This window comes from Streptosporangium sp. NPDC048886 (assembly GCF_055586905.1).
Genome location: NZ_JBVJHH010000011.1, coordinates 57,312 through 152,091, shown reverse-complemented (window position 1 = coordinate 152,091; position 94,780 = coordinate 57,312). Strand labels below are relative to the sequence as shown.

Here is a 94,780-nt window from a genome sequence, read left to right as displayed (position 1 = left end):
CTGAAACCAGAGGTGGAGACGGGATTTGAACCCGTGTACACGGCTTTGCAGGCCGTTGCCTCGCCTCTCGGCCACTCCACCGGAGTGAGAGCCCTGAAAGCCCTTCCGAGCGGAAGACGGGATTCGAACCCGCGACCCTCACCTTGGCAAGGTGATGCTCTACCACTGAGCCACTTCCGCGTGTTTTCGCCGGGTGTTCTCCCCGCGGCAACGAGAGAACTCTAGCGGGTTTTCCGAGTGGTTGCGTAACCGTTCCGGCTACGCCAAGGACAACCCTACCCAGCGGTGATTCGTCCCGCCGCGCCCCGTACGGTAGAAACAACCAGGTGGAGTCGTTGAAACTCGGATCGCTCGAGGTCTGGCCGCCCGTCGTCCTCGCCCCCATGGCCGGGATCACCAACGCGCCCTTCCGGACCCTCTGCCGCGAGCAGGGCGGCGGCCTGTTCGTCTGCGAGATGATCACGACGCGGGCGCTGGTGGAGCGCAACGTCAAGACGCTCAAGATGATCCGGTTCGACCCGGCGGAGCAGCCCCGCAGCATCCAGCTCTACGGGGTCGACCCGGTGACCGTCGGCAGGGCCGTCCGCATGATCGCCGAGGAGGACCTGGCTGACCACGTCGACCTCAACTTCGGCTGCCCGGTGCCCAAGGTGACCCGGCGCGGCGGCGGTTCCGCCCTGCCGTACAAGCGCAACCTGCTCCGGGCCATCCTGCGCGAGGCGGTGCGCAACGCCGGGACACTGCCGGTGACCATGAAGATGCGCAAGGGCATCGACGACGACCACCTGACCTACCTCGACGCGGGGCGGATCGCGGTGGAGGAGGGCGTCTCCGCGGTCGCCCTGCACGGCCGCACGGCCGTCCAGCACTACGGCGGCACCGCCGACTGGGAGGCCATCGCCCGCCTCAAAGAGGCGGTGACGGAGATCCCGGTGCTCGGCAACGGCGACATCTGGAGCGCCGCCGACGCGCTGCGGATGATGGCCGAGACCGGATGCGACGGCGTCGTCGTGGGCCGGGGCTGCCTCGGGCGCCCATGGCTGTTCCGGGACCTGACGGCCGCGTGCGAGGGGAGCCCGGAGCGCGCCCGGCCGCTGCTGGGGGAGGTCGCCGCGGCCATGGACCGGCACGCCACGCTGCTGACGGAGTGCTTCGGCAGCGAGCCGCACGCCGTGGCCGACTTCCGCAAGCACGTCGGCTGGTATCTCAAGGGCTTCACCGTCGGGGCCGACCTCCGCCGCCGCCTGGCCACCTCCGCCGACCTGGCCTCCCTGCGGGAGGGGCTCGCCGAGCTCGATCCCGCCCAGCCCTGGCCCGACGGCGTCGACGCGCCCCGCGGCAAGACCCATCCGCGCGACCGGGTCCATCTGCCCGCCGGCTGGCTGGACGACCCCTACGACCTCGCCGTCCCCGGCGCCGAGGCCGAGCTCGACACCTCGGGCGGCTGAGGCGCCCGACGGTGGGCGGGCCGGGCTCGCGCAATCGCGACCAGAATGTGATCTCCTTCTGACGGGACGGTGTCAGCCCCCTGGGTAACTTCCCGTCAGAGACCGGCGGCTCACACGTGGAGACGGCGTTTGACGGAGACCACATCACCCGATGATCTGATCGCGGAGTTCGACGCCGAGCGGCCCGCCCGGCGGCTGTCGGGCCGGGTGGCGGCGGCCGTCACCCTGGCCGCCCTGGGGCTGTCCCTCTATGTGCTCTACTGGGCCTTCCGCCCCGGTCCCGTGCTCCCGTACCGGATGACCTTCCTGGCGGTCGTGCTGCCGCTGACCTTCGTCTGCTACAAACCGGGGCGGCGGGGCGGCGACCGTCCGGGCGCCGCCGACTGGGCGCTGGCCGGGCTGTCGCTCGTGGTGTGCCTCTACCCGCTGGCCGTCTTCGACGACTTCATCCGGCGCGCGTTCGACCCGACGGCCCTCGACGTGGCCGCCGGCGTGGTCATCTCCCTGCTGGTGCTGGAGGCGTGCCGGCGCACCGTCGGCTGGATCCTGCCCGCGGTCTGCCTGGTGTTCGTCGCTTACGCCTACTACGGCGGCTACCTGCCCTTCGACTGGGTCGTCGGGCACCACGGCTACGACATCAGCCGGATCGTCGTCTCGTTCGTGATGGGCACCGACGGCGTGTACGGCGTGCCGCTCGACGTGGCGGCCACCTACATCATCCTGTTCACCGTCTACGGGGCGGTCCTCGACCACTCCGGCGCCGGGAAGTTCTTCGTGGACGTCTCCCTGGCCGCCTTCCGCCGCTCGCGTTCGGCGCCCGGCCGTACGGTCACCCTCGCCGGGTTCCTCCTCGGCACGGTCAGCGGATCGGGCGTCGCGACGACGGTGAGCGTGGGCAGCGTCGCCTGGCCGATCCTGCGCCGGGCCGGCTACCCCCGTGAGCAGGGCGGGGGAGTGCTGGCGGCGGCGGGCATCGGCGCGATCCTGTCGCCTCCCACGCTGGGCGCGGCGGCGTTCATCATCGCCGAATACCTGCGGGTCGGATACCTCACCGTGCTGGTCTACGCCCTGATCCCCACGGTCCTGTACTACCTGGGCATCTTCCTGGCCATCGAGATCGACGCCCGCAAGTACGGCACCCGGTCGGTCGAGGTGGACGCGCCGAGGTTCTGGCCGCTGCTCAGACGGTCCGGCTACCACTTCAGCTCGCTGTTCGTGATCGTCATCCTGATGGCGCTGGGCCAGTCGCCGTTCCGGGCGGTGGTCTACGCCACGTTGCTGGCCTTCGCGCTGTCCTTCCTCGACCCCGCCCACCGGCTCACCCCCCGCCGGGCGGTGCGGGCGCTGGCCGCGGGGACGACGGGGGTGCTGCCGGTCGCGGCCACCTGCGCCGCCGCCGGAATGATCGTCGCCGTCGTCACCCTCACCGGCCTGGGACTGAAGGCGAGCTCGCTGATCGTCGGGGCCTCGGGCGGGATCCTGCCCGTCACCGCGCTGCTGTGCGCGCTGGCGGTGCTGCTGCTGGGCCTCGCCGTGCCGGTGACGGCGTCGTTCGTCATCGCGGCGGTCATCATCGGGCCCGCGCTGACCGACCTGGGAGTCAGCCAGGCCGAGGCGTACATGTTCATCTTCTACTACGCGGTGCTGTCGGAGGTCAGCCCGCCCACGGCGCTGTCGGCCTTCGCGGCCTCGGCCATCACCGGCGGCAACGCCTACCGGACCATGATGGCCACCTGGAAATACACGCTGCCGGCGTTCCTGGTGCCCTTCGCCCTGGTGCTGACCCCCGCCGGCTCCGCGCTGCTCGCCCAGGGGCCGGTGGGGGAGATCCTCGCGGCCACGGCGGTCTCGGCGCTGGCGGTGGCGGCGCTCGCCGCCGCCACCGGCGGCCGGCTGCTCGCTCCCGCGGGGGCGGTCGAGCGGGTGCTGTGCGCCGCCGCCGCCGTCCTGCTGCTGTTCCTGTCGCCCGTCCCGGCCCTCGTCGGGGCGGGCGTCCTGGCCCTGGCCATCGCGGTGCATCTGGTTACGCGGACACGAGAGGCACGATCATGAGCATCAAACACGTGGCGGTCCTGCTGGCGGCGGGGGCGCTGCTGCTCGCCGGCTGCGGCGGCGACCGCTCCGCCGGACAGGGCGCGGACCAGAGCTCCGCGGGCAAGCGGCTGTCGATCGCCACCGGCAACACCACCGGCGTCTACTACGTCCTCGGCGGCGCCCTGGCCGACCAGATCGGCAAGGACATCCCCGGCTACCAGGCGACGGCCGAGGCGACCGGCGCGTCGGTGGAGAACATCCAGCGGGTCGTCAGGGGCGACTCCGACCTCGCCTTCACCCTGGCCGACTCCGCCGCCGACGCCGTCGCGGGCAAAGGCGCCTTCACCGCGCCCCAGCCGATCCGCGCCGTCGCCCGGCTGTATGACAACTACACCCAGGTGGTGGCCACCACCGGGTCGGGCGTGAAGTCCGTCGCCGATCTCAAGGGCAAGCGGGTCTCCACCGGGTCGCCGAACTCCGGCACCGAGGTCATCGCGCTGCGCCTGCTGAAGGCGGCCGGGCTCGACCCGGACAAGGACGTCAGCCGCCAGGCGCTGGGCCTGCCCGAGAGCGTGCAGGGCATCAAGGACGGCAACCTCGACGCCCTCGTCTGGTCCGGGGGGCTGCCCACCCCGGGCATCACCGACCTGGTGACCTCGCTGAAGGGCGAGGTCGCCTTCGTCCCGCTGGACGGGGTGCTGGCCCAGGTCCGCAGCGAGCACGGCCAGGTCTACACCGAGGGCACGATCGCCAAGGACGTCTACGCCACCCCCGCCGACGTCCCCACGATCGCGGTGCCCAACCTGCTGGTGGTGAGCGAGAAGATGGATCCCGCGCTCGCGGGCGACCTCGCGAAGCTGATCTTCGACCGCAAGGCGGACCTGGCGAAGGTCCACCCCGCGGCCAGGGGCATCACCCGTGAGAACGCCCCGAAGACCGACCCGGTCCCGCTCCACGACGGCGCCCGGAAATACTACGGCTGACCCAGGTCGCGGCGGAGATACTCGGCGGTGAAGGAGCCGGCCGCCTCCAGGAGCTGCCGGGGCGTGCCCTCGAACACGACGGTGCCGCCCTGGTCCCCGCCGTCGGGGCCGAGGTCGACGATCCAGTCGGCGTGCTTGACGACGTCGAGGTTGTGCTCGATGGCGATGACCGTGTTACCGGCGTCCACCAGGCTGTCCATGATGGTGAGCAGGTGCCTGACGTCGGCCATGTGCAGCCCCGTGGTCGGCTCGTCCATCACGTAGACGCTGCCGGTCTTGTGGAGCTCGCCGGCGAGCTTGATCCGCTGGCACTCGCCGCCGGACAGGCTGCTGAGGGGCTGGCCGAGTTTGAGGTAGCCCAGCCCCACCTCGTTGACCGCCTGCAGGACGCGTGCGGGCTTCGGCTCGGTGAAGAACTCCGCCGCCTCGCCCGCCGTCATCTCCAGCACGTCGGAGATCGACCTGCCGCGCAGGGTGTGCCGGAGCACCTCCTCCCGGAACCGCCGCCCCTGGCAGACCTCGCACGTCGAGGTGACGGCGTCCATGAACGCCAGGTCGGTGTAGATGATCCCCAGCCCCTGGCACTGCGGGCAGGCGCCCTTGGAGTTGAAGCTGAACAGGGCCGGGCTGACGCCGCCGGCCTTGGCGAACAGCCTGCGGATCTCGTCCATCAGCCCGGTGTAGGTGGCGGGGTTCGACCGGATCGACCGGCTGACCGCCGACTGGTCGATGACGACCGCGTCCGGGTGCCGGGCCAGGAACACCTCGTTGACGAGTGTGCTCTTGCCCGACCCGGCCACCCCCGTGACGACGGTGAGCACCCCGGTGGGGAAGGCGACCGTGACGTCCTTCAGGTTGTGCGCGGTGGCGCCGGTGACGGTCAGCGTGCCGGTCGGCTCACGGAAGCCCGCCTTGAGCGGCCGGTTGTGGCGCATGTGCCGCCCGGTGAGGGTGCCCGCCCGGTGCAGGCCGGCGACGCCGCCCTCGTAGACGATCTCGCCGCCGTGCGCGCCCGCGTGCGGCCCGACGTCGACCACGTGGTCGGCGATCTCGATGACGTCGCGGTCGTGCTCGACCACGAGCACGGTGTTGCCCTTGTCGCGCAGCTCGCGCAGCAGACCGTTCATGCGCCGCACGTCGCGCGGGTGCAGGCCGACGGTCGGCTCGTCGAAGATGTAGGTCATGTCGGTGAGGCTGCTGCCGAGGTGGCGGACCATCTTGATCCGCTGTGACTCCCCGCCGGAGAGGGTGGCCGTCGCCCGGTCCAGGCTGAGGTAGCCCAGGCCGATGGAGACCAGGTGCCGCAGCCGCTCCAGGACCGCGGCGACCATCGTCGCCGCGATCGGGTGGTCGATCCGGGCGACCACGTCCACCAGGTGGCGGGCCTCCATCGCGGCCAGGTCGGCGATGTTGCGGCCGTCGATCCGGCAGGCCAGCGCGGCCTGGTTGAGCCTGGCCCCCCGGCACAGCGGACAGGTCCGCGTCGAGACGAACTCCAGCAGCGCCTCCCGGTTGGCCTTGGTGTCGATGTCCTTCCTGATGTAGATCCGGTCGAACTTGTCGACCAGGCCCTCGTACTTCTGCGGGACCGTCCCGCCCTGCGTCTCGAACATGATGTCCGGCCCCTGGCCGCGCAGCAGCGTCTCCCACTCGGACTCGGTGTAGTCCGCCAGCTTCTTGTCGTTGTCGAACAGCCCCGAGTGGGCGAAGGTCTTCCAGAACCAGGTGCCGACCCCGAAGTTCGGCAGCAGCATCGCACCCTCGTTGAGCGACTTCGACCGGTCCAGGGCCCGGTCCAGGTCCAGGGTCATCTTCCTGCCGACCCCCTCGCACTCCGGGCACATCCCGGCGGGGTCGTTGAAGGAGAAGGCGTTGGAGTAGCCGGCCGGTGGCGTGCCGATCCGGGAGTAGAGCAGCCGCAGCAGGGAGTGGATGTCGGTGATCGTGCCGACGGTGGAGCGGGAGTTGCCGCCGATGCGCTGCTGCCCGATGACGACCGCGGCCGAGAGGTTCTCGACGCCGTCGGCGTCCGGCTGGCCGTACTTGGGCAGGCGGTTGCGGACGAACGTGGTGAAGGTCTCGTTGAGCTGCCGCTGTGACTCCGCGGCGATCGTGTCGAACACGATGGACGACTTGCCGGACCCCGAGACACCGGTGAAGACCGTGATCTGTTTCTTCGGGATCTTCAGTGAGATGTTCTTGAGGTTGTTCTCACGGGCGCCCGTTATCTCGATGTGGCTCATGAATCCGACGCTAGCCTCGGTTTAGGCCAGTTCCCGGCCGCAATCGATGGCATCGTGGACGCCATGGCAGACACCACGGCGCGGGTGCTCCGGCTGCTGTCGCTGCTCCAGGCGCACCGGGAGTGGCCGGGGCCCGAGCTCGCCGAGCGGCTGGAGGTCAGCCCGCGCACGCTCCGCCGCGACATCGACCGGCTCCGGGAGCTGGGCTACCCGGTCCACGCGACGACCGGCCCGGCCGGGGGATACCGGCTGGAGGCGGGGACCGCGATGCCGCCGCTGCTGCTCGACGACGAGGAGGCCGTGGCCATCGCGGTGGGCCTGCGCACGGCGGCCGCCGGCTCGGTGACCGGGATCGAGGAGACCTCACTGCGGGCCCTGGCCAAGCTGGAGCAGGTCCTGCCCTCCCGGCTGCGCCGCCGGGTCAACACCCTGCAGACCCAGACCGTCACGGTGCGCGGCCGGTGGCCGACCGTGGACCCGGACACCCTGGCGCTGCTGGCGCAGGCGAGCCGGGACCACGAGCGGCTGCGCTTCGGCTACCGCCGCCGCGACGGCACGCGGAGCGCCCGCCTGGTCGAGCCGTACCGGCTGGCCTCCACCGGGCGGCGCTGGTATCTCGTCGGATGGGACGTCGAGAGGGAGGACTGGCGGACCTTCCGGGTGGACCGGCTCACCGCGCCGCTGGCCACCGGAGTCCGGTCCGGCCCGCGTGAGCCGCCGCCCGGCTACGTCGAGGAGTCCGTGGTCGCTCCCATCAGCCGGTATCGGGCGGTGGTCACCGTGCACGCGCCCCTGGCCGTGGTCGCCGAGCGCTTCTCCGGGCCCGGCTGGGTCCTGGAGGATCTGGACGGGCGGAGCTGCCTGCTGCGCACCGGCGGTGACTCGCTGGAGTGGCTGGCCTTCTCCGTCGGGCTGCTCGGCCTGGACTTCACCGTCCACGAGCCGCCCGAGCTGGTGGACCACATCCGGCTGCTCGTCACCCGGCTTCAGGCGTCGACGGAGCCGCCGCTGCGCCAGTAGACGTTGTTCTCCCGGCTCAGCAGCCCGTCGTCGACCAGGTAACGGCGGAGCGCCGCGTAGTCGTCGTGGAAGGCGCGCAGCGCGGTGTCGACCTCCTTCTCCGGATAGCGGATCCCGGGCTCGAAGACCTGGGCGATGTAGTTCAGCACGACCAGCTGCTTGTCGCGCTTGGTGGGGATCGCCCGCAGCCGCCCTTCGACGAGGAAGGACTGCAGCACCTTCTCCTCCGGCGAGACCGGGGCGGCGGGCCGGGCCGTGGCGTGCAGCAGCTCGCGGAAGCGCTCCCGCCGCGCCTGCCACCGGCCGTCGTCGTCCCGTACGGCCAGCCCGCCGCGCTCCAGCCGGTCCAGTGCCCGCCGTATCGCGTCCCGATCAAGCCCGGACCCCTCGGGCGTACCGTTCAGCACCAGCGCCGCCAGCACCCGTAACGTGTCCTCCTGATAGAGCAGGCCGAGCACCTGCCGCATCGCGTCGTCGTTCATGCCCTCTATTTTGTCGGGCCTGTCCGGTGCTTCTCGCACCGCGGACGCCCGGGGCGCGGGGCCCGGCCGCCTCCTCCTGCGACAAGGCCGGCCGGTCCCGACTTTCCTGGCATCATGGAGCGCATGCTCAGAAAGATCATTTTTGCCGCGACGCTCGTCGCCGGCACGGCCCTCGCCGGCATGCCCCCCGCCTCGGCCGCCGCCGCCCCCGCGGTCCCCAAGGGCTTCCTGCTGCACGACAGGGAGGTGGCCGCCGACCAGGCCAAGAAGGACGAGCCGGCCGACGCCGAGAACGTCTGGTGGGCCAGCGCCAAGGCCGGGGAGCGGTTCGCGGTCGACCCCTGCGCCCACAGCGCGGTGGCCGCCTCCCAGCGGAAGGACCCCAAGGTCGGCCAGGCCGGCCGGGCGGCGGCCCGGACGGCCTACTTCGAGGTCGAGGGCGAGATCGAGACCATCGAGCAGGTGATCCTCTACAGCTCGGAGCGGGCCGCGCGGTCGGCGCTGCAGCAGTTCCGGGCGGGCGTGCAGAAGTGCAGGCAGTCGGAGGGCTGGAAGAACGGCTCCTTCAACCGGAGCCTGGCCAGGGTCTCCCTCGGGGACGAGGCGTGGAAGAGCAGCGCCCGGGCCTACGAGGACGGCCGGCCCGTCACCGGGGACGACGTCGTGATCGCCCGCCGGGCCAACGCGGTCACCGTCTACCTCGCCTCCGCCGCCGCCAGACCGGCCGCCAAGAGCCACACCCAGCAGCTCGCGCACACCAGGCAGATGCTCGCCAAGATCTGCCAGATCGCCGCCTGCGCCTCGTAGGGGCAGAGGGCGGGGCCGGCCCGGACCGCGGGTGATCGCGCGTCCGGGCCGGTCCCGGCGGGGTCAGAGGCGGTTCAGGCCGACGACGTGGAGCACGGCGCGGCCCTCCTCGTCGGAGGCGGCCAGGTCCACCTGGGCGTCGATGCCCCAGTCGCCGTCGCCCGCCGGGTCGGCGATGACCTGGCGGACCTTCCAGAACTCCTTCTCCTCCTCGATGCGGAGCAGTCCCGGGCCGCGGGCGTCGGGGCCGGTGCCGATCTCCTCGTGGTCGTCGTAGTAGGCGTCGAGGGCGGCGCCCCAGTCCACGTCCGGTGCCAGCTCGGCCAGCTCCTCCTCCTTCTCCAGGGAGGACAGCTCGACCAGGCGGAACATCGCGTTGCGGACCAGCACCCGGAAGGCGCGGCTGTTGGCGGTGACCGGCTTGGTCTTCTCCTCCAGGGAGGGCGTCTCCAGCTCGCCGGCCGGGTTCTGCAGCTGCTCCCACTCGTCCAGGAGGCTGGAGTCGACCTGGCGGACCAGTTCGCCGAGCCACTCGATGAGGTCGATGAGGTCTTCGGTCTTGAGGTGCTCGGGGATGGTCCGCGACAGGGTGCGGTAGGCGTCGGCGAGGTAGCGCAGGACGGTGCCCTCGGACCGGGCCAGCTCGTAGAACTGGACGTAGTCGGCGAAGGTCATCGCCCGTTCGTACATGTCCCGGACGACGGTCTTGGGACTGACGGTGTAGTCGCCGACCCAGGGGTGGCCCCGGCGGTAGGTCTCGTAGGCGCCCAGCAGCAGGTCGGCCAGCGGCATCGGGTAGGTGATCTCGTTGAGGAGCTCCATCCGCTCCTCGTATTCGATGCCGTCGGCCTTCATCTGCGCCACGGCCTCGCCGCGTGCCTTGTTGAGCTGCGCGGACAGGATCTGGCGGGGGTCGTCGAGGATGGACTCGATGATCGAGACCATGTCGAGAGCGTAGGTCGGCGACTCCATGTCCAGCAGTTCGAGGGTGGCCAGCGCGAAGGTGGACAGCGCCTGGTTGAGCGCGAAGTCCTCCTGGAGGTCGACGGTCAGGCGGGCCATCCGGCCCTGCTCGTCGGGCTCGGCGAGCTTCTCCACCACGCCGCCGGCCAGCAGCGAGCGATAGATCGCGATGGCCTGGCTGATGTGCCGCCGCTGCCACTTGCGGTCCTCGTGGTTGTCGGTGAGCAGGTGCTTCATCGCCGCGTAGCAGTCGCCGGGGCGGTTGATCACCGCGAGCAGCATCGCGTTGCTGACCTTGAACCGGGAGTTGAGCGGCTCGGGCTCGGCGCCCTGCAGCTTCTCGAAGGTCTCCTCGCTCCAGCCGACGAAGCCCTCCGGCGGCTTCTTGCGGGCGTAACCGCGCCGCCGCTTGGGGTCGTCGCCGATCTTGGCCAGTGCCTTCTCGTTCTCGACGACGTGGTCGGGGGCCTGGCAGACGACGTAGCCGATGGTGTCGAAGCCCGCCCGCCCGGCCCGTCCGGCGATCTGGTGGAACTCGCGGGCGCGCAGCCGCCGGACCTTGCTGCCGTCGTATTTCGACAGCGCGGTGAACAGCACGGTCCTGATCGGCACGTTGACGCCGACGCCGAGCGTGTCGGTGCCGCAGATGACCTTCAGCAGGCCGGCCTGGGCCAGCCGCTCCACCAGGCGGCGGTATTTCGGGAGCATCCCGGCGTGGTGCACGCCGATGCCGTGCCGTACGAGACGGGACAGCGCCCGGCCGAACCTGGTGGTGAACCGGAAGTTGCCGATCAGGGAGGCGATGGCCTCCTTCTCGGCCTTGGTGGACATGTTGATGCTCATCAGCGCCTGGGCCCGCTCCATGGCCGCGGCCTGGGTGAAGTGGACGACGTAGACGGGCGCCTGGTTGGTGGTGAGCATCTCCTCCAGGATCTCGTGGAGGGGGGTGAGGCGGTAGGAGTAGACCAGCGGGACGGGGCGTTCGGCGTTCTTGACCACGGCGGTCGGCCTGCCGGTGCGCCGGGTCAGGTCCTCCTCGAACCGGCTCACGTCGCCCAGCGTCGCCGACATCAGGATGAACTGCACGTTCGGCAGCTCCAGCAGCGGCACCTGCCAGGCCCATCCCCGGTCGGGCTCGGCGTAGAAGTGGAACTCGTCCATCACGACCTGGCCGATGTCGGCCTGGGCGCCGTCGCGCAGCGCGACGTTGGCGAGGATCTCGGCGGTGCAGCAGATGATCGGCGCGCCGGGGTTCACGCTGGCGTCGCCGGTCATCATGCCGACGTTCTCGGTGCCGAACAGCGCGCACAGGTCGAAGAACTTCTCCGACACCAGCGCCTTGATCGGCGCGGTGTAGAAGGTGCGCACGTCCCGGGTCAGCGCGGTGAAGTGGGCTCCGGCCGCGACCAGGCTCTTGCCCGACCCGGTGGGGGTGGCCAGGATCAGGTTGTTTCCGGAGACGACCTCGATCAGCGCCTCCTCCTGGGCAGGATAGAGGGTGAGCCCCCGCTCGGAGTTCCACTCGACGAACGCGTCGAAGATGGCATCGGGATCGGCGTCGATCTCTTCTGGCAGGCGATCTACAAGGCTCACGGTTCAATACTGCCGAAGAACTGGTGGTGGTCGGACCGGCTCGGGCGACAGATGTGATCGCATCGTGCCCAGGACAGATGACCTGGCGCGAATATATCTACCTAAACCCCATCAAAACATGATCAAGGGGACTGGAGGACGGCTGCGCCGGCCGGGACCGGGCGGGCGACCAGGTGAGCGCCAGCCCCGCCAGGAGCATCCCCGCGCCGAGCACCGGCGCCCACCCCGGGACGAAACCGATCGCCGTGAGGACGAGCAGACCCGACCCGGCCAGCGCCAGGGCCACCACGATCCGGGCCATGCCCCCGGCGTACGGCGCGGCCCGCGGCGGCGTCTCGAACCGGGCGAAGCAGCGCATCAGCGGGAACATGGCCAGCACGAGCATCAGCAGCCAGTGCGGCCAGCCCGACAGCCACGCCTGGCTGCCCGGCTCCGGGGTGGAGATGCCCAGCCCCACCACGACCATCGAGGTGACGACCGCCAGGGCGCTCATGTGCCACAGGTAGACGGTCATCATCCGGGGGGCGGCCCAGGCCAGCAGCCGTGACACCCCCGGCCACTCCACGAGGGCGACGATCCACCGGCGCAGCGCCAGCGCCAGCCCGATCTGGCCGATCCCCACCGCCAGCAGCGCGATCGTGGGCGGGGCCATGTTGGAGACGGCCGCGCCCGGCATCCCGATCATGCTGCCCGGGTAGGGGCCGGCCGCCACCAGCGCCGCGGCCAGGCCGTACCCGATCAGGGCCATGGCCCAGGGCCGGCCCAGCCGGCCGTCGGCGTACAGGAAGCCGAGCTGGTGCACCGCGAGCCAGACCAGCGCGATGTTGAGGAAGCCGATGACCTCCAGGCCGCTGGTGAAACGGGCGACGTCCACCACGACGGCCCCCGCCGTCAGCACCGCGGGCACCCGCCAGCCGTAGCGCATGTTGAGCCGGAGCATCGGCGGGGTCACCACCACCGCGGCCAGGTAGACGGCCAGGAACCACAGCAGCTGCCCGGCCAGGCGCGAGGCCGTGACCACCGGCTGCTCGGGCACGCCGAGGGCCGTCAGCAGGTGGGGCAGGGGCACCCACACCGCCGCCAGCGGCAGCACCGGCCAGGCCAGGCGGCGCAGCCGCGCCGCCAGCCAGGCGGGAGCCGCGCCGCCGCGCCGTACCGAGCCCCGCCAGCTGATCGCGTTGGCCGCGCCGCCCGCGAAGAAGACCAGCGGCATCACCTGACTGATCCAGGTGATCACCCACGCGCCGCCGGTCGCCAGCGCGTTGCCGGTGGAGATCCGCCCGCCGGCGAAGGACAGCACCGGCATGCTCCAGTGCTGCAGCACCACCAGGGCCATGCCGAACAGACGCAGCGCGTCGATGAACACGTCACGGCCCGGCGGCGCGGGCGTCGCGGGGGCTGCCGGGCGGGACAGGACGGCGGTCATGGGGAACTCGATTCGTCGGGGAGCGGTGCTCCGACCCTCCCGCGCGCGCCCCGGCCGGCGCAGTCACGCCCGCGGCCCTCTTCCGGTCAAGGCCGCACCCTTACCGGGGGTAGGGCCAGCCCTACCCCCGGAAGGCGGCACGCAGGGGCGAGAACCGGTCCCGCGAGCTCGTAGCGTTGACGGCATGAGATCCCTCCTGCGCCGTATCGGCACCGACAGCCGTTACCTGATCGCCGGCTTCCCGCTGGCCGTCGTCTTCTTCGTCCTGATGGTGGCCGGTTTCGCCGCCGGGGTCGGCACGGCGATCGTATGGGTGGGTCTGCCGATCCTGGCGACCACGCTGCTGATGGCCCGGGGGCTGGCCGATGTGGAACGGCGGATGCTGCCCGAGGTGCTCGGCCGCACGCTGCCCCGGCCCCGCTACCGGCCGGCGCCGGAGACCGCCGGCTGGGTCCGGCGCATGGTGAACCCCCTGACCAGCGGCCAGTCGTGGCTGGACCTGCTCTACGGGATCGTGGCCTTCCCGGTCTCCATCGTGACGTTCGTCTTCACGGTGACCTGGTGGGCCGGGACGATCCTGGGCCTGACCAGCCCGATCTACGGGTGGATCACCGCGGCGATCCCCGGCAACCACGGCCTGGCCTACCTGCTCGGGTTCGACGACAAGGTCTGGATCGAGGTCCTCATCAACACCTGCATCGGCGTGCTGTTCGCGCTCACCCTGCCGCTGGTCGTGCGCGGCGGGGCGCTGATCCGGGCCGGGCTCGGCCGGGCCATGCTGACCGGCGTCGCCGAACTGCACGAGCGCATCGACGACCTGGCCGAGGGGCGGGCCGCCGCGGTGTCGGCCGAGGCCAACGCGCTGCGGCGGCTGGAGCGCGACATCCACGACGGGCCGCAGCAGCGCCTGGTCTCCCTGGCGATGGACCTGTCGCGGGCCCAGCGCCAGCTCAAGCGCGACCCGCAGATGGTCGAGGAGATGCTCAGCCAGGCCATCACCTCCACCCGCGACACCCTGGACGAGCTGCGCGCGCTCTCGCGCGGCATCGCGCCGCCGATCCTGACCGACCGCGGCCTGGCCCCGGCGCTCGCCGCGCTGGCCAGCCGCTGCACGATCCCCGTCGAGCTGGACGTGCAGATCACCGGCCGCTTCGCGGCGGCGGTGGAGAACACCGTCTACTTCGTGGTCGCCGAGAGCCTGACCAACGTCGCCAAGCACAGCCACGCCACCGTCTGCACGGTGTCGCTGAACAAGACCGGCGGCGTCCTCATGCTGACGATCGGGGATGATGGAGTAGGCGGCGCACACGTCGCCAAGGGACACGGCCTGTCCGGCCTCGCCGACCGCCTGAAGGCGGTCGACGGGGAGATCGCGGTGGACTCACCGGTGGGCGGGCCGACGGTGATCGTGGCGGAGGTGCCGTGCGGGTAGTCGTGGCCGACGACGCAGTGTTGATCAGAGAGGGCCTGATCCGGCTGCTCGAGGAGTTCGGCTGCGAGGTGGTCGCGGCGGTGGGGGACGGCGACAGCCTGGTGGAGGCCGTCGCCGAGCATCGGCCCGACGTCTCGGTGGTCGACGTCCGGATGCCGCCCAGCTTCACCGACGAGGGGCTGCGGGCGGCGGTCGAGGCGCGCCGGCGGGTGCCGGGCGCGCCGGTACTGATCCTGTCGCAGTACGTGGAGGTCTCCTATGCCGACGACCTGCTCGCCGACGCCAGGGGCGCGGTGGGCTATCTGCTCAAGGACCGGGTCGTGGACGTCGACGACTTCATGGGGGGCCTGCGCACCGTCGCGGCCGGCGGGACGGTCTTCGACCCGCAGGTGGTGGCCCAGCTGATGGTACGGCGCCGCCGCGACGATCCGCTGGCCCTGCTCACCCCGCGCGAGCGGGAGGTGCTCGGCCTGATGGCGGAGGGCAGGTCCAACCCGGCCATCGGCCGCCAGCTCGTGGTCAGCGACGGCGCCGTGGAGAAGCACATCCGGAGCATCTTCGCCAAGCTCGGCCTGTACGCCGAGGACGGCGACCAGCACCGCCGTGTCCTGGCCGTCCTCGCCTACCTGCGCTCCTGAGGCCCGTACGGCGGGGCCGGGTGCGGCGGAGCCCGGACGGGCGGGGCGGGGCCGAGACGGCGGGACGGGGCCGGGCGGGTGCCGCGCGGACGGCGCGGGGCGCGGAGCCGGCGCGTGCCAGACCCGCGAGGTCAGGGCCTGCGAGGCCACAGTCTGTGAGGTCATGGCCTGTGGGCGGCGGTGTCGGAGCGGCGGGCCAGGAGCAGCAGGGCGCCGGCGCCGGCGGTCAGGGCGAGTGAGACGACGGTCACGTCGGACCACCCCCCGACCTGCCACCGGTGCGCCGCCATCGCGCCGAACACGGAGCTGCCCAGGTAGTAGGCCAGCAGATACAGCCCGGACGCCTGCCCGACGCCGACGTCGACCCGGTGGGCCCGGTCCGACACCCAGCCGCTGACCAGCGAGTGCGTGCCCAGGAACGCGAAGGTGAGCACGCCGAGGCCGGTGACGATCAGCGGCAGTTGGGGCGCGGCGGCCAGCAGCACCCCGACGAGCAGGAGTGCGACGCCGATCAGCGCGCCGGAGCCGCGCCCGACCCGGGCGGCGGCGCGCCCGGCGACGAGCGGCGCGAAGACGCCCACCGGGTAGGCCAGGAACACCAGGGCGGCCGCGCCGCCCAGCAGGTAGGGGGCGGCCTCCAGGCGGAAGGCCATGGCGTTGTACAGGCCGACGAACGCTCCCATGGTGGCCGCTCCGACCAGGCAGAGCGCGACGAGGGCCGGATCCCGCAGGGTCAGCCGGGTGTTGCGCAGGATGCTGCCCGGCCGGGGGCTGGAGCGTGCGAACCGCCGGGACGGCGGCACCAGGATCCACAGGCCGGCCGCGCAGACCAGGGTGAGGCCGCCGGTGACCAGGGCGGCGCCCGGCCAGCCCCACAGCGCGTCGAGCGGCCCGGGGAGCAGCCGCCCGGCCGCCCCGCCCAGCGCCGTGCCCGTGATGTAGGCGGCGTTGGCGCGCAGGTGCGCCGAGGGGTGCACCTCCTCGCGCAGGTAGGCCAGGGCCACCGCCGGCAGGCCGGCCAGCGCGACGCCCTCGAGGCCCCTGACGGCCAGCAGACTGTGCCAGGTGGGCGCGGCGGCGGACGCGATCCCCAGCACCGCCGTACCGGCCAGGGAGATCCGCATGATCGCCACACGCCCGACCGCGTCCGAGATCGGCCCCACGAACACCAGCGCGACCGCCATGGTGACCGTGGACAGCGACAGCACCGCCGTCGACGCGGCGGCCGACACCTGGAAGTGCCTGGCGACGCCGGGGAGCAGCGGCTGGACGTAGTACAGCGCCATGAAGTTCGCGAGCCCGCCGAGCCCCAGCCCGTAGACGATCCGCCGGTAGGCGGGTTCACCGGGCCGGTGCCCGGCGTGGGGCCGGGCGGTTCCGGGGAGGGGAGCCGGGTGGGGAAGGGTCGAGGTCACCACTCGATGGTGCTCCACCGGCTGTGATGCTCAAAATGCAATACTTGACACTATTGATGCGTAAAACGCATCATCGCTGGATGGACCTGCAGACGCTGCGCTGGTTCCTCTCGCTGTGCGAGACGGAGAACATGCGGGACACGGCCGCGATCGAAGGCGTCAACCAGTCGACGCTGTCGCGCTCGCTCGCGCGGCTGGAGGCCGACCTCGGCGTGGAGCTGTTCCACCGGCACGGGCGCAGGCTCGCCGTCAACCGGTTCGGCGCCCTGTTCCGCGACCACGCGGGCCGGGCCGTCGGCGACCTGGAGGCGGCACGCCGCCGCGTCGACGCCCTGGCCAACCCCGACACCGGGCTGATCCGGCTGGGATTCCTGCACTCCGTGGGACGCTGGCTCGTCCCGGAGGTTCTACGCGACTACCGCAACGTCACCCCGGGCATCAGGTTCGAACTGCACCAGGGTTTCGCCCGGGAGCTGTTCACCTGGCTGCACCACGGGGACATCGACGCCGCCCTGGTCACCCCGCCGCCGGAGGGGACCGACGCGCGCTGGCACCGGCTGCGCGAACAGCAGCTGTGCATCGCGCTGGCCGCCGACCACCGGCTCGCCGGCACGCCCGGGCTCGCGCTCGGGGACGTGCGGGACGAGCCGTTCATCGCCTTCGCCCGCACCACGGACCTGCGCCGGGTCATCGACGGGCTCTGCCGCGAGGCCGGGTTCGAACCCGTCGTCGCCTTCGAGAGCGAGGAGATCGCCACCGTGCGGGGGCTCATCGGCGCCGGTCTCGGGGTGGGCATCCTGCCCCGCCCGGCCGTGCTGGAGCACGACGACCCCGTCTACCGCCCGCTCGACCCGGCCCAGCAGCGGCCGATCGGCCTGGCCTGGCATCCGAGGGCGGTCCCCACGGCGGCGACCGCGCGCTTCGTCGAGCACCTGAGCGCGGGCGGTCGCGTGCGGGCCGACCCCCCAGGGTGAGCCCCCGGGGATCACGCCCGGCACTCACACCCGGGACCCACGCTCGGGATTCACGCCTGACACTCACACCGGGGCGGCCCGCACCCTCCCACGGCCCGCCGGACCATGGGAGGGCGGCGCCATCACGCCGGGGCCGCTCAGTTCGACGGCTGCAGATATCCGTTGGCGACCAGCCACTCCACCGATACTTCCGCGGAGCTCTGGGGTGCCTCGGGAATGTGCTTGCTGACCAGGTGGTACTGCCGTCCCTCGCCTTCCTGCTGGAACGCCGCGGCGGCCGGACCGCCGTCCACTTTGAACTCCTTCACCACCTTGTAGGTGTGGTAGTTACATATGTATTTCGGAGCCGCCGGGAAGGTGTTGAGATTGTTCGGGGGCAGGGCGCGCCCGACGTAGGAGGCGCCGAGCGGGGAGACGAAGGAGCCCTTCTCGCCGCCGAAGCGGTCGAGGGCCGTGCCCACCGGCAGCGTCACGGTCCTGATCAGCGGCCTGCCGTTGGAGTAGCCGCCGGAGTGGGCGAAGCCGTAGTCCGGCGGGTAGCGCCACCCGCCGGCGGCCTCGTCCCAGTAGCGGTCGACGAACTCCTGCGGGGAGGTCCCGTTCAGCGGCCTGTAGTCACGCAGGATCCTGCCGAGCGGCCCGTCCTGCGGCAGGTACTTCGGGCCCAGGATCGGGTCGTCGTCCAGGTAGGGCGGCCCGCAGACCTGCCTGCCGGGCTTGTCGTCCCCCGTGGGGGCCGTCCGTCCGGTGGCCGACGCCCGGGTGGCGGGGGGCGCCGCTCCGCCGGCCGCCGGGGCGGCGGCGGCCGGCGGCTCGGGCGGGCCGGAGGCCGCGAACGCGCCGGTGCCGGCCTGGGCCGCGACGCCGGTGAGGGCAGCGGTGACGATGCCGACGGCGGCCAGTGGTGCGCGTCGTCGAAAATGCCGCACGGATCCTCCTGATGAACTCACGCGGAGCTGGATCGGATGTCTGGGGTCGAGCTGCGGACCGGCGTGGGCGGGGCCGGAGGCGGATGCCTCCTTCTCCGCCCGGGGCGTTCTCGTGCGGAGCCGGTCGATCCAGGGCGGAAGGCGGGAAAAGCGCCGCCCGCCCGGAAATGGAATTGCCGATCCAGGCGTACCCGGCCTTCTTTTCCGTGGCACCGGGGAAGAGTTAATCGAATGACAAAAACGGAACGACAAAAGGCTCGGAAGCGTGCATTGTTAATTGCGCTCAGAAATGTGGTCGACCGGTGTTCATTGTCGATATATGGCTTTTATTCGACGATTGGGTCCACCGGTCCGTCCGGGGTGGCGTGCCCGTCCGCTCGGGGTCGGCCCGTCCCGCCCAGGGGGCGTCGGGGGCTGAGGATGTCCGTCCAGGGGGGGTCCGGGGTCCGGGAGCGGGGCGCCCACCCGCCGAGGGGGTGGGCCCGGCCTGTGCGGAGGTGGCGGGGGTGATCCTTCGGTCCGCGCGGAGCGCGTTCCCGTCGGGGACGGCTTCCGGGTGCGGCCCGATCGGGACGTGTCCCGCCGCCACTCCCTTTTAACGTGCTGTTACTCGATCGTGACTTGACGTTGCCAGTTACGGGCGAGTTACATATCCCTAACCCCGTAAACGTTTTCAGTAAATCACCAAGATCGCGGTAAACGTTTACAGAAAGGTGTGGTCTCTGTGAGCGACGGGCCCACGATCACCACGATCGCGGAGCGGGCGGGTGTCTCGATCGCCTCGGTCTCCCGCGTGCTCAACGGGCTGCCGACCCGCGAGGACACCGTGCGCCGGGTGCTCAGCGCCGCCGACGAGCTGGGATACGTCCCCAACTCGGTGGCCCGGTCGCTGAAGTCGCGCCGGACCAACCAGGTGGCCTTCGCGATGGCCGACATCGGCAACCCGGTCTACCTGACGATGATCCGCGAGATCCAGCCGGTGCTGAAGGCGGCGGGATACCGCCTCGTGCTGCACTCCACGGACGCGGACGTGGCCGAGGAGATCGACGTGCTCCGCAGCCTCGGAGAGCGCTACGTGGACGGGCTCATCATGATCCCGCTGCGGGTGAGCGAGGCGCACCTGAAGGCCGTCGAGGCCGCCCGGGCCCCCGTCGTCATCATCGGCTCGGTGCCCGACAGCACGCGGGTGGACAACGTCCGCACCGACTCGCGCACCGGCGTGCGGCTGGCGCTGGACCACCTCCACTCCCTGGGACGCCGCCGCATCGGGTTCGTCAACGGCCCCCTGGACACCGTCCCCGGCTCGGCCCGCTCCACGGCCTACGCCGAGGGCCTCGCCGACCTCGGTCTGCCCTACGACGAGAACCTGGTGGAGATCGGGGACTTCTCCCGCTCCGAGGGGGCGCGGGCCGTGAGCCGGCTGCTGTCCAGGGTCCCCGGCCTGGACGCGATCATGTGCGCCAACGACCTGATCGCCCTCGGCGCCCTGGACGTCCTGCGCCGGGCGGGCCGGCGGGTGCCGCAGGACGTGGCGGTGGTCGGCATGGACGACATCGACCAGGCCGCCGTCGCCTGGCCCGCCCTGACCAGCATCTCCCTCGGCTCGGCCGAGCGCGGCCGGTTGGCGGCGGAGCTGCTCCTGGACCGGCTGGGCGACGGCGACCGGGACCCCCAGGTGATCACCGTGCCGCCCCGCCTGGTGGTCAGAGCATCGACCGTGGGAGAGGAGACGCCGTGACCCTCACCGCCGACCGGCCGGCCAGGACGGCGACGCCGAACCGGCCCCGCAGGGGCGGGCGGCAGGGGCGCGAGACGCTGCTGCTGATGCTGCCCGCCCTGGTGCCCGTGCTGGTCTTCAGCGTGGGGCCGCTGCTGTACGGGATCTTCCTGGCGTTCACCGACGCGCGCTCCGGGCGCAACGCGGTCACCTCGTTCGTCGGGCTGTCGAACTTCGGCGACCTGCTGGCCGACGGGGACTTCTGGGCCTCCTTCCGGATCGGGATGATCTGGGCCGTCTCGGTGACCGTGCTGCAGTTCCTGGCCTCGCTGGGACTGGCGCTGCTGCTCAACCAGGATCTGCGCTTCCGGGGGTTCGCCCGGGTGCTGGCGGTGGTGCCGTGGGCGATGCCACCGGTGGTCATCGGGCTGATGTGGCGGCTGGTCTACCATCCGGACGCCGGGATCCTCAACGGCATGCTGGGCACCGAGATCGACTGGCTCAACGACTTCTCCCTCGCGCTGCCCGCGGTGATCGTCGTCGGGATCTGGACCGGCATGCCGCAGACCACGGTGGTGCTGCTGGCCGGCCTGCAGAGCGTCCCCAAGGAGCTGTACGAGGCGGTCGAGGTGGACGGCGCGGGCGTCTGGCGCAAGTTCTGGAACATCACCCTGCCCCAGCTCCGCCCGGTCATCGTGGCCATCACCTCGCTGGACTTCGTCTGGAACATCAACCAGTTCGGGCTGGTCTACGTCCTGACCCAGGGCGGCCCCGGCGGGCAGACGCGCCTGCCCATGCTCTTCGCCTACGAGGAGGCCTTCCGCTACGGCTTCTTCGGCTACGCGGCCACCCTGGGCGTGGCGATCGTGATCGTCGTGCTCGCCGTGCTCGGCGTCTATCTCTGGCGGCAGATGCGGGAGGCGAGCTGACATGGGCAAGGCACTGCGTTATCTGGCCCTGGCCGGCTACGTCGTCTTCCTGGCGTTCCCGCTGCTCTGGCTGCTGTCCACGGCGCTGAAGACGCCGCAGGAGATGGCCAGCCTGCACCCGACGTGGATCCCGCGCGCGCCGACGCTGACCAACTTCGCCGACGCCTTCGGCGAGCAGGACCTGGTCGGCAGCGGGCTGCGCAGCCTCGTGGTGGCGGTGGCCACGGCGGTGCTCACCGTGGTCCTGGCGCTGCCGGCGGCCTACGCCCTCGCCCGCTACCGCTCGATGATCAACCGGATCGCGCTCGGCTGGGTGCTGGTCAGCCAGGTCTTCCCGTTCATCCTGATCATCATCCCGCTGTTCATGGTGCTGCGCAGGCTGGAGCTGTCGAACACGCTGCCCGGTCTGACCCTCGTGCACGTCACCTTCGTGCTGCCGTTCGCGCTGTGGATGCTCCAGGGATACGTGCGCGCCGTACCCCGCGAGCTGGAGGAGGCCGCGGCGGTGGACGGCGCCGGCCGGGTGCGCTCGCTGCTGAGCGTCGTCGCCCCGCTGCTCGCCCCGGGAGTGGTCGCGACGCTGCTGTTCGCGTTCATCTCCTCCTGGAACGAGTTCCTGTTCGCCCTGATCGTCCTGAAGGACCCGGACGTGGCGACCCTGCCGCTGACGCTGGTGAAGTTCACCGGCGCCGAGGGGGTCGTACGGCTCGGGCCGCTGGCGGCCGCCTCGCTCCTGGCGACGGTCCCGAGCCTCGTGTTCTTCGCAGTCATCCAGCGGCGGCTGAGGTCCGGCCTGATGGCCGGGGCCGTCAAGGGATAGCCCCACCCCCCGATAGGAGAAGTCATATGCGTAAGAAGGTCGCGCTGGCCGCAGGTCTCCTCGTGCTGGCCGCCGGATGCGCCTCGGAACCGCCCGCGGCCGCCCCCGACGGCCCGGTGAAGATCAAGTTCCAGAGCCTCGCCTGGCAGAAGGAGTCGATCGCGGCCAACAAGGAGCTGGTCGACGAGTGGAACAAGGCCAACCCCAAGATCCAGGTCGAATACGTCCAGGGGAGCTGGGACAACGTCAACGACCAGCTCGTCACCTCCTTCGAGGCGGGTGACCCGCCGGACGTCATCCACGACGACTCCCCGGCCCTGTCCGGCTTCGCCAGCCGCGGCTACCTGCTGGACCTCAAGGACAAGGTCCCGGCCGAGCTGAAGAGCGACATCCCCCAGGCCGCCTGGGACACCGTCACCTTCGCCGACGGCAAGGGCGGGCAGGGCGTGTACGGCGTGCCGTTCCTGCAGGAGTCGCAGGTCATCATCGGCAACAAGAAGCTGCTCGACAAGGCCGGCGTGCGGATCCCGACCCCGGACAGCCCGTGGACGTGGGACGAGTTCGCCGAGATCTCCAAGAAGCTCACCAAGGGCGACTCCTACGGCGTCGCCTGGCCGATGAAGTCGCCGGTCAACAAGGTGCTCAACCTGGGCCTCAACTTCGGGGGCACCTTCTTCCAGACCGACGGCGGCAAGACGACGGTCAAGGTCGAGGCGGGGGAGCGCGAGGTGCTCCAGCGCATCCACGACCAGCTCTACAAGGACAAGTCCGCCGACCCGGCCGCGCTCGGCATGGGCGCCGCCGACCCGCTGCCCGGCTTCTACGCCGGCAAGTACGCGATGCTGCCCGTCGGCGTCTACCTGCGCCAGCAGGTCGTGGAGCAGGCGCCGGACGGCTTCGAGTGGATCACCCTGCCGCCGCTGAAGGGCGCCACCGCCGAGCAGGGCGCGGTCTCGCAGACCCTGTCGGTCGCGGCCGACAGCAAGTATCCCGAGCAGTCGCTGAAGTTCATGTCCTTCTTCCTGAACGGCTCCAACCAGGTCAAGCTCGCCAAGGGCGACTGGCTGCTGCCGACCTCGGTCAAGGCCGCGGGCGACCCCGCCATGACGACCGAGGAGAACGGCTGGAACGTGGCGACCGCCTCGGTCAAGAACCTCGTGGTCGCGCCCTTCCTGAAGGTCAACGGCTTCGATGAGTGGAAGAGCAAGGTGGCCACGCCGACGCTGCAGCAGTTCTTCGCCAACAAGATCACCCTTGACGAGACGGCGAAGAAGCTGGTCGACGAGGGCAACAAGGTGCTGGAGCGGTACAACCAGTGACCGTGACGCATCGGGGGCGCGCCCGGGGGTGTCTGCTCGGCCTCGCGGCCGGCGACGCCCTCGGGCGCCCGGCGGAGAACCTCTCGCCCGAACAGATCGCCGCCCGCTGGGGCAGGCTGACGGAGATCGACGGCGGCGGCACCGACGACACCGAATACACCATCTTCGCGGCGTCCCTGCTCGTACGGCACGGGCACGCGCTGACCCCGCAGGACGTCGCCCGGGCCTACCGTCAGGAGATCCTCCCCCTGGCCGAGGGGCCGATGAAGGGCGCCGGCTTCTCCGAACTCGGCGCCGTCCAGGCGCTCAGGCAGGGCCTCGAACCGCCGCTGACCGGCCGGTGGCACCGGCACGGCTGGTCGGACGGCCTGGCCATGCGCGCGGCGCCGTACGGCGTCTTCGCCGCGGGAGACCCCGGCGAGGCCGCCCGCCTGGTGGAGGTCGACGGCAGCGTGAGCAACGCGGGCGAGGGCATCCTCGGCGGCCGCGCCGTCGCGGGCGCGGTGGCCGCCGCGATGACGGGCGCCTCCCCGGAGGAGGTGGTCGCGGCCGGGCTCGGCGTGATCCCCGACGACTCCTGGACCGCCCGCAACCTCAACCGCGCCCGGGACGTCGTCCGCCACGCCGGCTCCTCCGGGCCGGGTGAGGTCGCCGCGCGGTTGCACGGGGCGGTCGTGGTCCGGCACTACCCGTGGACGGACCTGGCCCCCGAGGCCGTCGCCCTCGCCTTCGCCGCCTACCTGCTGGGCGGGGGAGAGGTCGAGGAGTCCGTGGTGGTCGCGGCGAACCTGGGACGCGACGCCGACACCACCGCCGCCATCGCGGGCGCCCTCGCCGGGGCGGGGCGCGGCGAGGCGGCGGTGCCGGAGCGGTGGGCACGGCAGATCGGCCCGGTCGAGGGGCGCTGTCTGCCGGTGACCGCGGGACGGCACGTGCTCGAGGTGGCCGATCAGCTCGTGGAAGGGGCGTAGGCGATGATGTCGGGGGACAGGATCCTGGGGGCGTTCGCCGGGCTGGCGATCGGCGACGCGGCGGGCTGGCCGTCGTCGCGGCACCGGGCCGGGGTGCACGCGCCGTGGAGCAGGCGGCTCCACCGCGAGCTCGACGCCTTCGCCGAGGAGCACCGGGTGACCACGCTGCCGGTGCCGTTCGCGCTCAACCAGCCGGTCGCGCCGCTGGCCGTCGGACCGTCCGACGACGCCGAATGGCTCGCCTGGACCGTGCTCACCGTCGACCAGGAGCGCGCGGCGGCCTTCGCCGCCCTGACCGGCAGGGACGACATCAGGGCGCGGATCTCGGTGCGGACCGCGCTGGACAACCTCGCGCGCGGCCTCGGACCGCCGGCCAGCGGCCACGACAACCCGCACTTCTTCGACGACGCCGCGGTCGTGCGGGCGGTCGCCTTCGGCGCCGCGGGGCTGGACCCCACGGCCGACGCCCAGGTCACCAACGCCGGTGACGGCGTGCTCGGGGCGGTCGCGATGGCGCGGGCGATCGGTGTCCTGGTGGGCGGCGGGGCGATGGGCGAGGCCGTGGAGGCCGCGCTGGAGGCGCTCCCCGAGGACACCGTCATCGGCCGTGCGACCCGCGTCGCGCTCGCGGTCACGAGGGAGGCCGGCGACCCGTTCGAAGCGGTGCCCGCCCTGGACGCGGCGCTGTTCGACCACGTCTACAGCTACGGGGTCGCCGCCGCCGAGACGTTCCCGGTGGCGCTCGCGCTGGCCGAGGCCGCCGGCGGCTCGCCGCGCACCGCCGTGCCGGCCGCCGCCTGCCTGAGCGCCGCGGCGGACTCCGCGCCGGCCCTGACCGGCGCGCTGACCGGCGCCTTCACCGGCCACGACGCGCTGCCGCGCGGGTGGAGCACCGTTCTGACCGGCTGCTGCCTGCCGGAGCTGGCGGGCACTGATCTACTGGACATCGCGAGGGGATGGATTTCATGAGCGCAGCAGGTGAAGCGGCGGCCCGGCCGGCGGGCACGGGCGGGGACGCTCCGGTGAACGCGGGCAGGGGGACCCTGGAGGACAGGGCCGTCGGATGCGTGACGGGCGCCGCCGTCGGCGACGCCCTCGGCGGCGCCACCGAAGGCTGGACGCCCGAGCAGATCCACGGGCGTTACGGCGGGCACGTCGAGGGCGTGGTCCCGCCGTTCTTCGAGGACTGGCGCAACGCCCGGCCCATCGCCCCCTACCACAAGGGCGACGGCCACATCACCGACGACACTCTGATGACGCACGCGCTGATCAGGGTCTACGAGCGGGCCGGGGGTCACCTGGACGCCTACTCGGCGGCCGAGCACCTGGTCCCGGAGATGATGGGCGAGAAGCGCTGGATCCCGGAGCTGGAGGCCGAGGCGCTGCCGCTGCACCGGGTCTTCCTGGCGGAGAAGTGGCTGGTGCTGCGGCTGCACTACGGCCACGTCGACCCGCGTGAGGCCGGGACGGGCAACATCGTCAACTGCGGCGCGGCGATGTACATGGCGCCGGTCGGCGTGGTGAACGCCGCCGACCCCGACGCCGCCTACGCCGAGGCGATCGACCTGGCCGGCGCCCACCAGTCCAGCTACGGCCGCGAGGCGGCCGGGGTGCTCGCCGCCGCGGTGGCCGAGGCCATGCGCCCGGGCGCGACGGCCGACTCGGTGGTGGCCACCTGCCTCCGGCTCGCCAAGGACGGCACGGCGGCGGCCATCGACGCGGTCTGCTCGGTGGCCCGCGGCCTCGGCCACTGGGACGGCTCCTTCGAGCGGCTGCGCGCCGCCATGAAGCCCTACGACACCGTCGCCGACACCTACCGCGACCAGGGGCTCGGCGCCCGCCGTCCGAGCCGCCTGCACAGCATCGAGGAGCTCCCGCTCGCCCTGGCGTTCCTGCTGATCGCCAAGGGCGACTACCGCGACACCGTCCTCGGCGGCGTCAACTACGGCCGCGACGCCGACTCCATCGCCTCCATGGGCGGCGCCATCGCCGGCGCCCTCGGCGGGCGCGAGGCCGTGCCCGCCGACTGGGTCGACCAGATCTCCACCGCCAGCCGCACCGACCTCGTCACCCCCGGACTGGACCTGGCCCGCGTCGCGCGCCGCATCCACGTCGCCGACCTGGAGCGCCGCCGGGCCCACGAGTCCGCCTTCGCCGCGCTCCTCGGAGACGCCGGATGATCCGCCTGACCTGGGTGCAGCCGGAGGATCTGGTCGGCCACGAGCTGCGCCAGGCGGCCGAGGACAGCCGCGAGGTGACGGAGATCGCCGCGCGCTGGCACGCCGCGGGAGGACACGACGCCCCACCCCGGGCGGGGGCCTCGCCCGAGATCCCCCCGGCCCGGCTGCGTGGCCTGGCCGAGGAGCTGCTCGACGAGCTCGCCGCGCTCCCGTCCCCGCTCCCCGAACCCTCCACCCTGGCCGGGATCGTCGCGGCCTGCCCGCGCTGGCCGGTCGCCCGGCGGCCGGCGGGCGCCCCGTCCCCGCAGGCCACGGACCGGATGCTGGGGGCGTGGCTCGGCCGGGCGGCGGGATGCGTGCTGGGCAAGCCCGTGGAGAAGATCCCCCGGGAGGGGATCAGGGCCATCGCCGAGGCGACCGGTAACTGGCCGATCCGGGGATGGTTCACCGCGCGGGGCCTGCCCGCCGAGATCGGCGCGCGCTGGCCATGGAACCGGCGCAGCGCGGTCAACAGCCTCGCCGAGAACATCGACGGCGTCCCCGAGGACGACGACCTCAACTTCGCGCTGCTGGCCCTGGCCCTGCTCGAACGGCGTGGCCGCGCCTTCACCACCGACGACGTCGCGCAGCTCTGGCTGGAGGAGCTGCCCGGCGGCCGGGTGTTCACCGCCGAGCGCGCCGCCTACCGCAACCTGCTGGCGGGCCTGGAGCCGCCCTCCCCGGAGGGCGGGCCGGAGCCGGACGGGGCCGCCCCCGCCTCCACGGCGACCTTCCGCAACCCCTTCAGGGAGTGGATCGGGGCGCTGATCAGGGCCGACGTCTACGGCTGGGCCAACCCCGGCGACCCGGCGACGGCCGCTGAGTTCGCCTGGCGCGACGCCCGGCTCAGCCACACCGCCAACGGGATCTACGGTTCCATGTTCGTGGCCGCGATGTGCGCCACGGCGCTGGTGGCCTCCTCCGCCGAGGAGGTGGTCGCCGCGGGTCTCGCCGTGATCCCACCGCGGTCCCGGCTGGCCGCCGCCGTACGGCTGGCCGCCGAGGACGCGCGCGAGGAGGAGGACTTCGAGCGGGTCGTCGACCGCCTCCACGGGCGCCACGGGGCCCTGCACTGGGTCCACACGATCAACAACGCCGCGCTGATCACGGCCGCGCTGGTCCACGGCCGGGGCGACTTCACCGCCTCGATCGCCGGGGCCGTGGCGGGCGGCTGGGACACTGACTCGGCGGGGGCGACCGTGGGCTCCATCGCCGGCGCGCTGTGTGGCGCGTCCGCGATCCCGCCGCAGTGGTCGTTGCAGAACCGGCTGGCCAGCAGTATCACCGGCTTCGACGGCATCGGCCTGGACGAGCTGGCGGCCCGCACGCTGGCCCTGGCGACGGAGGAACCATGATCTCGGTATTCGGCAGTGTCAACATGGACCTGGTGGCCTACGTCGAGGCCGCCCCCGGCCTCGGCGAGACCGTGACCGGCCGCGCGTTCCGCACGGTCCCCGGCGGCAAGGGCGCCAACCAGGCCATCGCCGCCGCCCGCGCCGGAGCCGAGGTCGCCTTCCTCGGCGCCGTCGGCGACGACGCCTTCGGCCCCGAGATGCGCCGGACGCTGGCCGGGGCCGGAGTCGACGTCAGCGGTCTGCGCACCGTGCCCGGCCCCTCCGGCATCGCCCAGATCGTCGTCGACGACCAGGGCGGCAACTCCATCATCGTGGTCCCCGGCGCCAACGGCGCGGTGACCGCGCCATCCGAGGCCGAGCTGGAGGTCATCGCCCGCTCCGACGTCCTGCTCCTGCAGCTCGAACTCCCCATCGGGGCGGTCACCGCCGCGGCCCGCGCGGCGCGGGCCGCGGGGACCACGGTGATCCTCACCCCCGCCCCCGTCCAGCCGCTCCCCGACGAGCTGCTGGAGGCCGTGGACGTGCTCGTCGCCAACGAGCACGAGGCCGCGGCGATCACCGGGCGCGCCGACCACGAGGAGGCGGTGCGGGAGCTGCGGACCAAGGTCGACTGGGTGATCATCACCCTGGGGTCGCGCGGCGCGCTCAGCGCCGGACCCGGCACCGCCCCGGCCCTGCGCGTCCAGGCGCCCAAGGTGCGGGCGGTGGACACCACGGCGGCGGGCGACACGTTCGTGGGGGCGCTCGCCGTCGCCCACGTCGAGCGGCAGCCCCCCGACCGGGCGGTCCGGTTCGCCGGCGCCGCCGCGGCCCTGTCCGTTCAGCGGGAGGGGGCCAGCACGTCCATGCCCGCCCGCGCCGAGATCGACCGGAGTCTCGCCGGCTCCGGTGCCTGACAGCCGCCGTACGGCCCGCCCGCCCCGGTGCCGCCGGAGCGGGTGGGCGACCACGTCATGTCATGGGCGCAAGCGGTACGCCGGCACGGGGCCCGTGCCCCCCGGACACACTGTGAGGCTCCTGTGCACCCACCCCGCCCCCGAACGGTCGCCGACGATCGGCTCGCGCCGCATGGAGGAGATATGAAGGCCCTGGACGGTGTCCGCGTGCTGGATCTGGCGACCCTGTTCGCCGGTCCCATGGCGGCGATGCTGCTCGGCGACTACGGAGCCGAGGTGATCAAGGTCGAGCACCCGGCCAGGCCCGACCCCTCGCGCGGCCACGGCCCCGAGGGGCTGTGGTGGAAGATGCTCGGCCGCAACAAGCGCGCGATCACGCTCGACCTGTCCACGGCCGAGGGCCAGGACCTGCTGGTGGAGCTGGTGCGCGAGGCCGACGTGGTGATCGAGAACTTCCGGCCGGGGACGCTGGAGCGGTGGAACCTCTCCTACGAGCGGCTCAGCGCGGCCAACCCCGACCTGGTGCTGGCCAGGGTGACCGGGTTCGGGCAGTTCGGCCCCTACGCGAAGCGGCCCGGGTTCGGCACGCTCGCCGAGGCGATGAGCGGCTTCGCGGCGATGACCGGTGAGCCGGACGGCCCGCCGACGCTGCCGCCGTTCGGCCTGGCCGACGGCATCTGCGCCCTCGCCACCGCCTTCGCGGTGATGACCGCGCTGCGCTCGGGCCGGGGACAGGTGGTCGACCTGTCCATCATCGAGCCGATCCTGACCGTGCTCGGTGCCCAGCCCACCATCTACGACCAGCTCGGCACCGTCCCGCCGCGCACCGGCAACCGCTCGGTCAACAACGCCCCCCGCAACACCTACCGCTGCAAGGACGGCTCCTGGGTCGCGGTCTCCACCTCGGCCCAGAACATCGCCGAGCGGGTGATGCGTCTGGTCGGCCGCCCAGAGGTGATCGGCGAGCCGTGGTTCGCCACCGGATCGGGCCGGGTCGCGCACGCCGACGAGCTGGACGGCGCCGTGGCGGCCTGGGTGGCCGAGCACACCCGCGAGGAGGTCCTGGCCGCCTTCGAGCAGGCCCAGGCCGCCGTCGCCCCCATCTACGACGTGCGCGACATCATGGCCGACCCGCAGCTGGCGGCCCTGGACGCGATCACGACCGTCGAGGACCCCGAGCTCGGCCCGGTGCGGATGCAGAACGTCATGTTCCGGCTCACCGGCACCCCCGGTGAGATCCGCTGGACCGGCCGCCCGCACGGCGCGGACACCGGCGAGGTCCTCGGCGCCCTCGGTCTGACCGCCGAGGACCTCGCCGCCCTGCGGGAAAAGGGGGTCATCTAGCCGTCGATCAGCGACGTGCCGGACAGCGTGATCAGGAACGCGCCGGCTGCGAGCAGCGCCACCGGCCAGGACCGGCCGATGGCGGCCCAGATCGTGGCGGCCAGGAAGCAGACCAGGGCGAGCAGCACGAGAACGTTCACGGAATCCTCCACGTAGTGGGACCGGTCAGGCGATCACCGCCTGGGGGCAGGGACGCCTCTGCCCCACCGGCAACGGAGGTAACACGGTGATCACCGGTCCGGCGGGGCGGGACCGGCGGCGGCCGCCCCCGGAGCCCGGCGGCGATCTGCTCCCGGAGCTCGGCGGTGGTCTGCCTCCGCAAGCCCGGTGGTGGTCTGCCTCCGCAAGCCCGGTGGTGGTCTGCCTCCGCAAGCCCGGCGGCGGCCCGCCGCCGGGCCTTCCCGAGTGGCGGTCGGTGGCCTACGCCCCGTCCCAGAGCGCGGCGGCCGCCTCGGCGCAGGCCACGTCCTGGGTCACGGTGCCACCGCTGACCCCGACCGCGCCCACCACCCTGCGGCCCTCGCCGCGGTCCCAGAGCGGGATGCCGCCGCCGAAGCACACGTACCGGTCCCCGGCCAGGCCGTACAGGTCTCCGCCCGGCGCGACCAGGGGCGCGAGGTCGGCGGTGGGCATCCGGTGGGCCACCGCGGTGTAGGCCTTGCCGGGGGCCAGCACCGGGCCGGCGATCTCCGCGCCGTCCATCCGCTGGAAGGCGACCAGGTGGCCGCCCGCGTCGACCACCGCCACCGAGACGAGGGCCCCTTCACGCCCGGCCTGTTTCACCGAGGCCTCACACATGCGCAGCGCGAGTTCGAGGTTCAACCGGGCTCCTTTAAGCCTTTGGGGCCTTAGCAGTGGACAATTCGGTTTGTATCCGCCGCCGACCGGTGGTGCAAGATCTCATATGAGATCCGGGGTTCCGCCCACGCGAACGGAGAATCCATGCAGGTCCACGATCTGTCCGCCGGGGGCGACGTGCTGGCCCGCGTGCACGAGGCCGCCCGCGCGGCGGTGCGGATCCACGGGCTGCCGGACGCCGAGGTCACGCTGGTCAACGTGTCGGAGAACGCCACCTACCGGGTGGACGACCCGGCCACCGGGGTCCGGTCCATCCTGCGGGTGCACCGCCTCGGCTACCACGCCACCCCGGCGATCCTGTCGGAGCTCGCCTGGCTGGAGGCGCTCCGCGAGGAGGCCGGGATCCGGACGCCCCGGGTGCTGCCGGCGCCGGACGGGTCCCGGGTGCTGACCGTCCCGGGCCCGCAGCCCCGTGACTGCGTGATGTTCGAGTTCCTGCCCGGGACCGAGCCGCCGCAGGAGCGGCTGGTGCCCGGCTTCGAGCGGCTCGGCGCGATCACCGCCCGGATGCACCGGCACGCGCGGAGCTGGCCGCGCCCCGCGGGGTTCACCCGCTTCCACTGGGACTACGACGCCGCTCTCGGCGCCCGGTCGCGGTGGGGCCGCTGGCAGGACGGCGTGGGGATGGACCCGCAGGCGCGGGCCGTGCTGGAGCGGCTCGACGGGGAACTGCGCGCCCGGCTCCGCCGCTTCGGCCGCGGCGCCGGCCGCTACGGCCTCATCCACGCCGACCTGCGCCTGGCCAACCTGCTGGTGGTGGGCGACGGGCCGCCCAGCGTCATCGACTTCGACGACTGCGGCTTCGGCTGGTACCTCTACGACCTGGCCGCCGCGCTCAGCTTCATCGAGCACCACCCCCGGGTCCCCGAGATGGTCGACTCCTGGGTGCGGGGCTACCGCACGGTCCTCGACCTGCCGGCCGAGGACGAGACCGAGATCTGGACCTTCATCATGTTCCGCCGCCTGCTGCTGGTCGCCTGGATCGGCACGCACACCGGAGTCGACATCGCCGCCGAGCTCGGTGCCGGCTACACCGAGGGCACCTGCGAGCTGGCCGAGCGGTTCCTGTCGGGCGGCGGGAGCGGCGGGCGGCGCAGGCCGCCACTCCCGGCGTCATCCCCTTGAGTAACAGTTCTGTCACTCTCGGATATCATCGGCATCGCCGACAAGATCACCAGGAGCGCAGCCCTGCCCCGGGGGAGACATGCACAACAACAACCGCGCCAGCATCGTCCACCAGATCAGGTATGCCCTCGGCCACCCCGGCCGGATCTCGCCGCACCTGAGAAGACTGACCAGGAACACCTGGCTGCGCCTGCGCACCCGCGACCACATCGGCTACTACCGGGCCGTGATGAAATCCGACACCGCCCGCGGCTCGGAGTCGGCCGTGGGCAGCAAGTCGCACGAACGCTGGCTGGCCATGGGCCGGCTGCAGTTCGACTACCTCGTACGGCACGGCCTGCGGCCCGACCACCGCCTGCTGGAGATCGGCTGCGGCAACCTGCGGGCCGGACGCCTGTTCATCGACTATCTGGACACCGGCAACTACTACGGCGTCGACATCTCTCCCGACATCCTGATCGCCGCCCAGGACACGATCGTCGGCCATGGCCTGCGCGACAAGCTCCCGCATCTCATGCCGGTCGGCGACCTGCGCCTGGCCGCCCTGCCCGACAGGGCCTTCGACGTGGTCCACGCCCACAGCGTCTTCTCCCACTCTCCACGCCACGTGATCGAGGAGTGCTTCCGGCACGTCGGCCGGATCATGAAGCCGACCGGCTGGTTCGACTTCACCTTCGACCGCACGGAGGGCGAGGAGCACCAGGTCCTCGGCGAGGACTTCTACTACCGCACGGCGACACTGGTCGCGCTGGCCGGCGAGCACGGCCTCCAGGCGACCTTCATGGACGACTGGGAGAAGCTCCCCTCCAGGCAGTCCAAGATCCGTATCACGCTCGGGCCGTCCGGCGACGGGTGAGGCCGGGCGGTGGCTCAGAAGGCCGGATCGGTGTGCACTCGGCTGCCCTCGACGTAGGTGGCCAGCACCGACGTCTCGGCGAGCTCACCGGCCGGGATCGAGCAGGGGTCGCGGTCGGTGACCACCAGATCGGCGAGCTTGCCCTCCTCGATGGTGCCGGTCCGCGTGTCGAGGTGGTTCACCCACGCCGTGCCGATCGTGTAGGCGGCCAGCGCCGCCGTCAGGCCGAGCCGCTGCCGCGGCAGGAACGCCTCCCGGTCCCCGCCCGGAGCCGTGCGGTTGACCGCGACGTGGATGCCCCAGAACGGGTCGGGGCTGCTGACCGGCCAGTCGCTCCCCGCCGCGAGCCGGGCGCCGGTCCGGGCCAGGTCCCCGAAGGGATACTGCCAGCCGGCGCGTTCCGGACCGAGGAACGGGATGGTCAGCTCGTCCATCTGCGGCTCGTGCGCCGCCCACAGCGGCTGGACGTTGGCGGCGATCCCCAGGGCGGCGAACCGCGGCACGTCGGCGGGGTGCACGACCTGCAGGTGGGCGATGTGGTGGCGGTGGTCGTTCACGCCGTTGGCGGCGCGCGCGGCGGCGAACGCGTCGAGGGCCTCACGGGCCGCCCGGTCGCCGACGGCGTGCACGTGGACCTGGAAGCCTTCGGCGTCCAGGCGGGTGACGTGCGCGCGCAGCCTCTCCGGGTCGAGGAAGCTGAGCCCCTGGTTGCCGGTGCGGCATCCGCAGCCGTCCAGGTAGGGGGAGGTCATCGCGGCGGTGAAGTTCTCCGCCACGCCGTCCTGCATGATCTTGACGCTGGTGGCGCGGAACCGTCCCGCGCCGCCTCGGCGCGCGAGCAGTTCGGGGATCTGCTCCTCGCCTCTTTCGCGGTCCCACCAGAGCGCGCCGACCACCCGGGCGGTGAGCAGCCCGGACTCGGCCGCGGTCAGGTAGGCCCGCTGGACCTCGGGGCTGACCATCGCGTCCTGCCAGGCCGTCACGCCGACCGAGTGCATCCGCCGCTGGCCGGCCCGCAGCGCGCGGAGCATCATGTCGGCGGTCGGCTCGGGGAGGTGCCGGGAGACCAGGTCCGACGCGCCTTCGTGGAGCGTGCCCTGCGGGGTGCCGTCGGCCTCCCGCTCGATGCGCCCGTCGATCGGGTCCGGGGTGTCCGCGTCGATCCCGCACCGTTCCAGGGCCCTGGTGTTGACCCAGGCGCCGTGGCCGTCCTGGTTGATCAGATGGACGGGCCGGTCGGGGACCACCGCGTCCAGCAGGTGCCGGCTGGGCGTGCCGCCGGAGAACCATTCCATGGACCAGCCGCCTCCGGCGATCCATTCGGCCCCGGGATTGGCCGCGGCGTAGGTCCGGACGGCCGCGAGGGCCTCGCCGGCGTCACGGGCGTCGTGCAGGTCGCACTGGATCATGGTGGCGCCGGCGAGGACCGGATGCACGTGGGCGTCCTGGAAGCCGGGCAGCAGGGCCCGGCCGGCCAGGTCGACGACCTCGGTGGCCGCGCCGATCAGCGGTCGCACGTCCGCGTCCCGGCCGACGGCGACGATCAGGCCGGCACGGACGGCGACCGCCGTGGCGGCGGTCCGGGCGGGACCGAGCGTGTGCACCGGACCGTTGTGGAAGACGAGGTCGGCGGGGGCGGGCATACGGACTCTCCTCGACGTGAGACCAGGGGGATCGGAGTGCTTCGGGGGCGTGGAGAACAGGGGATCGGCGCGCTCCGGGGCATGGGCCGGGGGAGCGGAGCGCCAGAGGACCGGAGCGCGTGAGGGCGCCGGGCCGGGGGGTCAGAGCGTTTCGGGGCGCAGGGCCCAGGGACGGACGCGCTCGACGGCGGCGCCGACCCGGAAGACGGTCGCGTCGTCGTAGCTGCGGCCGACGATCTGCACCCCGGTCGGGACTCCGTTGGACGCCCGTCCGGACGGGACGTTGAGAACCGGGCAGCGGCTGGCGACATTGAAGACGGTCGTCAGCGAGTACTCCATGTAGTGGCCGAGCTCGACGCCGTTCACGACCAGCTTGGCATCGACGTAGTCCTCGCCCGCGCGTAGGGCGGGTGCCCCGGCGGTCGGGCAGATCAGCACGTCGTAGCGGTCCAGCAGCGCGCCGATGACCGCGTAGATCGTGGCCTCCAGCTCCAACCCGGCCAGGAAACCGTCCCGCTCGGCAGCCGCCCGGGACTCCGCGGCGAAGGTGAGGGCGTAGCGGGTCAGCCGGTCACCGTGCTCGGCCGCGGCGTTGGCGACCATGGGGCCGAAGATGGTGCCGAAGTGGATGAAGGCGGCGCGCATGACGTCGGCACGGCGCAGGCCGACCTCCACCTCCTCGACGATCGCCCCGGCCGCGGCCAGGGCGTCGGCGACGGCCCTGGTGTTGGCCGCGACATCGGGCTCGATCTCCCAGTCGCCCAGGTTGGGGGCATAGGCGACGCGGAGGCCGACGACGTCTCCGAGCCGGTCGGGAATGCGGACCGCCGGGCGGAGAGAGACCACGTCGCCGGGGTGCGGACCGACGATGACGTTCTGCAGCAGTGCGCAGTCGGCGACGGTGCGGGCCATCGGCCCGTCATGGCAGTAGTGGTCCAGGTTGAACGGGGGCATCGCAGGCACCCGGCCGTAGGGCGGTTTGTAGCCGACCGTTCCGGTGGCCGCGGCGGGCAGGCGGATGGAGCCGCCGATGTCGGAGCCGGTGGCGAGCGTGGCCGTACCGGAGGCGAGCGCCGCGCCCGAGCCGCCCGAGGAGCCGCCGGGTGAGTAGTCCAGGTTCCACGGGTTGCGGGTGAGCCCCCAGAGCCGGGAGTGGGTGAAGGCCGCGCAGCAGAACTCGGGCGTCGTGGTGCGGGCGTGGATGATCCCGCCGGCGGCCAGCACCCGTTCGATGACCGGGTGGGTCTCCTCGGCCACCTGGTCGGCGTAGGCGAGCGAGCCGTCCGTGGCCAGCCGCCCGGCGATCGGCTGCTCGTCCTTCGCGGCCACCGGGAGCCCTTCCAGCGGCCGTGGCGAGCCGCCGTCGCGGTAGGCGTGCTCGGCCTTCGCCGCCTGGGCGAGGGCATCCTCGAAGGTGCGTTCGGTCAATGCGTTGACCCGCTCTTCGACGGCTTCGGCCCGTTCGATGACGGCGGTCATCAGCTCGACGGGGGACAGCGCGCGGGACCGGAACAGCCGCAGGGCCTCGGTCGCGGGAAGGTAGGCGAGGTCGGTCACGGGAACTCCTTCAAGGTGGCCGCGAGGGCACGCCGGTCGGCCGCGATCTGGGCGGGGTCCCAGCCGTGTCGTGGCACCGAGTGCAGCAGCAGGCGGGTGTAGGGGTGTCGGGGGTCGGACAGCACCTGCCGGGTCGGGCCGGATTCGACCACGCGTCCCCGGTAGAGCACGAGGATGTCGTCGGCGACGTGCCGGACGAGCGCCAGGTTGTGGGTGACGAACAGGTATCCGACGCCGGTGTCCCGGCGGATCTCCGCCAGCAGGTCGAGGATCTGCGCCTGGATGGACACGTCGAGGGCGGCGGTCGCCTCGTCCAGGATCAGCACCTTCGGCTCGGTCGCCAGCGCGCGGGCGAGCGCGACCCGCTGGCGCTGGCCGCCGGACAGCCGCCTGGGGAGCGCGTCCGCCTCCCGCTCGCCGAGGCCCACCCGCGCCAGCAGTTCGTCGCGGCGGGAGCGTCGCTGCCGCGGGCTCAGCGCGAAGTGCAGGTTCAGCGGTTCCTCGACGCACCGGGCGACGGTGACGCGGGGGTCGAGCGAGAGGTAGGGGTCCTGGAAGACCATCTGGATCTCGCGGGCACGGGCCAGCCTGGTCGCCCTGCCGCGGGCGGTGTCCGAGCGGTCTCGTCCGCCGACGTGGATCCGGCCGGCGTCCGGCCGTTCCAGGCCGACGAGCATCCGTGCCGTCGTCGTCTTTCCCGATCCCGACTCGCCCACGACGGCCAGGGAGCCGCCCGGCCGGAGGGAGAAGGAGACGTCGTCGACGGCCACGTGGTCGCCGAACGACTTGCGCAGGCCCTCGACCCGCAGCGCGTACTCACTCATCGACCAGCTCCTCCACACGCAGGCAGGCGACGTGAGCACCGTCGACCTCCCGTTGGACCGGTTCGTGCTCGGCGCACCGGGGCCGTGCGTGGGCGCAGCGGGCCGCGAAGGCGCATCCGGCCGGAGCCTCGGCGAGCGACACCGGGCGTCCCGGGACGCCGCGCGGCGGCAGGTCGGAGTCCAGCCGCGGGGTCGAGGCCAGCAGCGCGGCGGTGTAGGGGTGGCGGGGCCGGGCGAAGAGCCCGTCGGCGGACTGGGCCTCCACGATCCGCCCCGCGTACATCACGTAGATGCGGTCACAGATCGCCGCGGCCAGCTCCAGGTCGTGGGTGACGAAGAGCATCCCCATGGCGCGCTCGGTCCGCAGGCCGGTGAGGATCGAGACGACCTCGGCCTGGGTGGTGACGTCCAGCGCGGTGGTGGGTTCGTCGGCCAGCAGCAGCCGGGGTTCTCCGGCGAGCGCACCGGCGATCATCACACGCTGCAGCATGCCGCCGGAGAACTCGTGCGGATACCTGCGCAGCGCGGCGCGGGGGTCACGGATCCCGACCGACTCCAGCAACTCCCCGGCCCGCCTGAGCGCGGCTTCCCGCGACACGCCGCCGGCCCGCATCCCTTCGGTGATGAAATCGCCGATCCTGCGCAGCGGGTTGATCGAGGCCCGGGGGTCCTGGAAGACCATGGAGATTCCGCGGCGGCGCAGCTCGCGGAGCCGGGCGGGAGACATCGTCAGGACGTCGTCGCCCTCCACCCGCAGGCTTCCGGTGGCCACCGCCCCTTCGGGGAGCAGTCCCAGCACCGACCGGCAGGTGACGGACTTGCCCGACCCGGACTCGCCGACCAGCCCGACGGTCTCGCCCCGTGCCACCTGGAGCGACACCCCGGCGAGGATGGGGCGCGCGGCCCTGCCGGACGGGAGCCGCACGTTCAGGTTCTCCATCTCCAGCAGCGGGGCGGCCATCATCGCTCCCGCCCGGCGACGCGGTCGGCGACGGCCTCGCCGACGATACTGAAGGCGACCACCGCGATCACGATGGTGACACCGGGGGCGAGAGCGGGCAGTGCCGCGCCCTGGAGCAGGGCGGCGGACCCGTCGTTGATCATCACGCCCCAGTCGGCGGTGGGCGGCTGGACACCGAAGCCGAGAAAGGACAGGGCCGCGAGGTCCATGAGCGCGTAACCGAAGTTGATCGCGGACTGGGCGAGGACCAGGGGGGCGATGTTGGGGACCAGATGCCTCAGGCAGATCACCCAGCCGGACCAGCCCTGCACCCGGTACGCCTGGATGTAGGGGCGGGCCTTCTCCCGGAGGGCCACGGCGCGTACCAGCCGGCCGACATAGGGGGTGTAGGCGACGCTCATCGCGACGATCGGGGCCGTCGATCCGGCGCCGAACATCGCCACCAGGATGATGGCCAGCAGCAGGGCGGGGAAGGAGAAGACGAATTCCATGGCGCGCGACAGCAGGGAGTCGACGACCCCGCCGTGCCAGGCGGCCGCCACCCCGACCAGCATGCCGAGGAAGGTGGACACGCTGACCACCGCCAGCGGTCCGAGCAGGCCGGTCCGGGCGCCGTAGATCAGCCGGGACAGGATGTCGCGGCCCGACTGGTCGGTGCCCAGCAGGTGGTCGGCGCCGGAGCCGCTCAGGGTGGCGGACAGATCGATGCCGTCGGGATCGTGCGGTGCGATCAGCGGGGCGGAGACCGCCGCGACGATCAGCACGGCCAGGACGGCGAGGGCGGCCGTGACGAGCTTGTCGCCTCCGGCGAGACGGGTCAGCGGCGCCAGGATCTTGCGCCGGTGGACGGGCAGGACGGTCACGACGCGTCTCCCTTCGCGTGGGACAGCCGGGGATCGATGAGGGGATGGATCACGTCGACGAGGAGGTTGGCGGAGACGAAGGCCAGCACCACCAGCAGGCTGACGGCCTGCACGACCGGGAAGTCCTTGACGGTGACGGAGCCGACGAGCAGCTGGCCGACCCCCGAGAGGCCGAAGGCGGTCTCCACGATCGAGGTGCTGACCAGCAGGCCCGCCACGACGGTCCCGGTCACGGTCGTGATCGGGCCGAGGGCGTTGCGGAGCACGTGCCGGCGCAACACCTCCGTGCCGGCGATGCCACGCGAGCGGGCCACCTCGACGTGCTCACGCGCCAACTCCTCCAGCATCGCCGCCCGGGTCACCCGGGCCAGCAGGCCGACGAAGGTCAGGGCGAGCGCCACCGCCGGGAGCGTCAGGTGGGTGATCCGGTCGCCGAAGCCGGTGCCGTTGCCGAAGGCCGGGAACCAGCCCAGCTGGAGGGAGAACAGCGAGATCAGCCCGATCGCGGCGACGAACGCCGGGGTGGCCGTGGCGACGCCCGTGCCGACGAGGACCAGCCGGTCGACGACGCCCGGCCGCAGCGCGGCCAGCGCCCCGAGCGCCAGCCCGCCGACCAGGATGAGCAGGCCGGCGTAGCCGACGAGCCAGAGCGTGGTCGGCAGCCGGGCGGCGATCAGGCCGGCCACGTCCTGCCGGAACTGCACCGACCGGCCGAAGTCGCCGGTGACCACGCCGCCGATCCATTTGACGTACTGGACCAGGAACGGGTCGTTCAGGTGGTACTGCGCCTTGATGGCCGCGATCGCCGCCGGTGACGCCGAGCGGCCTCCCAGGAGGAAGGCCGCGGGGTCGCCGGGGGCGAGGTGGACCGAGCCGAAGACCGCGAACGAGGTGGCGACCAGCATCGCGACGATTCCGGCGATCCGGCGGAGGAGGAAGTGCGCCATGGCCGGGCTCAGCCGGCCGAACCCAACCGGGCGGCCCAGGGATATTGGAGCTGGGCGATGCTGGTCGGTGCGCCCGTGAGCCGGTTGTTGAGGAACATGGTGTGCGGCACCTCGTACAGCGGGATCCAGACCAGGTCACGGACCGCGATCTCCTGCAGCTCGGCGACCGTCGCGGCGCGGGCGGCGGGGTCGCTCTGGCCGCTCGCCCGGTCGAGCAGGGCGTCGTAGTCCGGGTTGGAGTAGCCGCCGTAGTTGGCGAAGTTGCCCGTCTGCAGGTTCCCGTAGAACTCCAGCGGGTCGGGGGTGGAGTCGTACCAGCTGGTCATCATCAGGTCGAGTCCCTCACGGGCCTTGGGGTCGGAGAACAGCGCCGTGTAGGCGTCCGGGGCGACCGCCCTCAGCTCGACCTCCAGGCCGATGGCGCGCCCCGCCGCCTGCGCCGCGTTGGCGATGACGCCGATCTCCGGGGAGAGCGTGCTGGTCGCCATCACGATCTTCTTTCCGGTGGCGCCGGCCTCCTGGATCAGCTTCTTCGCCCCGGCGAGATCCTGGGTGAGGGCCGCGAGCTTGGCGTAGTAGCCCTCGGCCGCCTTCACGGCGATTCCCCAGGCGCCGATCGCGGCGGGCGCCTTCGCCGGTGTGCCGACCCCGCCCGCGGCGGCCTTGATGATGCCCGTGCGATCGAGCGCCATGGACAGCGCCCTGCGGACGCGGACGTCACCGAGCGTGCCCTTGAGGTCGGTGGGGATCAGGCTCACGGCCGTGGTGCTGGGCCCGAAGTAGAGCTTTCCGTTGGTGGCGGCGCGCAGTCTGGCGAGACCGCTGGGCGGCAGCAGGTAGCCGCCGTCGACCTCGCCGGCGAGCATCGTGTTGATGCGGGCGGAGGGGTCCTGGATGAACACGTTCTTGACCGTGCTCACCTTGGGGGCGAGGGCCGGGTCCCAGTAGCCGTCGAACTTCTTGAGAGTGATCGACTGACCCTTCTGCCACGTGTCGAGGGCGAACGGGCCGGTGCAGTTGACGCCGACGTCCGGGGTGCCGTAGCCCTGTCCGGCCTTGGCCAGGAACGCGGCGCTCTCGACGGTCCCGGCGGAGGTGCCCATCTCCTCGTTGAAGAGCTGGTCGGGTCTCTTCAGACGGACCGTGACCTCCATCGGACCGGTCTTCTCGACCGACTCGACGTTGCGGAAAGCCGAGATCCAGTAGGAGCCGGTCTTGGGGTCCAGGTGGCGGCGCAGGCTGGCGACGACGTCCTCGGCGGTGAGCGTGGAGCCGTCGTGGAAGCGCACGCCCGGGCGGATCGTGTAGACCCAGCGCCTGGGGTCGGGGGAGGCCACGGAACTGGCCAGGCCCGGCTGCAGCTTCAGATCGGGCGTGATCCGCATGAGCTGCTCGCACACGTTGGCGAGCACGGTGTTGGGCGGGTAGTCGAAGGCGTAGGCGTAGTCCAGGGACTGCGGCTCGGCGTAGAGCGACCAGGTGACCGAGTCCACCGGGCCCTTGGCCGGCGGGGTGTCCTTGGTGATCTCGAAAGCGGCGGAGCCTCCACCGAGGCCGGCGCCTGGAGCGCCGCCGCACGCGGCGGTCGCGAGCGCGAGCAGCGCGGTCACGGCGGCGAAACGGGAGGTGCGCATCAGACCACCTCTTTCTGAACGGGCCGCGACGTTTTGCGCCGTGCGGCTGAGGTGCCAGCGAGTATTGGTGAAGGAACGTTCCTGCACAAGGGGTGGAAGGAACGATTCTGCAACGGTGGCAGGGGTAGCCGGCGGCGGCGGCCGGGTGGCAGGATCACGCCCATGAGCCAGCCAGACCGCAGCTCCGCCGCACGGGTCCGCCTGGTGGACGTGGCCCGTGCCGCGGGGGTCTCCAAGACGACCGTGTCGGACGCGCTGAACGGAGCCGGGCGCCTGCCCGCGGCCACCCGCGAGCACGTACGGCAGGTGGCGCGCCGTCTCGGCTACCGCCCGAACGCCACGGCGCGGTTGCTGCGCGCCGGGCACACCCGGCTGATCGGCTTCGCGGCGCGGGAGTACGTCGAGACGCCGTGGGTCTACGCCGAGCTGGCCTACTTCGGGCAGCTCGTCACCGCCGCGACCCGGGCGGCCCTGACCCACGGATACGGGGTCGTCCTGCTGCCCACCTCCGGGCCGGACGACTGCTGGCTGGACATGCCGCTGGACGGCGTGTTCGTCGTCGACCCGGTCGCGGGGGACCCGATGGTCGGGGACTTCCTCGCGGCGGGCATCCCGGTGGTCTCCGACCGGCGGGCCCTGGCGGAGGCGGCGGGCGGGGCGGGGACGGTCGGCCGCTGGATCGACTTCGACCACGGGGGCGCCGTGCGCCGGGTCCTGGATCACCTGGAGGCGGCCGGCGCCGAGCGGATCGCGGTCGTCGCGGGCGCGACCACGGCCTGCTTCCACCAGGAGTCGGCCGCCGCCTACCGGGACTGGTGCGCCGAGCGGGGCCGTGAACCCTCCATCGTCTGCCTCCCCGGCCCCGGCCTGCAGCCGACGCTCGAGGCCGTCGAGGAACTACTCGACGGCCCGGCCCCGCCGGACGCGCTCTTCACCCTGGTCGAGGTCAACCCGCCGCTCCTGCTGGAGGCGGTCCGCAGGTGCGGCCGGTCCGTCCCCGACGACCTGCTGCTCGTCTGCACCACCGAGGATCCGACGGCCCTCCACACGGATCCGCCGATCAGCACGCTCAGCTTCCTGCCCGGCGAGACGGCCGAGGCGGCGGTGGAACTGCTCGTGGACAGCGTCGAAGGCCGCGCGGGAGAGCCCGGCCGTCTCTTCTCGGCCGAACTCCGGATCCGCGCGTCCTCGGCCTTCCCGGCCACCGTGTAGGCCCGGCGCGAGCCCCGTGCCTCATCTCACCTCGTAGGCGTCGTAGAGCACGGCGTCGGGGGTGCGCGTGCCGGACGCGACGGCCAGCGAGCGGTTGAGCCAGCGATATGCGGGCGCTCCGGTCTCGAAACGGCAGAACAGCCGGAAGTAGTACTCGGCGGGGTTCACCTCCTCGCCCCCGGCGAGCCGCGCCATCACCTCGGGCGGGCCGTGCCGGACGCCGGTGGTCTGCAGGTAGATCAGGGCGCCGTCATGTGTACGCAGCGTGTAGCGGGTGTCGATGCTCGCGCTCGCGTCCGGGTGCACGACCTGCCAGTCGGCTCCGCCCGGCAGTATCTCACCGGACAGCCGTGTGCCCTCGAAGGAGCCGCCGGCGATGTTGATGATCCGGCGGCGGCCCCAGGGGGAGTCGCCCAGTTCCAGGACCGGGTCGAGCTCCACCCGGAAGGCGGCCAGCGGGGTCAGCTCGGGTCTCATGCCGGCGCCACGCCGTGGGAGGGACGCTCGTTGAGCAGCCGGGGATCGAAGCCGGCGGTGCGCTTGTAGGCGGCCGCGATGCCCTCGCGTTCGGCCGCCGGGATCACGTCCTCGATGTCGGCGAACCCGCCGGGTGCGCGCTCGTGGGCGATTCTCATCACCACCTCCGGCCCCATGCCCCGGTTGGCCAGGCACAGCGCGGTCGTCACGGGCCGCCGCCGCTCCTCGTAGGCGCACAGAGCCTGCTCGGGGGAGCGGCCGACGGCGAGTTCGTAGGCGAGCACGCGAGCGTCGAGCACCGCCTGGGAGGCGCCGTTGGAGCCGATGGGGTACATCGCGTGGGCGGCGTCGCCGAGCAGGGTCACCCGGCCGTGCGACCAGCGGGGGAGCGGGTCCCGGTCGACCATCGGGTACTCGTAGACGGCCTCGGCCGCCGAGATCAGTCCCGGCACGTCCAGCCAGTCGAACCGCCAGTCGCCGAAGTGGCGCAGGACCTCGGCGGGCTCCACGGGCCGGTTCCAGTCGCCGCGCGCGACGGCCTCGTCCATGGGGCGCTCGGCGATCCAGTTGACCAGGCCCGGGGTCGCCTCCTGGATCGGATAGGCGACGAACTTCGCGGTGCCGTCCCCGGCCATGATCATGGAGCGGCCGGAGAGGAACGGCCGCGCGCGGGACACCCCGCGCCACAGGACCAGGCCGTTCCACGGCGGTGGCCCCTCGTCGGGGTAGAGCAGGGCTCGGAGCGCCGAATGGATCCCGTCGGCGCCGATGAGCACCTCACCGGTCAGCTCGGTCTCCCCGCCGGCGGTCGCGAACCGGGCCGACACCGTGCCGCCCTCCTGGTGGAAGCCGGTGAGCGTGTGACCCGGCCGCACCGCGGCCTCGCCCAGCCTCCTGCGCACCTCCGCCAGCAGCAGCATCTGCAGCCGGCCCCGGTGCACCGAGAACTGCGGCCAGCGGTATCCGGCGCGCAGGCCGCGGGGCTCGGACCAGATCGGCGAACCGTAGCGGTTGTAGTAGGCGAGCTCTCCGGTGGCCACGCCGATCCCGGAGAGCTGGTCGGACAGGCCCAGCTCGGCCAGTTCGCGGACCGCGTGCGGGAGCAGGTTGATGCCCACGCCCAGCGGGCGCAGCTCCGCGGCGGCCTCGGCGATCACCACCTCGGTCATACCCGCCGCGTGCAGGCTCAGGGCCGTGGCCAGCCCGCCGATGCCGGCACCCACGATGACCACTGACATCCGTACTCTCCCGAGTAAATGTTTTGGCCTTAACTATTTCGTCCTTCATCATCTAGAGTCAGTGGCGCCGGCGCAAGACCCTGAGAAGATCGGACGCATGAACGAATCGGCCGAGAGCTGGTACGAGGCGCACGCGAGAGACCGGGTGGCGGACATGCGGGCGCCGGCGGACTCCCGCGCCTTCACGCTCTCCTACAACGTGCTGCAGCTCTCCCAGATGCTGGTCAACGATCTGGAGTCCCGGGTGCACCGGCCGCGCGGGCTCACGTTGCCGGGCTTCCGGCTGATGTTCAAACTGTGGCTGCTGGGGCCCACCCAGTCGGCCCGGCTCGCCGAGATGTCGGTGCTGACCCGCTCGGCGGTGTCGAACCTGGTCAACACGCTGGAGCGGGAGGGCCTGGTGGAGCGCAGCCGGACCGTCGCCGATCGAAGGCTGGTCTACGTCGATCTCACGGAGAAGGGGCGGGCGATGGTGACCGAGGCCTTCGAGCTCCAGACCCGGCGTGAGCGGGCCTGGTTCACCGCGCTCGACGAGACCGAACAGGCGGGGTTCGTCGCGATGATGCGGAAGCTGATCGAGTCCCGGCCGCAGGATTGACGGCGGCCCGGCCCGCGGTGCCGCACGGTCCGCGGGATCGGGGCCGGCCCCGGCCGCCGGCGCCGGAGCCCGCGGTCACGGCCCCGGCCGTCAGCCCGCCGGCCCCGCCGTCATGGCCCTCGCGGGCTCCGGGGCCGGCTGGAACGACCCCGGAGCCCGCGGTCACGGCCCCGGCCGTCAGCCCGCCAGCTCCCGCCGGATGTCGTCGTCGTCCGGTGCCAGCTCCAGCGCGCGGGTGAGGTCGGCCACCGCCGCCTCCTCCCGTCCCGCGGCGCGCAGCGCCATCGCCCGGTTGAACAGCAGCGCGGGGTCCGCGCCGGGTTCCAGGGCGCGGGTGAAGTCGGCGACCGCGCCCTCCGGGTCGCCGGTCTCGAAGGCCAGCATCCCCCGGCTGGCCCAGGCGGCCGCGAGCGAGGGGGCGCCCTCCAGCGCCCGGTCGAACGCGGCCCGGGCCTCCTTGTGGTGACCCTCGGCCATCTCGACCTGGCCCAGCGCGCACAGCAGATACGGGTTGGCCGGATCCAGCGCGAGCCCGGCCTCCGCATCGGCCCTGGCCCTGCCGTGGTCGCCGAGCGCGGCCAGCAGCCCGGCCCGGTTGGCCAGCCCGTCCACGAACTCCGGGTCCAGCTCCAGGGCGTGGTCCAGGTCGACGAGCGCCCCCTGGTGGTCGCCGGCGGAGAAGCGGATCTCGGCCCGGTTGTAGTACGGCTCGGGGAAGGGCGGGCCGGCCCGCATCGCCGTCTCGTAGTCGGCGATCGCCGCCTCCCGCCTGCCCAGCCGGTGCAGCAGGTTGCCCCGGTCGATGTAGTAGTCGGGGTAGCCGGGGTCGGCCGCTATCACCGCGTCCAGGTCCTCCAGGGCGTCCTCGGGGCGGCCCAGCATGACGGCGAGCTGCGCCCGGTTGGCCAGCAGCACCAGCCGGTGGATCGGGTGCTCGCCCGGCAGCAGGTCGCGCTCGGCCAGCTCCACCGCCTCCTGGACGAACTCCAGCGCCCTGGCGGGGGCGCCCCGCCGTACCTCCACCAGCGCCCGGCCGTTGAGGTCGAAACCCAGTTTGAAGGCGCGCTCACGCGGGTCGGGCAGCAGCGTGGAGATGGCGATCGCCTGGTTCACCCAGGCCAGTGCGGCGTCCAGATCGCGCCGGGCCGGGTCGTGGTGGCGGACCTTGAGCATCCCGGTGGAGTAGGCGGCGGACGCGTGCGTGAGGGGGGAGACGCTTTCACGCCTGGCCAGGTCGAACAGCGCCTCGGCCTCGTCCTCGCGGTTCAGCGAGCCGAGCGCGGTCGCGGTGCTGTGCAGGAAGCGCCACCAGGTCTCCGGCTCGGCAGCCGGGTCGGTCAGCGCCAGCGCGCGCTGCCCCAGCTCCACCACCGCGTCGTGGCAGCCCGCGTCCAGGCACCACTCGACGGCGAACCGGAGGGCCTCGACCGCCCTGTGCGGATCGGTGCCGTGCTCGAGGTGGTAGGGGATCGCTCCGAGCCGCGCGCCGACCGTCCCCTCCCGCTCCAGCTCCTCGGCCCGCGCGTCGTGCTCCTCCGGAGTGAGGGGCTCATCCGGTACGGCCTGCTCGCCGACCACGACGGTCAGCAGCCGCGGGGCGATCCGCCGCCGCAGCACCGCCAGCAGCTCGCGGTCGGTGGGGTCGGCCCGGTGGGCGTTCTCCACCACGAGCGTCCGCGGCCCGACCTCCGCCAGGTGTTCGCCGACGAACTCGGCCAGCCCGTTGGACAGGCGGAGCGTGCGGCGGGGCGCGTGGACCAGGATCCGTTCCGCCCGGGGCAGCCGGTCGGCCACCGACCGGCGCCTGGCGGGGACCAGCCCGTGCAGGTCGGGAGCCATGGCGCGCAGTTCTATGTCGTAGCGGGCGACCAGATCCGGCCGGGCCGCCGAGGCCAGCGCCGAGGCGATCGCGCCCCCGGCGGTGTAGGGGCCCCGCAGGCGCCGGTCGGCGTCCACGGGAGGCAGGAGCAGAGGAGGGAGGGGCGGGTTTTCTGATGGGAGCGGTCCCCGGCTCACCAGTCTCCTTTATCTATGTCGTTCTGGAGGCCGGCGCCCATCGCTGAGCGCCGGTTCTGTGTTTTTCGGTCTCAGCCGACGTGCTTGGGGCTGGCGGCCCCGCGGAGCGTGACGGTGCCAGGTTTGTGAACAATGACGCGCTTCATTGCGATGCCTCTCTCGGAATAACAACAAACGGCAAGTATTCGCATTAATCACCCATATTGACAAGATCTTCTTCTTACAGTGGCCTCATCCGGACAGGTCGCCGGGCGGTCCGGTGCCACTCGTCCCGGTCGCGGGCCGGTCAGGGGCGCGGCTGCTGCTGGGTGATGCAGTGGATCCCGCCGCCGAGGGCGAAGATGGCGCGGGCGTCCACCGTCTCGACGGCCCGCTCGGGGAAGAGCCTGGCGAAGATCTCGGCCGCCGCCGCGTCGCGCGGGTCGTCGAAGGAGCAGAGCAGGGCCAGGCCGTTGGCCAGGTAGTGGTTGATGTAGGAGTAGTCGACCAGTTCCCCGTCCGCCTCGCGGGTCTCCGGGGCGACCAGCTCGACGACCTCCAGCCGGCGTCCCCGGGCGTCGGTCGAGGAGCGCAGGATCGCCAGGTTCTCCCGGGTGACCTCGTGGTCCGGGTGGTCCGGGTCGGGCTGGACGTGGCAGAGCACCAGGCCGGGACGGGCGAAGGAGGCGAGCAGGTCCACGTGGCCGCTGGTGCCGTACCGGCCGTAGTCGGCGGTGAGGCCGCGCGGCAGCCAGATCACCTTCTCCACGCCGATCCGGGCGCGGAGCTCGGCCTCGACCCGCTCCCTGGTCCAGCCGGGGTTGCGCTTGTCGCCCAGCTGCACGGTCTCGGTGACGATGACCGTGCCCTCGCCGTCCACGTGGATGCCGCCGCCCTCGTTGACCATCTCCGAACGGAACCTGGCGGCCCCCGCCCGCTCCAGGACGGCCGCGGCGACCAGGTCGTCCTTGGCGTGGACGTTCCAGCCCCACCCGTTGAAGGTCCAGTCCACCCCCGCCAGGCCGCCCCTGCCGTCCACCAGGAAGGTCGGGCCGTTGTCGCGCATCCAGCAGTCGTCCAGCGGCTGCTCCACCACCTCGACGCCGGGGGCCAGCCAGCGGGCCGCCGACCCGCGCTCGCTCGGGTCGACCACCATGGTGACCGGTTCGTAGCGGGCGATGGTGTTGGCCACGGCCGACCACGCGCGGTAGGAGGGCTCGGGGTCGGCCAGCGCGTAGCCGGAGACCGGCCAGGACATCCAGGTGCGGGTGTGCGGGTGCCACTCCGGCGGCATGAAGAACACGGCGGGCTCCTTTTCGGGATCAGCGACAAAAGGGGTCAGGGACAAGACAAAAGGGGTCAGGGACAAGAGGTGAAGGGGCTGGACGGGGCGCCGGAGAGGCGGGAACGGCCCTGTCCCGGGGGAGACGCCGCGGGGGCGCGCGCGGGACGGGGCGTCGCAGGAAGCAGACGGGGCGTCACAGGAAGTAGAGGCGGCTGAGCGAGACCGAGTCGGCGGGGGCCGAGCGGACCGGGTCGCCGTCGAGGGTGACCTGACCGAGCGCGTCCACCTGGACGGACCCGAGCCGGGAGTTGCGGACCAGGTCTCCGGGCCCGATGCCGCGGGTGCCGCGCACGCCGACCCGGCGGCGCCGGGTCGTCATGTGGTCGCCCGCCGCGCCGGCGGCCGCCCCGCTGACGAAGGCCACCGACAGGTCCGCGGCGGTCGCGCCGTAGGCGCCGAACTGCGGCCCCAGCACCAGCGGCTCGCAGGTGTCGGTGGAGGCGTTCGGGTCCCCGGTCACGCCGTAGGCGGGGAAGCCGGCCTTCAGCACGAGCTGGGGCTTGGCGCCGAAGTGGTCGGGCCGCCACAGCACGATGTCGGCCAGTTTGCCCGGCTCCAGCGAGCCGACCTCGTGGGCCAGGCCGTGCGCGATGGCCGGGTTGATCGTCAGCTTGGCCAGGTAGCGCAGCACCCGCTCGTTGTCGTTGCGCTCCGGCGCGCCCAGCTCGCCCTTCATCTTCCCGGCCATGGCGAACGTCCGGCGGACCGTCTCGCCCGCCCGGCCCATGCCCTGCGCGTCGGAGGAGGTGATGCCGATGACCCCGAGGTCGTGCAGCACGTCCTCGGCGCCCATGGTGCCCGCCCGGATCCGGTCCCTGGCCAGCGCGGCGTCCCCCGGCAGCTCGGGCCGGAGCCCGTGCACCGAGACGATCATCCCGTGGTGCTCGGCGACGGCGTCCCGGCCGAAGGGCAGCGTCGGGTTGGTGGAGGAGCCGATGACGTTGGCCACCCCCGCCAGTTTGAGCACGTTGGGCACGTGGCCGCCGCCGCAGCCCTCGATGTGGAAGGCGTGGATCGTCCGGCCGGACAGGACCGCCAGGGTGTCCTCCACCGACAGGCACTCGTTGAGACCGTCGGTGTGCAGGGCCACCTGCACGTCGTGCTCCTCGGCGACCCGCAGCGCGGTGTCCAGCGCGCGGGTGTGCGCCCCCATGTCCTCGTGCACCTTGAAGCCGCTCGCGCCGCCCTCGACCAGCGCCTCGACCAGCGGGGCCTCGTGCGACGACGAGCCGCGCGCCAGGAAGCCGATGTTCACCGGCCAGGCGTCGAAGGCGTTGAAGGCGTGCCGCAGCGCCCACGGCGAGTTCACCCCCACGCCCCAGACCGGCCCGAACTCCTGGCCGATGATCGTGGTGACGCCGGAGGCCAGGGAGGCCTCCATGATGCGCGGGCTGAGCAGGTGCACGTGGGTGTCGATCGCCCCGGCGGTGGCGATCAGCCCCTCGCCGGAGACGATCGTGGTCCCGGTGCCGACCACCACGTCCACCCCGTCCAGGGTGTCGGGGTTGCCGGCCCGGCCGACGGCGTGGATCCGCCCCTCGCGCACGCCGATCGAGGCGGTCCGCACACCCAGGAACGGGTCGAGGATCAGCACGTTGCTGATCACCAGGTCGCAGGTCTCCCTGATGGAGGCGGCCTTCAGGTGCAGGCCGTCGCGGGCGGTCTTGCCGAACCCGGCGAGGAACTCCTCCCCGGCCTTCTGGGAGTCGTGCTCGACCTCGACCACCAGGCCGGAGTCGCCGAGCCTGACCCGGTCGCCCTTGCGCGGGCCGTACGCGCTCATCGCCCGTCCCCTTCCGCCGTCGCCTGCTCCGCCGGCCCGCTGCCCAGATAGCCGCAGGCCCGCGCCTTCTCCATGGCCCGCTCGAACGCGCCCGGCGCGTCCAGCGGCCCGTCCACCAGCCCGGCGAAGCCGACCGCCACCCGCGCGCCGCCGATCGGGACCAGCCTGACGGTACGGCCGCGGCCCGGGTCGAACCGGACGGTGGAGCCCGCGGGGACGGCCAGCCGGCGCCCGTAGGCGGCCCCCCGGTCGAACCGGAGCCGGGGGTTGACCTCGAAGAAGTGGAAGTGCGAGGTGACGCTGATCGGCACGGTCGCGGTGTTGAGCACCTCGACCTCGATGGCCTCCGCCCCGGGGTCCTCCCCGGCGGGAAGGACGGCCGCCTCGATCACCGCGCCGGGCGCCTGGCCGCCGAGCGAGCCCCCGCCGAACGGGTCGCTCACCACGGCCAGCCGGGTGCCGTCGTCGAAGACCGCCTCGACCATCACCTCGGTGACGACGTCGGCCACGCCGGGCAGCACGTCGTCCGGGCCGAGGGCCCCGCGGCCCGCCTCGACCGCCTCGGCCAGCCGCGCCCCGTCGCGCGCGGCCTCGCAGACCGTGTCCGCGATCAGGGCGGTGGCCTCCGGCACGTTCAGCCGAAGACCTCTCGCCTTCCTGGCCCGCGCGAGCCCGGCCGCGGTGAACAGCAGCAGCCGGTCGCGTTCCGCAGGTGTCAGCCGCACAGCCCGCTCCTTTTAGAACCGTTTTCAAACTTTGAGCAGCATTCTAAACCTGTACGGTATATCCCATGACTGCGAAGCTGGAGCGCCCCGACGTGCGAGCGCACGTGCTGCGGGCGGCGCTGCTGGCGATCGACGAGGTGGGGCCCGAGCGGTTGCGGGTGCGGGACATCGCCGAGCGGGCGGGCATGAGCAGCGGTCACGTCATGTACTACTTCGGCAAGCGTGACCGGATCCTCGTCTCGACGCTGCTGCTCAGCGAGGACGAGCTGGCCGAGCGCCGCACCGCGGAGCTCGCGGCCGTCGCCGACCCGCGCGAGGCGGTCACCCGTCTGGCCGAGCTCTACCTGCCCGGCGGTCCGCACGACGTCCGCTGGCGGTTGTGGGCGCAGGTCATCGCCCGCCCGCCGCGGGACGAGGAGACGCTCGTCCGGATCGCCGGGTTCACCGGCACCTGGGTGGAGGAGCTGGCCGCCATCGTGGCCCGGGGCGTGCGGGAGGGCCTGTTCCGGCCGGTGGACGACGTGGAGGACTACGCGAGGCGGATGTGCCGGATCATGGACAGTCTCGCGGACGACGTGTTACTCGGGCTGCCCGGTTGCGGCCCCGGCTGGGCCCACGAGCAGGCCATGCGGGCGATCTGGCGGGAGCTGCTGCCCTGAGGGCCGCGCGGTCAGCAGGTAGGCCAGGGCGGCGAGGAGCTGGATCCCGGCCGCCGTGAACAGGGCGCCGGGCAGCGACCAGGTGGCCAGCGGCCCGGCGATCGCCGAGCCGACCGCGAAGGAACTGATCTTCAGGCTGGCCGCGGTGGTGAAGATCTGGCCCCGGAGGTGCTCGGGCGCGTCGCGGTGCCGTACCGCGAGCACCGCCGTGAGCTGGGGCCCCTGGCCGAGGCCCGCGACGACCGCGGCGGCCACCGCCACCGCCGGCGAGCCCGCCACGGCGGCCAGCGCCGAACCCGCGGCCAGCAGCAGCGTGCTGATCAGCAGCACCCTGTCGGGTACGGCGGGCGGCCGCCTGGCCATGACCACGTTGGCGGTGAGGGCGCTGGCCGCCAGCGCCGACAGCAGCAGGGCGCCGTGCCCGGCCTCCCCGGTGAGCCTGACGCCCAGCAGCGGGGCGCACACCACCATCACCCCCACCCCGCAGAAGGACACCATGGTGGTGACCGTCGCCCTCCGCAGGCCCGTGATCCGCGCGATCGCCGAGAAGCCCGCCGTCAGGTCCCGCCGCAGCGGGCGGCCGCCCTCCCCGACGGGCCGGGCGGGCAGCAGCCAGGCCGCCGGGGCGGCCAGCAGCACCAGCACGACCGAGACGACGACGGCGGCCGGGGCCCCGGCCGCGGTGGCCAGCACCCCGGCCAGTGCGGGCCCGGTCAGGCTCGCCAGGTTGTAGGTCAGCCCGTCCAGCACGCTGCCCCGCCGGATGTCCCGTCCGGTGACGACCAGCGGAAGCTGGGCCGTCCAGCCGCCGGCCAGCGCCGGGCCCAGGAGCCCGGCGAGCACGGCCACCCCGACGAGCGGCACGACGGGCGTGTGCCCCAGCGCCAGCAGGATCACCAGCAGCGCGGCCGCGTACGCCGCCAGGGCGCCGGCCAGCAGGCGGCCCGGGCGGGGGGAGCGGTCCAGCAGCGCGCCGAAGACCGGGCCGCCCACCGCCGAGGAGATCGTCAGCCCCGCCAGGAGAGATGACGCGGCGGTCGCCGATCCGGTGACCGACAGTCCCAGCAGGAGCAGCGCGGGGCTGGATATCTCGTCCCCGGTCCGGGCCGCGAGGGCGCCGGCCAGATAGCCGCCGAGCCTGTAACGTCTACTCATCCACAAGACGTTACAGTAATGGCTGTGAGTCACTCCAGCAGGGATATGGCCGACCGGGCGGCCGACCTGACCGCCGTTCTGCTGGCCGCGCCGACCGTCGAGAGCGTGAGCGCGGTGCTGCGCGCCCACGGCGAGCGGGCCCCGGCGCCGTCCGGAGCCCCCGGCCCGGGCGTGGACGGTTCCGCCGTCTCCGGGCCTGTTCCGGGCGGTCCCGTCGCCCCCGGCCCGGGCGGTCCCGTCGCCCCCGGCCCGGGCGGTCCCGTCGCCTCCGGATCCGGTCCGGACGCGCCCGTCACCGAGCCGGGCCGTCCCGGTCCGTCGGGCGATCTCGGGCTCACCGCCGAGGACGTCGCCGCCATGCGGGTGGTGGCAGCCCGGCTCCGCGAGGTCTTCGCGGCGGCCGGCGTCGACGAGGCCGCCGCGCTGCTCAACCGGATGCTGGCCGAAGGGGCCCGGCCGCCCCGGCTGACCACCCACCACGGCCGCAGCACCTGGCACCTGCACGTCGACAGCCACGACGACGCCCCCTGGGCCGAATGGTTCCTGACCTCCTCGGCCATGGCGCTCGCCGTGCTCCTCGCCGACCACCAGCGGATCCCCGGCGGGATCTGCGCCGCCGGCGGCTGCGACCGCCCCTTCGCCGACTCCTCCGCCGGCAGTCCCCGGCGCTTCTGCTCCCCCCGGTGCGCCACCCGCGCCCGGGTGGCCGGGCACCGGGCGCGGCGCGCGGGCGCCGCCCCCGGTGACGGGACCGCCGGTGATCAGCCCGCGTGAGCGGGCTCCGGCTCGGGGCTCGGGGCGGGCGCGGGGCGGCGGGGCCGCCGGAAGCGGTCCTTGACGTCCTCCACGATCGTGTAGAGGGTGGGCAGCAGGACCAGGGTCAGGAGCGTCGAGCTGGTCAGGCCGCCGATGACGACCACGGCCAGGGGCCTGGACAGGAAGCCGCCGTCACCGGTCAGGCCCAGAGCCATCGGGGTCAGCGCGCAGACGGTGGCGACCGCGGTCATGACGACCGGGCGGACCCGGTGCCGGCCGCCCTCCACGACCGCCTCCCGGGCGTTCATGCCGCCCTCGCGATACTGGCGGACCAGGTCGAGCAGCACGATCGCGTTGGTGACCACGATGCCGACCAGCATCAGCATGCCGATCAGGCTGGACAGGCCCAGCGGGGTCCCGGTGGCCACCAGCAGGCCGAGGGCGCCGGTCGCCGCGAACGGGATCGAGACCAGCAGCATGAGCGGGTGCGCCAGGCTCCGGAACGTCGCCACCATGATCAGGTAGACGATCAGGACCGCCGCGGCGAGGGCCGCGAACAGGCTGTTGAACGAGCTGGACTGCTGCTCGCTGACCCCGCCGATCTCGGCGGTGGCGCCGGCGGGCAGCCGCAGCGCCTCCAGGCGCCTCTTGAGCGCCGAGCTCGCCGCGCCGAGGTCCTGGCCGGAGAACTTGGCGCTGACCGTGGTCGCGCGCTCCCCGTCGATCCGGGTCAGCCGGGTGGGAGCCGTCACCGTCTCGACCCGGGCGACGTCGCCGAGCTTGACGGTCCGGCCCAGCGGGGTGGGGACGCGCAGCTTCCGCAGCGCGGCCAGGTTGCCCGCGGGGGCGTCGACCCGCAGGGACACCTCACGCTCGGCGCCGTCCAAGGTGACCTTGGCGAGCTGCTCACCCTGGGTGACCCGGGCCACCGCCTGGACGATCCGGCCCTCGGTGAGCCCGCGCGCGGCGGCGGCCCCGCGGTCGACCCGCACGGCGATCTGCCTGGCCGTCTCGGCGAGACCGGCCTTGACCTCGGAGGTTCCGGGCGTCTGCCGTACGGCGTCGCCGACCAGCTCCGCCGCGCGCGCCAGCGACGCGTCGTCGGCCGCCGACACGGTGACCGCGAGGCCGGTGGAGGTCAGGCCCCCCTGGTCCTCCTGGACGGTCACCTTGCCGATCTCGGGGCCGGCGGCGGCCAGCCTGTCGACCCGGGCGCGCACGGCCCCCCGCAGGGCCTTCATGTCCGTGCCCTTCTCCGCGGTGACGGAGAAGGTCGCCACGTTGCGCGCCGCGCCCTCCTCGCTGCGGTCGGGGCCGACGGTGACCTGGTAGGACGCCAGGCCGGGCACCCCCTTGAGCGCCTTCTCCACCTCGCGGGCCGCCTGGTCGGCCGCGGCCAGGCTCGTCCCGGCGGCCGGCTCCTGGCGGATCTGGAAGGTGTTCTGCCCGGAGCTGCCGAGGAAGTCGGTCTTGAGCTGGCCCGCCATACCCACGGTGACCACGAGGATCCCGGCGGAGGCCAGGAGCGTCACCCACCGGCGCCGGATCGCGAACCCGATGACCGGGACGTAGACGCGCTGGAGCAGGCCCGCGCGCTCCTTGACCTCCACGGCCTCACGGGTCACCGCGGTCCTGGGCGCCCTGAGGAACCAGTAGGCGAGCACGGGGATCACCGTCAGCGACACCAGCAGCGATGCCAGCAGGGCGATGGTGACGGTCAGCGCGAAGGTGGAGAACAGCGCCCCGGTGATGCCGCCGGTGAACGCGATCGGCAGGAACACCGCCACCGTGGTCAGGGTGGAGGCGGTGACCGCCCCGGCCACCTCGCGGGTGCCGGTCCGGACCGCGTGCAGCTTGGCCTCGCCGTGGTCCAGATGGCGTTTGACGTTCTCGACGACCACGATGGAGTCGTCGACGACCCGGCCGACGGCGATGGTCAGCGCGCCGAGCGTCAGGATGTTGAGCGTGAAGCCGTTGACCCACAGGCCGATGAGCGCGGTCACCAGTGACAGGGGGATCGAGATCACCGTGACGACGGTGGAGCGGAAGGAGAGCAGGAAGACCAGGATGACCAGCGCGGCGAAGCCCAGCCCGAGCAGACCCTCGGTGGCCAGGCCGCCGATGGACTCCTGGATGAACTCCGACTGGTCGAAGGAGACGGTCAGCGAGGTCGCGGCGCCCAGGGACCGGGTGAGCGCCGGCAGCCGCTTCTTCACCTCCTCGGCGATCGCCACCGTGTTGCCCGTGGACTTGGCCATGACCGCCACGCTCAGGCTGGCCCTGCCGTCGGTGCGGGTCACCGTCTCGGGCCGCTCCTCGACGACGCGGACGTCGGCGACGTCGGCGAGCGTGACCTTCGGGGCCAGGTAGAGGCCGCGCACGTCCGCGAGGGAGTCGAAGCCCTCTCCGATCTGCAGGGCGAACGACTCGCCGCCGGAGGTGAGGGTGCCGGCCGGCACGACCGACCCGCTGGAGCCGAGCAGGGCGGCGACCGCGTCGACGGTGAGGCCCCGTTCGCTCAGCTCGTCCTGGTCGAGGCGGACCTCCACGCTCTCGGCCCGCTCGCCGCCGACCACCACCCGGCTCACCCCGTCGATGCCGCTCAGCTCGCCGGGGACCAGCTCCCTCAGCCGCCGGCCCAGCAGCCGTTCGTCGTCGCCGGAGGCCGCCAGGTGGACGACCGGGAACTCGGTGGAGATCCCCGGCGTGACCTGCGGGACCACGCGGGGCGGCAGCTGCGACTGGATCCGGCCGATCCGCTGCTGCAGGTCCTGGATCGCCCGGTCCAGGTCGGTGCCGTAGTCGTACTCGACGGAGACACCCGCCAGGCCGTCGCTGGAGAAGGAGGTGACCTTCTTCTGGCCGGCGCCTCCGCTGACGGCCTCCTCGATCCTCTCGGTGACGTTGCGCTCGACGATCTGCGGCGCGGCCCCGGGATAGACCGCGGTCACGCTCGCCACGGGCATGGAGAACGGCGGGAGCAGCTCCTGTTTCAGCGAGACGGTGGCGATCGCTCCGAATATGAGCACTCCGACCGCCAGGAGCGCCACCAGTGCCCGGTTCGCAAGGCTTATCCGGGTAAGAACGTTCAACGGGGGTCTCCCCTCGGGAATGGTTGTCCCGTCCAGGGTTCGGCCTCCGCACCGGCCCGCGGTAGCGGACAAGGTTGCGGGCCGGATCGACGAAAGTTGCGGCGCCGTACCCCCTTGGTTGCGGGTGCCGGCCGGCCGCTGGCATGGGCGTGGGCCGGTGGATAGCGTGACCGCGTGAACTGGAAGCCATCCCGCGCGGTCCTGGCCGATACGGCCCTCGCCGTCGCCGTCGGCGGGCTGAGCGCCGCGGCGACGCTCAACCAGGCGCTCGCCCAGCAGGCGTCGCTGTCGTGGAGCGCGTGGGCCGCGGCCGCCGCGCAGCTCGCCGCCGGGCTGGCCCTGATCCTCAGGCGCCGGGCGCCGGTCCTCCCGGTCCTGCTGTGCATGGCGCTGTGCGCCTTCATCACGCCGGCGGCGGTGCCGTTCGCCACCTACGCGGTCGGCGTCCACGGCCGGGGGCGCCCGCGTGAATGGGCCGCCGTCCTGCTGCTGTCGGGGTTGTTCGCCCGGCCCTGGAACATCTCCGGGCCGGTCCCCGAGTTCCTGCTGAACACCGCGTCCATCTCACTCGTGGGGATCGCCCCGGCGCTGCTGGGCATGTGGCTGGCCTCCCGGCGGCGGCTGCTGCAGGCGCTGGCCGAGCGGGCCGAGCGGGCCGAGCGCGAGCAGCGGCTGATGGCCGAGCAGGCCAGGGCGGAGGAGCGGGCCCGGCTCGCCGGAGAGATGCACGACGTCGTCACCCACCGGGTCAGCCTCATGGTGCTGCGCGCCGGCGCGCTGCGCACCATCGCCCGCGACGAGGTGGTCCGCGAGGCGGCCGAGGAGCTGCGCCAGGTCGGCCGCCAGGCCCTTGAGGAACTGCGTGAGCTGGTAGGCGTGCTGCGCTCGGAGGAGACCTTCGGTTCCGCGCGCACCGCCGAGCCCGTGGTGCTGGACCTGACGGGTCTGGTCGAGGAGTCCAGGGCGGCGGGGGTCGAGGTCGATCTCGCCACCGAGGGCGAGCCGGTCCCCGCCCCGCCCGTCGTGGGCCGCACCGCCTACCGGGTGGTCCAGGAGGCGCTGACCAACGTGCACAAGCACGCGCCCGGGGCGCGGGTGACCGTCCGGGTGGGCTACGCCGGCGGCCTGCTCCGCGTCTGCGTGCGCGACAGCGGAGGGGCCGGGGGCGCCGCGATGGTCGCCGGGGAGGGCGGCACCGGGCTCAGCGGCCTGCGCCAGCGCGTGCAGCTCGTGCACGGCTCGCTGTGGGCGGGGCCGTCCGAGGGAGGCTTCGAGGTGCGGGCCTCGCTGCCGGTCGCCCCGGGCGGGGGAGTGGCCCGCGAGGGGGCCGTGCCGGGCTCCACGGAGGCCGCCGGCGGGGTCCGGGTGTCCCCGTGATCCGGGTGCTGATCGTCGACGACGAGCGCATGGTCTGCGCCCAGCTGCGCACCATCCTGTCCGTGGCCGACGACCTGACGGTGGTCGGCGAGGCGTACGACGGGGCCGAGGCCGTGGAGGCCGTCGTGCGGCACCGGCCGCACGTGGTGCTGATGGACCTGCACATGCCCGGGGTCGACGGGCTGGCCGCGATCGAGCACATCGCCCACTTCCCCGCGCCGCCGAAGGTCGTGGTGCTGACCACCTTCGACCGCGACGGCTACGTGCTGCGGGCCATGAGCCTGGGCGCCGCCGGCTTCCTGCTCAAGGACACCCCGCCGGAGGACCTGATCGGGCTGGTGCGGGTGGCCGCCGACGGGCACACCGTGCTGTCCCCGGCGGCCACCCGGCGGCTGCTCACGGCCTCGGCCGGACGTGACGCGGCCCGGGAACGCGCGCTCGCCCGGATCGCGGACCTGACCGACCGGGAGGTGGAGGTGCTCGCCTGCCTCGGCGAGGGTCTGTCCAACGCCGAGATCGCCCGCAGGCTCCACCTGTCGGAGGCCACGATCAAGAGCTACGTCTCGCGCATGCTGGTCAAGCTGGGCCTGTCCAACCGCACCCAGGCGGGGCTGCTGGCCTCCGAGGCCGGGCTCCCCGGGGCGGGGAGAGGGCGGGCGTAGGCGGCGCGGGGGATCGTGGAGGCCGGCGGGGCGGGCCCGGAGCGCGGACGGCCGGGAGGTCGTGGGCGGCGCCGTGATTACGGCGGTCAAGTCGGGGGTCAAGTCACTGCGACCACCATTTCCCGCTGATTCTTGGTCTCTTCTGATGAACTATGTCGAATTTCGGCCATAGTGATGATTGGTATTGCTTGATTGCGGTGATTCATGGTCTCTTCCTCCGTGGAAGCCTTCTTCGTCTCGGGGAGCTTGAGAGGAACGGGAGCACGTCATGCGCCGCCTCAGATCAGCCCTGTCCGGTCTATTCTCCGTAGCCCTCCTCGCCGCCCTGCCGGCCGTCCCCGCCGCCGCCACGGCGGCGGTCGTGGCCGCGGCGCCCGCCGCGCCGGCCCTGGACAACGGTCTGGCCAGGACGCCGCCCATGGGGTTCAACAACTGGAACTCCACCCACTGCCGCGCCGAATTCAACGAGGCGATGATCAAAGGCATCGCCGACATCTTCGTCGGCCAGGGCCTGAAGAACGCCGGCTACCAGTACGTCAACATCGACGACTGCTGGGCGCTGCCCCAGCGCAACGCCCAGGGCGACCTGGTCCCCGACCCGGTGCGCTTCCCCAACGGGATCAAGGCCGTGGCCGACTACGTGCACTCCAAGGGCCTGAAGTTCGGCCTGTACACCAGTGCCGGCACCAAGACCTGCGACACGCTCGGATTCCCCGGCGGCATCGGTCACGAGCGGCAGGACGCCGCGCTGTTCGCCTCCTGGGGCGTCGACTATCTCAAATACGACAACTGCGGCGACCATCTGGGGCAGAGCGCGCAGCAGCGCTACACGGCGATGCGCGACGCGCTCGCCGCCACCGGCCGGCCGATCCTGTTCAGCATCTGCGAGTGGGGCGCCAACCAGCCCTGGAACTGGGCCCAGAACGTCGGCAACTCCTGGCGTACCACCGGTGACATCAGCGACAACTGGGCCTCCATGCTGGACATCATGAAGCGCAACCGGGACCTGGCCCCCTACGCCAGGCCGGGCGCGTGGAACGACCCGGACATGCTGGAGGTCGGCAACGGCGGGATGACCGGCACCGAGTACCGCACCCACTTCAGCACCTGGGCCATCATGGCGGCCCCGCTGCTGATCGGCACGGACCTGCGCACGGCCTCGCAGGCGACCTTGGACATCCTCAGGAACACCGACGTGATCGCGGTCAACCAGGATCCGCTCGGCAGGCAGGCCACGGTCGTCAGGAGCGACGGCGGCCTCACGGTCTTCAGCAAGACACTGGCCAACGGGGACCGCGCGGTCGCCCTGGTCAACGAGACCTCCTCGGCGAGGACGATCAGCACGACCGTGACCGAGGCGGGCATGGGAGGCGCGTCGTCCTACTCGCTGAAGGATCTGTGGTCGAAGGCGGTGTCCTCCACCACCGGGACGATCAGCGCGAGCGTGCCGGGTCACGGCACGGTGATGTTCCGAGTGACGCCCAACGGTCTCGTCCCGCCCCCCACCGGGCTGTCCCAGCTCGGTGACCTGCCCTGGACCTCGGCGAACAACGGCTGGGGGCCGGCCGAGCGCAACCTCAGCAACGGCGAGCAGGCCGCCGGCGACGGGCGCACGCTGACCATCGGGGGCGCCGCGTTCGCCAAGGGGCTGGGCGTCCACGCCGCCAGCGAGATCACCTACCACCTCGGCGGGAAGTGCCGCGCGGTGACCGCCGCGGTCGGGGTCGACGACGAGGCCGGCACGGGCGGGTCGGTGGTCTTCCAGATCTTCCGCGACGGGGTCAAGGTCGCCGACAGCGGCCGGATGACGGGCGCCGACGCGGCGCGGACGCTGAACGCCGACGTGACGGGAGGGACCACGCTGCGCCTGGTCGTCACCGACGGCGGCGACGACATCCGCTACGACCACGCCGACTGGGCCGACGCCCGCCTTTCCTGCGGTGACGGCCCGCCGGCCGGCACGACGCAGCTCAGCGACCTGCCGTGGAGCGGCGCCGCGAACGGCTGGGGGCCGGTGGAGCGCGACAGGAGCAACGGGGAGCAGGCCGCCGGCGACGGGCGCACGCTGACCATCGGGGGCGCCGCGTTCGCCAAGGGGCTGGGCGTCCACGCCGCCAGCGAGATCGAATACTTCCTCGGCGGCGAGTGCTCGTCGGTGCAGGCCCGGGTGGGCCTGGACGACGAGGTCGGCACCGGCGGCTCGGTGGTGTTCCAGATCTACCGGGACGGCGCCAAGGTCGCCGACAGCGGGCTCATGACGGTCGACGACCCCGCCAGGGCGCTGAGCGCGGACCTCACCGGCGGCCTCGCCCTGCGCCTGGTCGTCACCGGCGGCGGCAACGGCGTCGACTACGACCACGCGGACTGGGCCGACGCGAAGGTCACCTGCGCCTAGCCGCCCGTGACGTGCCCGCGCCCCCGCGCGGGCCGTCCGGGGTCCGGACGCGCAGGAGGGACGGGGTAGAGGTCGGCGAAGCTGGCGGTGGCGCGGGCCAGACCGGCCCGGCGCCCGCCGACCGCCACGGCGGTGGCGTCGTTGTCGCAGATCACCGGGGAGCCGGTGTGCTGCTCCAGCAGGCGCTTGATCGGCACCCCGCGGCCCGGCGTGGACTACGCGGGGACGTGGTGGATGCGGCGGCCGGTGATCTCGGTGGGGGTGATGCGGATGTGGAGCTTGCGCTCGCCGCCCGCCCACGGCTCGACGCCCGCGCCCGCCACGGCCGCCTGCTCCTCCTCGGAGGAGATGTGATGGGCCGGGCCCCGGACGAGCACGCTCCAGCCCTGCCGGTTGGGGTCGTCGATGCGGTCGACCTCGAATGCGATCTTGAACTCGACCCCTTCGACGCCGGTGCGCAGGTCCTCGTCCAGCGGGCCCCCGAAGGCCGTGCGCAGCAGCACGGCCCCGTGGTGGATCACGTAGTTGACCGGCATCACCACCGGCCCGGTGGCGGTGCTGAAGGCGACCCGGCCCACGCCGCCCGGAGAGATCAGCCGCATGCACTCGTCGGCCTCCAGCTTCTCCAGCCGGGGCCGCCCGCCCGCCGGGCCGCGCCCCGGGGGCAGGTCCATGGTGCCGCCCAGCAGCTCCTCGCTGCTGGTGCCCAGGGCCGCGGCCAGCTGGTTGACGGTGCCGGTGCCGGGCGAGGCGGCGTTCTCCTCCAGGTAGGCCAGGTAGCCGGGATCGATCCTGGCCCGTTCGGCCAGCTGCTCCCGGGACATGCTGAGGGACTTACGGCGATGCGCGACCCGGCGGCCCAGATCACCCGGGGCCGGGATGTGTTCGGTCATGGAATCCCCCTGCTCGCGGACCCGAGGCGGCGGCGCCGCGGAGGACCGGCCTGGCACCCGTGGCGTCCGGCGGCCTCGGCGGTGGCGTCCTCGGACGCCCTGTGACGGCTGGAGCCGTGACCCTCGCTCGCAGGGCCCGGCCGGGCGGGCGCACGTCCCGCCGGTGGGCCCGGTCCCGCTCCTGCACACCTCCGTACCCCGCGGGCCGGCAGATCACTCCGCCGTCGGGACCGCGGCGATGGCCCGGGAACGCGTATGGGCAGGTCAGGAGATCCTGACCTGCCCATACAGGTGGTGGACGATACAGGGATTGAACCTGTGACCTCTTCCGTGTCAGGGAAGCGCTCTCCCGCTGAGCTAATCGTCCTCGCTGAAACCAGAGGTGGAGACGGGATTTGAACCCGTGTACACGGCTTTGCAGGCCGTTGCCTCGCCTCTCGGCCACTCCACCGGAGTGAGAGCCCTAAAGCCCTTCCGAGCGGAAGACGGGATTCGAACCCGCGACCCTCACCTTGGCAAGGTGATGCTCTACCACTGAGCCACTTCCGCGTGTGTCTCCGGGCCCGGCCCGGCTCACGGATAGAACTCTAGCGAATAGTCGCCGACTCCCCAAACCGGAGGACGGCCGGCCGCCCGGCGCGCGGGCGGTGGAGGCCGCCGGATCGGGCAGGGATCGGACAGGGAAGACATAGCGGCGATCTCCGCCTGTAAGGAGCTAACATCGCATACGCCAGTTACCTAGTGCGAGAGAGTGACACCATGCGCGACAACGAGGTCGTGAACATCGGGCCGGAGCCGCTGAGCTTCGACGAGGTCGTCAGGGTGGCCCGGCACGGCGCCGCCGTACGGCTCACCGACGACGCCGTGGCCGCCATGGCCGCCGCCCGCACCCGCGTCGACGAGCTCGCCGAGAGCCCCACCCCCGCGTACGGGGTCTCGACCGGGTTCGGCGCCCTGGCCACCCGGCACATCGACCCCTCGCTCCGCGCCCAGCTGCAGCGCTCCCTGATCCGCTCGCACGCGGCGGGCTCGGGCCCCGAGGTGGAGACCGAGGTCGTCCGGGCGCTGATGCTGCTGCGCCTGCACACCCTGGCCACCGGCCACACCGGCGTCCGCCCGAAGACCGCCAAGGTGCTCCAGGGCATGCTCAACGCGTCGATCACCCCTGTGGTGCACGAGTACGGCAGCCTCGGCTGCTCCGGTGACCTCGCGCCGCTCTCCCACGTGGCTCTCACGATCATGGGCGAGGGGGTCGTCCGCGACGCGTCCGGGGAGCGCGTGGACGCCGCCGAGGCGCTGAAGCGGGCGGGCATCGAGCCCGTCGAGCTCGCCGCCAAGGAGGGCCTGGCTCTCATCAACGGCACCGACGGCATGCTCGGCATGCTGATCCTGGCCATGGACGACCTGCACCGCCTGTTCAAGGCCGCCGACATCGGCGCCGCGATGAGCGTGGAGGCGCTGCTCGGCACCGACCGCGTCTTCGCCGCCGACCTGCAGGCCCTGCGTCCGCACCCGGGCCAGGCCGCCAGCGCCGCCAACCTCCGGGCCCTCCTGGCCGACTCCGGGATCATGGAGTCCCACCGGGACGGCACCTGCACCCGCGTCCAGGACGCCTACTCGCTGCGCTGCGCCCCGCAGGTCGCCGGGGCCGCCCGCGACACCCTCGCGCACGCCGCCTCGGTCGCCATGCGGGAGCTGGCCTCGGCGATCGACAACCCGGTGGTGCTGGCCGACGGCCGGGTGGAGTCCAACGGCAACTTCCACGGCGCCCCCGTGGGCTACGTGCTCGACTTCCTGGCCATCGCGGTCGCGGACGTGGCGAGCATCTCCGAGCGCCGCACCGACCGCATGCTCGACGTGGCCCGCAGCCACGGCCTGCCCGCCTTCCTGGCCGACGACCCCGGGGTGGACTCCGGGCACATGATCGCCCAGTACACCCAGGCCGCGATCGTCTCCGAGCTCAAGCGCCTGGCCGTGCCCGCGAGCGTGGACTCCATCCCGAGCTCCGCCATGCAGGAGGACCACGTCTCCATGGGCTGGTCGGCCGCCCGTAAGCTGCGCCGCTCGGTGGACGGCCTCACCCGGGTGCTCGCGGTGGAGATCCTCACCGCCGCCCGGGCGCTCGACCTGCGGGCGCCGCACCGGCCCGCCCCCGCGACCGGGGCCGTGGTGGCCGCCCTGCGCCAGACGGTCCCCGGGCCCGGACCGGACCGCTTCCTCGCCCCGGAGATCGAGTCGGTGGTCCGGTCGGTGGCCGACAACACGGTCGTCGCCGCCGCCGAGTCGGTCACCGGCCCGCTGGCATAGCGGCGATCACCTCCACCTCCAGCAGCAGCCCCGGCCGGAACAGCCGTGACACCTCCACGGTCGTGCTGGCCGGGGGCGCGCCGGTGAAGTAACGGCTCCGGACGTTCCCGTACTCGGACACCCGCGACATGTCGGTCAGGTGCGTCCGGATGTGGGTCACGTCGTCGAAGGTGCATCCCTGGTCGGCGAGGATGCGCGCCAGCAGCTCCATCACGTATTCCGACTGGCGCCGCATGTCCCCCTCGCCGACCACCTGCCCCGCCTCGTCCAGCGCCACCTGGCCGGAGACGAACAGCAGGCCGCCGGCCCTGGTGGCATGGGAGTAGTAGCCGTTGGTCGCCGGGACCGACGCCGGGTTCAGCTTCGGCACGCCGGTCCGGCGGGCCGTGCCGACGTGCCCGAAGACGGCCGTCAGGTCCTCGCCGCCGAGCCCGGCCCCGGCCGCCTCCTGCAGCCTGTCCCGGGCCGCCGCCGCGAGCGTCTGCGTCCCGTGCGAGGCCAGCGCCAGGTCCTTGGCCGCCAGGCCGAGGGCGTAGCGCGTCTCGAACGGCCCGTTCTCGACGACCGGGCGGAGCCGCTCGACGAGCGTCCCCAGCGGGGTCTCACCGAGCACGTCCAGCAGGGTCGCGGTGTTCACGCCGGTCGCCTCGCCGTAGGCGACGGTCTCGGCGAGCAGCACCTGGGCGGGCACCAGCGCGCTCATCACCGCCAGCTTCAACGCCGCGCCCGCGCCCGGCCCGCCGGCCTCCCGGACCCGGCCGAACACCTCCAGCACCTCCCGGCAGCGCGCCAGGTCCTCCGGCAGGCCACCGGCCAGCACCGTCAGCGTGCCCTCCCGCGCGGGCTGCACGCTGCCCAGCACCGGCGCGTCCACCAGCCCCACCTGCGAGGGGAGCCTGTCGCGGAGCTCGGCCACCGCCTCGGGGCCGATCGTCGACATCTCCACGACCAGCGACCCGGAGCGCAGCCCGGGCGCCGCGTCCGCGAGCACCCGCCTGACCGCCGCGGGGTCGCTGAGCATGGTGATCACCAGCTCCGCCTCCGCCACGGCCTCGGCGGGAGAGGCCGCGCCGAAGGCCCCCTCGACCTCGCGGGGAGTGCGGTTCCACACCGTCACCTTGTGCCCGGCCGCCACGAGCCGCCGCGCCATGGGGGCGCCCATATGTCCCAGTCCAAGGAAAGAAATCATGGGATTCACGGTAGGGACGGCCAAGGCATTCCACCAGCGACTAGATTGCATGCAAGTCATGCGAAGGAGGAATGTGTTCGACGTCGACGCGCTGCGCCTGCTGGACGCGGTGGCCCGCACCGGGTCCTTCACCGGGGCGGCGGCCCAGCTCAACTACACCCAGTCCGCGGTCTCCCGGCGCATCGCCTCCCTCGAACAGCAGGCGGGCGGCCCGCTGTTCGACCGGCTCCCGCGCGGGGTACGGCTCACCCCCGCCGGCGAGACGCTCCACCATCACGCGCAGGTCGTCCTGAACCGGCTGGCCAGAGCGGCCGAGGAGCTGGCCGGCATCCACGGCGGCTACCGGGGGCGGCTGCGCGTCGGCGCGTTCGCCACCGCCAACGTCGCGCTGGTCCCGGGGGCCCTGCGGGCCTTCCGGAGGGAGTTCCCCGAGGTCGAGCTCACCCCGGTCGAGGGGCCCAGCGGCGGCCTGCTGCGCCGGATGCGCGAGGGCGGCCTGGACGCCGCCGTGGTCAGCGACTACCCGGCCGGCCTGCCCTACGACGAGGAGCTGGAGTTCGCCGAGCTGGTGGAGGACGAGCTGATGGTCGCGCTGCCACGCGATCACCGGCTGGCCGGGGAGGACCCCGTCGACCTGCGCGGGCTGCGGGAGGAGACCTGGATCGAGGCGCCCCCGCCCGGCCGGACGACGATGCTCGACGCCGCCTGCGCCCGCGCCGGGTTCACGCCCCGCGCCACGGTACGGATCGCCGAGTGGACGGGAAAGTTCGGCTACGTCGCGGCGGGGCTCGGCATCACACTGGTGCCCGCCATCGCCGCGCAGGCCGTACCGCCCGATCTCGTGCTCCGCTCCCTCGGCGACCTCGCCCCGCGCCGGACCGTCTACACCGTCCTGCCGATCACGCCCCTGCCCGCTGCCCGTACGCTGGTGCGCCACCTGCGCGAGGCGGCGGGACAATAGCGGGGTGCACGACTCATTTGCGCATGCAGGGGGACAGCTGGCCACCCGGCTCCGCGACGTCACCACCGACCTGGCCGCGCTCGACGGCGAGGGCTGGTGGGCCGTCGTGGTCGACTACGAGGGCAAGGTCACGTGCGCCAGGTTCGACGACGTCCGGCCCGCGCCGCTGCCCGCGCCCCGCGGCCCCTGGCGCGGGCCGCACCCGTCGTCGTGGCGCAGCTCGCTGGATCGGGCCGCCTACGAGGCCGGCGTGCGCGGCATCCGCGCCCACATCGAGCGGGGCGAGGTCTACCAGGCCAACCTGTGCCGGGTGCTGAGCGCGCCGCTGCCCGGGGAGCCGGACCTCCCGGCGCTGGCCGTACGGCTGGCCGAGGGCAACCCCGCCCCCTACGCCGCCACGGTGAGCCTGCCCGGGCTGGGCGTGGTGTCGGCCTCCCCGGAGCTCTACCTGGCCAGGGACGGCGCGGTGATCGAGTCCAGGCCGATCAAGGGGACCGGGGCCACCGCCGGGGACCTGCTGGAGAAGGACCACGCGGAGAACGTGATGATCGTCGACCTGGTCCGCAACGACCTGGGCCGGGTCGCCGAGGTCGGCTCGGTGAGCGTGCCGGCGCTGTGCGAGGTCGAGGAGCACCCCGGCCTGGTGCACCTGGTCTCCACGGTCCGGGCCCGGCTGGCGCCGGAATTCGGCTGGCCGGAGCTGTTCTCGGCGACGTTTCCTCCTGGATCGGTGACCGGTGCCCCGAAATCTTCTGCTCTGCGCATCATCAATGAGCTCGAACCCGGGCCGCGCGGGCCGTACTGTGGGACCGTGGGCTGGGTTGACGCAGACCGGCGGCGAGCGTCGCTGGCTGTGGGCATCCGCACGTTCTGGCTGTCATCCGAGGAGATCCACTTCGGCACGGGCGCGGGCATAACCTGGGGCAGCGATCCGGAGCGCGAGTGGCGCGAGACCGAGTTGAAGGCCGCCCGGCTCATCGCGCTCGCTTCCACGGCAGGTCCAGCAGGTTCAGGAGGAGTCATATGAAGGTGCCCGTATGGGTCAACGGAGAGCTCATCAGCCCGGAGCAGGCCACCGTCTCGGTGTTCGACCACGGCCTGATGGTCGGCGACGGCGTCTTCGAGACCATCAAGTGCGTCAACGGCGCCTCGTTCGCCCTCACCCGCCACCTCGACCGGCTCCGGCTGTCGGCCCAGCGCATGGACCTGCCCGAGCCGGACGTCGAGGCGATCGCCGCCGGCGTCCGCGCCTGCCTGGCCGAGGCGCCCCGGTGGCCGCTCGGCCGGATCCGCATCACCTACACCAGCGGCCCCGGCCCGCTCGGCTCCGACCGCGGGGACCAGGGCTGCACCACGGTGGTGATCGTCGACGAGCAGCGGCCGTTCCCGGCCACCGCCGACGTCACCGTCGTGCCCTGGCCGCGTAACGAGCGCGGCGCGCTCGCCGGGGTGAAGAGCACCTCCTACGGCGACAACGCCAAGGCCCTCTTCTACGCCAAGGCCCGGGGCGGCGGCGAGGCGATCTTCGAGAACCTGGCGGGCGACCTTTGCGAGGGCACCGGCAGCAACATCTTCATCGTCCGTGACGGCCGGCTGCTCACCCCCACGCTGGCCTCCGGCTGCCTGGCCGGGGTGACCCGGGCGCTCACGCTGGAGTGGTGCGGCGGCTCCGAGGAGGACGTCCCGCTGTCGGCCCTCTACGAGGCCGAGGAGGCGTTCCTGACCTCCACCACCCGCGACATCCAGCCGATCCGCGCGGTCGACCAGACCGTGCTGCCGGCCGCGCCCGGCCCGATCACCGCCAAGGCGATGCGGGTCTTCGCCGAGCGCGGCGCCGCCGACCTCGACCCGTGACGGGTCACCGCGGGTAGGACACCTGGGTCTGGGCGTTCAGTTCCTCCGTCGTGACCTTCTTGGCCGGATCGGTCAGCGGGTCGTCGATCCGGAGCACGTCCAGGCCCCTGGTGATGTCGCTGGAGTAGATGTGGCCGTTGTAGTAGTAGGCCGACCACGAGCCGCCGAGCCCCTCGACGCGGTCGCGCTCGAAGAAGCCGATCTCACGGGGGTTGTCGGAGTCGGTGAAGTCCCAGATCGACACCCCGCCCTGATACCAGGCCTGGACCATGATGTCCTTGCCGGGGACCGGCAGCAGTGACCCGTTGTGCGCGACGCAGTTCTCGTCGGGCTTCTGCCCCCTGGGGATCTTGAAATAGCCGCGGAGGCTGAGCGTGCGGTCCTCGGTGAGGTCGTAGACGGCGTCCGCCCCGTGGTTCTTGGGCGTGCCGGCGTCACAGGTGGCGCTGACGCCGCCGCCCAGCTCGTCGCCGAAGACCACCTTGGTGGCGTCGTTGTTGAACGTGGCCGAGTGCCAGATCGAGAAGTTCTCCTCGTCTCGCACGTGCTGGAGCACCTTGGGACGCACCCTGTCGGAGATGTCCAGCAGGATCCCGTCGCCGAAGCAGGCGGCGGCGGCCAGGTTCTTCTCCGGGTAGGCCGTGATGTCGTGACAGCCGCCGAGGCCGTCCTCGCCGCCCCCCTCGGAGAGCACCGGCTCCGAGACCACCCGGGCCCCGGCCGGATCGGCGGTCGGCACCTCGACCACGGAGATCTTGTTGTGCGGGGCCGGGCAGGTCGCGGACTGGGGCTCCGGCCCGGGGGAGGAGACGTAGAGGTAGACCCGGTCACCGTCCTTGCCGGGGACGAGGGTGTGGGTGTGGGAGCCGCAGTCGGTGCGGACCGCCGAAACGAACCTGGGGTGGGCCTTGTCGGCGACGTCGAAGATCCGGATGCCCTCCCAGCCCCCACGCCCGTCGGTCCCGGCTGGCCCGGCGCCGCACTCCGGGCCGCCGCGCGGCGAGTCGACGGACAGGAACAGCAGGTTCCCGCTGACCGAGACGTCGTTCTGCGCGCCGGGGCAGAGCACCCGGCTGACCACGGCGGGTTTGGCGGGGTCGGACACGTCGAACACGCTGAAGCCGTCGTAATTGCCGACGAAGGCGTGCTCGCCCTGGAAGGCCAGGTCGGTGCCCCAGGACTCGGGGCCGTCGAGCGGCGCCTGCAGCGGCACGTTGGCCACGTGGGTGACGTTGGCGCTGTGCGTGGCGTCTCCCGAGGTCGTCGCGCTCGCGGAGGCGCTCGCCGGAACCGGGGCGGCCCGGGGGGCCGGTGGCTCGGCATCCGCGCCGCATCCGGCCACAACAAGCAGCGCCGCCAGTCCTGATGCCACCCTCGATCGCACAGTTCCCCCATCACGTCAATTGCCCTGCCTCATTATTGAAGGTATGCGGGGAATGTATTGGCCGTATGGGGCTATCGTCATGATCTCGATGACATCGGTCCTCGCGGGCTGCGCGGTGGACGGTTCCGGGGAACGGGCCCCGCTGGTGGCGGGCACCGGCGCGCCGGTGATCATCCCGGGCGGCCCGGGCGACGCGGGCCGCAGGGCGGCGGCGGGTGAGCGCCTCGGCGTGTCCGAGGCCCACGTGACGGCGGCCGACGTGCGGTTCGCCGAGGGCATGATCCCGCACCACACGCAGGCGCTGGAGATGGCGGCGCTGGTGGCGCCCCGGTCGTCGTCGGCGGTCCTGCGGACGCTCGCCGACCGGATCATCGCCGCGCAACGGCCCGAGATCGCGGCCATGACCTCGTGGCTGAGGTCGGTGGGCCGGCCGCCGGGGCCGCACGGCGGCCACACGGTCACCCAGGAGCAGATGAACCGGCTCAGGGCCGCCCGGGGGGCGGCCTTCGACGAGCTCTTCCTGAACCTGATGATCGCTCACCACGAGGAGGCGATGACCATGGCCGGGCGGCAGCTCCGGTCGGGCACGGACCGGACCATGCTAGCCACCGCCGAGGACGTCCTGTCCGGGCAGGGGGTCGAGATCGCCCGGATGCGGAGGCTGCTCGGGGACCGGGCCCTGCGGTCCCCGGGGTGAGGAGGAGGGCGCGTCCGGAGCGGACGGGCGGGCGCCGGGGCGCCCGCGCGGGGATCAGGAGCTCCAGAGCATGTTGCTGAGCTCGGCGTCGAGATCCATGAAGTCGGTCTCGCGACCGGCCGGCACCAGCTCGTAGGTGCGGTGCAGGAACTCCGTCAGCGGAGCCAGCGGCACCTCGAACAGGGCCTGTCCGAACGGTGACGTGAGACTGATGTGCAGGGTGCGCTCGCCGTCGGCGCGCGCGGGCCACACCTGGACGTCTCCGTCGCCGACACGCCGCACGATGCCGACTGTCAGCAGTTCGCGGGCAAAGATCCACTCGACCGGTTCGTCGTTCCCCACATGGAATGCCATTCTGATCGCGTAGGGATCATCGGCCGTGTAGCTGAGTCCGGCGAGCAGGGGGACGGTGGTACGGTCGGGGACCACAAGCCGAAGGCCAAGCTCGGCAGAGACGGTGGCGCTGTTCATCGTCAGCCAAACCTTTTTCGTCGTCGGTCCCCTCTTCGGGGCTTTCACTGCTCTGACGGACTGTGTCCCGAGCTATGACGCGGAACAAAGAAACCTGTAGGAAAGATTCCGCCTCCAGGCCCTTCTGTAACACACATCACAGCGCGACATTTGGGCATCTACCTGGCTAAACATCGCCAACAGGGCCGTATTTGCAAGGGTTTTGCGTATCGTTTTGGTCACCGTCGACTCCCCTGTAGGGGCGTCTCGGGCGATAGAGGTCCAGCTCGGGTCGTTCGGTGCTTCTGCGGATCAGGATGATGCTATGACACCGTAGCCCCCCGCCGGACGTATCCCCAGACCTTTGGTCCATGACCGTGTCGCACCCCATGATCATCTCTGTTGCCGCCGTCGCTTCGCGAGCGGTCCCGGATTGCGGTATGGTTTTCCACGTCGGCACCGCGAGGAGCCGGACAGGGCGGGCGATTAGCTCAGCGGGAGAGCGCTTCGTTCACACCGAAGAGGTCACTGGTTCGATCCCAGTATCGCCCACAGACAGTAGACGCAGGCAGGAGCCCCCCGGTTGACACCGACCGGGGGGCTTTCCGCTGTCCGGGCCCGGCCGGCGCCCGTTCCCGGGGGCTGATCATGGAAACCGGCCGGCGGCGGCGCGGTCCGTCCCGCCGTCCGCACGTCCCGCCCCCGCGGCGCCGAGGCCGGGCGGGCCGGCCGGCCGGCCGCCGTTCTGGAGTCATCGTTCCGCCGTGCTTTGGTGCGCTTTTGCGTTAGCGTGTCCTTCTTCAGCTACGGACTCCCGGGGGGAAGACGACCGTTGGCCGGCAGAGGGAACGATCCCGTGGTGGTGATCGGGCTCGGCAGGTTCGGCAGCTCGCTCGCCGTGGAGCTCGCCCGCCGGGGCACCGAGGTGCTGGCCATCGACAGCCGGCCCAAGGTGGTGCAGAGCATGGCGGGCAGGCTCACCCACGTCGTCGCCGCAGACTCCACCGACATCGAGGCACTGCGCCAGCTCGGCGTGCCCGACTTCTACCGGGCGGTGGTCGCCATCGGCACCGACCTCGAATCCAGCATCCTCACCACGTCCCTGCTGGTCGAGCTGGAGATCGAGGACGTCTGGGCCAAGGCGGTCAGCCGTGACCACGGACGCATCCTGGAGCGGGTCGGCGCCCATCACGTGATCCTTCCCGAGCACGACATGGGAGAACGGCTGGCCCGCCTGATGAACGGCCGGATGCTCGACTACATGGGGGTGGACGGCGACTACGCGCTGGTCAAGACCCGGCCCCCCAGGGAGTTCGTCGGCGTCCCCCTCGCCCACTCCGGGCTGCGCCGCAAATACGGGGTGACCGTGGTCTGCGTCAAGGGCCAGCACGACGAGTTCACCTACGCCGCGGCCGACACCGTCCTGAGCTACGGGGACGTGATCGTCATCGCGGGCCGGGTCGAAGAGGTGGAGCGCTTCACCGAGCTGCCGTGACCGGTCGCGGTGAGCCACGGGCCCGCCGGGTCGCCGTGCCCCCGGCCCAGCCCGGTCCTCCGGCCCGGGCGAGGGCGTCAACGTCCACCTCGCGCCCGCCGCCGGCACCCCACGGCTCCGACGTGATCCCGCCGCCCCGTGCCTAGACTGGCCACAACGACCAGAATGGAGTTCGGTAACGATGCGGATCGGACTGTTGCTCAACGAACCCGAGGGCACGGACGTACTGGGCAGGCTGCGGGGGCGGATCGCCCGCGCGGCCGACGACGGCTTCTCCTCCGCCTGGATGTCCAACGTCTTCGGCCTCGACGCGCTGACCGCGCTCGCCGTGGCCGGCAGCCAGGTGCCGGGGATCGAACTCGGCACCGCCGTCGTCCCCACCTACCCGCGTCACCCGGCGGCCCTCGCCCAGCAGGCGCTCACGGCCAACGCCGCCCTGGACGGGCGGCTCGCGCTCGGCGTCGGCCTGTCGCACCAGATCGTCATCGAGGGCATGTACGGCTACGGCTTCGACAGGCCCGCCCGGCACATGCGCGAATACCTGTCCGTCCTGGTGCCGCTGGTGCGCGGGGAGCAGGTGGCCTTCGAAGGCGAGACCCTCAAGGCGCGGCTCGGGCTGACCACGCCGGGCGCCGGGGACATGCCCGTGCTCGTGGCCGCGCTGGGCCCGCGCATGCTCAAGCTGGCCGGGGAGCTGGCCGACGGCACCGTGCTGTGGATGACCGGTCCCAAGACCGTGGCCGAGCACGTGGCGCCCGCCGTCACCGAGGCCGCCCGCGCCGCCGGGCGGCCCGCGCCGAGGATCGTCTGCGCGCTCCCGGTCTGCGTCACCGACGACGTCGAGGCCGCCAGGGCGCGGGCCGCCGAGGTCTTCGAGGTCTACGGCCGGCTGCCGTCCTACCGGGCGATGCTCGACAGGGAGGGCGCCGAGAGCCCGGCCGACGTGGCGGTCGTCGGCGACGAGGACGCGGTCTCCGCCCAGATCGAGTCGCTCGCCAAGGCCGGGGTCACCGACTTCGTGGCCGCCGAGTACGCCTCGGACCGCCGGACCAGGGAGTTTCTCAGGACCCTGCGGTAGAACCCGCCCGGGCCGGACCCGCCCCGCCCGCCGCCGGGGCGGGTCCGCCCGGCCGCCGGGACATGAGGGCCCAGCGGGCGAGCGCCCACAGGACCGGGCCGGCCGACAGCACCGAGCCCCTGGAGCCGAGGGAGAAGGCCGAGACGGCCGAGCCGATGGACCCGACCGACAGCACCGAGCCGATGGACAGGGCCGAGGCGGCCGAGCCGATGGACCCGACCGACAGCACCGAGCCGGCGGAGCCGAGGGATCCGACGGACAGGATCGAGCCGGCGGACCCGATGGACAGGATCGAGCCCGTCGACCCGATGGACAGGATCGAGCCCGTCGACCCGATGGACCACAGCGAGTTCTCGTTTTCCGGCATGACGGCAATCATGCTCCATCCACGGACGGCCGTGACCCACCGGGCGTGATCTACAGATGGTCGCGGACGAGACTCCCGAACTCGGTCTCGAACAGGTCGTAGCGGCGCCTGAGCCCGTCACCGGGCCAGTCGCCGGGCAGCAGCCCGGCCGGCAGCAGCGGGTCGGCCAGCAGGTGGCGCAGGGCGGCGGCGGCCAGGGCGAACCGGTCGGCGACGGTGGTCGCCGCGTCGAAGGCCCCCTGCAGCGCCCGCGCGTGCCGGGCCCAGCCGGGGAGATCCCACAGGGATCCCGCCAGCGCGGCGGGGTCCTCCTCCGGGACCGCTCGCAGGAAGGCGCACTGCCCGGCGACGGCGGGGGGCCGGGCCCTGCGCAGGTTGTCCGGCCGCATCCACACGCCCTCGCGGATCTCGGCCAGGCGCAGCGCCGCCATGGCCTCCCGGAGCGCGGCCCGCTCGGCGGCGGGCCGCCGCTCGGCGGTGACGATCGCGACCTCCCAGCCGCCGTCCCAGCGGCGGGTGCCGGGTGAGCGGCTCTCGTCCTGGCGGGCCTGCCGCAGGCGCAGGCGCTCGCTGAGCTCGTAGTGGCCCTCCCGCTGCCCGACGTCGCCCGCGGCGACCATCCGCGACAGCGCGACCCGGACCGTGCCCTCGGGGATGCCGAACAGGGCGCCCACCCGCACCAGGTGGCCGGCTCTCAGCCGCGGGGGATGGGTGCCCAGCAGCGTGCTGAGGATGACCGAACGCGCGGTCATCGGCCGGAGCCCGAGCAGGTCGTCTTCGTACGTCATGCCAACCGCCGAGCTTACTCATCCGCCCGGATATTACATCTTTCCATCATGTGTCGTAGAAGCGTAATGTCCAGGCATGGCTTCCCACCTCATCGAGCCGGTCGACCGGCTGCCCTTCGGCGGCCCGGACAAGGCCCGGCGCTACGCCACCGGGCGCTACCCGGGCGCGGCCGGCCTCAACTGGTACGGTTCAGACCCCACGCTGCGCTTCCTGATGCGCCGCCACCTCGGCGCCGACGCCCTGGAATGGGCGGAGCCGCACCTGCGACGGGCGGGCGCGCTGATGAGCGGCCCCGTCCTGGAGCACGCCGAGGAGACCGACCGGAACCCGCCCCGGCTGGAGAGATACGACCGCTGGGGCCACGAGGTCGGCCGGATCGTCATGCCGCCGTCCTTCGAGGCGGCCCGCAGGGATCTGGTCGCCGGGGCCTTCACCCGCCCGGAGTTCGTCCGGGAGGCCAGGGCCGCCGGGGCCGATCCGGTGACCATGGGGCTGGCCTGGAACTACCTGCTCTACCAGGCCGACATCGGGATGGGCTGCGCGCTCGGCACCGGCGGCGACATGGTGGTGCTGATGGCCGAGGCGTTCGCGCCCCAGGACGTCAAGGAACGGGTCAGGGAGATCTTCGCGGACGGGATGTTCTCCGGCGAGGCCGCGCAGATGTTCACCGAGCGCACCGGTGGCTCCGACCTCGCCGCACTGGAGTCCACCGCCACCCCGGCGGGGGACGCCTGGCGGCTGAACGGCCTGAAGTGGTTCGCTTCCAACGCCAACGGCTCCGCCTTCGTGGTGCTGGCCAAGCCCGAGGGAGGTCCCGACGGCAGCCGGGGCGTGGCGCCCTTCCTCGTGCTGCGCGAGCGCCGTGACGGCGGCCGCAACGGCATCCGTGTCCGCAGGCTCAAGGACAAGCTGGGCACCAGGTCGGTGGCCTCGGCGGAGATCGAGTTCACCGACGCCGAGGCGTTCCTGCTGGCGCCGGGGAGCGGGGACGGCGGCGCCGGCGACGGCAAGGGCCTGGGCCGGATGATGGAGCTGACCAACGGGGCCCGGCTCGGGATCGCCACGATGGGCCTGGGCTGCGCCCGGCGCGCGCTGGTCGAGTCGCTCTGCTACGCCCGCGGCCGCGAGGCCTTCGGCGCGGCCCTCATCGACCAGCCGCTCATGCGTCGCAAGCTGGCCGAGTTGATCGTCGAGGTGGAGGCGGCCCAGGCGCTGGTCTTCGACGGGTTCCACAACAGGCTGCGCCTCGGCCCGGCTCTGATCAAGCTCAGGGCCGCCCGGCTCGGCGTCACCGCGGCCAGCGACGCCATCGAGGTGCACGGCGGCAACGGCTACATCGAGCAGTGGCCGGTCGCCCGCATCCTGCGCGACGCCCAGGTCAACCCGGTGTGGGAGGGCGGTGACAACATCCTCTGCCTGGACGTGCGCCGGGCCGTCGAAAGAGACCAGCACCTGCCGTTCTTCGACCGGCTGGCGGAGGCCGTACGGCACGCGCCGCCCGGCGACGACCCCACCGCGCAGCTGGTGTCGGACCGGATCGAGCGGCTGCGGGAGGCCGTGGGCCTGTGGCGCGGCCTCGACCCGGTCACCGCCGAGGCCAGGCTCTTCCCGCTGGCGCAGTTCATGGCCGACGTCTACGCCGCCGCGCTGCTGCTGGAGCAGGCCGGCTGGGAGCGCCGCGAGCTCGGCACCGACCGCAAGGCGCTGGTCGCCCGACTCTACGCCCGCGCCCACCTCGCCGACCACGGCCCGCTGCGCGGCATCGACCACGTCGCCGAGGACCTCGACCGGTTCAAGGATCTCGCGGACGGGGCCCTCGCCGACGACCGGCCGTGACCGGTCGCCACCGGCCCGCCCCGCCGGTGCCGTCTCCTCCCGCGGCTCAGAGGCCGAAGGCGCTCAGGGTCGCCCAGGCCGAGCCGGCGCCGGCGACGGCTCCGGCGGCGACCTGGGCGGGCGTGTGATGGCTGAGCCGTACCCGGGCCCAGCACACCGCCGCCACGACCAGCGCGCCCGCCGCCAGGGCCGGGACGGCGGGCAGCACCCGGGCGAGCACCACCACGGTGCCCGCCGACACCGCCGCGTGAAAGGAGATCTTCCACCTGAGCGTGATCGGGACCGTCAGCGCGAGCGCGGCCAGCATCGCGGTCACCGTGGCCACCAGCAGCCGGGGCGCGCCGAGGGAGGCCAGCAGCACCAGTGCGGCGAGCACCGCCGCGACCGCCACCAGCAGCGGCCGTGTCCGGCTCGCCCGGTCGACCAGGTGGTGGGAGTCCAGCCGCCCGGAGCGGACCCCGGCCAGGATCACCCCCGCCGGGATCCCGCCGCACAGCGCCGAGGCCACCAGCCCCCATCCGGCGCCGGTCCAGCCGTCGGCCACCAGCCCGATGACCGGGGGCAGCACGATGACCAGCACCTGGGGCGCGAACAGCCCGGTGACCCACCGCGCGGCCCGCTCACCGTGCGCCGCTCCCTGACCGGTCATGCCACTCCCATCGATGCGAGCTCCGCGGCCGGGACCGCCGGGCGGGCGGCCCGGAGGTGGGATCTCCGGGAGCCGCCGCGCCCGGCGGGCGGCGCCCCGGCCGGCGGGCGCGGCGCCCGGCCGGCTCAGTCGTTGGCGTGCAGGGCGCTGTTGAGCTCCACACCGGTGCCCTTGCGGGCGACGACCTCGACGGCGCCGGAGGTGGAGTTGCGGCGGAACAGCAGGCCGGAGGCGCCGGAGAGCTCGGCGGCCTTGACGACCCGGCCGTCCGGCAGGACGACCTTGGTCCCGGCGGTGACGTAGAGGCCGGCCTCCACGACGCAGTCGTCGCCGAGGGAGATGCCGACGCCGCTGTTGGCGCCCAGCAGGCAGCGCTCGCCGATGGCGATGACCTGCTTGCCCCCGCCGGACAGGGTGCCCATGATCGAGGCGCCGCCGCCCACGTCGGAGCCGTCGCCCACGACCACGCCCGCCGAGATACGGCCCTCGACCATGGAGACGCCGAGCGTCCCGGCGTTGAAGTTGACGAAGCCCTCGTGCATCACGGTCGTGCCGGTGGCCAGGTGCGCGCCGAGGCGGACGCGGTCGGCCTCGGCGATCCGGACGCCGGAGGGCATCACGTAGTCGACCATCCGGGGGAACTTGTCCACGCCGTAGACGGTCACCTGGCCGCGGGCGCGCAGGCGCAGCCGTACGGCCTCGAAGCCCTCGACGGGGCACGGGCCGTGGTTGGTCCACACCACGTTGCTCAGCACGCCGAACAGGCCGTCGAGGTTCAGCCCGTGCGGCTGGACCAGGCGGGTCGAGAGCAGGTGGAGGCGGAGGTAGGCGTCGTGGGCGTCGGCGGGCGCCTCCGACAGCTTGGCGATCCCGGTGCGCACCGCGACCACCTCCACCCCGCGGTCCTCGTCCGGGCCGAGCAGCGCGGCGACCGCGGAGCCGAGCGCCTCGACGGCCTCCTCCGGGGTCAGCCGCCGGGTGCCCGGCGAGGACGGCTCCCCCAGCTGGGGGGAGGGGAACCAGGTGTCGAGCACGGTCCCGTCGGGGGTGATGGTCGCGATGCCGGCACCGTGAGCGCCTGAGTTCTGTGCTGCTGTGTTCACGCCGACCAAGCCTAGTCAAAACCGGTGCAATGGCAGCACGCCCCGGGAGCGTTGGGCGTGTGCCGTGTCGCGGGGGTCATTAGCGTGGCCGCCATGTTGCACGGCATCGATGTGTCGAACTGGCAGGGCGCCGTCGACTGGGACCACCATGCCAACAACGGGATCTCCTTCGCCTTCGCCAAGGCGACGGAGGGGAGCACCTTCAGCGACGCGTGGTTCGCCCGGAACTGGACCGGGATGCGGGAGAACTGGCTCGTCTGCGGGGCCTACCACTTCGCCCGCCCCGCCGGTGACCCGGAGAAGCAGGCGGCGCACTTCCTGGCGGCCGTGCGGCGGGCGGGCGGCCTGCACCGCGGCGACCTGCTCGCGCTCGACCTGGAGACCAACGACCACCAGCCTCCGCGCCGGGTGGCCGGTTTCGCCCGCCGCTGGTGCCAGGCCGTCACCGCCAGGGCCGGGGTGCGGCCGGTGATCTACACCTTCCTGACGTTCGCGCTGAACGGCAACTGCGCCGGGCTGGAGGGCTATCCCCTCTGGATCGCCGCGCCCAACAACCCGCAGGGCAGGCCGGACGTGCCGGGACCGTGGAACAGATGGACCATCCACCAGCACTCCCACACGCCTGTGGACCGCAACGTCTTCCGGGGCACCCGGGCCGAGCTGACCTCGCTGGGCTACCACCGGCGGCGTGATGCCTGAGATATCCCGTGACGGACACCGGTAGCATCGGTTGCTAGACCCGAACGTCACCGTCTCTCAGGGAGCAACCGTGTCCGCCGTGCCAGAACTACGTATCACCCTCGCCGGAGCCGAGCGTGTGGTGGCGGAGGGCACGACGTACGGCGACGCGCTCCAGGCCGACGGCCGCTCCGTGGTCGCCGCCCGTGCCAACGGCGAGCTGAAGGACCTCGCGGCCCCCGTCGCCGAGGGCGACGTGGTCGAGCCGGTCGCGGTCGACAGCGCCGACGGCCGGGCGATCGTGCGCCATTCCACCGCGCACGTCATGGCCCAGGCCGTCCAGGAGCTGTTCCCCGAGGCCAAGCTGGGCATCGGCCCGCCCGTCGAGAACGGCTTCTACTACGACTTCGACGTCAAGAACCCCTTCACCCCCGACGACCTCAAGCGCGTCGAGAAGCGCATGCGCGAGATCGTCAAGCAGGGGCAGCGCTTCTCCCGCAGGCCCGTCTCCGACGAGGACGCGCGCGAGGAGCTGGCGGACGAGCCCTACAAGCTGGAGCTGATCGGTCTCAAGGGCGGCGCGAACGCCGACGACGGGTCCGATGTGGAGGTCGGCGGCGCCGAGCTGACCATCTACGACAACCTCGACCCGAAGACCGGCGACCTGTGCTGGAAGGACCTGTGCCGCGGCCCGCACGTGCCGACCACCCGGTCCATCCCGGCCTTCAAACTGATGCGCTCCGGTGGCGCCTACTGGCGGGGCAGCGAGAAGAACCCGCAGCTCCAGCGGATCTACGGCACCGCCTGGGAGTCCCGCGAGCGCCAGGACGAATACCTCCACCTGCTGGAGGAGGCCGAGAAGCGCGACCACCGCAAGCTGGGCGCCGAGCTCGACCTGTTCTCCTTCCCCGACGAGCTGGGTTCGGGCCTGCCGGTCTTCCACCCCAAGGGCGGCGTGATCCGCCGGGTCATGGAGGACTACTCACGGCGCCGGCACGAGGAGGCGGGTTACTCCTTCGTCAACACCCCGCACATCACCAAGGACAACCTCTACAAGACCTCCGGCCACCTGGAGTGGTACGCCGACGGCATGTTCCCGCCCATGGAGCTCGAGGGCGCCAACTACTACCTCAAGCCGATGAACTGCCCGATGCACAACCTGATCTTCAGGGCGCGCGGGCGGTCCTACCGCGAGCTGCCGCTGCGACTGTTCGAGTTCGGCACCGTCTACCGCTACGAGAAGTCCGGCGTCATCCACGGCCTGACCCGCGTCCGCGGCCTGACCCAGGACGACGCGCACATCTACTGCACCCGCGAGCAGATGCGCGACGAGCTCAAGTCGCTGCTCAGGTTCGTCCTCGACCTGCTGCGCGACTACGGCCTCAACGACTTCTACCTCGAGCTGTCGACCAAGGACCCGGTCAAGTTCGTCGGCACCGACGAGGACTGGGAGGAGGCCACCGAGACGCTGCGCGAGGTCGCCGAGTCGGAGAAGCTGGAGCTCGTCATGGACCCGGGCGGGGCGGCGTTCTACGGGCCGAAGATCTCCGTGCAGGCCCGCGACGCCATCGGCCGTAGCTGGCAGATGTCGACCATCCAGCTCGACTTCAACCTCCCGCAGCGCTTCGAGCTGGAGTTCCAGTCGTCCGACGGCTCGCGGCAGCGGCCCATCATGATCCACCGGGCGCTGTTCGGCTCGATCGAGCGCTTCTTCGGCGTCCTGGTCGAGCACTACGCCGGCGCCTTCCCTCCGTGGCTCGCCCCGGTGCAGGTCGTCGGCATCCCGATCGCCGAGGCCCACGCGCCCTACCTGCAGGACCTGGCCAAGAAGGCCCGCGAGCGGGGTGTCCGGATCGAGGTCGACGCCTCCGACGACCGGATGCAGAAGAAGATCCGCAACGCGCAGAAGTCCAAGGTGCCCTTCATGCTCCTGGCGGGTGACGAAGACATCGCCAACGGCGCGGTCTCCTTCCGCTTCCGCAACGGTGAGCAGAAGAACGGCGTGCCGGTCGACGAGGCGATCAACGAGATCGTCGACGCGATCGAGCGCCGCGTCCAGGTCTGACCCGCGACCGCGGGCAGGGTTCCGCGGCGAACGGTACGGCGGGCCGCCACAGGTGGCCCGCCGTACCTCTTCCGGCGCCGCTGCCGGCCGGGCAGGCGCCCGGGGACGGCCGCCGAGCGGCCACCGGCCCCGACGGGTGCCCGGAGCGCGGTCCGGGACCGCTCGCTCAGGGACCGGTGGCGCCGCGCGCAGGCCGCTCCCGGGGCCGGCGGCCCCGTCTCAGGACTCGGCGGGCGCCTCCGGGACGTCCTCGCCGGGCAGGCGGACGTCCTCCACGTCGACGTTGACCTCGACGACCCGCATGCCCAGCATGCGGCTGACCGTGCGGGCCACGTTGGTCTTGACCTCGTTGGCCACGTCCATCACCACGTGCCCGTACTCCGCGATGATCGCCACGTCCACCGCGACCGTGCGGTCCTGGACATGGGCACTCACGCCCGGGGTGCCGCGCCTGGCCCGGGCGCCGGCGCGCCCGCGCACCGGCTCCACCGCGTCGGGCAGGCCCGTGCCCAGGCCGGCGACGCCGGCCACCTCGAGGGCGGCGAGGGCGGCGACCTTCTCCACGACCTCGTCGGCCACCTTGATCCGTCCCTTGACCACGGCCGCGGCGACCGGCTCGGCCACGGCGACCGGCTTGGCGACCGGCTCGGCCACGGCGACCGGCTCAACGACCGGCTCAACGACCGGCTCGGCCACGGCGACCGGCTCGGGGTCGGGAAGCGGGGGGACGGAGGAGATGGGGGGCGTGGACAGGCTCAGCGAGAACGGGCGGACGGCGGTCGTCTCAGCGGGAGAGTCGGTCTCCTCGGTGATGTCCTCGATGGAGACGTCGGTCATGGGGTGCTCCTCGGCTGTTGATGGTCACGCTCGCTGGGATTCTGCCGGAAATCCGCACCATTTGTCGGCTGAGGCCGATTAGCGGGCGTTATGAGTGGTTGCGCGGCGGCGGGCGGCCGACCGTCCCGGGCGGCGCCACCCGGCCCGGGCACCCCGCGCCGGACGGCCCGGCGGGGCCGCGCGCGCGGCGGGAGGCGCCAGAGCGGACGGATCCGCTTGGCAATATGCTGATCGCCATGAACGAAGAGCCAGCGGCGCAGCACGGGGCAGGGACGCCGGACGCGTTCGAAAGACTCTGGACTCCTCATCGGATGGCCTACATCAAGGGCACGAACAAGCCGACCGGCCCGGGCCCGGGCGACGGCTGCCCGTTCTGCGAGATCCCCAAGATGAGCGACGAGGAAGGGCTGATCATCGCCCGCGGCGGCTCGGTCTTCGCGGTGCTCAACCTCTACCCGTACAACTCCGGCCACCTGATGGTCTGCCCCTACCGGCACGTCGCGGACTACGCCGACCTGGACGACGGCGAGACCGCCGAGCTCGCCGACTTCACCAAGCGGGCGCTGGCCGCCCTGCGCAAGGCCAGCGGCGCGCAGGGCTTCAACGTGGGCATGAACCTCGGCGGCGTGGCGGGCGCGGGCATCGCCGCCCACCTGCACCAGCACGTGGTGCCCCGCTGGGGCGGGGACACCAACTTCATGCCGGTGGTCGGCCACACCAAGGTGCTGCCTCAGCTGCTCCGCGACACCAGGGAGCTGCTGGCCGACTCCTGGCCCGCCTCGCCGTAGCCCACCGTGCCGTCGCGCAGGGCCTTGAGGCCCACCGACAGCATGAGCGGCACGCCCAGGGCCAGCGCCATCGACAGCACGGCCGCGCCCGAGTCGTTGACCAGCATCCCGACCACCCCGCTGACCAGGGTGCCGATCAGGCCGGCCTGCAGGGCGGGGGAGTGGGCGAACGCGGCGGGCAGCACCCCGGCGCTGGCCGCCCCGGGCCGCAGCAGCGCGTAGACCAGGAACGCGACGGCGGCGATCACGATCGGCATCAGGTTGGGGCTGAGCAACGTCCCCAGCATCGCGCCCAGCTTGCGGCCGATGACCTCCATCGCCTCGCCGGTGAACACCTGGCCGACGAAACGGCCCAGATGCGTCTGGGAGCCGGGCGGGCGCCGGTAGTCGAGATAGGCGATGGCCATCACGGTGACGCCGCCCACCACGCAGAAGGCGCCCAGCTTGACGATCGAGACCCGCCTGCCCGCGATCAGCAGCGCGGTCACCGCGATGCCGGGCACGAAGGCGATCACGCCGCCGAAGTCGCTGCCCACCCCCGGCCAGCCGCCCAGGATCATCGCCGAGCAGCCCATCACCGTCACGACGGCGACCGCCAGTGCCCTGCGGCCCCGGCCCGCCGGCCGGTGCGCGATCGTGGTGGCCAGCAGCAGCACCGAGGTGGCGAAGAGGGCGAAGGGGATGTTTCCCAAGCCGTAGTAGCGCGCGCCGACCACGGCGGTGTAGCCCATCACGCTGTTGAGCTGCAGGGTCGTCCCCGTCAGCAGGTCACCGGCGAGCACCGCCGCGGTGACCCCCGCCACGACGGCCAGCGGCCCGAGCGGGCGGCGCCGCCAGGGGCCGGCCAGGGCCAGCGCGGCCAGCGCGAGCGCCAGGACGACGATCCCGCCGACCAGGGCGGCCACCGGCGCCCCGCCGCGGTGCCAGGGGGTGAGGTTGACCAGGTAGGTCGACACGGGCACGGACGCGAGCGCCAGCGCGGCCACCCGGATCCCGCCGAGCCCCCGCCTGCGGCGCATCAGCAGGAACGCGGTCAGGTAGAAGACGACCTGGAGCACCGCGACGGTGGTGAAGAAGATCCCGCCCACCCTCCTGACCGTCTGCCCGGCCACGTCGGCGTCGACCAGCCCGGCCTTGGCCGCCTCCGTGCCGCCGGTCCGGTCCCCGCCCGCCTGCCAGGGCGCGCCGACCACGGAGGGCGGTGTGGGGATACCCGCCGCGGCGAGCATCGTGGCGGTGATGTCCGGCAGGATCGTGATGTCCGCGCGGTGCGTGGAGGCCGCCCCCAGGGACCGGCCCGAGGCGTCGGCGGCGCGCATCATGGCCACCCGCAGGTGCGGCACAGGCCCGTGGTCGGCCAGCCCCGCCAGCAGCACGGTGGTCTCCCCGGGCAGCGCGTCCAGCACCGCCCCCGCCTTGGCGTCGGCCAGCCGCAGCGCGTCCGCCCGCTGCTCGGGGGTGAGCGCCTCCTCGGCGTCGGGCAGCCGCCCGCCGGCCACATACGGAGTGATCAGGTCGTCGACGTCCACGGCGATCACCCGGCACTCGGTGAGCGCGCCTGGAGCGATCTGCGCGGGGGAGGGGGCGTAGCGGTCCACCTTCCCCGCCCGGTCGGCCAGCGCCAGCGCCGCGCCGGGACCGACCGCGGAGGTGCACTGCCCGGCGGCGTGCACCGCCTCGCCGAGCGTCCCGGCGTTCTTCTGCCGGGCGACCTCGTGCAGGTAGGCGTAGCCGGGGATGACCGCGCCGGCCGTGCCGGGGTCGGGCGCCGGCGGGAGCCCGCAGCCGTAGCCGACCGCGGACCTGGTCCCGGCCGACACCGTCAGCCACCCGTCATAGGGGCAGGTCACCCGGCCGACCGCGCGGACCGACAGCGAGCCGAGCGCGCTCTGACCGGCCAGCCGCCACAGGTTGGGGGTGCCCTCGGGGCTGAGGTCGCTCCACTGCAGGCCGGGGACGCCGATCAGCGCCACCCGCCCGCTCGCGGATGCGTCGGCCTGCGCCGCCGCCGGCCAAAGCACACTCAGGACCAGCGCAAACGCGGCAAGCGTCCGCCTCACTGGTGACCTCCCCAGACCTCGCCCAAATGCTGGCACCGTAGGGGAACATTGTCCCTCCGTCCAGCGGATCCGATGATCGGCCCGGTGCCGGGCGCGCCGGGGCCCGGCGCCGGCTCACCTCAGGGGGCGGCCTTGACCGGCGCGCTCTCGTTGTGCAGGCGGTCGAGGGAGGTGACGAGGTAGGCGCCGCCGCCCGCGGCGGCGAAGGTCTGGCGCTCGCCGCCCGCCGCGGGCACGACCGCCACCAGGTTGCGGGCGTCGGCGGTGGCGCACTCGCCGACCTTGCCGGAGGGGATCTGGTAGACCGCGTAGGAGCGGGCCCCGGCGGAGGACTTCCAGCTGAGCTCGGTGCCCTGGAGCCTCACCTCGGCGGGCTGGGCGGGGGCCTGGCCGCCGAGGTCCTTCATCAGGGGCAGCAGCGCCGGGTGGGAGTAGTGGCTCTTGACGATCCGGTCCAGCACGCCCAGCGGGTTGGTCAGCAGTTGCTTGGCGTTGAAGTAGACATCGCCCTCGACCTGCTTGTGCTTGCGGTTCTGGGTGAGGTGGGAGGGCAGCTCGCCGGGGTCGGTCCAGGCGGGGGTGTCGGTGCTGCCCACCCGGTAGAGGGCCTGGCCGATGTAGAGCTGCACGCCGGTGCCCTTGACCTCCTTGGCCCACCACGGCATCAGCACGTCGTAGTCGGCGGCCTTGAACCCGCGCGGCCAGTAGAGCTGCGGCGCCACGTAGTCGACGGTGCCCTTGCGGATCCAGTGCCGGGCGTCGGCGTAGATGGCGTCGTAGGCGGACATGCCGCCGGTGGCCGAGCCGGTGGGGTCCTCGGACTTGTTGCGCCAGATCCCGAACGGGCTGATGCCGAACTTCACGTACTGCTTGGTCTCGTGCACGGCCTTGTCGACCTGGGCGATCAGCTTGTTGACGTTGCCGCGCCGCCAGTCGGCCAGGCTCTCGCCCTTGCCGTACTTGCGGTGGGCGGCGCCGTCGGCGAACTGCGCGCTCCCGGCCGGGTAGGGGTAGAAGTAGTCGTCGAAGTGGACCCCGTCGACGTCGTAGCGCTGGACGACGTCCTTGACGACCGCGGTGACGTGGTCGCGGACCGCGGGCAGGCCCGGGTTGTAGTAGACCAGGCCCGCGTGCTTGACGATCCAGTCGGGGTGGACGCGGGCCGGGTGGCTGGCCGGGAGCTTGTTCACCTCGCCGTCGTAGGAGGCGCGGTAGGGGTTGAACCAGGCGTGGAACTCCAGCCCGCGCTTGTGGGCCTCGGCGACCAGGAAGGGCAGCGGGTCCCAGCCGGGGTCCTTGCCGGCCCGCCCGGTCAGATACTGCGACCAGGGCTCCAGCGCCGACTTGTAGACGGCGTCGGAGGCCGGGCGGACCTGGACGAACACCGCGTTGAGCCGGCGCTTGACCGCGCTGTCGAGGATCCTGACGTATTCGGCCTGCTGCTTGGCGACGGACAGGCCGGTCCGCGAGGGCCAGTCGATGTTCTTGACCGTGGCGATCCAGACGCCGCGCAGCTGCCGCTTGGGATAGTCCGCCCTGGGCTTGCAGGAGGCGGGCGCGGTGGTCGCGGCCCGGTCGGCGGGCGCGGCGGTCGCGGCGGGCACGCGCTTGTGGGCCGTGGGCTTGGTCACCGCGGCGTCCGGGCCGAAGGCGTAGGCGGCGCCGGTGGTGGCGACGGCGAGGACGGCGGCGGCGAGCAAAGGGCGTCCGGTTCGCATGGTTCCTCAGTGTGGCATCGGGACCGTGGTGCTTCGGCCGGAAAAAAGAAATCGTTTCGTGACGTCACCGTTACTTGGGTAACTTTTTGGGAGGCGTGATCCGGACGGTTCACGCCTCCCGACGGACGATCAACCGGCGACCTTGTCCACCAGATGGGGCGGGAGCGGTTCATAACGCAGGAAGGTGCGCTGGAAGGTCCCCGTGCCGTGTGACATCGATCTCAGGTCGATGGCGTAGCGGGTGATCTCCAGCTCGGGCACCTCGGCCCGGACGAGGGTGCGGCCGACGCCGACCTGCTCGGTGCCCAGGACCCGGCCCCGGCGCGACGACAGGTCGGACATCACCGCGCCGACGTGGTCGTCGGAGACCAGCACGGCCACCTCGTCGACCGGCTCCAGCAGCAGGGTCGGCACCTTCGCCGCGGCCTCCTTCAGCGCGAGCGCCCCGGCGATCTGGAAGGCCATGTCGGAGGAGTCGACCGAGTGGGCCTTGCCGTCGTACAGCGTCACCCGCACGTCCACCATGGGGTATCCGGCCACCACGCCGCGCTGCATCTGGGTGCGCACGCCCTTCTCCACCGAGGGGATGAACTGGCGCGGCACCACACCGCCGACGATCTTGTCCACGAACTCGAAGCCTCCGCCCGAGGGCAGCGGCTCGACCTCCAGGTGGCAGATGGCGTACTGCCCGTGGCCGCCGGTCTGCTTGACGTTGCGTCCCAGGGCCTGGCAGCGGCCGCCGAAGGTCTCCCGGAGCGGGACCCGCAGGTCGACCTTCTCCACCTCGACGCCGTGCCGCTTGCTCAGCCGGTCCAGCAGGACGTCGGCGTGGGCCTCGCCCATGCACCACAGCACGAGCTGCCGGGTCTCGGCGTTGTTCTCCAGCCGGAGCGTGGGGTCCTCGGCGACCAGCCGCTGCAGGGCCAGGCCCAGCTTGTCGTCGTCGGCCTTGGACCTGGCCTGGATCGCCACCGGCAGCAGCGGCTCGGGCATCGTCCAGGAGGTCATCAGCAGCGGCCGGTCCTTGTCGGAAAGGGTGTCGCCGGTCTCCGCGCGCGACAGCTTGGCCACCGCGACGATGTCGCCGGCCACGCATTTGGCGGTCGTGCGCTGGAGCTTGCCCAGGGGGGAGGACAGCGCGCCGATGCGCTCGTCCACGTCGTGGTCCTCGTGACCGCGGTCGGCCATCCCGTGCCCCGAGACGTGCACGGTCATGTCGGGGCGCAGCGTCCCGGAGAACACCCGCACCAGGCTGATCCGGCCCACGTAGGGGTCGCTGGTGGTCTTGACCACCTCGGCCACGAGCGGTCCGTCGGGGTCGCAGGTGATGCCGGTGACCGGTTCGCCGTCGATCGAGGTGATCTCCGGCAGCGGGTGCTCCAGAGGAGAGGGGAATCCCTGGGTGATGAGTTCGAGGACCTCCGTCGCGCCCACCCCGGCCCCGGTGGCCAGCACCGGGTAGAAGCCGCCGCGCGCGACCGCCTTCTCCAGGTCGTCGATGAGGACCTTGGTGTCGATGTCCTCCCCGGAGAGGTAACGGTCCATCAGGGACTCGTCCTCGCTCTCCTGGATGATCCCCTCGATCAGGGCGCCGCGGTACTGCTCGATCTGGTCCTGGTAGGAGGGCCCCGGGGCGTTCTCGCTGCGGGAGCCGGTGGCGTAGTTGTAGAACTTCTGGGTCAGCAGCCCGATCAGGCCGTTCATCCGGCCGTTGGTGACCACCGGGAGATACAGCGGGGCCACGCCCTCGCCGAAGAGGTCCTGGCAGGCGGCGAGGGCCTCCTCGAAGTCGGCTCTCTGGTGGTCGATCTTCGTGATCACGACCGCCCGCGGCATCCCGACGGTCGCGCACTCCTCCCACAGCATCCGGGTCAGGCCGTCCACGCCCTCGGACGCCGAGACCACGAACAGCGCCGCGTCGGCCGCGCGCAGCCCGGCGCGCAGGTCGCCGACGAAGTCGGCGTAGCCGGGGGTGTCGAGCAGGTTGATCTTGATGTCGTTGTGGACCAGCGGGGCCACGGTCAGGTTCACCGAGCGCTGCTGGCGCACCTCCACCTCGTCGAAGTCGCTGACGGTGCTGCCGTCCTCGACCCGGCCGGGCCGCTGGACGGTCCGGGTGGCGGCCAGGAGCGCCTCCACCAGAGTCGTCTTCCCCGCACCGGAATGGCCGACCAGCACGACGTTCCTCACCATGTCCGGCCGGTCGGCCGCAGGCGCCCTCCCCGCGGCTCCCGCTGCCCCGCCGGTTGCTTTCTCTGCCACGTCGCCTCCCGCGTCGTTGCCGGAGCGCGGCCAGGTGCGGCCACACCCTCGGGTCCGCTGCCGCGTCCATACACCGCAAGGACGCGGTCTGTTCACCAAATACCCATGTGGCGGATATCACAAGAGGTCCGGGCCGATCCGCCTGCGGGGCGTTGGATACGCGCCCACATGCCGTTTGGCCTACGATCGGAGCGCGATGCTGAAACTTCTGCGCCCCGCCGTCACCCGAGTTCTGACCCCCCTGGGCAGGGCGCTTGCCCGCCGGGGGATCAGCCCCAACGTGGTCACCACGGTCGGCACGCTCGGCACCGTCGCCGCGGCCCTCTTCTTCTACCCCCGAGGAGACTTGTTCCCCGGCACGCTTGTGATCACGTTTTTCGTGCTGGCCGACCTTCTCGACGGGGTGATGGCCAGGATGACGGGGCCCGGCAGCGTCTGGGGCGCCTTCCTCGACTCCACCCTCGACCGGGTGGGCGACGCCGGGATCTTCTCGGGGCTGGCGATCTGGCTCACGGTGAGCGGCCAGTGGGTGCTGGCGGGGGTGGCACTGTTCTGCCTGGTCACCGGGGCGCTGGTGTCCTATGTCAAGGCCAGGGCCGAGGGCCTGGGCATGACGTGCGACGTCGGCGTCGCCGAACGGCCCGAGCGCCTGGTCGTCGGGCTGGTCGCCACCGGCATCGCGGGTCTCGGCGTGCCCTACATCCTGGCGGCGGGGCTCTGGCTGCTCGCCGTCGCCAGCGCGGTCACCGTCGCCCAGCGCCTGCTGCACGTCCGCCGCCAGGCCGTCTCCGTCCCGCCCCAGACCCTCCGCTGATCGGGAGAGCGATGACCGACAAGCCGTCCCTGCAGGATCGTCTCGTCGCGGCCGGGTTCGGCGCCGGCTGGACGCTCGTGCCCCGCCTCCCCGAACGCCTCACCGCCTGGGCCTTCCGCGAGGCCGCCGACCGGCTGTGGAAGCGCCGCGGGACGTCGGTGCTCCGGCTGGAGGCCAACCTCGCCCGGGTCAAGGGCGCCTCGCCGGGCGATCCGGCGATCCGGGAGCTGAGCCGCGAGGGCATGCGCTCCTACTTCCGTTACTTCCACGAGGTGTTCCGGCTGCCCTCCATGTCCGCCGGGGAGATCCTCTCCCGCGTGCACGTCGTCGGCGACGGGCCGGTCTACGACAACCTCGCCAAGGGGCGCGGCGTGATCCTGGCCCTGCCGCACATGGGCAACTGGGACCACGCGGGCGCCTGGTTCGTCGCCAGGGGGCACCCGTTCACCACCGTCGCCGAGCGGCTCAGGCCCGAGTCGCTGTTCCACCGCTACACCGCCTTCCGCGAGGGGCTGGGCATGGAGGTGCTGCCGCTCACCGGCGGGGACGGCCACACCTTCGGCGTCCTGTCGCAGCGGCTGCGGGCCGGCCGGCCGATCGCGCTGCCCGCCGAGCGCGACCTGACCGCCAAGGGCGTCGAGGTGCAGTTCTTCGGCGCGGCCACGCGCATGCCCGCCGGGCCCGGCCTGCTGGCGGTGCACACCGGGGCCGCGCTGATCCCGGTGATCCCCTACTTCGAGGGGCGCGACTGGGGGCTGCACTTCCACGACGAGATCGCGGTCCCCGCCGAGGGCACCCGGAAGGAGAAGGCGGCCGCCGTAACGCAGGATCTGGCCACCGTCTTCGAGAAGGGCATCGCCGAGCGCCCCCAGGACTGGCACATGCTCCAGCGGCTCTGGCTCGAGGATCTGGAGCCGCGCGGATGAGGCACGGGCGGGCCCCGCAAGATATGCGCGATATGCGCGATATGCACGAAGAATGGTGAGGGGACGATGCGGCGCGACCGGGTCCGGCGCGGCGAGCGCGGCCGAGCACGCCCTCCGCGGAGCGGGCGAGGGGTGGTGAGGGAGCGATGAGGATCGGCATCGTATGTCCCTACATGTGGGACGTTCCGGGCGGCGTGCAGGTGCACATCCGCGATCTCGCCGAGGCTCTGATGGAGGACGGTCACCAGGTCCAGGTGATCGCGCCGGCCGGCGACGACGCGTCGCTGCCCTCATACGTGACCTCGGTGGGCCGCGCGGTCCCCGTCCCCTTCAACGGGTCGGTGGCCAGGATGTCGTTCGGGTTCCTGTCGGCCAACCGAGTACGCCGCTGGGTGCGGGAGGGCCGTTTCGACGTGCTCCACGTCCACGAGCCGTTCATCCCCTCGGTGGGGCTGCTGGCCTGCTGGGTGGCCAGGGGGCCGATCGTGGGCACCTTCCACGCCTCCTACGGACGCTCCCGGGCCTTCTCGGTCGCGTCCCCGGTGATCACGAGCGCGCTGGAGAAGATCACCGCCCGGATCGCCGTCTCCGACGCGGCCAGGAAGACCCTGGTGGAGTTCATCGGCGGTGACGCCGTGCTCATCCCCAACGGGGTGACGGTCGGCCGCTACAGCGAGGCCGAGCCGCTGCCCGGCTGGGACGCCGGGGAGGTGATCGGCTTCCTCGGCCGGATGGACGAGCCCCGCAAGGGCCTGCCGGTGCTGCTGGAGGCGTTCGGCCTGCTGGCGGCCGAGCGGCCCGAGCTGCGCCTGCTCATCGCCGGGCCCGGCGACGAGCAGGAGGTGCTGGGCCGGGTCCCGGCCCGCTTCCACGACCGGATCGGCCTGCTCGGCATGGTCAGCGAGGAGGACAAGGTCCGCGCCTACCACTCGGTGGACGTCTTCTGCGCGCCCAACCTGGGCGGGGAGAGCTTCGGCATCGTGCTCACCGAGGCGATGTCGGCCGGTGCCGCGATCCTGGCCAGCGACATCCCGGCCTTCCGCAAGGTTCTCGACGACGGCCAGGCCGGGGCGCTGTTCGAGACCGGCGACGCCGGCTCGCTCGCCCGCGAGGCCGCCGCGCTGCTCGACGACCCCGGACGCCGGGCCAAGCTGTCGCAGGAGGCCCGCGAGGCCGTCCGGAAATACGACTGGTCCACGGTCGCCCGCGACGTCCTGCGTGTCTACGAGACCGTGGCCAGCACGGCCGGGGTGGAGGAGGACGACGCGCCGTGACCGCGACGCTGATCCTGCTGGTGGGCGCGCTCGTGCTGCTCACCGCCGTCTACATCTCCTGGCGGGCGGGCCGGCTGGACCGGCTCCACATCCGGCTGGAGCTGGCCCGCGAGACCCTGGACGCCGCCCTGGTGCGGCGGACCGCCGTCTGTCTGGAGCTGGCGGCCTCCCGCGTCCTGGACCCGGCGACGAGCCTGGTGCTGGCCGCGGCGGCCCACGAGGCCCGTACGGCCGGGCCCGAGGAGCGCGAGCACGCCGAGAGCGACCTGTCGCGCACCCTGCGGGCGGTGGCCGACCAGGAGCGTTTCCGCGACCGGCTGGCCGCCACCCCGGCCGGCCCCGACCTGCTGGAGGAGCTCGGCGCCGCGGTGGCCAAGGTGCTCTACTCGCGCCGTTTCTACAACAACGCGGTCGGCGTGACCCGCACCGCCCAGCGCCGCTGGCTGGCCCGCACCCTGCGGCTGGCCGGGCACACGGAGTATCCGGACTTCTTCGAGATCGACGACGCGCCCCCGCAGTCCCTCGCCGCCGAATAGGGTGCGTAACGGGACCAGGTGTCCGGCAGGTGAATAGGGCGCACACAAAGTGGGGTATCCGGCAAGTCGGGCAGAGGTAAGCTCTTGGGCGTTTCAGGGCCGATTTGAGGAGATGAGCCGTGCGGGTGCCCCGGATGATCGCCGTCACGCTGGCGGGAGCGGCCGTTCTCGCGCCGGCCGCGGCCTGTTCCTCGGACGAGCCCGCTCCTGGGAAGAACGCGCAGGCGGCCACCGCTCCGCCCGAGACCGCGGCCCCCACCCCGGAGCCGACCCACCCCTTCACGGGCCTGCCCGGAGCGGCCCGCAGGGCGGTGCTCGCGGCGAAGATCGAGAACACCTCGGCCGGCAAGCCGCAGCTCGGGCTCAAGAGCGCCGACATCGTCTACGTCGAGCAGGTCGAGGCGGGGCTGACGCGTCTCATGGCGATCTTCTCCTCGAAGATCCCGCCCAAGATCGGTCCGGTCCGCAGCGCCCGGATCTCCGACATGCACATCGTGCCGCAGTTCGGCAAGCCGGCCTTCGCCTACTCGGGCGCGCAGACCAAGATGCTCCCCATCATCGCGCAGTCGTCGCTGTTCGACGTCTCCGACAGCAGGGCCCCGGGCGCCTACTTCCGCCAGCCCGGCCGCTACGCCCCCTACAACCTGTTCGCCGACACCAAGCGGCTGCTGGCCCAGGCGCCCAAGGCGAGCAGGGCCAAGGACGTCGGCTTCACCTTCGGCGACGCCCCCGAGGGGGGCGTGCCCAAGAAGGCGTTCAGCGTGAAATACCCGGCCGCCCGCTTCACCTTCGCCTGGTCGGAGCCGGCCGGCAAGTGGCTGATCTGGCAGGACGGCAAGAAGGACATGGCGGCCGAGGGCGGCCAGCTCGGCGCGCCCACGATCGTCGTGCAGTACACCAAGACCGAGCGCTCGGAGTTCCACGACAAGAACCAGAGCTACACGCCCCTGGTGCACAGCACCGGCAAGGGGAGCGCGATCGTGCTCCGCGACGGCCAGGCGTTCAAGGCCAGGTGGTCGCGTGAGACGGAGGAGGACGGCACCGTCTTCACCACCGAGGCGGGGGATCCGATGAACTTCGCGCCCGGCCAGGTGTGGGTCGTCCTGGCCGCCCGCCGGCCGGTCATCCCCTGATCTCCCGGCCGCGCCCCGGTCCGGCGGCCCTTCCGGCCGCCGCTTCTCCCTCCGGAACGTCCAGGGAGTCTGTCCAATAGCGGCAAGATGGTGGGTAAATGGGGACAAGATGGCGTGTAAGGGGAAGGTGGATCAGCACCTAACATGGAGGTGTGGTGGCCGCCCTCACGGGCGGCCCGTGATCCGCAACCAGCCGTCGTGAGGTAGAGACCGTGTCCAGCAGCACGCCCGAAGTCACCGAGACCGCCGTCACCGGAACCGCCCGGGTGAAGCGCGGCATGGCAGAGATGCTCAAGGGCGGCGTCATCATGGACGTCGTCAACGCCGAGCAGGCCAAGATCGCCGAGGACGCCGGTGCCGTCGCCGTCATGGCGCTCGAGCGGGTCCCCGCCGACATCCGCGCCCAGGGCGGCGTCTCCCGGATGAGCGACCCCGACATGATCGACGGCATCATCTCCGCCGTCTCGATCCCGGTCATGGCCAAGGCCCGCATCGGCCACTTCGTCGAGGCCCAGGTGCTCCAGTCGCTCGGCGTCGACTACGTCGACGAGTCCGAGGTGCTGACCCCCGCCGACTTCGCCAACCACATCGACAAGTGGCAGTTCACCGTGCCCTTCGTCTGTGGCGCGACCAACCTGGGCGAGGCGCTGCGCCGCATCACCGAGGGCGCGGCGATGATCCGCTCCAAGGGCGAGGCCGGCACCGGCGACGTCTCCAACGCCACCACCCACATGCGCAAGATCCGGGGCGAGCTCAAGCGGCTGTCCTCGCTGCCCGAGGACGAGCTGTTCGTGGCGGCCAAGGAGCTGCAGGCGCCGTACGAACTGGTGGCCGAGGTCGCCAAGACCGGCAAGCTGCCGGTCGTGCTCTTCACCGCCGGCGGCATCGCCACCCCGGCCGACGCGGCGATGATGATGCAGCTCGGCGCCGAGGGCGTGTTCGTCGGCTCGGGCATCTTCAAGTCCGGCAACCCGGCCCAGCGCGCCGCCGCGATCGTCAAGGCCACCACCTTCTACGACGACCCGGACGTCATCGCCAAGGTCTCCCGCGGCCTGGGCGAGGCCATGGTCGGCATCAACGTCGACGACATCCCGGCCCCGCACCGCCTGGCCGAGCGCGGCTGGTAGGAAATTTCAGAAAAGGCGGCATCCGTGAAGGATGCCGCCTTTTCTGTGTCCGGAAAAGTTCACTCCGCGGCCATGATCCTCCGCGAGGCTGGCGGGCGTACGCGCCCGATCCCCCTCGGAGGCCCCCATGTCCCGGCTCAGCCGACGTTCCTTCCTTGTCACCGGCATCGCGGCGGGAGCGGTGGCGAGCGTTCCCGCCGTGGCGAACGCCGACCCCGAACCCGCTCCGGAGGGCGCCGCGTCCCTGGCCTCCCGCGGCCTGCACGCCGACCCCTTCACCCTCGGCGTCGCCTCCGGGGACCCCGGCTCCGACGGCTTCGTCATCTGGACCCGGCTGGCGCCCCAGCCGCTCGCCGAGGACGGCCTGGGCGGCATGCCCGGCCGGCCCTTCCCGGTCCAGTGGCAGATCTACGGCGACGAGGCCGGCCGCCGCGTCCTGCGGCGGGGTGTGGCCCTGGCGGCCCCGGAGTGGGGCCACAGCGTCCACGTCGAGCTGGGCGGGCTCGCCTCCGACCGGGAATACTGGTACCGCTTCAAGGTGGGCCCCTACCTGTCGCCGATGGGCCGGGCGAGAACCGCTCCGCACCCGCTGTCCTACGGCTCCGGCCTGGCGATGGCCTTCGTCTCCTGCGCCCAGTACGAGCACGGCCACTTCACCGCCTACCGGCGCCTGGCCGAGGAGCACCCCGACCTGATCCTGCACCTGGGCGACTACCAGTACGAGTACCGGCGCGACACCTACACCATCCCCGGCGGCAACGTCCGCCACCACGAGGGGCCCGAGACCGAGAGCCTGGCCAACTACCGCCAGCGGCA

Annotated in this window: 81 protein-coding genes and 6 tRNA genes (1 of these 87 running past the window's edge); 46 read left to right on the top strand and 41 right to left on the bottom strand. The window is 72.6% G+C overall.

The window, feature by feature from the left end; translation table 11 throughout:
• Positions 1–10 precede the first annotated feature (10 nt).
• Positions 11–81 (bottom strand) — tRNA-Cys (locus tag ACZ6R6_RS15895).
• 27 nt (positions 82–108) lie between these two features.
• A tRNA-Gly gene (locus tag ACZ6R6_RS15890) sits at positions 109–180 on the bottom strand.
• A 146-nt stretch (positions 181–326) separates the two neighbouring features.
• On the opposite strand from ACZ6R6_RS15890, the gene dusB reads away from it, so the two are divergent.
• The 3 genes from dusB (at position 327) to ACZ6R6_RS15875 (ending at position 4,465) form a co-directional block, all read left to right on the top strand.
• The gene (gene dusB / locus ACZ6R6_RS15885) at positions 327–1,448 is read left to right on the top strand and encodes a tRNA dihydrouridine synthase DusB (protein WP_470093876.1); all 1,122 of its coding nucleotides are present in this window, start codon (positions 327–329) and stop codon (positions 1,446–1,448) included.
• 129 nt (positions 1,449–1,577) lie between these two features.
• Positions 1,578–3,500: a TRAP transporter permease gene (locus ACZ6R6_RS15880; protein ID WP_470093874.1), complete on the top strand. Its 1,923-nt coding sequence runs from the start codon at positions 1,578–1,580 to the stop codon at positions 3,498–3,500.
• Complete coding sequence (locus tag ACZ6R6_RS15875; RefSeq protein ID WP_470093872.1) at positions 3,497–4,465, top strand: TAXI family TRAP transporter solute-binding subunit; 969 nt, start codon at positions 3,497–3,499, stop codon at positions 4,463–4,465. The genes ACZ6R6_RS15880 and ACZ6R6_RS15875 overlap by 4 nt, the downstream gene beginning before the upstream one ends.
• On the opposite strand, the gene ACZ6R6_RS15870 is transcribed toward ACZ6R6_RS15875, so the two are convergent.
• Positions 4,456–6,708, bottom strand: coding sequence for an ATP-binding cassette domain-containing protein (locus ACZ6R6_RS15870; RefSeq protein ID WP_470093870.1), 2,253 nt, complete (start codon positions 6,706–6,708; stop codon positions 4,456–4,458). The genes ACZ6R6_RS15875 and ACZ6R6_RS15870 overlap by 10 nt on opposite strands.
• A gap of 63 nt (positions 6,709–6,771) precedes the next feature.
• On the opposite strand from ACZ6R6_RS15870, the gene ACZ6R6_RS15865 reads away from it, so the two are divergent.
• Positions 6,772–7,728, top strand: a complete 957-nt coding sequence (locus ACZ6R6_RS15865) for a helix-turn-helix transcriptional regulator (protein ID WP_470093868.1) — start codon at positions 6,772–6,774, stop codon at positions 7,726–7,728.
• On the opposite strand, the gene ACZ6R6_RS15860 is transcribed toward ACZ6R6_RS15865, so the two are convergent.
• Positions 7,695–8,210 (bottom strand): DUF2087 domain-containing protein, encoded by a 516-nt coding sequence (locus ACZ6R6_RS15860; protein ID WP_470093866.1) that lies wholly within the window; start codon positions 8,208–8,210, stop codon positions 7,695–7,697. The two genes, ACZ6R6_RS15865 and ACZ6R6_RS15860, sit on opposite strands and share 34 nt — an antisense overlap.
• A gap of 123 nt (positions 8,211–8,333) precedes the next feature.
• Between ACZ6R6_RS15860 and ACZ6R6_RS15855 the strand changes: the two genes are divergently transcribed.
• Positions 8,334–9,017, top strand: a complete 684-nt coding sequence (locus ACZ6R6_RS15855) for a hypothetical protein (RefSeq protein ID WP_470093864.1) — start codon at positions 8,334–8,336, stop codon at positions 9,015–9,017.
• 63 nt (positions 9,018–9,080) lie between these two features.
• On the opposite strand, the gene ACZ6R6_RS15850 is transcribed toward ACZ6R6_RS15855, so the two are convergent.
• The gene (locus tag ACZ6R6_RS15850; RefSeq protein ID WP_470093862.1) at positions 9,081–11,573 is read right to left on the bottom strand and encodes a DEAD/DEAH box helicase; all 2,493 of its coding nucleotides are present in this window, start codon (positions 11,571–11,573) and stop codon (positions 9,081–9,083) included.
• Between the two features lie 97 nt (positions 11,574–11,670).
• Entirely contained in the window at positions 11,671–12,999 is a 1,329-nt protein-coding gene (locus ACZ6R6_RS15845; protein WP_470093860.1) for an acyltransferase family protein, read from the bottom strand.
• A 184-nt stretch (positions 13,000–13,183) separates the two neighbouring features.
• Here ACZ6R6_RS15845 and ACZ6R6_RS15840 point away from each other — a divergent pair, with 184 nt between their 5' ends.
• Together ACZ6R6_RS15840 and ACZ6R6_RS15835 are read left to right on the top strand one after the other, a co-directional pair.
• Entirely contained in the window at positions 13,184–14,431 is a 1,248-nt protein-coding gene (locus ACZ6R6_RS15840) for a sensor histidine kinase (protein ID WP_470093858.1), read from the top strand.
• A complete protein-coding gene (locus ACZ6R6_RS15835; protein ID WP_306868538.1) occupies positions 14,422–15,069 on the top strand; it encodes a response regulator transcription factor in 648 nt (215 codons plus the stop codon). The genes ACZ6R6_RS15840 and ACZ6R6_RS15835 overlap by 10 nt, the downstream gene beginning before the upstream one ends.
• Before the next feature lie 161 nt (positions 15,070–15,230).
• On the opposite strand, the gene ACZ6R6_RS15830 is transcribed toward ACZ6R6_RS15835, so the two are convergent.
• Positions 15,231–16,484, bottom strand: a complete 1,254-nt coding sequence (locus ACZ6R6_RS15830) for an MFS transporter (protein ID WP_470093857.1) — start codon at positions 16,482–16,484, stop codon at positions 15,231–15,233.
• Positions 16,485–16,564: 80 nt separating this feature from the next.
• On the opposite strand from ACZ6R6_RS15830, the gene ACZ6R6_RS15825 reads away from it, so the two are divergent.
• The gene (locus tag ACZ6R6_RS15825) at positions 16,565–17,458 is read left to right on the top strand and encodes a LysR family transcriptional regulator (protein WP_470093855.1); all 894 of its coding nucleotides are present in this window, start codon (positions 16,565–16,567) and stop codon (positions 17,456–17,458) included.
• Between the two features lie 137 nt (positions 17,459–17,595).
• Here ACZ6R6_RS15825 and ACZ6R6_RS15820 read toward each other — a convergent pair whose 3' ends face one another.
• The gene (locus tag ACZ6R6_RS15820) at positions 17,596–18,387 is read right to left on the bottom strand and encodes a TNT domain-containing protein (protein WP_470093853.1); all 792 of its coding nucleotides are present in this window, start codon (positions 18,385–18,387) and stop codon (positions 17,596–17,598) included.
• A 724-nt stretch (positions 18,388–19,111) separates the two neighbouring features.
• Here ACZ6R6_RS15820 and ACZ6R6_RS15815 point away from each other — a divergent pair.
• The 10 genes from ACZ6R6_RS15815 to ACZ6R6_RS15770 all read left to right on the top strand — a co-directional run bounded on the left by ACZ6R6_RS15815 (position 19,112) and on the right by ACZ6R6_RS15770 (position 29,957).
• On the top strand, positions 19,112–20,125 hold the full coding sequence (locus tag ACZ6R6_RS15815; RefSeq protein WP_470093851.1) for a LacI family DNA-binding transcriptional regulator: 1,014 nt from the start codon (positions 19,112–19,114) through the stop codon (positions 20,123–20,125).
• Positions 20,122–21,033, top strand: a complete 912-nt coding sequence (locus tag ACZ6R6_RS15810; RefSeq protein ID WP_470093849.1) for a carbohydrate ABC transporter permease — start codon at positions 20,122–20,124, stop codon at positions 21,031–21,033. Before ACZ6R6_RS15815 ends, ACZ6R6_RS15810 begins: the two co-directional genes overlap by 4 nt.
• A gap of 1 nt (position 21,034) precedes the next feature.
• A complete protein-coding gene (locus tag ACZ6R6_RS15805) occupies positions 21,035–21,853 on the top strand; it encodes a carbohydrate ABC transporter permease (RefSeq protein WP_306868551.1) in 819 nt (272 codons plus the stop codon).
• Positions 21,854–21,879: 26 nt separating this feature from the next.
• Complete coding sequence (locus tag ACZ6R6_RS15800; protein ID WP_470093847.1) at positions 21,880–23,172, top strand: ABC transporter substrate-binding protein; 1,293 nt, start codon at positions 21,880–21,882, stop codon at positions 23,170–23,172.
• A complete protein-coding gene (locus tag ACZ6R6_RS15795; protein WP_470093845.1) occupies positions 23,169–24,143 on the top strand; it encodes an ADP-ribosylglycohydrolase family protein in 975 nt (324 codons plus the stop codon). The genes ACZ6R6_RS15800 and ACZ6R6_RS15795 overlap by 4 nt, the downstream gene beginning before the upstream one ends.
• Before the next feature lie 3 nt (positions 24,144–24,146).
• Complete coding sequence (locus ACZ6R6_RS15790; protein ID WP_470093843.1) at positions 24,147–25,112, top strand: ADP-ribosylglycohydrolase family protein; 966 nt, start codon at positions 24,147–24,149, stop codon at positions 25,110–25,112.
• On the top strand, positions 25,109–26,323 hold the full coding sequence (locus ACZ6R6_RS15785) for an ADP-ribosylglycohydrolase family protein (protein WP_470093841.1): 1,215 nt from the start codon (positions 25,109–25,111) through the stop codon (positions 26,321–26,323). The genes ACZ6R6_RS15790 and ACZ6R6_RS15785 overlap by 4 nt, the downstream gene beginning before the upstream one ends.
• Positions 26,320–27,717 carry an ADP-ribosylglycohydrolase family protein gene (locus ACZ6R6_RS15780; RefSeq protein ID WP_470093840.1) on the top strand — a complete coding sequence of 466 codons (1,398 nt, stop codon included), beginning with the start codon at positions 26,320–26,322 and terminating at the stop codon, positions 27,715–27,717. Before ACZ6R6_RS15785 ends, ACZ6R6_RS15780 begins: the two co-directional genes overlap by 4 nt.
• Entirely contained in the window at positions 27,714–28,613 is a 900-nt protein-coding gene (rbsK, locus tag ACZ6R6_RS15775) for a ribokinase (RefSeq protein WP_470093838.1), read from the top strand. Before ACZ6R6_RS15780 ends, rbsK begins: the two co-directional genes overlap by 4 nt.
• Positions 28,614–28,796: 183 nt before the next feature.
• Positions 28,797–29,957, top strand: coding sequence for a CaiB/BaiF CoA transferase family protein (locus tag ACZ6R6_RS15770; RefSeq protein ID WP_470093836.1), 1,161 nt, complete (start codon positions 28,797–28,799; stop codon positions 29,955–29,957).
• On the opposite strand, the gene ACZ6R6_RS15765 is transcribed toward ACZ6R6_RS15770, so the two are convergent.
• Both ACZ6R6_RS15765 and ACZ6R6_RS15760 read right to left on the bottom strand, forming a co-directional pair.
• The gene (locus ACZ6R6_RS15765; protein WP_470093834.1) at positions 29,954–30,097 is read right to left on the bottom strand and encodes a hypothetical protein; all 144 of its coding nucleotides are present in this window, start codon (positions 30,095–30,097) and stop codon (positions 29,954–29,956) included. The two genes, ACZ6R6_RS15770 and ACZ6R6_RS15765, sit on opposite strands and share 4 nt — an antisense overlap.
• Positions 30,098–30,377: 280 nt before the next feature.
• Positions 30,378–30,779, bottom strand: coding sequence for a GlcG/HbpS family heme-binding protein (locus ACZ6R6_RS15760; protein ID WP_470093832.1), 402 nt, complete (start codon positions 30,777–30,779; stop codon positions 30,378–30,380).
• A 120-nt stretch (positions 30,780–30,899) separates the two neighbouring features.
• Here ACZ6R6_RS15760 and ACZ6R6_RS15755 point away from each other — a divergent pair, with 120 nt between their 5' ends.
• A complete protein-coding gene (locus ACZ6R6_RS15755; protein WP_470093830.1) occupies positions 30,900–31,940 on the top strand; it encodes a phosphotransferase enzyme family protein in 1,041 nt (346 codons plus the stop codon).
• A 79-nt stretch (positions 31,941–32,019) separates the two neighbouring features.
• Positions 32,020–32,796: a methyltransferase gene (locus tag ACZ6R6_RS15750; protein ID WP_470093828.1), complete on the top strand. Its 777-nt coding sequence runs from the start codon at positions 32,020–32,022 to the stop codon at positions 32,794–32,796.
• A 14-nt stretch (positions 32,797–32,810) separates the two neighbouring features.
• Here ACZ6R6_RS15750 and ACZ6R6_RS15745 read toward each other — a convergent pair whose 3' ends face one another.
• From ACZ6R6_RS15745 to ACZ6R6_RS15715, 7 genes are all read right to left on the bottom strand, one after another.
• Positions 32,811–34,439, bottom strand: a complete 1,629-nt coding sequence (locus tag ACZ6R6_RS15745) for an amidohydrolase (protein WP_470093826.1) — start codon at positions 34,437–34,439, stop codon at positions 32,811–32,813.
• Positions 34,440–34,580: 141 nt separating this feature from the next.
• Positions 34,581–35,996 carry an amidase gene (locus ACZ6R6_RS15740; RefSeq protein WP_470093824.1) on the bottom strand — a complete coding sequence of 472 codons (1,416 nt, stop codon included), beginning with the start codon at positions 35,994–35,996 and terminating at the stop codon, positions 34,581–34,583.
• Positions 35,993–36,820 (bottom strand): ABC transporter ATP-binding protein, encoded by an 828-nt coding sequence (locus ACZ6R6_RS15735; RefSeq protein WP_470093822.1) that lies wholly within the window; start codon positions 36,818–36,820, stop codon positions 35,993–35,995. Before ACZ6R6_RS15735 ends, ACZ6R6_RS15740 begins: the two co-directional genes overlap by 4 nt.
• Positions 36,813–37,784 carry an ABC transporter ATP-binding protein gene (locus ACZ6R6_RS15730; protein ID WP_470093820.1) on the bottom strand — a complete coding sequence of 324 codons (972 nt, stop codon included), beginning with the start codon at positions 37,782–37,784 and terminating at the stop codon, positions 36,813–36,815. Before ACZ6R6_RS15730 ends, ACZ6R6_RS15735 begins: the two co-directional genes overlap by 8 nt.
• Positions 37,781–38,644, bottom strand: a complete 864-nt coding sequence (locus ACZ6R6_RS15725; protein ID WP_470093819.1) for an ABC transporter permease — start codon at positions 38,642–38,644, stop codon at positions 37,781–37,783. Before ACZ6R6_RS15725 ends, ACZ6R6_RS15730 begins: the two co-directional genes overlap by 4 nt.
• Positions 38,641–39,591 (bottom strand): ABC transporter permease, encoded by a 951-nt coding sequence (locus ACZ6R6_RS15720; protein WP_470093817.1) that lies wholly within the window; start codon positions 39,589–39,591, stop codon positions 38,641–38,643. The genes ACZ6R6_RS15725 and ACZ6R6_RS15720 overlap by 4 nt, the downstream gene beginning before the upstream one ends.
• A gap of 8 nt (positions 39,592–39,599) precedes the next feature.
• Positions 39,600–41,225, bottom strand: a complete 1,626-nt coding sequence (locus tag ACZ6R6_RS15715) for an ABC transporter substrate-binding protein (RefSeq protein WP_470093815.1) — start codon at positions 41,223–41,225, stop codon at positions 39,600–39,602.
• A 162-nt stretch (positions 41,226–41,387) separates the two neighbouring features.
• Between ACZ6R6_RS15715 and ACZ6R6_RS15710 the strand changes: the two genes are divergently transcribed.
• On the top strand, positions 41,388–42,437 hold the full coding sequence (locus tag ACZ6R6_RS15710; RefSeq protein WP_470093813.1) for a LacI family DNA-binding transcriptional regulator: 1,050 nt from the start codon (positions 41,388–41,390) through the stop codon (positions 42,435–42,437).
• Positions 42,438–42,458: 21 nt separating this feature from the next.
• On the opposite strand, the gene ACZ6R6_RS15705 is transcribed toward ACZ6R6_RS15710, so the two are convergent.
• Positions 42,459–42,914: a DUF3237 domain-containing protein gene (locus ACZ6R6_RS15705; protein ID WP_470093811.1), complete on the bottom strand. Its 456-nt coding sequence runs from the start codon at positions 42,912–42,914 to the stop codon at positions 42,459–42,461.
• On the bottom strand, positions 42,911–44,152 hold the full coding sequence (locus ACZ6R6_RS15700) for a flavin-dependent oxidoreductase (protein WP_470093809.1): 1,242 nt from the start codon (positions 44,150–44,152) through the stop codon (positions 42,911–42,913). Before ACZ6R6_RS15700 ends, ACZ6R6_RS15705 begins: the two co-directional genes overlap by 4 nt.
• Before the next feature lie 97 nt (positions 44,153–44,249).
• Here ACZ6R6_RS15700 and ACZ6R6_RS15695 point away from each other — a divergent pair, with 97 nt between their 5' ends.
• Complete coding sequence (locus ACZ6R6_RS15695) at positions 44,250–44,750, top strand: MarR family winged helix-turn-helix transcriptional regulator (RefSeq protein WP_470093807.1); 501 nt, start codon at positions 44,250–44,252, stop codon at positions 44,748–44,750.
• Between the two features lie 177 nt (positions 44,751–44,927).
• Here the strand turns inward: ACZ6R6_RS15695 and ACZ6R6_RS15690 are convergent, their stop codons facing one another.
• The 4 genes from ACZ6R6_RS15690 to ureA all read right to left on the bottom strand — a co-directional run bounded on the left by ACZ6R6_RS15690 (position 44,928) and on the right by ureA (position 50,598).
• Positions 44,928–46,706, bottom strand: a complete 1,779-nt coding sequence (locus tag ACZ6R6_RS15690) for a tetratricopeptide repeat protein (RefSeq protein WP_470093805.1) — start codon at positions 46,704–46,706, stop codon at positions 44,928–44,930.
• 346 nt (positions 46,707–47,052) lie between these two features.
• The gene (locus ACZ6R6_RS15685) at positions 47,053–48,039 is read right to left on the bottom strand and encodes an agmatine deiminase family protein (protein WP_470094060.1); all 987 of its coding nucleotides are present in this window, start codon (positions 48,037–48,039) and stop codon (positions 47,053–47,055) included.
• Between the two features lie 184 nt (positions 48,040–48,223).
• Positions 48,224–49,873, bottom strand: a complete 1,650-nt coding sequence (locus ACZ6R6_RS15680; protein WP_470093803.1) for an urease subunit alpha — start codon at positions 49,871–49,873, stop codon at positions 48,224–48,226.
• Positions 49,870–50,598: an urease subunit gamma gene (gene ureA / locus ACZ6R6_RS15675; protein WP_470093801.1), complete on the bottom strand. Its 729-nt coding sequence runs from the start codon at positions 50,596–50,598 to the stop codon at positions 49,870–49,872. The genes ACZ6R6_RS15680 and ureA overlap by 4 nt, the downstream gene beginning before the upstream one ends.
• Positions 50,599–50,663: 65 nt before the next feature.
• On the opposite strand from ureA, the gene ACZ6R6_RS15670 reads away from it, so the two are divergent.
• Positions 50,664–51,257, top strand: a complete 594-nt coding sequence (locus ACZ6R6_RS15670; RefSeq protein WP_470093799.1) for a TetR/AcrR family transcriptional regulator — start codon at positions 50,664–50,666, stop codon at positions 51,255–51,257.
• On the opposite strand, the gene ACZ6R6_RS15665 is transcribed toward ACZ6R6_RS15670, so the two are convergent.
• Entirely contained in the window at positions 51,177–52,412 is a 1,236-nt protein-coding gene (locus tag ACZ6R6_RS15665; RefSeq protein ID WP_470093797.1) for an MFS transporter, read from the bottom strand. The genes ACZ6R6_RS15670 and ACZ6R6_RS15665 overlap by 81 nt on opposite strands.
• Positions 52,413–52,436: 24 nt before the next feature.
• Here ACZ6R6_RS15665 and ACZ6R6_RS15660 point away from each other — a divergent pair, with 24 nt between their 5' ends.
• Positions 52,437–53,186 (top strand): CGNR zinc finger domain-containing protein, encoded by a 750-nt coding sequence (locus ACZ6R6_RS15660; protein WP_470093795.1) that lies wholly within the window; start codon positions 52,437–52,439, stop codon positions 53,184–53,186.
• Here the strand turns inward: ACZ6R6_RS15660 and ACZ6R6_RS15655 are convergent.
• Entirely contained in the window at positions 53,174–56,260 is a 3,087-nt protein-coding gene (locus tag ACZ6R6_RS15655) for an efflux RND transporter permease subunit (protein WP_470093793.1), read from the bottom strand. The two genes, ACZ6R6_RS15660 and ACZ6R6_RS15655, sit on opposite strands and share 13 nt — an antisense overlap.
• Before the next feature lie 174 nt (positions 56,261–56,434).
• Here ACZ6R6_RS15655 and ACZ6R6_RS15650 point away from each other — a divergent pair, with 174 nt between their 5' ends.
• The 3 genes from ACZ6R6_RS15650 (at position 56,435) to ACZ6R6_RS15640 (ending at position 60,694) form a co-directional block, all read left to right on the top strand.
• Positions 56,435–57,637: a sensor histidine kinase gene (locus ACZ6R6_RS15650; RefSeq protein ID WP_470093791.1), complete on the top strand. Its 1,203-nt coding sequence runs from the start codon at positions 56,435–56,437 to the stop codon at positions 57,635–57,637.
• Positions 57,634–58,299 carry a response regulator gene (locus ACZ6R6_RS15645; RefSeq protein WP_470093789.1) on the top strand — a complete coding sequence of 222 codons (666 nt, stop codon included), beginning with the start codon at positions 57,634–57,636 and terminating at the stop codon, positions 58,297–58,299. Before ACZ6R6_RS15650 ends, ACZ6R6_RS15645 begins: the two co-directional genes overlap by 4 nt.
• 268 nt (positions 58,300–58,567) lie before the next feature.
• Complete coding sequence (locus ACZ6R6_RS15640; protein WP_470093788.1) at positions 58,568–60,694, top strand: NPCBM/NEW2 domain-containing protein; 2,127 nt, start codon at positions 58,568–58,570, stop codon at positions 60,692–60,694.
• On the opposite strand, the gene ACZ6R6_RS15635 is transcribed toward ACZ6R6_RS15640, so the two are convergent.
• From ACZ6R6_RS15635 to ACZ6R6_RS15615, 5 genes are all read right to left on the bottom strand, one after another.
• Positions 60,691–60,891: a hypothetical protein gene (locus ACZ6R6_RS15635; RefSeq protein ID WP_470093786.1), complete on the bottom strand. Its 201-nt coding sequence runs from the start codon at positions 60,889–60,891 to the stop codon at positions 60,691–60,693. The two genes, ACZ6R6_RS15640 and ACZ6R6_RS15635, sit on opposite strands and share 4 nt — an antisense overlap.
• 18 nt (positions 60,892–60,909) lie before the next feature.
• Positions 60,910–61,587 carry a pyridoxamine 5'-phosphate oxidase family protein gene (locus ACZ6R6_RS15630; protein WP_470093784.1) on the bottom strand — a complete coding sequence of 226 codons (678 nt, stop codon included), beginning with the start codon at positions 61,585–61,587 and terminating at the stop codon, positions 60,910–60,912.
• 292 nt (positions 61,588–61,879) lie between these two features.
• Positions 61,880–61,954, bottom strand: a tRNA-Val gene (locus ACZ6R6_RS15625).
• 13 nt (positions 61,955–61,967) lie between these two features.
• Positions 61,968–62,038 (bottom strand) — tRNA-Cys (locus ACZ6R6_RS15620).
• Between the two features lie 26 nt (positions 62,039–62,064).
• Positions 62,065–62,136: transfer RNA gene (locus ACZ6R6_RS15615), tRNA-Gly, on the bottom strand.
• Between the two features lie 210 nt (positions 62,137–62,346).
• Here ACZ6R6_RS15615 and hutH point away from each other — a divergent pair.
• Positions 62,347–63,894 (top strand): histidine ammonia-lyase, encoded by a 1,548-nt coding sequence (gene hutH / locus ACZ6R6_RS15610; RefSeq protein ID WP_470093782.1) that lies wholly within the window; start codon positions 62,347–62,349, stop codon positions 63,892–63,894.
• Here the strand turns inward: hutH and ACZ6R6_RS15605 are convergent.
• Complete coding sequence (locus ACZ6R6_RS15605; RefSeq protein WP_470093780.1) at positions 63,875–65,083, bottom strand: NAD(P)-binding domain-containing protein; 1,209 nt, start codon at positions 65,081–65,083, stop codon at positions 63,875–63,877. The two genes, hutH and ACZ6R6_RS15605, sit on opposite strands and share 20 nt — an antisense overlap.
• 73 nt (positions 65,084–65,156) lie before the next feature.
• Between ACZ6R6_RS15605 and ACZ6R6_RS15600 the strand changes: the two genes are divergently transcribed.
• From ACZ6R6_RS15600 to ACZ6R6_RS15590, 3 genes are read left to right on the top strand one after another with little or no spacing between them, the layout of a single operon-like run.
• Positions 65,157–66,044, top strand: a complete 888-nt coding sequence (locus ACZ6R6_RS15600; RefSeq protein ID WP_470093778.1) for a LysR family transcriptional regulator — start codon at positions 65,157–65,159, stop codon at positions 66,042–66,044.
• Between the two features lie 4 nt (positions 66,045–66,048).
• Entirely contained in the window at positions 66,049–67,071 is a 1,023-nt protein-coding gene (locus ACZ6R6_RS15595) for a chorismate-binding protein (protein WP_470093776.1), read from the top strand.
• A complete protein-coding gene (locus ACZ6R6_RS15590; RefSeq protein ID WP_470093774.1) occupies positions 67,068–67,898 on the top strand; it encodes an aminotransferase class IV in 831 nt (276 codons plus the stop codon). The genes ACZ6R6_RS15595 and ACZ6R6_RS15590 overlap by 4 nt, the downstream gene beginning before the upstream one ends.
• 4 nt (positions 67,899–67,902) lie before the next feature.
• Here the strand turns inward: ACZ6R6_RS15590 and ACZ6R6_RS15585 are convergent, their stop codons facing one another.
• Positions 67,903–69,240: an LVIVD repeat-containing protein gene (locus ACZ6R6_RS15585; protein ID WP_470094058.1), complete on the bottom strand. Its 1,338-nt coding sequence runs from the start codon at positions 69,238–69,240 to the stop codon at positions 67,903–67,905.
• Between the two features lie 130 nt (positions 69,241–69,370).
• Here ACZ6R6_RS15585 and ACZ6R6_RS15580 point away from each other — a divergent pair, with 130 nt between their 5' ends.
• A complete protein-coding gene (locus tag ACZ6R6_RS15580; RefSeq protein WP_470093772.1) occupies positions 69,371–69,979 on the top strand; it encodes a DUF305 domain-containing protein in 609 nt (202 codons plus the stop codon).
• 54 nt (positions 69,980–70,033) lie between these two features.
• Here the strand turns inward: ACZ6R6_RS15580 and ACZ6R6_RS15575 are convergent, their stop codons facing one another.
• Positions 70,034–70,450, bottom strand: a complete 417-nt coding sequence (locus ACZ6R6_RS15575) for an SsgA family sporulation/cell division regulator (RefSeq protein ID WP_012892610.1) — start codon at positions 70,448–70,450, stop codon at positions 70,034–70,036.
• A gap of 459 nt (positions 70,451–70,909) precedes the next feature.
• Here ACZ6R6_RS15575 and ACZ6R6_RS15570 point away from each other — a divergent pair.
• The 3 genes from ACZ6R6_RS15570 (at position 70,910) to ACZ6R6_RS15560 (ending at position 73,002) form a co-directional block, all read left to right on the top strand.
• Positions 70,910–70,981, top strand: a tRNA-Val gene (locus ACZ6R6_RS15570).
• A gap of 280 nt (positions 70,982–71,261) precedes the next feature.
• Positions 71,262–71,924, top strand: coding sequence for a potassium channel family protein (locus ACZ6R6_RS15565; protein WP_470093770.1), 663 nt, complete (start codon positions 71,262–71,264; stop codon positions 71,922–71,924).
• A 181-nt stretch (positions 71,925–72,105) separates the two neighbouring features.
• Positions 72,106–73,002, top strand: coding sequence for a TIGR03564 family F420-dependent LLM class oxidoreductase (locus tag ACZ6R6_RS15560; RefSeq protein ID WP_451933851.1), 897 nt, complete (start codon positions 72,106–72,108; stop codon positions 73,000–73,002).
• Here ACZ6R6_RS15560 and ACZ6R6_RS15555 read toward each other — a convergent pair.
• Both ACZ6R6_RS15555 and ACZ6R6_RS15550 read right to left on the bottom strand, forming a co-directional pair.
• Complete coding sequence (locus ACZ6R6_RS15555; RefSeq protein WP_470093768.1) at positions 72,986–73,369, bottom strand: hypothetical protein; 384 nt, start codon at positions 73,367–73,369, stop codon at positions 72,986–72,988. The two genes, ACZ6R6_RS15560 and ACZ6R6_RS15555, sit on opposite strands and share 17 nt — an antisense overlap.
• Before the next feature lie 50 nt (positions 73,370–73,419).
• Positions 73,420–74,157 carry a PaaX family transcriptional regulator C-terminal domain-containing protein gene (locus ACZ6R6_RS15550; RefSeq protein ID WP_470093766.1) on the bottom strand — a complete coding sequence of 246 codons (738 nt, stop codon included), beginning with the start codon at positions 74,155–74,157 and terminating at the stop codon, positions 73,420–73,422.
• Between the two features lie 76 nt (positions 74,158–74,233).
• Here ACZ6R6_RS15550 and ACZ6R6_RS15545 point away from each other — a divergent pair, with 76 nt between their 5' ends.
• On the top strand, positions 74,234–75,994 hold the full coding sequence (locus ACZ6R6_RS15545; RefSeq protein WP_470093764.1) for an acyl-CoA dehydrogenase family protein: 1,761 nt from the start codon (positions 74,234–74,236) through the stop codon (positions 75,992–75,994).
• A 46-nt stretch (positions 75,995–76,040) separates the two neighbouring features.
• On the opposite strand, the gene ACZ6R6_RS15540 is transcribed toward ACZ6R6_RS15545, so the two are convergent.
• Together ACZ6R6_RS15540 and dapD are read right to left on the bottom strand one after the other, a co-directional pair.
• Positions 76,041–76,643 (bottom strand): hypothetical protein, encoded by a 603-nt coding sequence (locus tag ACZ6R6_RS15540; protein ID WP_470093762.1) that lies wholly within the window; start codon positions 76,641–76,643, stop codon positions 76,041–76,043.
• A 125-nt stretch (positions 76,644–76,768) separates the two neighbouring features.
• Entirely contained in the window at positions 76,769–77,746 is a 978-nt protein-coding gene (dapD, locus tag ACZ6R6_RS15535) for a 2,3,4,5-tetrahydropyridine-2,6-dicarboxylate N-succinyltransferase (RefSeq protein WP_470093760.1), read from the bottom strand.
• Between the two features lie 93 nt (positions 77,747–77,839).
• Here dapD and ACZ6R6_RS15530 point away from each other — a divergent pair, with 93 nt between their 5' ends.
• Positions 77,840–78,445, top strand: a complete 606-nt coding sequence (locus ACZ6R6_RS15530) for a glycoside hydrolase family 25 protein (protein WP_470093758.1) — start codon at positions 77,840–77,842, stop codon at positions 78,443–78,445.
• Between the two features lie 70 nt (positions 78,446–78,515).
• Entirely contained in the window at positions 78,516–80,489 is a 1,974-nt protein-coding gene (thrS, locus tag ACZ6R6_RS15525) for a threonine--tRNA ligase (protein ID WP_470093756.1), read from the top strand.
• Positions 80,490–80,708: 219 nt separating this feature from the next.
• On the opposite strand, the gene ACZ6R6_RS15520 is transcribed toward thrS, so the two are convergent.
• Positions 80,709–81,326, bottom strand: coding sequence for an Asp23/Gls24 family envelope stress response protein (locus ACZ6R6_RS15520; protein WP_470093754.1), 618 nt, complete (start codon positions 81,324–81,326; stop codon positions 80,709–80,711).
• A 236-nt stretch (positions 81,327–81,562) separates the two neighbouring features.
• On the opposite strand from ACZ6R6_RS15520, the gene ACZ6R6_RS15515 reads away from it, so the two are divergent.
• Positions 81,563–82,114, top strand: coding sequence for an HIT family protein (locus ACZ6R6_RS15515; protein ID WP_470093752.1), 552 nt, complete (start codon positions 81,563–81,565; stop codon positions 82,112–82,114).
• Here the strand turns inward: ACZ6R6_RS15515 and ACZ6R6_RS15510 are convergent.
• The 3 genes from ACZ6R6_RS15510 to ACZ6R6_RS15500 all read right to left on the bottom strand — a co-directional run bounded on the left by ACZ6R6_RS15510 (position 82,057) and on the right by ACZ6R6_RS15500 (position 88,154).
• The gene (locus tag ACZ6R6_RS15510; protein ID WP_470093750.1) at positions 82,057–84,135 is read right to left on the bottom strand and encodes a hypothetical protein; all 2,079 of its coding nucleotides are present in this window, start codon (positions 84,133–84,135) and stop codon (positions 82,057–82,059) included. The two genes, ACZ6R6_RS15515 and ACZ6R6_RS15510, sit on opposite strands and share 58 nt — an antisense overlap.
• Before the next feature lie 158 nt (positions 84,136–84,293).
• The gene (locus ACZ6R6_RS15505; protein WP_470093748.1) at positions 84,294–85,892 is read right to left on the bottom strand and encodes a glycoside hydrolase family 10-like protein; all 1,599 of its coding nucleotides are present in this window, start codon (positions 85,890–85,892) and stop codon (positions 84,294–84,296) included.
• 129 nt (positions 85,893–86,021) lie between these two features.
• Positions 86,022–88,154, bottom strand: coding sequence for an elongation factor G-like protein EF-G2 (locus tag ACZ6R6_RS15500; RefSeq protein WP_470093746.1), 2,133 nt, complete (start codon positions 88,152–88,154; stop codon positions 86,022–86,024).
• A gap of 196 nt (positions 88,155–88,350) precedes the next feature.
• Here ACZ6R6_RS15500 and pgsA point away from each other — a divergent pair, with 196 nt between their 5' ends.
• The 7 genes from pgsA to ACZ6R6_RS15465 form a co-directional block, all read left to right on the top strand.
• Positions 88,351–88,968 (top strand): phosphatidylinositol phosphate synthase, encoded by a 618-nt coding sequence (gene pgsA / locus ACZ6R6_RS15495; RefSeq protein WP_470093744.1) that lies wholly within the window; start codon positions 88,351–88,353, stop codon positions 88,966–88,968.
• Positions 88,969–88,979: 11 nt separating this feature from the next.
• Positions 88,980–89,894 carry a phosphatidylinositol mannoside acyltransferase gene (locus tag ACZ6R6_RS15490; RefSeq protein ID WP_470093742.1) on the top strand — a complete coding sequence of 305 codons (915 nt, stop codon included), beginning with the start codon at positions 88,980–88,982 and terminating at the stop codon, positions 89,892–89,894.
• A 146-nt stretch (positions 89,895–90,040) separates the two neighbouring features.
• Positions 90,041–91,168, top strand: a complete 1,128-nt coding sequence (locus ACZ6R6_RS15485) for a glycosyltransferase family 4 protein (RefSeq protein WP_470093740.1) — start codon at positions 90,041–90,043, stop codon at positions 91,166–91,168.
• The gene (locus ACZ6R6_RS15480; RefSeq protein WP_306868689.1) at positions 91,165–91,704 is read left to right on the top strand and encodes a LemA family protein; all 540 of its coding nucleotides are present in this window, start codon (positions 91,165–91,167) and stop codon (positions 91,702–91,704) included. The genes ACZ6R6_RS15485 and ACZ6R6_RS15480 overlap by 4 nt, the downstream gene beginning before the upstream one ends.
• Positions 91,705–91,823: 119 nt before the next feature.
• On the top strand, positions 91,824–92,837 hold the full coding sequence (locus ACZ6R6_RS15475) for a DUF3048 domain-containing protein (protein WP_470093738.1): 1,014 nt from the start codon (positions 91,824–91,826) through the stop codon (positions 92,835–92,837).
• Between the two features lie 212 nt (positions 92,838–93,049).
• Entirely contained in the window at positions 93,050–93,964 is a 915-nt protein-coding gene (gene pdxS / locus ACZ6R6_RS15470; RefSeq protein ID WP_470093736.1) for a pyridoxal 5'-phosphate synthase lyase subunit PdxS, read from the top strand.
• Positions 93,965–94,091: 127 nt separating this feature from the next.
• On the top strand, positions 94,092–94,780 hold the 5' end (the start) of the coding sequence (locus ACZ6R6_RS15465; protein WP_470093734.1) for an alkaline phosphatase D family protein. The gene runs 1,003 nt beyond the window's last position; 689 of the gene's 1,692 nt are visible here — the first part of the coding sequence; the start codon lies at positions 94,092–94,094; its stop codon lies beyond the right edge, outside the window.

Excerpts from the sequence above, each read along its gene's own strand:
- ACZ6R6_RS15870 (WP_470093870.1), bottom strand. The coding sequence starts at position 6,708 with ATGAGCCACATCGAGATAACGGGCGCCCGTGAGAACAACCTCAAGAAC.
- ACZ6R6_RS15800 (WP_470093847.1), top strand. The coding sequence starts at position 21,880 with ATGCGTAAGAAGGTCGCGCTGGCCGCAGGTCTCCTCGTGCTGGCCGCC.
- ACZ6R6_RS15720 (WP_470093817.1), bottom strand. The coding sequence starts at position 39,591 with ATGGCGCACTTCCTCCTCCGCCGGATCGCCGGAATCGTCGCGATGCTG.
- ACZ6R6_RS15485 (WP_470093740.1), top strand. The coding sequence starts at position 90,041 with ATGAGGATCGGCATCGTATGTCCCTACATGTGGGACGTTCCGGGCGGC.
- ACZ6R6_RS15680 (WP_470093803.1), bottom strand. The coding sequence starts at position 49,873 with ATGAGCGCGTACGGCCCGCGCAAGGGCGACCGGGTCAGGCTCGGCGAC.
- ACZ6R6_RS15845 (WP_470093860.1), bottom strand. The coding sequence starts at position 12,999 with ATGACCGCCGTCCTGTCCCGCCCGGCAGCCCCCGCGACGCCCGCGCCG.
- ACZ6R6_RS15785 (WP_470093841.1), top strand. The coding sequence starts at position 25,109 with ATGAGCGCAGCAGGTGAAGCGGCGGCCCGGCCGGCGGGCACGGGCGGG.
- ACZ6R6_RS15520 (WP_470093754.1), bottom strand. The coding sequence starts at position 81,326 with ATGACCGACGTCTCCATCGAGGACATCACCGAGGAGACCGACTCTCCC.
- ACZ6R6_RS15605 (WP_470093780.1), bottom strand. The coding sequence starts at position 65,083 with ATGATTTCTTTCCTTGGACTGGGACATATGGGCGCCCCCATGGCGCGG.
- ACZ6R6_RS15715 (WP_470093815.1), bottom strand. The coding sequence starts at position 41,225 with ATGCGCACCTCCCGTTTCGCCGCCGTGACCGCGCTGCTCGCGCTCGCG.
- ACZ6R6_RS15580 (WP_470093772.1), top strand. The coding sequence starts at position 69,371 with ATGACATCGGTCCTCGCGGGCTGCGCGGTGGACGGTTCCGGGGAACGG.
- ACZ6R6_RS15700 (WP_470093809.1), bottom strand. The coding sequence starts at position 44,152 with ATGTCAGTGGTCATCGTGGGTGCCGGCATCGGCGGGCTGGCCACGGCC.
- ACZ6R6_RS15710 (WP_470093813.1), top strand. The coding sequence starts at position 41,388 with ATGAGCCAGCCAGACCGCAGCTCCGCCGCACGGGTCCGCCTGGTGGAC.
- ACZ6R6_RS15695 (WP_470093807.1), top strand. The coding sequence starts at position 44,250 with ATGAACGAATCGGCCGAGAGCTGGTACGAGGCGCACGCGAGAGACCGG.
- hutH (WP_470093782.1), top strand. The coding sequence starts at position 62,347 with ATGCGCGACAACGAGGTCGTGAACATCGGGCCGGAGCCGCTGAGCTTC.
- ACZ6R6_RS15665 (WP_470093797.1), bottom strand. The coding sequence starts at position 52,412 with ATGAGTAGACGTTACAGGCTCGGCGGCTATCTGGCCGGCGCCCTCGCG.
- ACZ6R6_RS15630 (WP_470093784.1), bottom strand. The coding sequence starts at position 61,587 with ATGACCGAACACATCCCGGCCCCGGGTGATCTGGGCCGCCGGGTCGCG.
- ACZ6R6_RS15590 (WP_470093774.1), top strand. The coding sequence starts at position 67,068 with ATGAAGGTGCCCGTATGGGTCAACGGAGAGCTCATCAGCCCGGAGCAG.
- ACZ6R6_RS15865 (WP_470093868.1), top strand. The coding sequence starts at position 6,772 with ATGGCAGACACCACGGCGCGGGTGCTCCGGCTGCTGTCGCTGCTCCAG.
- ACZ6R6_RS15670 (WP_470093799.1), top strand. The coding sequence starts at position 50,664 with ATGACTGCGAAGCTGGAGCGCCCCGACGTGCGAGCGCACGTGCTGCGG.
- ACZ6R6_RS15770 (WP_470093836.1), top strand. The coding sequence starts at position 28,797 with ATGAAGGCCCTGGACGGTGTCCGCGTGCTGGATCTGGCGACCCTGTTC.
- ACZ6R6_RS15515 (WP_470093752.1), top strand. The coding sequence starts at position 81,563 with ATGAACGAAGAGCCAGCGGCGCAGCACGGGGCAGGGACGCCGGACGCG.
- ACZ6R6_RS15575 (WP_012892610.1), bottom strand. The coding sequence starts at position 70,450 with ATGAACAGCGCCACCGTCTCTGCCGAGCTTGGCCTTCGGCTTGTGGTC.
- ACZ6R6_RS15555 (WP_470093768.1), bottom strand. The coding sequence starts at position 73,369 with ATGCCGGAAAACGAGAACTCGCTGTGGTCCATCGGGTCGACGGGCTCG.
- ACZ6R6_RS15550 (WP_470093766.1), bottom strand. The coding sequence starts at position 74,157 with ATGACGTACGAAGACGACCTGCTCGGGCTCCGGCCGATGACCGCGCGT.
- ACZ6R6_RS15685 (WP_470094060.1), bottom strand. The coding sequence starts at position 48,039 with ATGCCGCCGGAGTGGCACCCGCACACCCGCACCTGGATGTCCTGGCCG.
- ACZ6R6_RS15705 (WP_470093811.1), bottom strand. The coding sequence starts at position 42,914 with ATGAGACCCGAGCTGACCCCGCTGGCCGCCTTCCGGGTGGAGCTCGAC.
- ACZ6R6_RS15730 (WP_470093820.1), bottom strand. The coding sequence starts at position 37,784 with ATGATGGCCGCCCCGCTGCTGGAGATGGAGAACCTGAACGTGCGGCTC.
- ACZ6R6_RS15750 (WP_470093828.1), top strand. The coding sequence starts at position 32,020 with ATGCACAACAACAACCGCGCCAGCATCGTCCACCAGATCAGGTATGCC.
- ACZ6R6_RS15860 (WP_470093866.1), bottom strand. The coding sequence starts at position 8,210 with ATGAACGACGACGCGATGCGGCAGGTGCTCGGCCTGCTCTATCAGGAG.
- ACZ6R6_RS15825 (WP_470093855.1), top strand. The coding sequence starts at position 16,565 with ATGGACCTGCAGACGCTGCGCTGGTTCCTCTCGCTGTGCGAGACGGAG.
- ACZ6R6_RS15805 (WP_306868551.1), top strand. The coding sequence starts at position 21,035 with ATGGGCAAGGCACTGCGTTATCTGGCCCTGGCCGGCTACGTCGTCTTC.
- ACZ6R6_RS15790 (WP_470093843.1), top strand. The coding sequence starts at position 24,147 with ATGATGTCGGGGGACAGGATCCTGGGGGCGTTCGCCGGGCTGGCGATC.
- ACZ6R6_RS15855 (WP_470093864.1), top strand. The coding sequence starts at position 8,334 with ATGCTCAGAAAGATCATTTTTGCCGCGACGCTCGTCGCCGGCACGGCC.
- ACZ6R6_RS15530 (WP_470093758.1), top strand. The coding sequence starts at position 77,840 with ATGTTGCACGGCATCGATGTGTCGAACTGGCAGGGCGCCGTCGACTGG.
- ACZ6R6_RS15560 (WP_451933851.1), top strand. The coding sequence starts at position 72,106 with ATGCGGATCGGACTGTTGCTCAACGAACCCGAGGGCACGGACGTACTG.
- ACZ6R6_RS15540 (WP_470093762.1), bottom strand. The coding sequence starts at position 76,643 with ATGACCGGTCAGGGAGCGGCGCACGGTGAGCGGGCCGCGCGGTGGGTC.
- ACZ6R6_RS15755 (WP_470093830.1), top strand. The coding sequence starts at position 30,900 with ATGCAGGTCCACGATCTGTCCGCCGGGGGCGACGTGCTGGCCCGCGTG.
- ACZ6R6_RS15640 (WP_470093788.1), top strand. The coding sequence starts at position 58,568 with ATGCGCCGCCTCAGATCAGCCCTGTCCGGTCTATTCTCCGTAGCCCTC.
- ACZ6R6_RS15545 (WP_470093764.1), top strand. The coding sequence starts at position 74,234 with ATGGCTTCCCACCTCATCGAGCCGGTCGACCGGCTGCCCTTCGGCGGC.
- ACZ6R6_RS15840 (WP_470093858.1), top strand. The coding sequence starts at position 13,184 with ATGAGATCCCTCCTGCGCCGTATCGGCACCGACAGCCGTTACCTGATC.
- ACZ6R6_RS15490 (WP_470093742.1), top strand. The coding sequence starts at position 88,980 with ATGACCGACAAGCCGTCCCTGCAGGATCGTCTCGTCGCGGCCGGGTTC.
- ACZ6R6_RS15735 (WP_470093822.1), bottom strand. The coding sequence starts at position 36,820 with ATGAGTGAGTACGCGCTGCGGGTCGAGGGCCTGCGCAAGTCGTTCGGC.
- ACZ6R6_RS15875 (WP_470093872.1), top strand. The coding sequence starts at position 3,497 with ATGAGCATCAAACACGTGGCGGTCCTGCTGGCGGCGGGGGCGCTGCTG.
- rbsK (WP_470093838.1), top strand. The coding sequence starts at position 27,714 with ATGATCTCGGTATTCGGCAGTGTCAACATGGACCTGGTGGCCTACGTC.
- ACZ6R6_RS15745 (WP_470093826.1), bottom strand. The coding sequence starts at position 34,439 with ATGCCCGCCCCCGCCGACCTCGTCTTCCACAACGGTCCGGTGCACACG.
- pgsA (WP_470093744.1), top strand. The coding sequence starts at position 88,351 with ATGCTGAAACTTCTGCGCCCCGCCGTCACCCGAGTTCTGACCCCCCTG.
- ACZ6R6_RS15505 (WP_470093748.1), bottom strand. The coding sequence starts at position 85,892 with ATGCGAACCGGACGCCCTTTGCTCGCCGCCGCCGTCCTCGCCGTCGCC.
- ACZ6R6_RS15780 (WP_470093840.1), top strand. The coding sequence starts at position 26,320 with ATGATCCGCCTGACCTGGGTGCAGCCGGAGGATCTGGTCGGCCACGAG.